Source organism: Streptomyces sp. HPF1205, assembly GCF_020400825.1.
Classification (GTDB): domain Bacteria; phylum Actinomycetota; class Actinomycetes; order Streptomycetales; family Streptomycetaceae; genus Actinacidiphila.
Genome location: NZ_JAINVH010000011.1, coordinates 1 through 115,343 on the forward strand (window position 1 = coordinate 1; position 115,343 = coordinate 115,343).

A 115,343-nucleotide genomic window follows, 5' to 3' on the forward strand; every position below is an offset into this window, starting at 1 on the left:
CCCATGAGTCCGGCGATTCCCCCGTCTACGGGCGAAGGAATGCCCTCCTGGTGCTCACCTCGGTGATTCTCGTTGCCGCCTCTTTCCGCGCCTGTCATCCATTCCTCCTTCGCTTGCTCGGTATTGGTTCAGGGCAGTGCCCGAGCCGGAGCACGCAAAGAGGAGCCGGTGCCGGGTCCTTCCTGATGCCCGCTGGCACACCCTACGCACACGGGTTCGACACCCCTCACGCACCCCCGCACGTTCACGCAGGTCACCGCTACTCCGAGCCGGCAAGCGCAGCCGCCCCCCTCGGCGCATACCAGGCCAACCGCATCAAGTCCGGCAGGTGATCGGACATTGTTTGTCCGATGCGTAGTGACGCCCTAACTTCTCGTGATGTTTTTTTGGGTCCCCACCGGGGGCAGTCGGCGCCCGAAAGCCGTACCCCTTCCGGTAGCCGGTGGACTGACATTCCTCCTTGCTCCGTTGCTATTTGACAGACCGTAAGCACGGACAGACGGTGCCACGCGCCCCCTTTCTACGCGCGTCACAGCGCATGTGGGAGGCGTTGACGACGGCGCCGCCCACTGGGTTAAATCCCACAGACCTCGCAGCTCACAGGGGCTGCGAGGTGCTCGATGCTGGAGTCCCTTCATGCTGACCACCTCGGTGTACCTACCGCCCTCGGGCGCCCGTCCGCACAGTGCCGTCGAGTTTCCCGGCAATGAGGCCGCGGTCGCGGCACTCCCGTCCGGGGACGGGGTAATCAGCCGCAAGCAGGCTCGCATACCGTTGGCCGACTACCACAACCTGGCTTTTATTTGCCAGTTGGCAGCGGTCACCGCCCTGCGGGACAGGGGTAGTTGGCCAGCCCACGAGGCATGTGCCGGCGCCCAGACGTAGCCGACCCACGCTGAAACGTCCCCAACACGGCACTTGGAAAATTTCGTCGACCATCATCGGCGATGGCAGGTGAGCGCATCACGCGAGGTCGGTTCAGGGCCACGAGCCCAAGGGAGCGCGCCCTTGGACTCACGAAGATGTTTCCAGCGTCGTCACGGCTGGAAATCGTCCGCCGAATGTTCTCACACGGATCGGTTACCCCGTGAAGTAATCAACGCATAGACAATGATCGCAAGGGCGCATATCGAGGAGGACGGCGCCCAGACTGGCATGGAGGGGCCTTGCCTTTGCTCGGTACATTGCTTGCTGCTGAACCTCAACTGCGGAGCGTTCATCTCGCCAACTCCGCCCAACGGGTCGTCGGGGTGTGGCCCGAGGGAGGCGCTCCGCGTCGGCAGGGCTGGCGCAACGTTCTGGCCGTAGTAACCAGACCTGAACGGTGGTCGACCTCCGCGCTGTGTACTCAGCGAGCCTCGGGTCTGGTACAGAGCGGCGCAGCCGGCCTCGTCTGTGTTTCGCCGTTGCCGGACCCGCTACGCGCGGCGGCCGAGCGAGTCGGCCTGACCGTCCTTGAGGCCCCCGAGGCGGCGTATCTGCCGCGGCTTTCCCAGGTGATATCCGATCTGCGCCATGAGCACGAGGCCGCCGACGCCCGCCAGATGCGACTGCTGCTCGAACGCGCACGCAGCCTGTCCTCGGCGAACTCGCTCTCGGAGGGCATCTGCCAGTGGCTGGCCGAAGCCGTACGGGGACACGCCGCACTGATCACGCCCGCAGAGGCCGACAGACCGGTGCTCCCCGACGGCATCGCCATCCCCTCGCACATGTTCGAGGCTCTCGTCAGCGGGTCGCCGCGGTCAGCAGCCCTCAGCGAAGCGGGCTGGTCGGTGCGCCTGTACGCGATGGGCGCTACCACGCCGCATCCGGTTCTGGCCGTGACGCGACGAGGGACATGGGACGAGCACTGCCTGACAGCCGTCACCCACACCCAGGTGGTGCTGGCCTGGTGGCTGTCTTTGGCCTCGGTTAGTACCGAGGCGATGACCATGGTGCGGTCCTCCCTGATGCAGATGGTCATGGCCGGGCAGATTCCAGCCGCTCAACGGGCCGCAGCACCGCTGAAGATCAGCCCGGCCGTCATGCACGCCGAAAAGATCTACGTCTACCTCGTCCAGGGCTCCGCAGCCTCACGAACGTTGCTCATCGAGGCGTGCACCACCCAGCTCGGCAACCGGGCGCTGGTGGCTCCCTGCCCTGTCGACGCCCGTCAGGTCGTTGTGGTGACCGGAGAAGAGGACGGACTGGGCCAGACGCTGACGGCGATCGCGCAGCGCTACAGCGGGACGTACGTCGGCAAGAGCCAGCTGGTTGCGCTGCATGCGGCGGCCGAGGGCCACGTACAGGCCACCCGGGCGCTGGCGGCGGCAGCCAACGCCGCGGGGCGTACGGCGGTGTTCACTCCGGATGCCTCGGTCATCAGTCTCCTTGCCCGCGACAAGGCCCACCGCTGGGCAGCCGCGGTCCTCACGCCGCTGGAGAGCTGGGAAGCGGACCGCCGGGACCGGGACCACTGGCTGGCAACGATCCAGGCGTGGATGGCTCTTGGCACGACCGGCGCCGCGTGTTTGTCCGGGCTGCACAGAAACACCGTCGAACGGCGCGTCACCGCCATCGGCGCCATGCTGGATATGGACATCACCCAGCTCATCGACCGGTTGAAACTCGACCTGGCCCTGCGAATCATGGACCTCCACGGCGGCGAGGCACCGCCGGAAGGCCCGGTGCCGACGTGGGAGGAACTTCTCGCCACACCGGAACTGTTCCGGTGGGCCGAGGAATACCTTGCCCCTTTGAAAGAAGAACTCCGCGAAACCCTGGAAGCGTGGATTGACGTCAACCAGTCCGCGAGCCTCGCTGCGGGGCGACTGGGAATCGGACAGAAGACCGTGCGGGCGAGGCTGCGCCGGGCCAGCGCCACCTTGCAGCAGCCGCTGATACCTCACTCGGCGGGCGCTGGCCGGCGCGACAGTGTCAATGGGTTCACCGGAGCTCACGACGTCACCTTGGCCCTCATGATTACGCGGCTGCCTCGCCCCCAGGAGGCAACGGCCGCCTGAGCCCAGTCGACATTACGCTGCCGACGGCATCTCTTCCCTAGAGCAGTCGGCAGCGGCGCGGAAGTAGCAGGCAGAAACGGCGGATCAACTCCCTTGCTGAAGTCCGTCGTGCACCACAACGGTGAAGCACCGCCCAATGTGCACAACGACCATCCCCGCGGTGTGCATAAAGGGCGTCTCAGCAGGGCTGATGGTGCATTTTGGCCGATGCGCAACAGCCGCCCCTCGTGGTTGAGTGGCACATGCACTCACCACATCGTAGCGGGCGGGAAAATGCAGAAGCGCGCAGAGTCGGCACCAGGAGCGGCCTCCATCAGAACACCTCCTCGGCAACCGATGCTTCACCGCTGCCGCCGGAGACCAGCCGTGTGGAGGCCGCCCCTTCCAGAAGGCGGCGCATCACGCCGAGCAGCCCACTGCCGTGAAACCCATGCACCATATGGCCGGTGGCTGGCGTTCGGGGAGCATCCGTTCTGCGACGGTACTGGAGTAACGGGAGCCCTTCTTCTAGCGGCCATACGGTCGGAGCGGAGGCCCCCCTAGTGCGGCGCACCCGCCCCCTGGTTCGCCAGATCCCAGGCGGCAGACGGCAATTGACGCCCATGCAGATGCGAGGTTCCGCTCTACACGGCGGGACCGTCCTCAGCATGTGGGTGCCAGTGCGGATTTGATGATTGTGTAGCTATGTCTGGATCTTGCTGGCGGCGGTGCGTATGTTCCTGGTCCCACCGCGGGGCACCGGGCCCGGCGGGCGAACGGAGAGGAGACAGGCAGCGATAGGACAGAGCGTCGCGCACGAGCACGGCTTTCACGATGCGGAACCGGCGCCCGAGGGGCGAAGCCCCTGGACGCCGACCGCGGTGGCCTCGACGCCTTGCCGGGCGCGGGTCCACCTCACACATCCGCACCGGCCCTTTGGCGAGGGACGCCCGGTGCGGCCTACTCACGGAGAGTGTTGCATGCCCCAAGCCGCGTGCAAAGCGTCCCAGGAAACCCTGGCGGCAGCACGCCCCCGGCCGCGAACGGAAGAACTGGCCCGCCGCCTGGCCGTGATGATGCCCCAGGCGGCCGTCCTGCGGATCACCCTGCAGGGCCCGTACAAGCCCTGGCCCCACCTGGAAGTCCGCGCCCGCGACGCCCACGGCCACCCGGTGCGCATCTCCCGCACCCAGGAGCTGGTGGCCGCCCGCTGGATCATCCGCGCCCACCCCGACGCCGGATGGCAGAAGCCGCGCACCTTCGACCTGCGCACCGCCCGCCTGGGGGGTGAGGCGCTCTAGTGGCCCGCATCCGCACCATCAAGCCCGAGGCGTGGGACTCCGAAGATCTGGCCTCGGTGCCCGTCACCGCGGTGCTGACGTTCTTCGGCCTGCTGACCCTGGCCGACGACGCCGGCCGGTTCCGCGCCCACCCGGCGATCATCCACGGGCGGCTGTGGGCGCTGCGCCCCGAGCACACCCCGGTGCACGTGGCCGCCGATCTGGAGCAGCTGGCCCGTGCGGGGCTGATCTGCCTGTACACCGGCTGCGACGGCCGTACCTATCTGCACATCGTCACCTGGGCCAAGCACCAGAAGATCGACCGCGCCACTCCCAGCCGCCTTCCCGCTTGCCCCGAGCACGGCTCGCCCACCAGGCACGGGTGCGGCGGCTGCGGTCAGGACGCCTGCACCAACCCCCACCGCGCCACCTCTGTCCCCGCCGGCTTCAGCCCGGTCAGTACGGCCGGCCCTGTCGCCGGGGACACGGCCGGCCGCGGACCCGCGCAGACTCGACGAGCCCTCGATCGCCCGGTTTCCGCCGATCCGGCTCCGGCAGCGGACCTGCTGCCGGAACCGGAGGAGGGCTGTGTCACCGCCGCCTCACCCGTGCCGGAGGACGGAGGCGAGTGCGCAGGTCAGACGGTATTCGTCGAAGCCTCGATGCATCCTCGCGAGCCCTCGTCGTCTGGATCTAGGATCTTGGATCCTGGATCAGTACCTGTGGGGCGGCAAGCTCCCGCGCCGGACACGTCCCCGGTGGAGGTCTCGGCCAAGGACCTGCTGGGCGAGTACATCTCCGCCTGCAACCGCCGCCCGCCCAGCAACACCCTGGGCCATCTCGGCAAGCAGATCCGGATCCTGCTCGGCGAGGGCTTCGAACCCGAGCCGATCCGGGCAGCCCTGGACAAGCTGCGAACCAAGGGCCTGCATCCGAGCGTGCTACCGAGCCTGGTCAACGAGATCGTCAACGCCGCGCCCCAGGTCGTGGGCGCCTCCGGCGGGGGCCCGTGGGCCCGCACCGCCTCCCCCGCCTACGTCCCCTACCAGAACCCGGATGGGCCCGCGCCCAGCAGCTTCGGTATCGGAGGCCGCCGATGACCCTCCCCCGCCTGGACGACCCCCGCCCAGTCGCCGGCGACCGTGTCGCGGCCTGGATGAGCGCCAAGCTCGCCGAACGCGGACTGAGCCTGACCTCGGGTCCCGTCCCCGACGAGCGCCCGGAGCCCTCGCCTGCCGAGCAGGCGGCGCAGAAACGTATCCCCTACGACTACCGGCAGGCCGTGGCCGACCACCCGCAGGTCACCGCTTGGGCGCGGCGCATCGCCGAGGCGGCCGTCCCGGTTGATCTCGGCGGGCGGGGGCGGCGGGAGATCGCCCACGGGCCCTCGCTGCTGCTGTGGGGACCGACGGGCACCGGCAAGACACACCAGGCGTACGGGGCGATCCGGGCCCTGACCGCCGCCGGGTGCGCGACGCGGTGGCACGCCACCACCGCCGCCGACCTGTACGGCGAGATGCGCCCGCGCCCGGGCATCGACGTGGAGTACCAGCTGCGCCAGGTCGTGCGGGTGCCGCTGCTGCTCCTGGACGACCTCGGCGCCGCCAAGTCCTCGGAGTGGACCGAGGAGCTGACGTTCCGGCTGCTGAACTGGCGCTGCCAGAACCGCCTGCCGACGCTGATCACCACCAACCTGCCCCCAGTCCGTGACCAGCGGATGCACTCGCAGGCCCGGGTGCTGCGCGACATGGTCGGCGACCGCGTCCTGTCGAGGCTGTCCGGGATGTGCGAACCGGTCGAATTCACCGGCCCCGACCGCCGCTTCGCCACCGCCGGCTGACCGCCACCTGCCCGAACCCCTGCACGCGCGGCACCACCCGCCCCGCGCCCTGTCACCACGCCCTTCTCGGCCGGGCCTGCCCTTGCGCCCCTGCGCTGCTGCTCGCCGACCACCGCGCACCACGGAGAGTCACCCTTTGCGCTACATCACCACCCACGACGCCCCCGCCACCGGTCTTCGGGGCATCGGCGACACCACCTGGCACCGACACGGCGCCTGCAACGACCTGCCCCCCAAGGTCGCCGACAAGCTGTTCTTCCCCACCGCCCGCAACTACGCCTCCGCCGCCCAGGCCAAGGCCATCTGCGCCCGCTGCCCCGTCCAGGAGACCTGCCTGAACGCCGCCCTGGACACCGATACCAAGGACGGCATCTGGGGTGGGCGGACCGAAGCCGAACGCCGCACGCTCCACGCAGGCGTGGCCCACCGGCTGGAGTACCGGCGCGTGCGCGCCGTCGTCGCCGGCCGCGACATCCCGCTGTCCACCCGGGAACGGGACGCCGTCGCCCGTGAAGCCATCCTGCGCAGCTGGAGCCCCCGGCGCCTGGCCACCGTGCTGGGCTTCACCGTCAAACACACCCGCGATCTGATGAGCAAAGCCCGCCACGACCTCCACCAAGCCGGCATCCCGCTGCCCACCACGGCACTGCCCGTCGCCGAGCCCCTGGACCACGACGACGATGCCGACCTCGACGACATGACCACCGGCGCGCAGGAGTTCGACGCGCTCGACGGGCCCACCGACGCCGAACTCGCCGAGGAGGCTGCGTGACCGACCCCCACCACGCCCCCTCCCCCGGCCCGGATCCGGATGCGACGCCGGTTGGGTGGTGGGACCGGGCCGCAATCCTTGCCCTCGGCGGCGCCGGATGCGCCCTGTCCTACGACGCGCTGCAGCAGATGGGCATCGCCATCCACGTCCGCCCCCAGCTCAGCTACCTCTTCCCCCTGGTCATCGACGGCTTCATCGCCTACGGCATCCGCGCCCTGCTGGTGATGTCCACCGCACCCCTGCGGGCGCGCTTGTACACCTGGACGCTGTTCGCCACCGCCACCACCGCCAGCATCTGGGCCAACGCCCTGCACGCCGTCCGCCTCAACCAGCAAACCCACCACGACGGACTGCGCCTGGGCGACCACATCGTCGCCGTCCTATCCACCATCGCCCCCCTCGCCCTGGCCGGCGCCGTCCACCTCTACATCCTCATCACCCGCCACCACCCCACCCGCCCCGGCAAGCAGACCAAGCCGGGAGCGGACCAACCCAGCACGTCAAGACTGGTCCCGGTCCGCACCGGCCCAGACGGGACCATCCACACCGGACCGGACGACCACCTCGGGCACGCGGTCCGCGCGGACCACACTCACAGCCAGGACCTGCATGGCGGGCAGGCCCCGGACCACGGACCGGACCTGGCGACCGACGCGCCGGACCAGACAGGCGGACCGCAGCACGGACCAGCGGACCACCCCGAAGCCGGACCGCCACAGTGGACCAGCGGTCCGGACCACCCCGCGGACCACCGAGCGGACCACCACGACGGGGACCAGAGCGGCCGAGGCCACGGCCGCCGGGACCAGGGTGAACCAGTTGATCGCGAGCCACTCGCGGATCGCGGCGGCGAAACCGCGACCGCGGAACAACCACCCGCCCGGGCGACTGCGGCGGCGGGGGACGATCGCGGAGGACCGGCAGACCGGACCACGGCAGCAGCCCAGGGCAGCGGACCTACGGACCATGCCGGGACCGCGGGCGAGGACCGGTCACGTCAGGGGACTGGAGGACCGGACCACCAAGCGGACCACGACCACCGTGGGGACCACCCCGGCGGACCGGCGGACCGCGGACCAGGGCCGGACCAGCGGACCGGCGGACCGGGCGACCGTGCGGACCACGAGGCCGGTGACCATCGCGCGTCCGCGGACCGCGGACCACGGACCGGGCCGGACAGCAGGGGCGCCGGGGACGAGCCGGATGCGCGGACCGCGGACCGGACCACAGCCGATTCCACGGGCACCCCCGGGGAGGGGACCGGGCTGGAGGAACTGCTGTCGATCGCGCGGGAAGCGGCCCTGGCCGAGGGCCGGATGACGCGGCGGGCGCTTCGGCCGTACCTGAACCAGGCCGGCGTGCCGATCAGCAACTCCCGGTTCACCGAACTGCAGCGGCGCCTGTACGCCGACCCGACGCTCGCCCACCTGCCCCGGCCCGGACGAAGGACCAGAGACAGATGAAGCCCTGTTCCCGATTCCACCGCATCAAGGCTCTGGCCGAACGCGACGTCGCCGCCCACACCTCGCACGCCGAGCGGCACGCCGGCAAGTCGTCGGCGAAGGTGAGCGCCACCTTGGCCGTCGAAGCCCGGCACAGCATGGCCAAAGCCCTGAGCCGGCACTACCAGAACTGCCCCGAATGCGCCTGAACCACCCCTGACAACCCGTTCCTCGCGTGGTGGCCCGGCCACTGGCCGGGCCACCACCGCCCCGCACCCCTGGAGTTGACCGCTTGATACCTCCCCGCCGACGTGCCCGGGCAGCGAGCTGGGCCGAAGCCTGTGTGTGGGCCGACGTCCTGGTCCGCTACCGCCTCCTGCACGCCGCTCTTCCCACTCCCAGCGGCCAGTGGCTCGTCCAGCAGTACCCGTACGGTCCCGTCGAGGTCCTCAGCGGACCGTCCGCCGTCCTCGACCTGGCCGCCCGCCTGCAGCACCAGACCCGCACCGGAAGGATCCGTACCCGGTGACGAACCCCGAAGAGTCCCATCCTGCCAGCCGGTTTCCGCAGGTCAGAGAGGTGCACGGAGCGCGAGCAAGTTATCCGCCAAGCTACTCTTCCCCGTCGGGGAAGGCTGCTCGGCGATCTCCCGCCCCGGGGGTAACGGGAGGCGACCCGCGCCGGGGGGCGCAGGTCGAAGGGGCTGCGGCCGAGGGCGAACCGCAGCCGCAAGAGAAGCCACCCTCTACCGTCGTTGCAGCTGCTGCGTCGCGCAAGCGTTCACCGATGTCGCGCGAGCGCAAACGCGTCCGCATGTGCAACGTCCGCCTCAACGACGACGAGCATCGCCGTTTGACGGCGGCAGCGCGCGTCGTGCGTACCAGCCTTCCCGCCTATCTGGTACGTGCCGGTCTTGCCGCTGCCCGTGACGCCGATGCCACAGCCGCCGCCGTGGCCGGGCAGCGGGAGCTGGTCACCGAGTTGTTCGCCGCGCGCCGGCACCTGGGACAGGTCGGCAACAACCTCAACCAGATTGCCCGCGCGATCAACTCCGGCGCCCATCCCTCCGAGGTAGACGTCGTGGTCGCCGCCGTCCACCGCGCCATCCAGCGCGTGCAGGACGCCGCCGACCAGCTCCTCGACCGGACCTAGCAGCACGGGCAGGCCCATCTCAGTGATTCCACGAATCCACAGCCGCGGCGCGAACACCTACGGTCTGCTGTCCTACCTGTACGGGCCCGGGCAAGCCGAGGAGCACACCGACCCGCACCTGGTCGCTTCGTTCGACGGCATGGCCCCCGACCCGGGTCGCGATCCGGCGGCGACGCTGAAGGAACTGCAACTCCTGCTCGACCAGCCTGTGGCCGCCGCTGAGGACGAGCGCCGTCCGGCTGAGCACGTGTGGCACCTGTCGGTGCGCAACGCCCCCGAAGACCCGGTCCTGTCTGACAGCGACTGGGCCGACATCGCCCGCCGCATGGTGGCCGCGACCGGCATCGATCCCGGCGACGGGGCCGGATGTCGGTGGGCCGCGGTCCGGCACGCCGACGATCACATCCACATCATCGCCACCCTGGTCCGCGAGGACGGCTACAAGCCTGCCCTTGACCAGGACGCGCGACGTGCCCAGGCCGAAGCCCGCCTGCTCGAAGTCGCCTACGGACTGCGCCGGCTCAGCGCGGGGGACGGCACCGCCGCCCGTCGGCCCACCGGCGCCGAACGCCACAAGGCCGAGCGCACCGGCCGCGAGCGCACGGCGCGCGAGGACCTGCGCGAAGCCGTTCGCCGCGCGGTCGCCGGCGCTGCTGGCGACGAGGAGTTCTTCGACCGCCTGGGCCGTGCCGGGTTGCTTGTCCGGGTGCGTACCTTGCCCTCCGGTGACCTGTCCGGTTACAGCGTCGCGCTGCCCGACGACCTTAACGCCAGTGGGGAGCCGGTGTTCTACTCCGGCTCCACCCTCGCCCCGGACCTGTCGCTGCCCCGGATCCGGCAGCTCTTCGATACCGCGCCCGAGCGCGAGGGTGGTGAGACGCCGCCGGTCTCGGCGTCCGGGCGCTCCGGGCGGCGCCCGGCACCCGCGCGCCGCCGGACCGCCGAGGCTGCCTGGGCGGCGATCCTCCTCATCGATCAGGGAAGCGATGGTGAGGCGGCAGCGCAGATCGCCGCTGCCGGCGAAGTTCTCGACGCGCTCGCCCAGACTTCGGCCGCCCACACCCGGCGGGAACTGCGTGAGGCCGCAGCCGCGTTCGAGCGGGCGTCCCGCTCGCACGTCCGGGCTGAGCGACGGCACGCGCGGGCGCTGCGGCGGGCGGCCCGGGATTTGGTCTACTCCGGTCCCGCGCTGGGCCGCGGCGAGGACGGTGCCGGCACCGCGATGGCCATCGACATGCTGTTCTTCCTGGTCATGGCGACCGCCCACTGGCACGGCCGCAAGCAGCACGCCCAGCAGGCCGCCGCCGCCCGGCAGGCCGCCGAGCATCTGCGTGCCGCCTACCGCAAAACCGCAGGCCGAACGCTGTCCGCCGCCTACCGGCGCGGCCGAGCGCTTCCTGCGCCGGTGCGGGAGCGGCAGGCAGCCATCGTGTGCGAGGCGCTGCCGGAGCTGGCCGATCAGATCCTGGCCGAACCCGGCTGGTACGCCTTGGCCGCCACCCTCGCCGACACCGAGGCAGCCGGCCACCAGCCGGGCCGCCTGCTCGCCCAGGCAGCCACCCGCAGGGAACTGGACACCGCCGAATCGTTCAGCGACGTCCTTCTCTGGCGGCTGCGCCGCACCGCCGGCCTTCCCGCAGACCCGGCCGCGCCCCGCCGAGGTGCCACTGCCCGCACGGCCGCGCCGAAGCCGCCCAGAACGCCGGGGCAGTCGGGGCGCGATCCGGGCCGGACGGTCTGAAGAATTCGTGAGTAGAAACCGGCGATGGCGCACGAGAGGATTGGTTTCACATCGCATGCACAGCACAGGGGAGGGCCATGTTCCGCCGCCGCAGGTATGAAGAACCCCCGGGACTGCAGGAGTTCATCCAGCAGACCGCCCACCTGATGGACCCCACCTCGCCCGAGCTTTCCCGGCGCGTCCAGGAGGCACTCGCCGATACCGCACCGGCCGGCCCGGCAGCTCATGCCAGTGAGGACTTCCTGCCTCCGGCTTTGCGGGCTCCCGACAGCCGGGAGCTGGCCGGCGAGATGATGGAATTCCCGTGGCCGCTGGAAATCGACGGCACCATCCGTACCTGCCCGGTGTGCGGAGTCGACCGCGACTGGCTGGTGCTGTGCGTGGGCCCGGACATCTGGCTGCGCTGCCGCAGCGCCCACGAGACCCGCGAACCCGCCCTCAGCAGCGCGTGGTTCCACCGGATCTGCGGCCCGGTCGAAGATCTGCACGGCTCCAAGGAGGATGGCATCGCAAAGACGGGATTCGACGGGACGTTCTCCGGGATCGTCTTCCCGTCGTGACTCTCTGGTCAGTCCTCGATCGCGTCCGGCGGCATGGGCCGGCGAAGGCTGACATGACCAGCAGCGGGTGCGGCGGTCAGTAGGCCGGGCCGGCTCCGTTACGGCGGTCCAGGGCTGAGCCGGTCGGTAGAGAAAAGCGGGGCGTGCCCCCAGCCCTTCCGGGCTGGGGGCACGCCCCGCTTGGTGTTGCTGCGTCCGGTTTATATGGGGGTGACGGTGGTCAGGTGGGGGCTGCCCAGGTCGGGGAGGGCGCGGCGGGGTACGGGGCGGGGGTCGGTGAGGGCGGCGGCGAAGGCGGCAACCAGGGTGTGCGGGGCGGAGTGGCTGAAGGCCGCGCACCACAGAAACGGGGCGCCGGCCTGGGGTTCGGCCCATGCCTGCCAGCCGGGCATGTGCGCGGTGGGGTCTTCGTCCCAGATTCCCTCGGGCAGGGTGCGCAGGGTCAGGCAGGCCACCAGGTGGGGGTCCCACATGGTGCTGTCGGGATAGGTGGGGTCCGGTGACCAGCCGGCGGCCAGCAGCTCGTCGATCACCACGTCGGGGCCGTACCGGCGGGCGGTGGGGTCCTCGGCGGCTTCGGCGGTAAGGGCCAGGGCGGTGACGGCTTCGCCGGGCAGGCCGGCGGTCAGGTAGGCGTTCCAGGAAGCCCGCCGCCTGTCCGGCTCGGGGCGGGCCGAGATCCTCCAGGCCACCGGTAGGTCGCCCAGCAGCATCGGATAGTCGGGCAGGACCCACTCGGCGCTGCACAGCTGGCCGGGAGCAGCGAGCAGGAGGGTGTGCTGGGAGGTGGTCCAGCACGACCAGCCCGCGCCGGTGAGGGTGTCGGTGACGTGGTCGGCCAGGGCCTCGTTGTCGCCAGCGAGGTAGCGGGGACTGACCAGGAAGCGAGATGCGTCGTCAGGCGGCCGAACAGCGGGCAGGGGCGGCTCCGGGGTATCGGGGTCGAGGCTCAGCTGCCTTCGCGGCCGAAGGCGTCCTCTGCGGCCGGGTGCAGCGGGGTGCGCCGGGTGCGGGTCGGCGGCTCGGTGAGCGCCTGCCACCCCAGCACCTGGGCGACCGCCACGGGAAGGTGTGTCTGGTGGCCGCTCTCGCCGGTGAAGACCGTCTGTTCCCCGTTCTCGGTCGTCGCGGTGATGGCGCCGATGGTGTGGGCGAAGGGGAAGTCGGGGTTGATGGCCAGCCGTACATCTCCGGCCGGGTCGTAGGCGGACAGGCGCTCGATCAGTTCGCCGACCGTCATGGGCGATTCCTTTCCTGCAATGGAGAATTGGGGGACGAGCACTCCATAAAGGTGCTTTGCTCACGGCCGCAGTCCAGCGCGGCAGCCAGTACGCGGGGCCGCCTGGCCGGGCGCCATCGTTTCGCCTCCACCGGGGGAAACATTGTCCTCACGTGATCCCGTAAAGGGCCCTTTCACGCTTGGCGCGTTCCGGATCGGATTTCCTTCGGGTAGCGATTGACGGGAAGACGTCAATTTTGACATGGCCTGGCAGGTTGTTCCAGTCCGTGCAGCGGTTTTGGCGTCTGCTGTCGGTGAACTCCCCACCATCCTGTTCCCGGGTACAAACAGCGGCGGCGCCCTGGGTGGGCGCCGCCGCTGTTTTTCCCGTAGGGGTTTCTTGCTCGGGGTTCGGTTCCGCCTTTGTGGCGGTCTATTCAGTTAATTCTTTTCCTGCCTGGGCGGGTTGTGGGTGCGCCGGTAGCGGGCGCCGGACAGGGTGCCTGCTCCGATGACCAGGAGCAGGCCGGCGGTGGAGGCGAGCCAGGTGGTGGCGTCGGCTCCGGTGTGGGCGAGTTGGGTGCGCGACGCCGAGGTGTTTCGCGTGGCCGATGCGGGCGGTGTGGGTCCGGGCGGGGATACCGGGGCGGTCGCGGTGGGCAGGCTGGGTGTCGGTGGGGTGGACGCGCTGTTCGTTGGCCTGGCCGTCGGGGTGGGTGTCGGTGGGGTGAGGGCTGGGGTGGTGGTGTCGGTGAGGGTGACCGCGATCCGGGCGGTGGGTTCGGCGCGGACGGTGACAGGCTTGCTGTGGGCGGGGACCCCGTTGGGGCCGGAGTGTTCGGTGGCGGTGTAGGTGGTGCCGGTGCGGGCAGTGACGGGCAGGCTGGCCTGGGCGCTTCCCGTGTGGCCGGTGGTGACCGTGATCGCCTTGCCGGAGGGGTCGGTGAGGGCGACGACGGCGCCTTGAAGAGGCTTGCCGGTGCGGTCGACCACGCGAACGGTGAGAGCGGCCGGGGTGAACGGGTCGGTCACCGTCACCGTGACGGGGGCGGTGGTGCCGTCGGGAACAACGACGTCCTGATCGGGGGCTGCCTGGAGGATGGGGGTGCCGGTGGCGGTCTGCCGCAGGTGGTAGATACCGGCGGGCAGGGCGGTGAAGGCGAGGTCGCCGGTCGGGTCGGTGGTTCCGGTGGCGGCGGTGGTGCCGGCCAGGTCGGTGAGGGTGAAGGCGGCGCCGGGTACGGGTGTGTTGTCGGGGGCGGTGACGTGCAGCGTGATGCCGCCGGGCACGACATCCAGCGGTGTGGCGCTGTGCGGAGCGGACGGTGCGGCTGTCGGGGTGGCCGCGTTGGCCGGGACGCAGACCACCAGCGCCAAGGCGGCGGTCGTCAGGCCGAGAACGCCGGTGCACAGCGTCAGGCGGCTGGGGCGACGGTAGGTCAAGGAGCTTGTCTGCCAGGGTTGAGGTCGTCGGCGGTGGGCAGTCGTGCGGGGGTTATCGGCGGGCCGTGCGGTCGTGGCGGCGGTTGCGCCGGTAGCTGCCGGCGAGCAGGACGGCTCCGGCGCTGGTGAGGATTCCTGCGGTGATGGCCAGGGCGAGCCCGGCGTCGGCCCCGGTGTGGGCCAGGGTGCCGTGGCGGGGTGAGGGAGAAGCCGGTGCCGAAGGGGACGGCGGGGCGGCCCGCGGCGGGGTGGTCGTCGGCGTGGAGGGGCCGGGGGACGGCGTGGAGGGGGTCGGGGTGTCGGTGAGGGTGATGGTCACCGTGGTGCCGGGCCGTGCGGTGAAGGAGACCGGTGTCGCATCCGGGCGGTAGCCGGCGGGCGGAGCGGTTTCGGTGGCCCAGTACCGGGTGCCGTTCTTCAGTACCACGTCGAGCGAGGTGTGGGCGAGGCCGTCGTGGCCGGTGGTCAGGGTGAGGACCGCCGGGCCGGGGGCGTGCTGGCCGTGTGCATCGACGGTGTCGGCACGGATGGTGATCGTCGCACCGGGCAGGGGCCTGCCGGTGGTCTTGTCGGTCTTGCGGACGGTCAGTGCAGCGGGCGTGAACTCGTCCACAACAGTGATCGGATGGGCGGCGGCGGTCTGCCCCTCGGTAACGGTGACGCTCTGGTCGGGGGCCAGCTGGTGGATGCGGTCGCCTGCGGAGACCTCGTGGAGCCGGTAGGTGCCCGGCGGTAGGTTCTCAAAGTCCAGTACCCCGCGGCTGTCGGTGACGCCGTGCGCCACGACAGTCTTTCCGGTCTGGTCGAGGAGTTGGAAGGTGACGCCGGCGAGGTGGCCGCCGCCCGGGTCGGTCTTGTGGATCTCGATACCGCCCGGTGCCGACCGTACCGCCATGCTGACGGTGTCCTTCGCCGTGCTGGTCGTGCCGGCCAGCAGCATCCGCTGGGCGGCGGGATTGCGGGGGCGGAGGATCTGCAGACCGGTGGCGGGCAGGCCGCTGGCTTCGGCGGTCAGCGTGGCGGTGCCGCGCTGCCCGGTCCGGAACGTCCAGGAGGCGCTGCCGTCGGTGCCCGTGGTGACGGTGCCGCGGGCGATAGCCGAGCCCGATTCGGACCAAGCCACGGCGACGTCCGGAATCGGTGCGCCAGTGGAGGTGGAGGTGACCTTCACCGTGGCGGTCACCTTCTGCCCGGCGTGGACCTCGGCCGCGGGCAGGGTGAGACGGAGGGTGTAGGGGCCGGCGTAGCGGGCGGCCTCGGTCAGGTAGCGCAGCGCCAGGGTGCGGGCGGCGGCCGGGACGACGGGGTAGGCCAGGCGCTGCCTGCCGCGGGAGCCGTTGATGCCGTAGGTGCCGCCGGCCAGCCACTGGTAGACGTCTGCGTCGACCGCGGCGGCCTGCACCGGATCGCGCGTCTGCCCGTACCGGCTGACCACATACGCCGCATACCGCAAGTCCTCGGCCGGGACGGGCTTGCCGGTGACCGACGACGTCCAGGACGACACCGCCTTCGGCGCTCCGTAGGCGCCGGCCGAATCCGGTCCGCGCCGCTCGGGATCCGCGCAGTACGTCTCATCGGTGCCGTGGATAGTGGTGCCGGGCGGGCCGTAGGCGCCGATGTGGCTCGTGCCCGGGTTGCCTTCCGCATCGGGAATGGAATAGCCCGGACCGAACCGGTCGGCGGACGATGACGCCGTCCAGCCGGGGGCCGAAGCCAGTGCGCACAAGACTGAGGCTGCGGCGAAGGCAGTTGCCAGCCGGGCGGGTTTGCGGATAACGCGAGTTCGGGTCAGGACAACTCCGTTGCTCTGAAGGGGACGGCGGGATGCGGGCCCGGATCGGTGGAATGCGCCGGTGGTTCAGCGCTGACGCCCGGGCCTGCCGCGCCCCAGGCAGCGGGGCATTGCGACTGCGGCAGGAAAGTGATCATGCGGGATCCTGAGACATCGCGCGTATTGTGCGTGGTGCAGGTTGTCAGCCGCACAGGACCTTGTTCGCCACCGCGTCGTAGGGCCAGGCTTCCTCGGTCGGCGCCTGCATGAAGCCGTAGACGTTGATGCATGTGTGCGGAGCCGTGACGTAGACCGGCCCGGCGTAATAACGGTAGTCGTGTTCGGGAGCTCCGTCGCAGGATTCCCGGGTACCGTTGGCTAGTTCAATGCATACAGTCAGCCCCGTGTTTTGTCCGGCCCAGGTCGTGATCGGGCGGGCGATGGCGCAGTTCCGGCCGGTTGCGGCGGAATAGTAGACGGAGACGTAGCCTCCCACTGAAGGAGATTCGGTGTAGGAGATCATGTTGTAGGTGGCGACCTTGGTGTACCCGCTGCCGCACGAGCCGCTGGGAAGCGACATGGCGCTGGCGGGTGAAGGCGCGCACAGCATGGCTGCCGATGCGGCAGTGGCGCTTGCGGTGATGAGGGCAACGCGGTGTCTGAAACGCAAAGAGCTTTTCCTTTTATTCGGAGAACGTGGGTGGTATCCCCGAAGGGGGACTCGGGTCATCCACGGAGCGAGGGATCGGCCGACGGGCGGGCGGTCACGGGTGCCCGTCGCGCTGAAGAGGTGCCCGCAGTGGAAAGGCGGCGCGGGCCGTCAGCGGCTGAGGACGTGCTCAGGTCAGCGGGAGCGGCCGGGTTCGTGGTCGGCTGCCGGGGCGGGCAGGGCTGTGACGGTCCGGGGGCGGCGTCGTGGCGGGGTCAGGGGCGGGATGCTGGTGTTGAACCACATCCGTACGTACTGCGCGACCGCGGTCTGCAGCGCGGTGAAGTCGCCCTGTGCCCAGTCGGGTTCGGGGGCGTCCTGACGGACGGTGCCGGGCTGGATGTGGGTGCGGTGTTCGGCGCGCAGGCGTTCATCGCGTGCGGTGAAGGTGCCGTGGTCGGCGAACGCCAGATGCGCGGTGTCGATCTGCCCGTGGTCGGGATGGATAGCTGCCAGGCGCAGTCCGTTGAACTCGCCCTGGCGGATGGTGGGTGACAAGCTGATCCGCAGCCGCAGCGGGGCCGCCGCGGTGGGTGCGGCGTAGAAGACGGTGCCGATGACCACGGCACCGGTCAGCGGCAGGTCGAGGGCTCGGGTGAACAAGCCGGGTGCATCCAGCGTGATGGCAGACCTCCAGCGGATGGTGGGTTCAACGTGCAGCCCCGGGGCCTGTGCCCCCGGGCTCGGCCGACGGCGGGTTGCCTTGATCAGCCCTGGGCGAGGCTCTCGGCCGAGGCACGGTCTACCGGGGCACGCGGACGGCAGACTCCAGGTCCGCGGGATCATCGGTCAGCACCAGGGGCTGGGGCCGATCGGTACCGGCGATGCCGTAAGGGCCGATACGAGTACCGGGGACGGCCTCGTCGGCCGTGCCAGTCAGCGGACTGGACGGGCGGGGACGGTCGCCAGCGGGGCCGGGGGGATGGTGCGGGTTGTGGTGCCGGTGAACCAGCGCGGGACGCTGACGGCCTGCAGTGCCGTGGCCCGGTTGCGCAGGCGGTGGGCGAGCTCCAGTGGTGTGGGCACCGCCGCCGGCTGGGGTACCGGGGCCGGCGGGTGCAGCGGGGTTGCGTAGGGGCGGCAGGATGCGGTGAGGGATTCGGCTTCGCGGGAGACCGGGGCCGGGTCGGTCAGGGCGGCAGCGAAGGCCCGCACAACCCGGGTGGGGGTGGCGCTGTGGAACCAGGCTTCCCACAGCGGACGGCGCGCGCCGCCGGGGTCGCGGACGGTGGCGAGCCAGGCTTCGTCCCGGCCCACACGCCGCGGGTCGCGGTAGGCCACGCGGACCAGCTCGTCGGAAGACTGCGCATGCGCGAGGAAGCCGCTGGCGGTGACCTGCCACTTTGCGGCCCGGAAGACTTCCCAGACTTGTGCGGGGTCTTCGTCGTGGGTGATGCCGCGGTCGATGTACCGCTCGCGGCCGTGGTCGGCGGTGACAGTGGCGTCGAGTTCGGCGGTGACGGCAGCGATGATCTCCGGCGGGGTGTCGTCGGTGAAGGCGGCCGACCACACCTCGCGCGGCGGCCAGCCGTCGCGGGCGCGGATCTGCCACAGCGCGGTGGCGTCCGGCATCAGCTCGGATGCCTCGGGCACGAATGCCACACGCAGTTGGGAGCCCATGGTGGTGATGTAGAAGTTGCCCAGCTCGTCGTTCATGTCGTGCCAGTAGTGGTGGGTCAGCGGGACGAAGGCGTCCGTGGGGCTCCAGGAGCCGCCGGCCAGGTAGCGGGGGGCGACCAGCACGTCGTCACCGGAGGTGTCACGGCCTTCGCGGACGTGCCGCTCAAGAGCGGATGTGCCGGGGCCGGTGGTGTCGGGAGGAGTCGAGGTCACGGGGGCTTTCTGTTCACGGGACAGGGGGTGGATTCGGGTCAGGCCGTCGTGGCTTGGGGTTCGTCGGTGGCCGGGTCCATGTCCACGGTCATGTGGTCGTACGCGCGCTGGGCCCGCCGTTCGGCCAGGGCTGCGGTCGGCGCGGTGACGACCACCAGGCCGGCCCGGGCGGTGAAACTCGAGCCCTCGGGCGGCAGCAGCAGACGATCGCCCACGTCGCACAGCCACGTCGCGCGGTCCAGCCACGGTGTGCCCGCGGCAAAGCCGCGGGTGAGGCCGCGGGCGGTGACGGTGCCGGAGGTTTCCGGGTAGCGGATACGGACGGCTGCGGCCTGGTGCCGGGTCGGGGTCAGGTCCGGGGCGCACCAGCAGGCGATGTCGGCGGCGGCGCGGGCGAGCTGGATACCGGTGGCCAGGTCCACGAGGTGGCCGATCAGGTCGCCGCCGATCCGCGCGTTGACCTCGACCACCCGGGGTCCGCGGGAGGTGAGGCGGATCTCCACGTGGCACACGCCGTGCTCGACGCCGAGCGCGCGGACGGCGGCCACCGCTACCGGCCCGGCCTCGGCCAGCAAAGGGTCACCGGCCGCGACCGCGTGGCCTGTCTCCTCGAAGTACGGCAGCGCGCCGAGGCTCTTGCGGGTCACCGCGACAGGCAGGGTCGTACCGGCGAACGTTACCGTCTCCACCGAAACCTCGGGGCCGTCGAGGTATTCCTCAACCAGCACCGCCGTGGACTCCATGGCCTGTGATGCTCCGGCGGTGGCGAAGCCGAAGGCGGCGGGCAGGTCTTCGGGGCGTTCGACGTGGATGACGCCGACGCTGGCGGCATAGGCGGCGGGCTTGAGGACGACGGGGTAGCCGCCGACGGCATCGGCCGCCATCGCCGCCTCCAGAAGGCTGGCGGCCTTCATCGACGCCGCCGACGGCACGCCCGCCCGGGCGAACCGCGCCCGCGCGGTGGCCTTGTTGCGGCAGGCCAGCATCACCTCCGGCGTGTTGGACGGCAGGCCCAGCTGCTCAGCCAGGCGGGCGGTGGGCACCAGCACCCACTCGTTCCACGTCATCACCCCGGCAAGGTCATGCCGTCCGGCAAGTTCGCGGCCGGCAGCCAGCAGGGCCTGCTCGTCGTGCGGGTCGGCGATCTCGAAGTCCGCCACGTAGGGGGCGTGTTCGGGCGTGGGCGAGACGGAGTCGATGACCACAACGTTGTAGGCAGCGGCCACCTGCTGAAGACAGAAGCCTCTGTAACGGAAGTCACCGAGCGTGGTGACCAGGACGGTGGGACGAGAAGACAAGAACACTCCGAGCAGAAAGGGAAAAAGGTGTGGATCGGCCACGGTCAGCGGGGCACACAAACGGCCGGCTGGCGGGGCATGGCGCGTCGGGCTGCGGTGAAGGCCACGGTCAGCGCGACCGCCTGTGCGATGGCCAAGGCGGTCAGGACTCGGCCGAGGGCTGTGGGCGGGGTGCAGGCGACCAGGACGCCGGCCAGCGGGAACGGTGCGAGCAGGAGCAGGATGGTGGTAGCCAGGGTGGGGGCGAACGCTTCTGGTGGGATGAGCTGGGAGCGCAGGGTGCGCAGCACCACGGTCATCCCGGCCTCGGACGCCATCAGGACCGCGACCAGGATCGCGTAGGCGGGGAAGTGGTGGGTTTGGGCAACCGCGAGACAGGTGGTCGGGGCCGCTGCCGCTGACGCCGTTGCGACCCGCCACAGTCCCCACCGGTCGATGGCTGGCCGGCAGCACGCCACGGCGACCAGGGTGACCGCGGCGGCCAGCGACCACACCGCTCCGACCGCGGCACTGGACTGTCCCAGGTTGTGAACGACGATGACCGGGGCGGCGGCCTGCAGGGTGCCGGTGGCCAGGTTGGAGACCGCGAGCCCCGCGACCAGCCAGGTGAGCGTGGGCAGGGAGTGCAGCGTTGCCCAGCCTGACACCTCCGATACGGGACCCGTCTTGCGGTGGGTCGGTGGCGTTTCACGCGTGCTGGCCGGGACAGTGGCCGCGGCCGTGGCGGACATCGCGGAGATGACCCCGAGCAGCCCGCCGGGGCCGGTCCATTGCAGCAGCGCTGCGCCAGCCGCGGGTCCGGCGAGCATCGCCCCTTGGTCGATGCCCAGCAGTACGCCCTGAACGTGGTGCGGCCGGGCCGCCTGGCGGCTGGCGGCGGCGCCCGCGGTCTCGGCCGCGAGGTAGCTAAGCTGGGAGAGCACGCCCACCAGCGCGGCCAGGGCCATCACCGCCGCTGTTGCTGCGGATCCCTTGCCTGCCCCGACCAGAACGGGAATGGCGGCGAGGAGCACGAGCGCACGCGCTGCTGCTGCGTAGCGCATGACCTGTCCGGCGCCTTGGCGGGCGACCACGGTCCCGGCCCGCCCGAAGGAGGCGAGGCGGGGCACCCACTCCACGGCGAACGCCGTGCCTGTCATGGCCGGGGAGTCGGTGGTGGCAAGCACCAGCAAGGGCAGGGTGTACGTGGCGGTCGCCATCGCCCCGGCATCCGCCACCCGCGGCAGATACACCTCCCGCCACAAGCCCGGCCTGGGGTCCGGTGGACTCAAGCGGACCGCCGTACTGGGGCCTTCCGGACAGGTCCGGGGATGGTGGTGCGCAGACCCGGCCGGGTGTCCGTGCGCCGCCGCAGGAGGTCGGCGTGGGTGCGGGCCCAGGAGGCGAGCGCGGTCAGCGGACCACGCAGGTCCTGCCCGGCGCAGGTCAGGACTGGTTCTCCGTCGCGCAGTACGTACATGAAGCCGCCCTTGGTCAGGCTCCGCTCGGCCTCCGCGTCCAAGCCGCTCCCCCGGTCTGCGCCGGAACCGGCGGTTGCCAGGACGGTCAGCAGGTCGCGGTCCTTCAGCAGCCACAAGCTCGCCTCGATTCGGGTGACGAAGTCGCAGTGCTCGGTGGGGTATCCGTGGGTGCGTGCCCAGCGGGACAGGGCGTCGTGAACGTCCCCGAGCCCCTCCCCTGCCTCGGTGAGGACGTAGCAGTCGCGGCCGGCGTCCTTGCCGTAGGCGATCAGCCCCCGCTCACGCAGCGCCCGCAGGCCGTAGGTGTACTGATCGTGCGTCAGATCCGAGAAAGTGCCGGCGACCAGGCCGAGCGGGACGGGGCCGTGGTCGGTCAGCTCGGCGACCAGGCGCGTGGTCCACTGCCGGCCCAGCAGGTCGGCAGCGGCCACGATCAGGTCGGTCGTGGAGGAAGGTCGGTTCATCGGGCGCGGCCTCCCATCGCACCGGCGCCGGCCAGCGGGGCGGGAGCACCATGGGAGAACAGATCGCCAGGCCGCCACTTGGGACTTCCGGGTCCGGACACGGCCGACAAGGCCGGCGCAGGTATGCTCACGCCGGCCAGTGGCACGGGGCGGCGCGGCGAGGGCGGGCGGACCATCTCCTCCCGCTCGGCCTCGGCGGCACTCCAGATGGGGTGCTTGCGCGCGGCGGAAGCGGGGCGGCCCGCGGCCCACGCGGACAGGCACCGGTAGACCGGGGCCAGGGAGCGGCCGTGGGCGGTCAGGCAATAGCCGCGGCTGCCGCTGCGCTCGGCCAGGCCGTCGTCGACCAGCTGGCTCAGCACCGGATACAGCCGCCCCGCGGTCAACGGCCCGGGCAGGCCCTGTGCCAGGTCGGTGGCGGTAGAGGTGCCCGCGGCTTGCAGGAGCCACATCACGGCGGCGGTGTGGCGGGCGGTGATCAAAGCGAGGGTGTCCTCGGCATTCTGCGCGGCCGGTATCCGCTCCGGCTCCCACATCCCGGGAATCGTCCTGCTGGGGACTTTGCGCTTCTCCAGGCGGGTGTCACCCCAGGTGGCCAGGGCACTGAGCACGGGGGCCAGGGCCTGGCCCCGGTCGGTCAGCCGGTAGGTGACGTTGTGGACGCTGAGCGCGTCGCGGTCCACGAGCCCGTCCGCGGCGAGCCTTTTCAGGCGGACGGACAGCTGGCTGTCGGCGAGCAGGGCCAGGCGGGGTTTGATCTCGGTGTAGCGCATCGGCTGGTCGGACAGGGTCATCAGCGTCCACACGCTCCAGCGCGGGGCGAGCATCTCCAGCGCCTGGGTGACGCGGGTCAGATCGGCGAGGGCGGCACGGGACAGACCGGTGGCGGTCAAGAAGAAAGCACTCTCCTGGGAAGGGGAACGGGTGCGAGTACCTGTCAGCGGACGGGAAGGGCGTGCGCCTGCGCCGGCTGAGTGGGCAAGGCCGCGGGTGGGGCCTCGGCGGGGGGTGTTTCGCGGCGGCGCAGGCCGTCCAGGACCGCGGTGGCGGCGGCGAGATGGGCGTTACGGGCGGTGACCGCGACGGACAGCCGCTGGGCGGCATCCAGCAGGTGGCGGGCGGTGAACGTGAGCTCGCCGATCGCCTGGCCTGGCTGGGTGAGCTGGTGGATGCGGTCGCGCAAGGCGGTGATGTGGCGCTCGGCGAGGTCGGTGTCGCTGCGCAGTTTCAGCAGCGCGGCGAGCATGGTGGGCCTCGGCCTGCTGCTGGAGCTCGGCGATCGGCTCGCCCCACAGGGCCTCGATACGCGAGGCGATGTCAGCGGCGGGGCAGGCGCCGGCCGCTGGGCGGTCACCCCTCCGCCTGGTCCGAAGACCTCCGCGATCTTGGACTGGTCGAACTGCACCGGCCGGCGCGGTGCCGGCGAGGATCGGCCGGGCCCCGTTCGCACAAGATCCTGAAGGGCCCGGCGGTACTTCGCGCCGACTTCCAGCGCGGCCTCCAGCAGATCCGTCCGGAACCGTAGATCGGCCAACGGCACGGCCTGGGGATCGGCCGCGGGGCCGGTGGCCTGGTGGATACGGTCCCGGGCCTTGGCTGCCTGGTCTTCGACCACCGCCAGGAACGACCGCAGTTCCAGCACCTGCTGCACCCCGGGTACCGCGGTACCCGCTGCGGCTTGCGCGTACAGCTCGGCCAGCGGCCGGCCGAAGGCTTCCTCGATCCCCGCATCCTGGCTGGTCGGCATCTCGGTGGCGTTCACCGGCGCACCCCCGGCGCAGGTGCTGAGGCCAATGCGGCGGCCGGGCGGGGCGTCATGCCGGTGGTCAGGGCCGGAGAACGACGCACCCCCAGCGCCTCACCCTGCGCGGCCCCGGTGCGCTTGCCCGGTGCGTCGGGGTTCAGCAGGAACCGCACGACCAGGGCGCGCCCGTCCCGCACCGTCACCGCGGCGTCCACCGTCCGCGCCAGCTCCATCTGTTCCTCGGTCAACGGCTCGCTGCCGGTGGCGAGTACGTCCACCAGGGTGTCTTCGGCGTCCTCCAGGAACGCTTGCGCCTCGATGAGCTGGTCGAACCAGCGCAGCACCTCGCTCGCCCCGCGGACCTGTTCCGGCCTGGTGACCGCCAGGGCGCGCAGGTCCTGAAGACTGTGGCCGAACCGCTCGCGGACCTCTTCGGCCAGCACCTCCACCACGCCATCGGCTCCTGCCGAAGCCGCCTCCGGACCAGGTGGAAGAGGGTCGCGGGGCGGCACCGTGCTTTCGGGGGTGGGGAATGTCGGGAATTGACGCATGCGGAAATGGCCTCCTGGCCAAGGTAGGAAACATGAGGGGATTTCCCGAGCCGCGAGGAGCGGCGGGAACGGTTCTATGATCCGAACAAAAGGCGTTTTGCCTGACGGTATTTTCCGTGCTATCGGCCGGCGCGGGGACCGTCAGCGGCGCGGCCCCGGCATCCTGGGCAGCGCAGTCACCGCAGGTCGGGAGGCCGTCGGCGGGCGGGCGGTGTGCAGCGGCGCCGGCAACGGATCATTGCGTTCGTCAAGCCATTCCCGCGCGGCGCCCTCTGTCCCGAAGGCACCTTCGCGCAGGGTGTAGGTGCCGGCTTGGATATCCGCTGCTTCGATGAACAGCCGGAAAGGCGCCGTGGCAGGTTCGGCGCGGGCATCACGCATGAGGGCCCAGGACTCGAAAGGCTCGCTGTCGTGCGTGTAGTGGTCGATGAGGGTGTATCTGCCGGGTGAGGAGCGCAGGTGTGCCTCCAGTGTGGTGGTCGCCTCGTCGGCCGGCTCACTGGCGCTGCCGGGCGGAAGGACAATGGCCTGGCTCGGGCAGCCACGGGCCACCAGCCACTGCTGCGCCAGCGACACCAGCGGCATCCGCTGCGCGTTCAAGCGGAAGGTCCTGCGTGTCCGGTCGCGGACGACGTGCACGGCCAGCAGGTCCGCGGTGCCGGGCACGTCCCAGGTGGCCGCGCGGTCGTGCAGCACCGCAAAACTGTGATCACCACCGTGGTGGGCGGCCAGGAGGCGGAAGTCGCTCCCGTTGACCAGGAAGTGATCGTGCAGGTGGCCTTCGGCTTCGTCGGCGGGCTCGAAGCCGTTGGTACGCAACGAACGGTCGAAGTCGAACTGCGGTTCACACGTAGGGCCTTCGTCCGGCCAGGTTGTGTCGCTGTCGGGCGGCATGGTCCTCGGGTTGGGTCACGGACAAGGGGAAGCGGAGCGCACCATGACGCTCTCGAAAGCGGTGTGGGGCTGGAGCGCTGTGCGGACAGGAGCGCGGACAGCATCCGGTGCTTCCGGTCGCGGCACATGGTCTGCCGGGTCAGCAGCGCTTTGAGCTGGGCGGTGCGGAACGGCGGGTGGGGGCGGGAGGTCAGCCGGGCCCGGGGTCACCGCGACGTCTTCTGCCGACCGCAGCAGGTTGCGGTACAGGGCGAAGGCGCGATTACGGCGAGTCTCCTCCCGCGGGGGAAAGCTCTTCGCCCTCGGGTGGCCACGGCATCTCCTACCAGCTCAGCGGTATCCCGCGGGGGCTGCCGGAACGACACCCGCACCGACACGGACGGGCCTGGTGGTGGCGGGTCAAGCAGTCCCTGGTGGTGGTCAGCGGCGGTAAGCAGCCGGAACGGCCGCACCTGGGGGCTGCGGGCCCGCGGGGGCGGGGGAGCGTCCGGTCAGCGTCCGGCGGCCCAGGCCGGTCAGGGTGACCGGCTGGCCGGCGTGCAGCGGATGGCTCCGGTCGATCTCGACCAGACCTGCCTTCTCCAGCCGTTGCAGGGCGGGGTAGGGCAGCCGGGCGCCGGAGGCGGTCACCACCGACAGCCGCTGCGTGACCAGGTTCTGGTGGAGCTTGGCTCCACGAGCCAAGGCCAGCAGGTGGGCGAAGTCCGGCGCGGGCAATTCCGGCACCACACCGGTCTCACGGTCGCGTGCCGCCTGTTCCAGCGGCTCCAGTACCACGGAGGCAGCGGCCAGGCGTGCGTCGCGCCGGGTGACGGCTTCGGCCAGATGCCGCACGACCCGCTCCAGGCGCTCCAGCAGGGCGGCGTCCGCCGGGCTGCGGCCGGCGCTGAGCTGATGCAAACGGCCCAGGTGATAGGCCACATCGGCCTCCTCGGCGACGAGGTCCTGGTGGGCCTTCGCCAAGGCGGCCAGGTCCGCGGACAGCAGTCCGTCGGCGTCGTGGCGCCGCAACTGCTGGCCGGTGTAGCCGGTCAGCTTCTCGACCCGGTCGTCCAACGCGGTGCGGGGAGGAGGGGACGGGGACGGCACGGCACGGTTGTTCAGCGGTACGCCCCCTGTTCAGCCGCGAGCAGGGCGCTGAGCCGGTAGGACTTGCGGCGCCGCCCGTCGGGCAGCGTGACGTCGCGGGTGGTGACCTCGTACGGGGCGAGCAGGTGGGCGAGCCTGACCTGGGTCAGGTCGGCGAACCGCCACCAGCCGACCGCGAAGCCGGGAGCCTGCCGCAGAATGGCGACCAGGTCTTGCGAGGCCATCGCGTCGGGATCACCCAGTTCGGCGAACGCGGCCAGGCACGCCTCCACGATGCCCACCCGCTCCGACGTGTCGGAGTTGTGGGAACGGTGGAGGCCTTCGGCTTCCTCTCCCCCGGCTGGGGCAATGAGGCGGGGGTCGAGGAAGGCGTTGAGCAACTGGTCGGCGAGGGTGACGATCCCGCACCAGGAGCAGCCGGGGCCGGCGCTCAAGGGGGACTGCCGCTGGCCGTCGCAGCGCGGAGAAGCGGCGGTGGTGAGCAGGTCAGTGAGAGTGTCGGGACAGGAAGGGCAGGTCAACGGGCGGTGCCTTTCGCAGGGGACGGGGCGGAGGGAACAGGAGCCAGGCGGGGAAGGGTGGCGGGTGTGGTCTGCGGGGAGCGGGCACGGGCGGCGTGCGCGAGCGCGCTGAGCGGCTGCTGATTCAGGCCCAGACGCGCGGCGACCGCGGTGTAGACGTCGAAGCGGGCCCGCGGACGCACCGCCGCCACGAACACCTCCCGCGCATGCGGCTCCGTGGGCGGTGCAGGACGCAGCCGGTAGACCAGGCGCCAGCGCGGATCCAGGCTGATGCTGCGGAACCCTGCCAGGGCGCCGGTCAGTTCCTCGCCCTGGGCTTCGCCGTCCAGGACGTCGGCCAGGCACTCCAGGGCGGCGGTGCGGATGGGTTCGGGTGCGATGACCAGGTCGGTGACCACCCGCGGGTCGACCGCCAGTCCGAAGCGCGGCTCGCCGTTCACGCTGCCACCGCCCTCGCGGTCGGCTCCTGGGTGTCGGGGGCGGGCGCGGGGCTTTGGGGGCTGGGCAGGATGCGGTGGGAGGGCCGGTCGGGGCTGGTCATGCACGCACTCAAGGGGCCGCCCGGGGCGCGGATGGCTGCCATGGTGTGGGTGAGGAAGTCCCGGTGCCACACCGCCGGAGCCGACAGCCCCGCCTCGGGGTCGGTGTGCTGCTGGTAAGCCATCCACAAGGCATGCAGCCAACCCACGACGTCCAGATGCTCGGCCCACTGCTGGCACCACGGTGCCGCGGTGGACACCTCGGCGCCGTAGGTAGGCAGCAGGAAGTCGTGCACCCAGTCCGACAGCGCGTCCAACTCGGCCTCGAACGCCGTCCCGTCCAGAGTCAGGATGAACCGCGGCTCCGGCGCCGCAGCAGGAGCCGACAGCCCCGCAGGCAGCCCCGGCGGAAAGCCCGCATAGGGCAGGCCCGCCTCGTCCGGTCCGGCGGCCAGGGAGTCCAGCAGCCGGGCCTGCTCTTCGGACTGGGCCATCAGCCGGCGCACGCTGGCCTGAAGCGACTCCACACCGGGACCGGGGAAACGCACAGGCTCCATTGCCCCCTCATCGCGGGGGTCGACGGGATCGGGCACAGGAAACTCCTCACGCCGCCGAAGCGGTCGGGCCGAAAAGGAAAAAGGGAAAGGGAGCGACAAGACTCCCTGCGTGCGGAACACCGATACCCGGGCAGAATGGGGACAGACAAGACGTCCCGGCTTTCGGCAGCCGTGGGCCGGTCAAGCGGCCAGGGTGCACTCGTCCTGGGTGAGGGTCTGCTGCACCGCCTCGGTAAGGCGGTCGGCTGCGATCTGCGCGTAGTGCTTGGTCTTCTCCACGCAGATCGCGTCGCGGCCCTCCAGCAGGGCAGCCACCCCGGTCGAGCCTGAGCCGGCGCAGAAGTCCAGGACCGTGCCGCCTTCGGGGGCGATCTTGACGAGCTCCCGCATCACCTCGACGGGCTTTTGCGTGATGTGCCGGCGCTTGGCGCCCGAGGGCTGGGAGGCGCTGTACAGGCCGGGCAGGTAGACCGCGCGGGAGGAGTCCATCGCGCCGTTGGAGCCCCACACGACGAACTCGCAGTTCTGCGTGAAACGGCCCTTCTGGGGCCTGGCCTGCGGCTTGTGCCACACCAGCACACCCCGCCACAGCCACCCGGCCGCCTGCAGAGCATCGGTGGTGATCGGCAGCTGACGCCAGTCGGTGAACAGCAGCGCGGTGCCGCCGGTCTTCGTCAGCCGGTGGGCCTCGGTCATGATCTGCGTGAGCCAGAACCCGTAAGAGCGCTGGTCCATGTTCTCGCCGGTGAAGTCGGCCAGCCCGTGCTCGGCGTCGGCGGAGGTGTACTTCTGCTTGGCGGTGCGGGAGGTGCGCTCCTTGGCGGTACGCCCGCCGGAGTTGTACGGGGGGTCGGTGATGACCGCGTCCACGCAGTCGTCGGGGAGGCCGGTGAGCACGCGCAGCGCGTCACCGTGGTGGAGGGAGAACGGCAAAAAGGAACTCCAGCAGGGCAGAGGAACGGGGCGGGTTGGGGTTTCCGTCTGCGGACGTCCGCTGCCTTTGCCGGCGCACAAGGCCGGTGGGGTGGGCGGGAGCGGGTCCGGGAGGGATTGCAAAACGATACGGCGCGTGTGTCCGTGGCGACGAGTCCTTCACAATATTTCGTATCCAAGACGCGAATTATTTGGTCGACCGCCGATCCGGCCGTACAGTTTTGGAATTCCCGCCGCCCGCTGCCGCGCCGGTCGGCATCCCCGTACGAAGGACCCGCTCTTGCCCCTCCGTCATGTTCGACCAGTCCGCTGCCCGCTTCATCCTGACCGGGCCCGGAGCCGCCACGGGTGAAGTGGCTGGCGGCCGTCGTCGGCCTGCTCTGCCTGACCCCACTCCTGCTGGCCGGCCTGTCCGCCGTCTCCGCCGCCGGCGCCGGACCCGCCTCCATCGCCGCGGCGTGCGCGACGGGCACCGTCGATCCCGCCGCGGTCGCCGCCCAGGTCGCCGCGATCCTCGGCGGCAAGCCCGCTTCGAACTCCCCCGTTGAGGGCCTGGACCTGCCCGCCGAGCAGATCCCCAACGCCAAGGCGATCGTCATCACCGGCATTAGCCTGAAGGTGCCGGCCCGCGGGCAGACCATCGCGCTCGCGACCGCCCTGCAGGAATCCCGGCTACGCAACCTGCCCTCCGGCGACCGCGACAGCGTCGGACTCTTCCAGCAGCGTCCGTCCCAGGGCTGGGGCACCGCCCAGCAACTGCTCGACCCCGTCTACGCCAGCACCACGTTCTACACCGCGCTCCTCGCGGTGCCCGGCTGGCAGCAGCTCACCGTCGCCCAGGCCTCCCAAGCCGTCCAGAAAAGCGCACTGCCCGACGCCTACGCCTCCTGGGAGCCGCTGGCCACCGCGCTGCAGCAGGCGATTACCGCCACCCTGCCTGCCGCCGAACAACCTTCCACCCCCAACCCGAACAGCCCGGCCGGCACGCCCGCCACGGCGGCCGGCTGCAGCCCGGCCGGCGACGGTTCGCCGTACGGGCCGATCCCGCCCGGCACCGTCCCCGCCGGATACACGATCCCCGCCGACGCGCCGCCCGCGGTGAAGACCGCGATCGCCTGGGCGATGCGCCAGCTCGGCACGCTCTACCAGTGGGGCGGTTCGTGCACCGACTCCCACGGAAGCGATCCGATGGGCCGCTGCGACTGCTCCTCCCTGGTGCAGCAGGCGTACCGCGCCGCCGGCATCACCCTGCCCCGCACCACCTACCTGCAGGTCACGGCCGGTGTCTCCGTGCCGCTTTCCGCTCTCAAGCCGGGCGACCTGCTGTTCACCGAAGGCACCGCCGACCACCCCGAGCATGTCGGCATGTACATGGGGGCAGGTCTGGTGATCGCCGCACCCCACACGGGAGCCGTTGTACGGGTCGACCCGATCAGCCAGTGGGACGTTCTTGCGGCGCGCCGCGTCACCGCCCATAGCGCCGACGGATAGCCCCCGCAGTCCGCGAGCGCCTGGGCGCACCCATCCCCCTCTGCCTGTCCCCGCGTCCTGACAAGGAGCTAGCCCATTCCCTCACCCATTCTCCCGTCCACCCACCCCGAGGTCCTGGCCTACGATCCCGGCATCACCCCGGATTCCGGCGGTCTTCCCGGTCTCGACGTGCTGCAGAGCATCGTCAGCTCGATCAACCTGTACGCGATCATCGCCGTGGTCGGTGCGCTCGCCGCGTCACTGGCCATGTGGGCGTGGGGCCACTTTTCAGGCGGCCACCAGGCCGAGGCCAACGGCAAGAAGGGCACCATCGCCTCCGTCGGCGCCGCGCTCGGTTTGGGTGCCGCCAACGGGCTGGTCGCCTTCTTCTCCGCGCTGGGATCGCAGATCAAATGACCCCACGCCGAACCGTCCTGTCCCACCCGGCCTCGTGGTCCCCGCTTGCTCAGCGCACCGCGATCATCGCAGTGGCCACCGCGGTTCTGCTCGCCCTGGCCGGCGCCGCGGCCTGGATCACCAAGCGTTCCGGCGGGAGCCGCCCGGCAGCCGCTGTCACGACGTCCCCGACCTCTGCGGTCACATCTACGCCCGCCGAGCTCGCGCCGTCACCGGCCACACAGACCGGTTCGGTGGCCAGGCCCCCGCACGCCACGGATCCCCTGGCCTACGCCAAGGCTGCGGCTGGCCTGCTGTGGTCGTACGACACCCGCACCACCAGCCGTAACCAGCAACTCGCCGGCATGCATCGGTGGATGGCCACCGGCACCCCCTACGCGAACTGGCCAGCCATCAGCAGCCAGGTACCGGATCCGGCGCTGTGGTCACGGATGACCGACAACCAGCAGTACGCCACCGCAGCGATCACCGAAGCCCACTTCCCCAGCGCCTTCAAGCAGGCGCTCGCCGACGACCCGGCCGCGCTGACCAAGGCGTACATCTACGCAGTCACCGTCACCGGCACCCAGCACATCGCCTGGAAGAACGGCGGAGCCGGAGGCGAGCCCCGCGCGGTCACCGTCGCGGTCCAGTGCCGACCGAACACCGACTGCGCCCTGGTCGACATCGCCCCGAGCGTTGCGCCCTGACCCGCCCCGGGGTCCGACGGATCCGACAGTGCTGACAGAGAGGTAGCGCCCGCGTGGGCTTTTGCTCCATCCCCGTCGCCGGGAAGCTGTGCGACGCCGCCGGGGCGATCAACTTCGTCACCGACCCCGGCAAGGCCATCACCGACGGCATCGGCGCCTGGATCGCCAAGTCTGCCGGCGAACTGGCCGCCGCCTGCGCCGACCTTGCCGCCGAAGGCGTCGACACCACCACCCGCGTCGACCTCAACGCCACCTGGTTCCGCGACAACTACCAGATGATCCTGCCCATCGGCCTCGTGCTCCTGGTCGCCACCTTCTGCGCGCAACTGACCCGCGCCGCGTTCAAACGCGACGGCAGAGCCCTGGCCCAAGCCTTCACCGGCACCGCCTCCGGCGTACTCTTCGCCTTCGCCGCGATCTCGCTGACCACCGTCGCCATCGGCGTGACCGACGCCCTGTCCGACGGGCTGTTCGCCGCCGGCCACACCTCCATCCAAACCGCCGTACGCCGCATGGTCACCGTCACCGAGATCGGCGCCATGTCACCGCTCGGCTGGCTGGTGCCCACCTTCGCGGCCTTCGGCGCCGCGATCGGCGCGATCCTGTTCTGGTGCGTGATGATGGTCCGCAAGGTCGGCATCCTGGTCATGGTCACCCTCGCCCCGTTCGCCGCCGCAGGCGGCGGCTGGGAGGCAGCGCGCCGCTGGAGACGAGGCTGGATCGAGGCCACCGCCACCTTGGTGTTCTCCAAGCTCCTGATGACGGTCATCTTCCTGCTCGGCATCTCCGCCATGGGCCGCACCGAAGCGAGCGACGGGATGGGGGCGCTGGCCGACTGCATGTCCGGCATCGTGATCATGTTGCTGGTGCTGCTGTGCCCGTACGCGGTGTTCAAGTTCGTCCACTGGGCGAGTGAGGGTGCCGACGCCGAGACGATTCACCGAGCCGGCGGCACCGGGGCGGTGATCGCCCGCCAGCACGGTGAGCGCGCCGCCCGCAAGGCCGCGATGGCCATGTCCGGCGGCGCAGCCGGAGGCGCCGCCGGAGCGGGATCCCCGCAAGGACCCTCCCAGGTTCCCGGTCAGGGGCCCGGCGGGATCGCGCAGATCAACCCCACCGGCAACGCCGGCTCCGATACCAAGTCCGGCTCCAGCGGCGCGCCTGCCGCTGACGGGCTGGCCAAGGCAGTCCAGCCGCACCCCACCAGCCCTGCCGACGACACCAGCGGGCAGCCGGGAGGAACTCCGGCGCCGCCGACCCCGCACTGGGCTTCGCGCGGCCGGCCCGCTTCCGGCGCCGACGGTACAACCCGATCGGCAACGGATCGCAGCCCCGTCCCGCCGCCGCCTCCGCCGACCGGAACCTGAACGTGGGCCCTGGGCCCAGCCGTCCGCCCACCCGTCCAGCTTCTCGCAGAAACGGCGTCGCCCTTGTCCGATCAGAACGTACCGCTCACGGTGCGCTTCCCTCACCGGCCGCGCCGCGGCATCCTGCTCGGCCTGTCCCTGCCCCAACTCCTTGCCGCCTCCGCCGCCGTCTGCCTGCTGATGATCACCGTCGTGACCACCGGTGTCCTGGGCGCACTCGCCCTGCTCCCGTTGTGGGCCTCGGTCGCAGGCGTGGTGTTCGTCCGGCGGGGCGGGCGCACCCTGGTCGACTGGGCCCCCATTGCCGCCCGCTACCTGTACCGGAAGTGGTCGGGCCAGCGGCTGTGGCTGGCCCGCCCCGTCTCCCGGCCCACCGTGGAGGGCCTGCTCCACCTGCCCGGCACCACCGCCTCCCTGCGCGTCGTCTCGCCGCCCGGCGTGGAGGCCGCGGCCCTGCACGACCCGCGGAACCAGACCCTGACCGCCGTCGCCCACGTCCACGGCCGCGCCTTCGCCCTGCTCGACCCGGCCACGCAGAACACGAACGTGGCCGCGTGGGGGCGGGCGCTGGCCGGCATCGCCCGCACCGGCCACATCAAGGCCGTGCAGGTCCTGGAGCGCACCGTCCCCGACTCCGGCGACGCCCTCGCGCGCCACTGGCAGCAGCACGGAGCGCCCGGCACCCCGGTCGCCGGCGAGATCTACGGCGAGCTGGTCGCCTCCGCGGGTCCTGCCGCCGCCCCCCACGAGGCGTACCTGGTCGTCGCCCTGGACCTGAAGGCGGCGCGGCGGCTGGTCTCCCAGGCCGGCGGCGGGCTGAACGGGGCGTTCACCGTGCTGTCGACGACCACCACGAGCATCAGCCAGGCCGCCCGCACCGCGGGCCTGACGGTGGCGGGGTGGCTGTCCGGCCGGGAGATCGCCGCGGTCATCCGCACCGCCTACGACCCCGCAGCCCTCTCCCGTCTCCAGCAGTGGTCACCGGCCGGGCGCGCCGAAGCCGACCCCGGGGCCGCCGGCCCGGTGGTCCAGGTCGAGGAATCAGACCGGCTGATCACCGACTCCGCGCAGCATGCCACGTACTGGGTGGAGAACTGGCCCAGAACCGAAACCCACGCCGGCTTCCTGCACCAGCTGCTGTTCACCGCCGGCGCACGGCGCGCCTTTTCCCTCATCTACGCCCCCCAGCCCCTGGAATCCGCGCTGCGCGATGTCCAGCGCCGGAAAGCCACGATCATCGCGGACGCCGCCGAGCGACAGCGCAAGGGCCAGGTCGACTCCGAGGCCGACAGCCTCGAATACGCCGACGCCAAACAGCGCGAACGCGAACTGATTGCCGGCCACGCGGATGTCGCCCTGACCGGGCTGCTGACCCTGTCCGCGGACACCCGCCAGGCCCTGGACGCCGCCTGCGCCACCGTGGAGACCGCTGCCGCCGGCAGCCAGATCGACCTGCGTCGCCTGACCTACCAGCAGCCCGAAGCCTTCACCCTCGCCGCCCTGCCCCTCGCACGCACCGCCCTGTAATCACCCGCCCCGCCTGCGAACAGCACCCCCGGCCGCCCCAACTCCGCCGACCGGCCGAGCCATCCACCGAGGATCCGCCCTTGACCCCAATCCGTTCCAGCTACGGCGAGACGCACCCCTACCTGCGGGCCGCTTCCGCGGGACTTCACCGCCACACCACCACCAGCCGCCTGCACGTCGACCGGCACACTGGGGCCGCGGCCGACCGTCCGCACTTGGACCTGCTGCACGCGCACCTGATCGCCTGCCACCAGCTGACGGACCAGCTCGCCGACGGCACCCGCCCGTTCTCGCCGGCCGCCGGGCGTCATCTGGCCGCTGCCCGTACCCGCCTCTGGCAGGCAGCCGCCGCCGTCCACGACGCCTTCCACACCCTCCCGCTGACCGATCCGGTCGCAACCCCCGAGGAGTGCCGGCCCGAACAGCGGCTCGTGGAAGGGCCTCCGTTCGTCACCATCTGCCAGCGCCATCTGGCCGCTGGCCACACTGTGCGCCGCACGACCACCCCCACCGACATCGACGCCCCGCTGCACGGCCACACCACCACCTGCACCCGCTGAACCGCCCGGCCAGACACCGCTTCGGTCCGCGAGAGGAGGCTCCCCGTATGACGTCCCGCAAAGGCCGTGCCCGTGCCAGTGACCTGTTCACCCCGCGCCGGACCGACCGGGCCACTCGCAAGGCATCCCGCCGGGCTCTGGCAGAAGCCACCGCGCGCGCCCGTGCCACCGCCGGACGCGACCGTACGGACGAGCCGGTGGTCATCGAAGCGGAGATGCCTGTACCGGTCTACCCCGCGTCGGGCCGGCCCGGGGCGGCCTCCGCCCGCGGCGGGCGGCTCAAGCTCCCCGCGCACCGGATGACCACCGCGGTCGCCTGCGGCGCGTATCCTTTCCTCGCCGAAGGCGGCCTGGGTGCCGAGGGCATCTACATCGGCCGAGACGTCCACGCCGAAGCCTCCTTCACCTTTGACCCGTTCTCCCTCTACGGGAAGCTGGAAGGGTTCACCAACCCCAACGTGCTGCTGGCCGGCGTGATCGGGCAGGGCAAGAGCGCCCTGGCGAAATCCTTCGCGCTGCGCTCGATCGCCCACGGCTACCGCGTCTACGTCCCCTGCGACCCCAAAGGCGAGTGGACCCCGGTCGCCGCAGCCCTCGGCGGCACCACCATCGCCCTCGGCCCGGGCCTGCCCGGCAAACTCAACCCCCTGGACGCCGCTCCCCGCCCGGACGGTACCGCCGAGAGCGACTGGGCGAGCGAGGTCCGCAAACGGCGCCTGCTGCTCCTGGGTTCATTGGCCCGGACTGTGCTGGGGCGGGACCTGCTGCCGATGGAGCACACGGCCCTCGATGTCGCCCTCGACACCGTCGTCACCGCCGCTGGCGCCACGCACCGGACGCCGCTGCTCGGCGACATCGCCGGCGTCCTCAACAACCCCGCCCAGCTCGACGCCGCCGCCGGCACCGTCTCCGGCAGGCTCGGCGACGCCGCCCGCGACGTCGCCCACGCCCTGCGGCGCCTGGTGCACGGGGACCTGACCGGCATGTTCGACGCCCCCACCACCGCCGTCTTCGACCCGCGCTCGCCGATGCTCACCATCGACCTGTCCCACCTCGGAGGCTCCGGCGCCGACACCGCCCTGGTCCTGGCCATGACCTGCGCCTCCGCCTGGATGGAATCCGCACTCGCCGACCCCAGCGGCGGCAGGCGCTGGATCGTCTACGACGAAGCCTGGCGCCTGATGCGCCACGACGGCCTGCTGGAACGCATGCAGGCCCAGTGGAAACTCTCCCGAGGGCTCGGCATCGCCAACCTCATGGTCATCCACCGCCTGTCCGACCTGCTCACCGCCGGCGACGCCGGCTCCCGCGGACGCGCCCTTGCCGAAGGACTCCTCGCCGACTGCTCCACACGCATCATCTACCGCCAGGAGACCGACCAGCTCACCGCCTCCGCCGGACTCCTGGGACTGACCGGCGTCGAAACCCAGGCCATCTCCGCCCTCCAACGAGGACGCGGCCTGTGGAAAGTCGCAGGACGCTCCTTCGTGGTCCAGCACCTGCTGCACCCGCACGAAGCCCGGCTCTTCGACACGGACGCCCGAATGCACTGAAACCCCCGCGAGTTCGCGAATAACGACGTGTTGATCCGCATTCGCCCGGAGCCACCGGCCGCACCACCCCGCCCTTCGCCCAGCCCCGCTACTTGGAGCAGCCCATCTCCCGCATCACCCGCATCACCCTCACCGCGACCGCCTGCCTGGCCCTGGCCGCGACCGCCTGCTCCACCGCCGGCACCCCGGCTCCGGACCGGGCCACCGCCACCTCCCACCCCTCACCGCGGCCCACCGCCACACCCGCCCTGGACCAGCAGGCCGCCCTGAACCTGATCCGCCGCTACTCCACCATCAACAACCAAGCCAACACCCACGACAACGCGCGTCTGCTGGACACCGTCGAGGACGGCCCGCTGTACGCGATGTCCCTCGGCGGGTACAAGCAGGACTCCGGGACCCGGGCCAGGAAGCGCACGCCGTACAAGCCCTGGTCCTACGATGCGGCCACCGCCCGCCTGTACATCCCGAAGTTCCTGCCCGGCACGAAGTGGTGGTTGGCCGCCGGCGTCACCGTCACCGGCACCAAGGATCAGAGCCTGGTCGTGTTCGCCCAGCAGCCTGACCGCAGCTGGCAGATGGTCCTCGCCCCCGACCTGGAGGGGATGTCCCTGCCGAAGATGGCGCTGGACGCCGACAGCTACGCCACCGCGGTCGCCGCCGACGGCAGCAGCCAGCCCGGCTTCGACGCCGGACGCCTGCGGGTGGGGATCACCGACAACTTCGCCACCGGCGGCAAGAACAGCGGACAGCAGTTCTTCACCCCCACCCCCGCCAGCAAGCGGCAAACGAGCATCCACGACAAGGACACCCGCCGCCTCGGCGCAAAGGGCACCACCGTCTTCGCCCCCGCCAACAACCCCTGGACCGATGCGTACGGGCTGAAGACCGCCGGCGGCGGAGCGCTGGTGCTGTTCGCCCACACCCACACCCAGACCGACACCGTCCATCCGGGCTGGCAGATCACCGCAGGACCGGACGCCCGGGCGTGGCTGGGCACCACGCCCCGGCAGTCGGTCACCTACACCTTCGTGTGCAACGACGCCGCCCTCATCCCTACACCGGCCGCCAAGGCGCAACTGCTGGGCTACGGCTGCGAACTGACCGGCGCCGACGGACCACCCGCCGCCCGCATGCTCGCCCTGTAAACCCCCCGCCTGCGCACTATCCGAAGGGCCAGAGCCCTGTTCCCCAACCCCGACTTCGAGCTGTACGACAACACCGGCCGCACCACCGGACAATTCCACGCCCACACCACCAACACCCCCACCACCGGTGACCTGCGCCGCTGGGCCACCACAGACGCCCAGCCGCTGATCGACACCGCCGGGCCGGCACCGTCCGGGGACAGCATCGCGGCCTGGACCGACCTCCTGATGCGGGCAAGCACCGAATCCCAGTTCCACGGCATCGCCGCCTGGGTCCTCGACAGCGACCAGGGCGCCGTCGACCAGCTGCACCTGTTCCTGGAAGCCGCCGCCACCTGGCACGAGGACCGCGGAGACGAGGCCACCGCCGGCGAGTACCGCGCCCTGGCCACCGGTCTGGAAGCCCTGGCCGACGACATGGTCCGCCTCACCGAACAGCGCCTGCACACGGCTCACCGCAGCGCGACCGCGCCCCCGAGGGCACCGCACGGCGGGCCGCCGGCACCGCCCGGGCCACCGGCACCGTCGAAGCCGCCGCGCCGCTGAACCAGCCCGCCACGACCAGCACGGAGGTCTCCCGCATATCCGACGTCACCGTCGTCATCGCCACCCGGCTGCGCCCCGAACGCCTGGACTACCTGACCGAACTGCACGCCAGCCTCGCCGCCCAGGATGCCGACTGGGAAGCCGTCCTCGCCCTCGACGGCGCCGACCCCGGGAGACTGCCCGAACCCGTAGCCGCCGACGCCCGTGTCCGCGTGCTCGCCCTGCCCCGACCGGTCGGCGCCGCCTGCGCCCGCAACCTCGCCGTCAACGAAGTCCGTACCGAGTTCATGACCTGGGCCGATGACGACGATCTTCTCCCCCCGTTCAGCCTGAGCAGTCGGCTGCACCATCTGAAGAACACCGGGCTGGGGTGGGTCGCCGGCTACAGCGCCGATCTCTTCCCCGACGGGTCGACGAGGGTGTGGCGGTGCCCGACACCGCCGGGCCGGCACGAGCCCGGGCAGGTGTGGACCTACTGGCCCAGCCCGCACCACACCATCCCGATCGGCCCGACCACCATCCTGGCCCCCACCCGGTTGTGGTCCGCGATCGGCGGCATGGGTGGCCTCGTCCAGGGCGAGGACTACCTCGCCCTGAAGATCACCAGCCTCGCCCCCGGGGAGCTGCTCCCGCAGGTCGTCTACCACTACCGCAAGCACGACGCCCAGCTCACCCGGCAGCCGGACTACGACAACTTGGAGGACCAGGCGCGGGTCTTCGCCTGGAGGTCAGGAAACGACTTGGCCTCCGCCCTGGCACTCCAGCCCGGCACCGGCCGGTAACCGCCTGACCGGTCCCGCCGAGCGGCGCACGCTCGGCTGCCTCGCCCAGCAGCTCGCAGAGTTCGTCGACGCGATTCCCCAGGATCCGTCGCAGGTCGCTCTGGCCGCGGCCGGCGCTCACCTCGCCCGGCCAAGCCAACACGCCGGGCGCGCTGCGGCCTGGATCACCTGCTCCCTCACCGGCGCCGAGCCGGTTCCGCTCCGGCAGCGCGAGGACATCGAGCGCCTCGCCCGCGCGATGGTGGCGATGGCCGACGCCCGGCGGGACCTCACCGAGGCCCTGGCTCACGTGGCGCACGGCCATCGCGCCGCGGCACTACCTGGCGTCGAGCACACTCGCCTGCGGGGCGATGAGGCCGCGTCCTTGGCCATCGCGGCCGACTTCTCCCACCGGGGCCGCGGTCGACTCGAACAGGCCGCCTCGGCCCTGAGTGTGCGGGCCGAGTCTGGCCTGCGCGGTCCCGTTGAAGCTGCCCCGGCATCTGTTCCGCTCGCGCGTACGCGCCGTCGCCCGTGACCCCCACATCCCCTTCCATGGACAGGAGAACCACCTCGATCGCCCCCGGCACACCCTCCCCCACAGCCTCCGACACACCTGGCGCGCCCGCTGACCTGCTGTCCACGCTCGCCGCCGCGCTGGCCGAGCGGCTTCCCGGCGGCTGGACCAGCTCGGACCTCGACTGGCACGACCAAGCCGAGCGCCGGAAGGTAACGGACTTCTTGTGGGACCTCGCCGCCATGGACCACGTGGTCTTCACCTACCACCTGGCCCGTGGGGCGCTGCTGACCGCCGGCGCCTTCACCCAGCTCCTGGTCATCGACCGTCCCACGCGGCCGGGCCAGTTCTTCGTCGGCGCGCTGACCCCGCTGGGCCTCGACATCGCCGGCCGCGAGGTACCCCTGACCCCGCACGGCATCGCCGTCCCCCGCCATCCGGCCAGGGCCGCGTACGCGGTCGCCTCCCGGCTGCTGCCCGCCTACTACACCGCCCGCCACGCCCTGCTGTCCCTGCCCCCGCCGCCGGCCTACCGCCCCGGATCCCGCACCGCGGACCGGCCGCCGCTTGCGACGGCCACTGCCACTGCCACCGTCCAGGGTGCGCGCCGATGACCGAACCCGCCGCCGTCGCCCTCGCGCCGCGCTTCCTGGCCGCCAGCACCCGCGACCGCCACCACCGGCACCTGGCTGCCCTTGCCGGCACCGCGGCGTGGACGATGGAGCAAGCCTCGTTCACCACCACCGCGACCAGCACGTGCGGGCACGTGACCCTGCACGCCGACCGCACCGCCAGCAACAACGAAGCGCACCTCTTCCTCCACGCCCGCACCCGCCCCGGCGCCGCGTCCCGGTGGAGCGTCACCCTGGGCGGTGAGCTGCCGGTGGAGTTCCTCGCCTCGATGACGACGGTGCTGACCGCCGAACTGCTGCGCGACCCTGACTACATCCTGTACGGCCTGCCGCAAGACGGGCGCCCATTCACTCTGGAGGCACCCGACTGGGATGCCTGGCAGTACCACGACGACCGTGGCCTGCTGGAGTGGCGCACCCGCCACGGGGGCAGCAAGGCCGCGGCCATCATGCGGGGCCGTGAGTCGAGCGCTCCGCCTCTGGCCGGGGGAGAGAACACCTTCGTGATGGCCGCCGCCACGGTCCCCTGGGCCGGCAGGCCGGAGGTGCTGTGGTGGGCGGCGTTCAGCCACGGCACCCCTCCGGCCGTCGTGGGAACGTTCATCAACGACCTGCTGTCCCCCGAGCCGGTCGTCCGCACGGCGAGAGATCTGCCGCGCCCGGAGCTGCTGCCCCTGCTCGACATCAGCCCGCTCACCACACCGGCGCGGCCGGCACCCCCCGTTCCGCGGGGCGGACGGGATCCGGGCCCGGGCCGGCGGCGGGAGGGCCGATGACCCGCACGGCACTGCCCGCGGGCACCCAGATCACCTTGATGTTCAGCTCGGTCACCGGGATCGTGGCGATCGCAAGCGGGACCCGCTACCGCCAGGCGCACGATCTCCTTGATTCCGCCGGCTTCGACCGCCGCGAGGACGGCACCGGTGTGCTGACCACCGCGGACACTGACACCGCACGGCTCGCGCTGACCGCCCTGACCCGCCTGGCCGCCGACCGACAGATCACCCTGAACGCCGGCACCCGCCCATGGCTGGGCGACACCGCCCAGAAGATCGCCGCGCTGCTGCCGGGAGCCTGGCAGACCCGGACCGAGGTCTACTGCCTGCCCGTGTGGCAGCAGGACCTGGCCGCATGGCTGTGGGACGACGGCGACCTCATCAGCGCCGTCCGCAATCAGCGCATCCCCTACGGTGTGGTGCTCGCCGACGGCAGCGGCACCGAACTGCTGATGGTGGACAAGCCCAACAACGTAGGTGAACTTCTCATCGGGGCGTTCGCCCGCGCCGAGCTGGACGGCCCTTTCGCCGACGACTCCGCCGCTCCGAACTCGATCACCACCAGCACGCAGCCGGGCCCGACCGCCGAGGCGATCACGTCCCGGCTGCTGCCCGCCTACCGCCAGGCCGTCTACCACCGCCGCGTGAAGGAGGTCGCCGTCCGCCTGGACCACGCCCTGTCCGCCGAGTCCGCCCGCTCCTTGGTTCGCAGCACCTGGCCGCCCGACGACGGCACCGGAATCGGCACGAGCATCCTCGCCCGGGTCCAACTTGCTCACCAGGAGGCGCTGTGGGACGACTTCCGCTCCTTCCTCCTGCACGGCCCCCACCTCCTGGACCACCTGAAAGGCATCGCCCCACAGCCGGGCACGCCCACCGGACACGGCGAAGACGAGGAAGCCGTCCTGGCCCGTCTGCACGAGGCACTGCGGCACGGCCAGAGCGCGGCCGGCCAATGGGCTGTCGCGGTGGAGCGCCTGCGCGAAGCCGACAGCTCCGCGACCGGGCCAACCTATGCCGAAGCGGTCGCGGCCCGGACCGCGAGCGCGCAGCCGGCGCTGCGCGCCTGGCTGAAGCACGGACCGGTGCTGGTCACCCTCGCCCGCCGCCACCCGCCCGCCGATACCGCCCCGCACGCCACCCAGGCCCCTGCTTCCCGGCCAGCGCTCCCCCCGGGCGCTCCCGTCTCCCCGCCCGGCAAGCGCCGCGGCACGACCTCCTGACCCCCTTCGCCACCGATTCGAGGATCTGATTCCCACCGACCCGCCACTGCCACCACCCGATGCCGACGTGCTGCTGGACCACCTCGCCGGCTTCCGCCTGCGCTACCACGCCGAACACCTGGCCTGCGCCACCACGCTGCGCCAACTGTCCAGAGTGTTCGGGGAGATCGCCGACCCGGAAGCTGCCCGGCATGCCGTCGAGCACCGCAACCGCCAGGTGGCCGACGCCTTTACCACCCGCCTGCTCCCCCACACCGGTGACCTGCTCGACCTGGCACGCAGCGGGCTTGCCATGATGCCTCCCGCCCCGCACCACGCCGCGTGGCGGCTGCTGCTTGACGACCTGGACCACGCCACCGACCGCATCCACCACCACCTCAAGACCGACGTTGTCGGCCGGGGCGGCGACCGGTGCCGTGCCGATGCCCAGGTGTGGCCGTATCTGACCACCTGGGCCGAGCACGCGCTGACCGTCCGCGACCTGGCCGCCCAGCACCGCGCCGCCCACATCCCGGTGCTGCTCGCCGCCGAGCAGGAACGCCTGACGGCGCTCGCCCTCGACGCCCGCACCTGCGGGCAGCTGGAGCCGTTCGAGTCCTGGTACGACGCGGCCGGCCGCCGCATCACCCTGGCCTACCTGATCGAGGACGACGACTCCACCATCCTGGTCCTGGCCGGGGACGTCGCCGGCGAGCAGATGACGGTGCTCGGCCAGTACGACAACGAATACGGAGCCGGCCGCTGCAGCCCGCCGCCCGTGCCGACCGGCGTGCTGCGCCCCGATGCTCCCTGGGGCCCAGAGCGGGCTGTGCCGGACAGCGACCTCGGCGTCCTCATCCAGGGCGTCATCGACTCCCATCACAGTGGGGACGTGGCCGCAGCCATCGCCGCCGCCGTCGAGACCGACAGCCGCGACCGCGGTCCCCTGCCGATGCTGGACGACTTCCTCCGGGTGTGTGCAGAGTTCGCCGACGCCCTCGACACCCCCCAAGGCCACAAGACCGCCACCCGCCTGAACGTGCTGGCCGCCCACGTCCACGCCATCACCCGGGAACTGCGCGCCGCAGGCGAAGAACTCGGGAAACACGTCGCGGTCCTACCCCCGCAGCGCGTACCGCACCCGCGGCACATCCCCGCGCCACCCGGGCCAGCCCCGGACACGGCCTTGCCTCCCGGCCGTCTCAGCGCCCCAGCCGTCCCCAGCGCCCGCACGAAGTGACCTCCACGCCTCGCTCCTCCTCCCGGCCGGCACCGGCCGGGAACCGTCGAGATCACCTAACGGAGCGGGAACCACCTTCCGCCGACCGTCCGAGTGCCGCGGCTGTCCTGCGCTGCTGGCACGTCGCGCGCCTGCTGGCCGGAACGCTGGCTGGACGCCTCCCCACCAGCATGGCGCCGCTGGCGATCCTGCTCCTGGTCCAGGACGAGGGGGGAACGCTCGCCCTGGGCGGAGCATTGTGCGCGCTCTACGGTCTCGCCTCCGCCCTCGGGCAGCCGCTGCTCGGCCGCCTGGTCGACCGGCACGGCCAGACCCTCATCACCGGCACCGTGGTCGCCCTGACCACCACCGCGCTGCTGGCGCTCGCCTTCACCCGCCCCGCCGGTCATCCGGCAGCCGCGACCGTCCTGACCGTTGCGGCCGGTGTGACCACGCCTCCGCTGGAGGCGGGCCTGCGCGCCCTGTGGCCGTCCGTCCTGCCCGACTCCGCCCAGCAGTGTGCCGCGCTGGCGATCGATACCGGCAGCCAGGGCCTGATCTACATCGCCGGCCCGCCCCTGACCGCCATCTTCGCCCACGCCTTCAACCCCGAAACCGCCCTGGCCACCGCGGCGCTGACCGGCGTGGCCGGTGCCACGATCGTGCTCACCGCACCCCCGTCTCGCGCCTGGCGGCCGGCCAGGCTCCGCTCTTCACTGCTCGGACCCCTGCGTCATCCGGCCCTGCTCCGGCTGTTCACCGCGCTGAGCGGCATCGGCTTCGCACTCGGCGCCCTGACCGTCTGGTCCGTCGAAGCCGCCGGCCGCCAGCACACCCCCTGGCTGGCCGGTGCCGTGCCTGCGGCGCTGTCCGCCGGGAGTGTCACGGCAGGGCTCCTGCTCACGCACCGTCCCCGGACAGGGCCGCTGTCTCGCCAGCTTCTCGGCGCCTGTGCGGCGTTCACCGCAAGCTGGCTGCCGCTGATCACCGAACCCGCGCCCGTGGCCGCCGTCGTGACCGTGCTCCTTCCCGGAGCGTTCCTCACCCCGCTGATCACCAGCGCCTTCCTCACCACCGAAACCCTCGCCCCGCCCGGCATGGTCACCGAGGCGTATGCGTGGCTGATCGCCACCGTCGGCACCGGCCAGGCCGCCGGCACCGCCCTGGCCGGACTCACCACCGCGCACCCCCTCGTCCTCGCCGCACTCCCAGCACTTGGCGGCACGGCGGCCCTGGCTCTACTCCTGACCGCCCGCAGCCGCCACGACCACACCTGAACCACCCGCCTCCGAAGGAGAATCCAACTTGGCCGTCCGCCTGACCTGGACCGTGAACCACGCCTGTGGACACACGATCGACCATGATCTTTCCGCCCGCCGGGCGGACGAGCGCGCCGGATACGCCCGCTGGCTCACCGCCCGCGCCTGCACCGACTGCTGGCGCACCGCCCACGCCGCTGACGCCGCCGCCACGAAAGAATGGCTCGCCGCCCGCCGCGAGCAAGAACAGGCCGACGCCGAAGCGTGGGCCGACCAGTACGACATGCCGCCCCTGGCAGGATCCGAGAAGGCCGTCGCCTGGGGCCAGCGCTGCCGCCACCAACTCGTCACCGCCGCCTACCAGGCGCTGGTCGCCGAAGGCGACTGGGACGAAGCCCGGTGGGCCGAGGCCGAAGACGCCGCCCGGACGGTGGACCGGGCAGGGTGGTGGCTCGACCAGAGGGACACCGACCCCGCTGACCTGCCCGAACTGCTGGCCGCCGTAACCGACGCCGACCGCAGCACCGAAAACCCCTACCGCTAACCGGCCCGCACCAAGACCCGGCCGGGCCCCGGAACATCGAAGGACTACCGCTGACGTCGTTTCCTCTTCCGCCGTCCCCGCCGGCGGACACCCTCACTCCCGAACGCGAGATCACCCACCAGCACTACGCTCCCGGCGACCAGGTCGTGATCGTCAAAGGCGCCTTCAAAGGGCAGCTAGTCGGCGAGGAAATGACCGTGGTCGCCTCCTCCTGGCACACCCCCACAGACGAGAACGGGTGGCGGCTGCGCAACCCGCGCGGCGGCGAGCACTCCTACATAACGGCCCACCCCCGCTACATGATCCACACTAGCCGGTACTGCCCCGACTGCACCGGCTACTTCCGCGCCCTGTCCGACCACCTGCTGCCCCGGATGCCGAACAGCGAGCAGTCCCTCGACGGCGGCTGGTACTACCAGACCACGCTCGACCAGCTCGTCCACACCGCCGACCTCGGCAGCCGCCGGTGACGCCACCGGTGATGTCCGGCAGCGTCCACGCCCGCGCACAGGCCCTGGCCGCCATCGGCGCCGCCGCCCGGGACCGGATCGACACCGGCCGGGACTGGATCAGCCCCCTCGACCACGGATCGCGCACCCTGGAGGCGACCTGGCAGGAGGCCGCCCGCACGTGCAGCAACGCCGCCTGGCACGCGCGCCGAGCCGGACGCGACACGGTCACCGAACTCCTCGGCAACGACCTGCTGCCGAGTACCGGCTTCGCCACACCGCGCTGGCGTACGTGGTGGCACCTGTACTTCTCCGCGATGCGCTTCGATTTCCGCTGCCGGGCGATCCACACCGTCTTCCAGGCCCTCGACCCGCCCGCCGCCGAAGGCGCCGACCCCTATATACGCGCCCACGGCGTCTTCGCCGTCCTCGGCCAGTCCAAGCCCACCGGACTGAGCATGCTGGACGCCCTGCTCGCCGAGCCCGAAACGGCCGGCTCCCGGGAAGTCCTGCACGTGGTCCTCCACGGCCTGTGGCTCGGACACCTGCTGCCCGGCCGCGCGGAACGGATCCTCCACCTCGCCGCGCTCCCGCCCTTGGCCCGCAGGGCGGCCCCGGTCGCACTGATGCGGAAGTCCGGCGCGCTGCGCCAGCTCGGCTGCCACCGCGACGCGCTGGGCGCCATCGACCACGCCATCCATGTCCTGCCCGCAGGCGATGTGGCCGTTCACGCCGACCTGGTACCCGAACGCACCCTGATCACCTGTGCCCTGGACCAGGTCCACCACCCCACCCGACCGGAGGAACACCCCGTTGATCTTCGGCGTCAGCCAACGCGCCCTCACCGCCACGGACTTCCTCCGGCTGCCATCTGCTGGCCACCCGAATCCGGCAGCAACCAAGACCGGCACCCTGGTCGCCGCCTGGCCCGCCCTGGCCGCCCACACCTCCCCCGGCGACTTCCTCAGCTGGCGCGCCGCGCAGTGGGCGGACTTCCTCAACGCTCCGCTACTGGACCACCCGTTCACCGCCAGCCCCGGAGGCGACCGGCGAGCGCTCTTCCGCCTCCTGCTCGCACTCGGCCCCGACGACCGCGTCCTGAACACCGCCGGGTGGACGTACGCCGCCCACACCGTGCTCGCCTCACTCGGCCTTGCCAGGCCGGACGGCGACGGCCCCCACCGCTGGATCGCCGTACGCGCACACCCCCGCCACCTGCACCTGATCGCCAACCTGATCAGTGAGGACGGCACCTGGGCACAGCTGCCCGAACCCCTGCTGCCCCACCTGCAAAGCCAGGTGCGGCTCCTAGCCCAGACGCTGAACCAGCCCCCGGCAAGCAGCGCGGGCCGCCCCGAAAGCCCCGCGATGGCATCAGCACCCACGCCCAACAGCCTCGCGGATCTCCTCGATGAGATCACCGACGAGGCAGCCGGTCCCCTGGCCCAGGTACGGCGCCAGATCGAGAAGGCCGCCATCAGCAGCGCCGACGCCGCAGACCTGCACCGTGCCGGCACCGACCGGCGGCTGGAGTGGATCGCACGGCGCCTGTACGACATACAGGAAGACCTCCGCGGCATCGGGCACACCCTGTCCGACCCCGCGAGCCCGCCCTCCCGTCTGGCCACGGCCCCCGCCCCGCTCACCCGCCCCACACCAGCGCCAAGTGTGCACGCTCCTGCCCGCTGACCCGTTGACGGTCTCCTTCCGCTCTCCCGCCACGCGTGTGAAAAGGGCAGTGAACATGCCGCGGGAGCAAGCGTTCGCGGTGAGCATGAGCCCGGCGAGTGGGGACGGCAACATCGGCGAGGTGTCGCTTTCGTCGGCACGGTGCCGTACGGGATCCATACGACAACGCCCGTCGCGGCGCCGTTCCCCTTCTGGGCCGCGCCGCTGACCGTGCACAGGAAGGCAGCCGTGACGGGCGCCAGCCCGCCCGCTGACCCCGTTCATCGGCGAGGTGCCGCCGCCTATGAACCACGGCCCCGCCCGAACAGCACGCTGCTTGAAGCGCGTGCCGTCAGCAGTCCGCACGTCGTTGTGGCCCCAGTCGCCGCCCGCCGGGCGCTGTCCACAGCGTTGCCCACAGGGCTGTGATCAACTACCCCCCCCCAAGCCCCTCAACTCCCCTATGCCACCGGATGTTTGTGATCCCGAGCCTCGCCGACATGTGCGGCACCGATGTCGAGTTCTACCGCCGCCCTTTCACCACCACCATCCACGCCGACATCCGCGCGGACGCTCCCGCCGAACTCCTCAGTCAGCTTGACGCGCTGGGGCTGCTGCGCTGCGGGACCGAGCCGTCCGGCTTGTGGCACCAGGTGCCCGACGGCCTCGACGAAGCGGCCGGACGCCGCCTGGCCTGCGATGCCGCCACCGCGCTGACCAAGGCCGGCTGGAAGATCAACATCGACCCCGGCCTCCTCACCGGGAGGGCCGACGGCGCCCCTGCCGGAGCCGTCATCGCGAACCAGTCCCATGCCGACCAGGATGATCAAGCAAGCCCCGTTGCCGGGACCACTCCGCGGATCCGGGGCATCGCGGCGCCCTCCACCGACCGGTATCCCGCCCTGCTGGCGCTGGACACCGCGCACCTGCTGGACCGCGTCACCGAAAGCCTGATCCGCGCCGACCGCAATACCGCGGGATTCATCCTCGCCACCAGCGTGGCCCCGCACATCAGCCCCCTGGCCGCGCTCGGCCGACTCCTGTCAGCGGCGGGCACCCACCTGCACGGCCTGGGAAAGGCCGACCAGTCACATCTGTTTGCCACAGCTGCCGACACCCTGACCCACCTCACCGAGGACCTCAACGCCCCCGCACGCTCCGGGACTGCTGCCCAGCCCAGCGCCCACACCGTCCACCCGCAGCCGACTCCCCCGCCGCCCGGCACGCCCAGAAAACGCCGATGACCGGCCACCCAACTGCACACCACCCTTAGAAAGAAGCTGCGTTGAGCCTTGCCGACGAATGCGGCACCGACGTCGAGATCTACCGGCGCTACGGCAGCCCCGTCATCTACGCCGACAGCCGCACCGGCGCCCCCGAGGACCTGCTGAACCTCCTCGACGCCCTGGGCCTGAAGCGCTACGACACCGCGCCGATCGCTGTGTGGCACCAAGTCCCCCACGACCTGCCCGAGAACGCCCAGCGACAGCTCGCCAACCGAGCATGCGCCGCGATCGACCGGGCCGGATACCGCGTGAACATCAGCCCCGACATCGCCGAAGAACACCTCCTCGCAGCAACTCTCCCCGGACCGGCGCCCCGCCCGGAGCAGCCGGAACGCTCTGCTCCGGCACGAACTTCCTCTTCCCCGGTCCGCCGCTCCCGCTGACCCAGATCCTGCCCACCCTCATCCCCACGACGAAAGGAGCGCGTCTGCCGACGACTGCACCATCCGCTGACGTCGCCGCACACGAGGCCGCGGCCCACCTCGACCATCTCGCCGAACACCTCGCCACCGCCGGCCCCGGCGAGACCCGCCGGATCCTGAACGCCGCGTTCGACGCGGAGGACGGTGTCCTGGGCCGGGTCGTCATGCTGCTGGCCACCGCCTCCTACCGCGCCCAGCACCACGGCGACCCGCACGCCGCCCTGTACGGGCGACTCACCAATGACCTGCACGACCTTGTTCTGGACCTCGATGCCGCGCTGAACCCCACGCCCGCACCCACCGGGGCTTCCCATGCGCTGGCCCCCGCCCCGGCCCCGGCTCGGCGGTCGCGGTGACCCGGCGCACGCCCCGGTGGGGACCAGCAGCCGGTGAAGTCCCCATCCAGCGCTACCTGGTGAGGCCGCGGCACCTGGCCGGCGGCGGCGACCTCGCGCACATCACCGACTACCTGGCCGGAGCGGGCTGGAAGAACCGCACCTCCCGCTCCGGGTCGCCGGTGTGCTTCGAAAGCCCCGACCGTTCGGTACGGATCGGCTACATCTCCCGCACCAGCTCCCCGATGTGGATCATCTCCGGCACCCCACCCGGCCGGCCCGCCTGGAACGCCACCCTGGGCGCCGCCATCCCGGTGGAGATTCTGGCCGGCTTCACCGACGCCCTCACCCGGCCCCGCCCCGCCCACGCACCCGACGTGCTGGGCCAGCTGACCGCCCGCGGCTGGGCGCCCGGGAAGGGCGGGCACCCAGCCGCCGGCCACCCAGACGGTAGCGCGCTGCTGCAGTACCGGCGCGAGGGCGAGCACGCCATATGGTGGGCCTCCGCCCACACCCCCGGCACCAACGATGGCCCCACCGTGCCGCTGTGGAACGCCGGCTTCTCCGAGCACACCCCGCTGCACGCTCTGGAGACTTTCGCCGCGGCGCTCGCCGACCCCCAGCCGATCCTCCGCCCGCCCGGACGCATCCCCTTCGTCACCATCCGGCACGCGGCCATCACCCCCTACCCCGTGCTGCCCTCCCAGCTCAACGCTGCCCGGCGTGCCCGTACCGCCGCGGCACGTGCCGCCACCTGGGCCCGCTCGGCCCGGGCCTTCGCCCGTCCCCGCCCACGCCCCCGGGCCGGCACACCGCTGTCCCTGCCACCAGCGGCGCCACCGCGACCCGCACACCCGACAAGGAGCCGATGACCAACCACCACCCCCAACCTCCTGCCACCGGGCTCAGGCTGCGCGCCCGCGTCACACCGCTGGCCTTCCTGCGCGCCCGCGCCCACCGGCACAGCGAGCGCCCCCGGCGGCAGCAGGACGAGCAGGCGCCCCCGACGGCGGCCCCGGACGCAGGCAGGCGGGCCCAGTGACCATCGACGACATCGCGGCTTCCCCGGCCTCGGCCGTCACCGAGCCCCTTCAGGCGCTCAGCGCGCGGATCGCGCAGGCCGAACCGGCGGAGGCAGCCGGTCTGCTGTCCGGCGTCCTGGCCGCAGGCGGTGTCCTCGACGCCGTCCGTGATCTCCTGGAGACCGCTGTCACCTTCGTGGAACAGCGCACCGAGGCCGCAGGCCACGACCCGGCCCTGTATGCGGTGTGGCACACGCTGCGCAACGTCGCCGACCCCTTGCACCATGAGGCCAGCGCCCTGCACACCGCGCCCCGGCTTCTGGGCCGACTCCCCCAGGGGCCTCAGGATTCTGCCCCGAAGCCCCCGCCGCCTCATGCGTGGGAGCAGTGGGTACCGCCTTCGGCGGTGCGCGACATGCCCGCCGCGCTGGACGCGATCGCCGAGCGCCTGGAGGCGGACACGATCCCGGTCTCCGCCGCGCTGCTCCTCGCCCCGGTCCTCGATCCGGACGGCGGCGTCCTTCACCGCCTGTCCGCGCTGCTGGCCTCTACCTCCCGCTACGCCCACCGGCATGGCGCCGCACCCGGGCTGTGGCAGGACCTGGGCCGGGCCGGCCAGGACCTGGACGACTGGAGTCAGGCCCTGGCTGGCACCACCGCTGCTCTCACCCAACTCCCCACCGTTGCGGCCGGTCCTGCCCGGCAACCGGCACGGGCCAGCCAGACACCGCCTCCGCCTCCGGCTCCGGGCGATGCGCCCGGGCGGCGCCGGTGAGTACGTACGAGATGTTCTTCACCGACGCCAACAAGCCGTTGAACACGGTGCAGTACGCCACGACACCGCGGTACCTGGCGGGCGGCGGCGACCCCCGGCGCATCACCGAGGTACTGCGCGCCGCCGGCTGGACCAGCCACTCCGACCCGGCCTACCCCCACGTCCTGCTGGCCAGCCCCGGAATGGCGGTCCGCCTCACCCTGGAACCCGCGCCGGACGCCTACAGCGCCTGGTGGCGCTTCCACGACCACGCCGGGGGCTGGTACGCCCACTTCGGCGGCCATACCCCCGTGGAGATCATCGCCGGCTTCTCCGACGCCCTGACCCGGCCCGCGCCGCAGAAGCCGCCCTCCTTGCCTGAGATCCGCGACGTGCTGGTCTCGACCGGCTGGAGCCGCAGCTATGACCGCAAGGGCATCGAGTCCGCGCACTCCCCCGACAGGTACGTCCGTATGGGCCCGCACCCGGGCCTGGACGGGCAAGAGGACTGGCCGACCTGGTGCGCCGAAGCCGCCCTGACCACCGGCCTCGGTGGCCACGAACGCCTGTGGCAGGCATGGTTCTCGCACGGCACACCCACCCATCTCGTGGCCGGCTTCGCCGCACAGCTGGTCGCCCCCGGGCCGGTCTACCGCGGCTCCTACGGCCTTCCGTGCTCCTGGCTTGTGGCCCAGGAACCCACCGCCGTCCAGGGTGAACAGCTCGCCGCCGAACACCGACAGCGCCTGAAGGCGGTCCGCGCCTCCGCCCGCACCCAGCGCCCGCACCGCACTCACGCCGCCGGCCGCGCCAGCCCCGGCATCTGCCCGGCGCTGAATCCGACCCCGCACGCGCTACCCGTTCCCGCTCCGGAAGGCCCCCTACTCTCATCGACCCCGCAACCCACCAGCTCGTCCTGGACCGGCTCACCGTCTACGCCCGCGCCGCCGCCCACATCCTCCAGGCATGGGACGACTACTCCGACCAACACGTCGACGAACAAGGCTGGCCCCTGGACGAGGCCGCCTACGGCCGCCGCCAGCGCCGGCGCGACGCGGACACCTGGCGCGCCTTCGAACCCGTCCGCCCGCACGTGAGCGAACTCCTCGCCGCCGCCGAACAGCAGCTCGCGCGCCTGCCCGCCCCCGAGCGGCAGCCCAACTGGCCGGGCAGCCTCGCCCGCCTCAGCGAGGCCCGGACCGGCCTGGAGGCGGCATACGCCTACTGGAAGGCGGAACGCGACGCGCTGGTGCCCTCCTCCGCACCCGGCACCGACGCCTACGACGAGGTGCTGGCCGAACGCAACGCCGACGCCTGGAGTTACCTGTGCGACTGGGCCGACTCCGGACACGTCCTGACCGAGATCGCCCGGGCCACCACCCGCCACGACGCCAGCCCCGCAGCCAAAGCCGCCGAGCACACCCGCGCCATCGACAACATCGCGCTGCCGCCCCAGGCACCCGGCCGCCCCCACCCTCACCGGGGCCCGCGATAGCCGACTCCGCCCTGTCGGCGATCAGCGGTGTTCGCCAGGGCGCCGGTCAAGCCAACACCCCCGCGGGAGGACGCCGACCGGCTTCGCGCACGCGGGCCACCCTGCTGCCCTGTCGTTGCCTTTCCCCTGCAGCCGATGACATTCCCCCCTGCGGCACCACCCCCTTCGACACACCCTGGAGTTCTCCGTCATCGATCCCGTACGTATCACCGTCGGCCTGCACCACTCGCTCGGCCTGCTCGCCCTGACCAGCGAGGACGAACCCGGCATCGAACACGACCTGCTCACCAAGGCCGGTCTCACCACCCGGCCGGGCGACTTCGTCTACACCCTGCCCGGCACCCCGGATCCCGCCGCCATCCGCCAGGCCGTCACCACCGTGCGCGCCGACGCCCGGGCTCTCGGCATCCGGATCGGCATCGACCCCGCCCTGGCCACCGCCCTCGACCACGGACCTACCACCCCGCCCGGCCCGGCACTGACCACCGCGGCCCGCACGCGCCCGGTCCCGGACGCCAGGTCCCGCCCCCACCCGGTCCGCTGAGCCCGGCGCCCGTTCCGCACTCGCCCCTGCCCAGGAAGTAACGGTCCTGCCCTCCAAACCCGCACCGTCCTCCGGCACGTCGGACCTGACCGACTGGCTGTTCAAACTGATCATGTGCGCCCTCGCGGTGGCCGTCCCCGTAGCCAACGCCGCCTGGCTGGGCGGCAACTGCGCCACCGCCCTGACCCACTCCGGGCCCTGGGCCCCCTACCAGCCCGCCGACGCGCTCCTCCACCCCCACCTTCTGTGGCCCGGAACCGGCCACACCACGCTGCTCATCGGGCGATTTATCGCCCCCGGCCTGGTGATTGCAGTCCTCGCGGCGCTCGCCGGGCGCTGGTGGTGGCGCCAGCGCAACGGGGGCGGGGGCGGCCGGAAGCCGGTCGCCGGGATGGCCAAGCGCCGGGACCTCCAGCCGCTGCTCGCCGACGCGATCACCGTCAAGGCCCGGTCCTTGCGCCCCAGCTTGAAGGACGCGAAGAAGCCCGCGCCGCACGAGACCGGCATCCTGCTCGGCAACCTCGCCGGCACCCGTCACGAGGTCCGCATGGGGTATGAGGACGTCGCGGTGGCGATCATGGCCCCGCGGTCGGGCAAGACCACCTGCCTTGCCATTCCGGCGATCCTCAACGCCCCCGGCGCGGTGCTGCTGACCTCGAATAAGGCCGCCGGTGACGCCTACACCGCCACGATCGACGCCCGCGCGGCTGTGGGGCGGACGTGGACGATGGACCCGCAGCAGATCGCCCACGCCGAGCGCGCCCTGTGGTGGAACCCGCTGGCCGATGCAACCACCCTGGAAGGCGCCGGGCGCCTGGCCGGGCACTTCCTAGCCGCCTCCGTGGACGCGAGTCAGCAGGGGGACTTCTGGTCCAAAGCCGCCAGCAACGTGCTGTCCCAGTTGTTCCTGGCCGCCGCCAACGACCGCCGGCCCATCACCGACGTGATGACCTGGCTGGCGTTCCCCGCCGACCGCACCCCACTGGACACCCTGCGCGACCATCATTTCGGCCCCGTGGCCGCCCAGCTCAAGGGCACCGTGGAAGGCCCGCCCGAGACCCGCGACGGCATCTACGAAACCGCCCGCCAGTACGCCGCGTGCCTGCTCAACGCCGACATCGCCGCCTGGGTCACCCCCCAGCCCGGCATCCCCGAATTCCGCCCCGAAGAGTTCGTCGACAGCCGCGACACCCTCTACCTGCTGTCCAAGGACGGCGGCGGAGGCGCCTCCGCCCTGATCGCCGCCTGCGCCGACTCCGTGATGCGCACCGCCACCACCGCCGCTGAGCGCGCCGGGGGCCGGCTGGACCCGCCAGCCGTGTGCATCCTGGACGAGGCCGCGAACGTCTGCAAAATCTCGGACCTGCCGGATCTGTACTCCCACCTCGGCAGCCGCGGGATCATCCCGATCACGATCCTGCAGTCCTACCGCCAGGGCCAGAAGGTCTGGGGCGAGGCCGGCATGGACGCAATGTGGTCGGCCGCTACGATCAAGGTCATCGGCTCGGGCATCGACGACCCCGACTTCGCCGACAAACTCTCCCGCCTCATCGGCGACCACGACGTCGCCACCGCCTCCACCTCCCACAGCGACTCGGGCAAGTCCACGAGCATCTCGATGCGGCAGGAGCGGATCCTTCCCCCCGACGCGATCCGCGCGCTGGCCAAGGGATCGGCACTGCTGTTCGCCACCGGGCTTCGCGCCGCGATGCTCACCCTCCGCCCCTGGTATCAGGAGCCCGGCGCCGAACAGCTGTCCGCTGCCTCCGCTGCGGCATCCAAGGCCATCACCGCCCGCGCCATCGCCAAATCCCTGACCAGGGCCGACGCCGGGCAGACGGCATGACGGCCCCGGACCCCGGGCGAAGCCGGGGCAGCGGCACGGAGACAGCCACCGACTGTGTGCGGCTTCCGTCCGGGCTGCTGCACTACACCACCCCGCTGGGTGCGCAGTACAGCGGCGACAGCCGACTGCTCCTACAGGAACTGCCCGCCGACAGCGTCGACTTGTTCATGACCTCGCCGCCGTTCCCGCTACTGCGCCCCAAGGAGTACGGCAACCCCAACCAGAACACCTACGTCGACTGGCTGCTGGCGTTCCTTCAGCCCGCCCACCGGGCGCTGAAGCCAGCCCAACGCGCCTGCCGCGCCCACCGCATCCGCCCCCACCCAGCCCGCTACCCGCCCGGCTTGCCGGAGTTCTTCATCACGCTGTGCACTACGCCCGGCGACCTAGTCGTCTACTTCTTCTCCGGCTCCAACACCACCGGACAGGCCGCCGAAACCCTCGGCCGCCGCTGGATCGCCATCGACCTCGACCCCCACTACGCCGCCGCCTCCGCACTGCGCTTCCCCCACGCAGACACACGCCCCCCGCATCCACTGCCCCGACCACTTCGATCCCCGCCACATGGAGTTGCCCATCACCACCGTCAACGACGAGGTCGACAAGCTCCGCCACCTCTCGCGTGACTACACCGACCTGCTCTTCGCTTTCGCCGACGGCCCGCCCCACCTGGACACCGATGGCCTGGCCTGGCTCAGCGCCCGCGTCCTGGACACCCAGGCCCTGACCCGGCGCGTCCTGGAACGCCTGCGGGCCCTGACCACCTTCACTACATCCGACACCCCCGAGCACCTGCAGGTCCTGACAACCGTGGCCGCCATCGCCCGAGACACCACCGAAGCCGGCCTGATCCTCACCGACGCCGTCACCGCCTTCCCCCTCGCCGCTACCGCCCGGCACCCCCATCCCGGAGACGGCGCCCAGGGTCCCGAGCACCACGAGGAGCAGGACAGGGCACAGCAGGCGGTCGCCGAGAAGCTGCGCGACGCCTCCCGCACGCTCCAGTCCTGCGCGACCGCGTGCCTGTACGCCGCGGCACCCCTGGCCAATAACCCCACTGGCCCCGCACCCGCCACCAGCAGCACGCCGGTCGCCGAGGCCGCTGACGCCCCTGCGTCGGCACGCTCCCCTCAGCTCACCGTCGCGCAGACAAACGCGCTGCGCGCCATCGCTGCGGGCGGCGTGACCATGCGCGACACCGGCCATATGGGGAACATGCGGATCACCGCGGGCAGCGGGGTGCGGATCACGCTGTCCACCTACGAAGCGCTGCGCCGTCTCGGTCTGGTCGACCGCGACACGAGCACCAGCTTGTACAACGGCCAGAAGCTCTACGCCACCGAGGCCGGACGCACCGCCGCGGCCGCCCTGCCCGCCACCACGTCGTCGGGCGCCCGGCCCGCGCCAGCTCCGCCGTCGGCCGAGCGGCACCGCTGACCCCGGCGCCCGCCACAACCACCCCGCCCGCCCGCATACGGCGGTGCACCCCCACCGCCCGCGGCCAACCGCCACCGCACAGACCATCCCCGAAGGACCCCACTTGCCCGATTCCGCCACCACGCCCGACACCCGCCAGGAACCGGCACCGGCCGCTGTCCCCGCCGAGAGCACCCGCTGGCTCCGCGATCCCGCACTGGCCCGGAAGCTGCACGAGGCCGTCGACCTGCTCCTGGACAGCATGGCCGACATGCTCGACGACGACTTCCCGTTCTCAGCGTCCCTGGAGGGCGGCGGCTTCTTCACCTGCGAGCACACCGGCCTGGACTTCGCCTGGGCTCCCCTGGTCGAAGCCGAGACCGCCCGCTTGGTCGCCGAAGCCGCAACCAGCCTCCCGCCGGGACTGTTCGCCCCCGAACTCCCGGCGTTGATCACCGCGATCGACGCCAAGCCGGTGCACGTTCAGCAGGCCCTGATCCGCAAGGCCGCCGCCCGCCACCTCGCGCCCCCCACCGTCCCCACGCCCGGGCAGATCACCGCCCAGGTCCACGACACCAGCGCCACCCGCCCCTACGCCATCCCCCTGACCACCGCCCGCGGACGGCGCCGCTGACCCCCACATCCGAAAGGAGCATGCAGCCCCCCCGCCAGCACGGAGGTCCAGCCCACCCCGTCCTCCGGACGGCACCGGGGTCCTCACCCACGTCCACCACCGGGGACGCTGACGCCGCCCCGCACCCCACCCGTACGCACCCTCCCGTTGTCGTCTCAAGCGGAGATCTCTTGCCCGCACCACCCGAACAACCCGATGTCCGCATCACCCGGCTCGAGTTCGGCAGTGTCGAAGCCTGGGGCGGCGACGCCCTGGCCGGCGCCCTGCTGGAGCGCGCCGGATTCATCACCGAGTGGCACTTCCACCGCAGGTACCACCGCCTGCCCTGGGACCAGGGCCGCCAGCGCGAGAACCAGCAGGCGACCCACGCCGCGCAGATGCTCACCCTGGCCGGATACCGCGTCGACCTCGACCCCAGCCTGGCCACCCACCCCGTCCAGCCCGCCGATCCTGACGGCACCTACCGGCTCGGCGACCACCTGCGCGACATGACCGCGGCGATGACCGGCGCCGAGACCTACCACGCCGCAGCCGACCTCACCGACCAGATCGTCAACGACGTCCACGGCCTCCTGCCACACCTGGCCCAGTTCCTGCACGCGGCCCACCAGCAGGCCCTCGCCGCAGGCACCCAACCCGCCCGCCACCTCGCCGCCGACTTCAAGGAAGCAGCCAGCCAGATCACCGGCATCGCCCGCCACCTAACCCACGCCGACCAGCACTTCCGCCTCCTCGGCCCCACAGTCCCTGATGCTGCCCGCCCCGTGCCCGGCACCGGACTCCGCCACGAGCAACCGACCGCCGAGGCACACGGCACCATCGCGCCCCCGCCGACCACCACCGAACGGCCCCGGTCCCGCTGACCCCAACCAGGACAGGAAAACCCCCCGCCCTTGACACAACCCGCACACCGCATCCTTTCCCTCGGCGCCGGCGTGCAGTCCACCACGCTCCTCAGCCTTTCCGCCGAAGGCAAACTCCCCCGAATCGACTACGCGATATTCGCCGACACCGGCTGGGAACCCAAAGCCGTCTACGCCCACCTGGACCGCATCGAACGCGAGATAGCCCAACCCGCCGGAATCCCCATCCTGCGGGTGGCGACCGGCAACATCCGCGACGACGCCCTCGACCCGGACCACCGGTTCGCGTCCATGCCGCTGCACATCCTCAACCAGGACGGCCGGCCCGGCATGACCCGGCGCCAGTGCACCGGCGAATACAAAATCAAGCCGATCAAGAAGCAGGTCCGGGAAATCCTCGGCTACCCCTACCCACGCCGCGTCCCGAAGGGCGTCTTCGTCGAACAGTGGGTGGGGATATCCACCGACGAATTCCACCGGGCCAAGGACGCCGACGTCGCCTACATGCGCAACCGGCGCCCCCTCATCGTCGACCTGGACTGGTCCCGCGCCGACTGCATCCGCTACCTGGAATCACGCGGCCTGGCCGACACCCCGAAATCCAGCTGCCTGGGCTGCCCCTTCCACGGAAACCAGCAGTGGCGAAAGATTCGCGACAACTCGCCAGAGGAGTGGGAGGACGTCGTCGCGTTCGACGCGGCGATCCGCGCCGGCAACGCCCGCGCCAACGCCACCGGCAACCGCCTGCTCGGGCAGGCGTTCCTGCAGCGCTCCCGCGTCCCCCTCGACCAGGCCCCCATCGACCACATCACCGCCCGCGAATGGGCCCAACGGCAAGCCGCCCTCGACACCGGCACCGCCGCCGACGACCGACTGAGGGACCTGGAAGACGGGGTCGCGAACGGCTGCTCGCCCTGGGCCTGCCGCGGCGACGACCAGCCGGTACAGGACGACTTCGGACTGACCGCGTGAACCGCGGCCTGATACTCGACCTGTTCGCCGGTCCCGGCGGATGGTCCCATGCCGCGGCCGTACTCGGCCTGCGCGACATCGGGCTGGAGTGGGACCCATGGGCGTGCCGGACCAGGGCCGCAGCCGGGCTGCTCACAGTGCGCACCGATGTCGCGGCGTATCCGACGTGGCCGTTCGCGGGGCGGACGTGGGGCCTGATTGCCTCCCCGCCTTGCCAGGCGTGGTCCATGGCCGGCAAACGCCTCGGCCTGCTCGACCAGCCCCACGTCCACCAGGCCGTCGCCGACCTCGCCACCGGACACGACACCCGCGAGGCTCTGCTGACCGCCTGCCGGGACGAGCGGTCGCTGCTGGCCGCCGAACCCATGCGTTACCTCCACGCCCTGCACCAGACCGGCCGGCCCGAATGGGTGGCGATGGAGGAGGTCCCCGACGTGCTGCCGCTGTGGCGCCAGTACGCCGCGATCCTGCGCGGTTGGGGTTTCTCCGTCTGGACGGGCATCCTCAACGCCGCCGACTACGGCGTCCCCCAAACGAGGAAGCGGGCGATCCTGCTGGCCTCCCGGGTGCGTACGGCGGCCCGCCGCAGCCCACGCACTCCACCGTCGCAGAGCCGGACTCGCTGTTCGGGCCCGGTCGTCACAAGTGGGTCAGCATGGCCGAGGCTCTCGGGTGGGGAGCAACCGACCGGCCCGTGCCGACCGTGTGCGCCGGCGGCGGACCCGGCGGAGGCCCCGAACCCTTCCCCTCCGGCTCCCGCAAGTCCCTTACCGATGCCCGTAGCCGGGGCACCTGGAAGTCCCGCCTCGCCGCGGGAGAGATGCTGGTCCGGTCGGGAAGGGACCGCCGAGACCGGGGCCGGCACGAGCAGGGCAACAGCCCTCGCGCCGACGCGCCGAGGCCGGAGTTCACCGACGATGCGCACGGCTGGTCGTGGTCGCTGCGCAGCAACAACCAGTCCCACGCCACCGTCCGCACCATCGACGAACCCGCCGGGACGCTGTTCTTCGGCCACCGCGCCAACGAATGCCTCTGGGTCGCCCAACCCCACCCCGACCGCTCCCACCCGGCCGAACAGGAGGCCGGCGAGGCGCCGGACCCGATCCGGATCACGGCGGTCGAGGCGGGGATCCTGCAGTCCTTCCCCGCTGACTACCCCTGGGCCGGCACCAAAGGCCAGCAGTTCTCCCAGATCGGCAACGCCGTCCCACCCCTGCTCGCCGCCCACCTGCTCGCCCCGCACATCGGCGCCGCCCTCAACCGCGACGACTTCACCCTGGCCGCCTGATGTCCCCCGACGCCCCCACCGACTCCGAAGAACCCTACGGCCCGGAACTGCAGGAGGTCCCGCACTACGCCGAGCAGGCCCTCCTCGGCGCGCTCCTCCTCGACCCCGCCCAACTCGCCGCCGTTCCGAATCTGCTGCCCGAGCACTTCGCCAACCCCTCCCACACCGCCCTGTTCACGGCAATGTGCACCCTCATCCCGCCCGAACCCGAGGTACACCGTGCCCGACCGGTATGGCTGACCGCCGTACTGACCGCCGCCGTGACCAGCGCGCCGGGACTGGACGCCCCCTACCTCCACACCCTGATCACCGCCTGCCCCAAACCCGAACACGCCGCAGCGTACGGACAGATGATCCGCGCCGAACACCTACGCCGTGCCTTGCGCGAACACGCCCTCCGCCTGGAACAGCTCAGCAACGACCCCACCCTGCCCGACCCCACCACCACCGTCTGCGAACAAGCCGACACCCTCACCCGCTTTTTCAACCACGCAGAACCCCACTGGCCCCGCCGCCCCGGCCCCATCCCCAAAGCCGCCGGCGCACCACCGAGGGCCGGACCCTGCGAGGAGGACCTGGACGAGGAACGCCTTTTCCTGGCCACCGCCACCGCCCACCCCGGCGACCTCACCCAACTCGGCTGGCTGCACTCAGAGGACTTCAGCGTCGACCTGCACGAAGGTCTTCACCGCTGCCTGACCGCCATGGCCCGACGAGACGACCCCATCGACCCGCTCACGGTGCTGTGGCAAGCCCAGCAGCACGCCGTGCTCATTGGCACAAACCCCGCACAGGTCCTGGACTTCCTTCGCCAGCCCGCCGGCTCAGCCGAACACTGGGCCGAACGCATCTACACCCGCGCCCTGCTGACCACCGCCCGCACCGCAGCACGCGAGATCATCGCCCTGACCAACGACCCCGCCTACACTCCCCATCACCTCATCCCCGCCGGCCGCCGCACGCTCGCCGAGCTGGCCCGCATGCGCGCGCGACGCCGCGCGCCCCCACCAAGGATCCCACCAGCAGCAGCCGTCTCCCCGAGAGCACCGGCCTTCACTGCCAAGAGGCCCTTCCACGCAAACAGGTAACCACCTTGGAGCGCTCAACAGCCACCGCCCTATGTGCGCTTCTCATGGCTCGAAGTCCGTAGATGGCGATCTCTCTTTACGAATACGGGGGGGCAGCGTGATGCTACCGTCCGCTTATGGCGCTTCTCTCATCCCGTGCGGCCGACCTGCGCAAGGACGCAGTGCATGAGGTCCTTCAGCGTGTGGAGCAGGCATTTCGCGTCCGCTTCGTTCACAGCACCATTGTGCGGAAGCGCCGCACTGTCGGGGCACAGACGGACCGTAGTACCTGGGTGCGGATCGAACGGCGGCCGATCGTCCGAATTGGCGACCATGGGTGGAACGGTGCGGAATGTGCTGCTCTGCTGGAAGGCGTAACTCAGCCAGCGTGGCGAGCAGCTGTGTCGTGGCGGGACGAGAGCGACGCGGTGATGTGGCGTGCGGATGAGACTGATCTTCTGCCTGGGGAGCCGGTGAAGCCGGGGGGTGTGCTGACGGAGGATCCTGGGCTGTCGAATGAGTGGTGGGCGGGGTTGAATGGTTCGCTGGACGCTCTGGCCGCCGCGCGCACCACACGGGTTGCGACGCCGGACACGGTGATGGTGACCCAGGCACATGTGGATGAGGTGATTCGGTCGGCGTTCCCCGACGTGCCGGAGACTGCGGTGGAGCGATGGGTGCCGGCGCATGCGGACCTGAGCTGGGCGAACGTCACTGGCCCGGAGTTCTGCCTGTTCGACTGGGAGGACTGGGGGATGGCTCCGCGGGGGTTGGACTCGGCCTCGCTGTGGGCGCAGTCCCTTGGCGTCCCGGCGCTCGCGGATCGGGTGCTGCGTGAGCGTGCCGGTGATCTGAGCAGCCGGGACGGCAAGGTGATGATGCTGTTCGCGTGCGCGAAGATTGCCGGTCCGTACGCGCACCCGGAGGATCCTCGGCTGGCGCCGGCGCGAGCAGCGGCGGAACGGTTGGTGGAGGAGCTTCAGGCCGGCTGATGGCGGGCTCGCTCGCGGAGCAGCGATCTGTACTCGTGGATCGCGGTGCTATCGACCTTCCGGGGGAGGGCGTTGAGCAGTTCGCGGAGGTGGGCGGGGTTGTCGGCGCCGACGGCGACCGCGGTGACGGGCGGCAGGTGGTAGGCGAGGCGGAAAGCGGCCTGCAACCGACTCATATCGTCGGCGGGTCCTTGCAGGAAGATGCGGGGGTCGAAGGTCTGCCAGACCGGGTCGTCGGGGCTGCCGGCGAAGGGGCTCATGCCCCACCACGCGTTCGGCTTCCACTGGGCGGTGAGAGTCTCGGAGGCATCCAGCACCGCGCTGTTCACGGTCAGGCCGGCGCGGACCATGAGGACGTCCGGCCTGGGCGTCGTGGCATCGATCAGTTCGGGTAATCGGGACGGATGCCACGAGGCGACGCCCCAGGCTCCGCACAGCCCCCTCGCCGCGGCCCCTTGCAGCGCGCCGCATGCGCTGGCCAGGGCCTCGGTGGCCTGCTCCCGGGGGCGTACGAGGCTGCGTTCGGGGTTGTGGAGGAAGACCAGGTCCGGGGGACGGCGGAGGTCGGTGTTCGTCTGCTCCAGGGCCTGGAGCAGGCGGCCGGGGTCCAGGGAGTGCTCGGCATGGCCGTTGCGGGTGGGGAAGAAGCCGACCTTGGTGGAGATGGTGAGTCTGGGGAGCAGGTCGCCGGCCACTCGGCGCAGGGTCTGGTGGGCGGTGAAGCCGTGGTAGTTGAAGGCGGTGTCGATGGTGGTGACGCCGAGGTCGAGGGCCGTGGTCAGGGTGCGGCGTTCGTAACGAGACCGGTGTAGCCCGAGGACAACTCGGGGGTGAGGGTGGCGCATAGCTCCTCCTGGACCAGGATGTGGGCGACCTGTTCAACCTCGGCGCCTACCTGGGCGGCCGCTTGGGCGAGGTGGACGGGGTAGCCGCTGAGCAGCAGCCGCAGGGCGGGCAGTGCCTTGGCGCGGAAGGTGAGCTTCTTGCCCGCCGCGGTGACCTCGACGGTGTCGCCGTGGTCGGTGATCTGGGGCGGGAAGTGGGTGATGCAGGCCACGGCTTCCAGAGGGCCGAAGATGTCGAGGAACGGTACGTGGCGGGGGATGACGGCTTCCTGCTCGCGGGCGGTCAGGAAGTCCGCGGGGGTGCGTCGCCGTACGAGTTCGACGGCGGCCTCGGTCAGGGCCTGGGCGCTGGTGTGGCTGGTGCGGTCGAGGTCGTGGCGGAAGATCTCGTGTTCGCGGGACCAGTCGGCGAGCCAGGACAGCCAGCTCACGCCGGTGCGTTTGGCGAAGCCGAAGGTCATGTGGAGGCTCTTGCCAGGGCCGTTGCCGTTACGGGTGGCCTGGTGCCAGTAGCCGCGGGGGATGTGCATGACGTCGCCTGTGGCCATGGTGCCGGCCCAGACGATGTCGTTGCTGGGCTGGTCGTTGCGGTCGGCGTCACGGTAGAGCGGGGCGGTGCGGGAGGGGCCGCGTACTTCCCATTGCTTCTCGCCGGCGAGTTGGACGATGAGGACGTCGTGGTCGTCCCAGTGGAGGCGGAAGCCGGAGGCGTCGTTGGTGGTGAGGTAGGCGTTGACCTGGACGCGTTCGCGGGACCACCACTGCAGGGCCCGGCAGGTGACTTCCATGGTGGGGTCGAAGGTGTTGACCTGGTCCAGGACGAGCGTGGCGCCTTGCCGGAGGAGGGTGCCGAGGCGGTGGGTGTTGACCATGCGCAGTGACTGGCCGCGCAGGGTGACCTCGTCGGTGAGGTAGGCGTTGGGGTGGAGTTCCTCACCGTTCTGGAAGCAGCGGAACTGCGGGTTGGAAAGGCTGCGCCGCATGGCCAGGTCCAGGAGCCGGTTGGGCGTGAGGATGCGTGTGGGTAAGGCGTCGTCGTCGATCGTGCCGCGGGCGAAGTCTCCTCCGAGCGCGCCGGAGCCCTTCCAGCCGAGGGCGGCCTCCATCGCCGTGATCAAGCGGTGGTCCATATCTCCCCCAAGAGGTGGGTCGTCGTCCTGCTAGGGCCGCGGGCCCGCACGTGGTGCCTTTGTGCGGGTCCGCGGCTGGGTGCTGTGGTCGTCAGGCGGGGTGGTTCAGCGAATCGCCGTCGGGCCACGGATTGTCGCCGCCGCCGTCCGGCGGCGGGTCAGACCGGGTGACGTCATGCCGGTTGTGCACGCTGGCAAGCGCCTCAACCGCCATGAGGAGGCCGTCCTCGGGCGAGGAGGCCGGGTTCTCGGGCATCGCACACTCCTTTCTCTCCCTCATGGGCTATCCGCCTGGACTCAGGCGGAAGTTCGAGTTAAGCCGGGTAAGTAACAACATTCCACGACTTTTCCGGCCAAATGCAGCACTCGTCGAGCTGTTCATCAGAGAGCGGCGCCAGCGTCGGCTCCTCGGTGGGGCCGGAGGGCGGGCGGTCTCGAGGGTTCCGTCGTGTGCCTGGCGCAGGAGGCGCAGGCGAACAGGTGGGTGGTCACTCCGCCGGGGGCGGTGCCGCTGCCGATCCACAGCACTCGGGCGTGCTCCCGGCCGCACCACAGCCAGCAGCGGCCGGTCGTCCAGTGATTGCCGTCGTCGGTTTCCGCAGGCAGTGGAAGGCGCGCGATGCGGGGAGCGGCGAGCCTGCCCAGCCAGGGCCGTAGGTCGGTGCTCATCGCGGCTCACCCACCTCGTAGGCGGGCGTCGACCAGTCCGTCCCCGCTGCGGCCGTGAGGCGGGTCTTGCCCATGAACAGCCGGCCTGCCCGGGCCGTGGCGGCCATGTACGCCTGGACCACTTCCTTGGAGGCTCGCGCCCGCAGGGGGTCCAGCCCGACGGCCACCGCTACGGTTCCGCCGCCCAGCGTGAAGTCGCCCCAGAGGTCGCCGATCGGGGCGTGCAGCAGGTGCTCGCACCGGTCGAGCCGTAAGAAGGCATCCAGGCCGCGGATGTACAGCCGGGGTCCGATGTCCGGCAGCCGCCTGCTGCACTCGGCCAGCCGCAGCGACTTGGCCAGTCCGTACATGCGGATCGCCGCCTTCGCCGGGGAGCCGAGGCGACCGGACGGTGGGCGGGCCAGCAGCAAGAAGGCCACAGGTCCGGCAGGCGTGCCAGCGATCCAGTGCCAGACGGCTAACGAGGCGATGAGGTCCGCTGTAGGTGCCTGGTCCGAGGTATCCGGTGTGCTCACCATGGGCTCGTCACGCCCTGCGGTGCCATGATCTTGAACTCGGTCCAGACGACTTTGCCGCGCGGGTCCTGCGGCTCGACGCCCCATTCGTCGGCGAGTTCGTCGACCAGCAGCAGTCCGCGGCCGGTCGTACTGTCGGCGCTGGGCGACTTGACCACTGGGTGGCGTCGGCTCGCGTCGTGCACTTCGATTCGGAGCAGGCCGTCCCGGCCGGACAGCGCGACGCGGAAGCTGTGGCCGTGCGTCTCGTCGTGGCGGACGACGTTGGTCGTCAGTTCCGAGACGCAGGTGAGCACGTCGTCACAGCGCTCGGTAACGCCCCAGGTGTCCAGGACTTCACGCACGAAGGAACGGGCAACGGGCACGGCGCCGGCCTCCCGGGGGAACTCCCGCGTCACAGGCCGCGGCATCGCCGACCACCCGCCCGCCTGATCCCATACTGCTGGCCCGAGGTCCGGCGCCAGTTCGTGGCTTGGGCCGGGAGTTGCGCCGTGCGCAAGGTGGCATGGCCGCTTAACGGACGGCGGCCTGCTGTGCGTGCCATGGCGCCAACTCCCCTTGGTGCGACGACTCGTGGTCTCTTCACAAGCCAACCGCCGCTGCCGACGAGCGGGTACCGTCGTGAGGGGTGTCAAAGGGTGTCACTTCCGCTACCGCTCGTGGCCGTGCCGATCTGAGGGGTAAAGGTTCACCATGAAGTCGCCGAACACCGATCTCGCCAGATGGCTGGACCGTTCAGGCATGAGCCACAAGGAACTGGCCCGCCGCGTCAAAACCGCAGCTCAGGCATGGGGCCAGCCCCACGTGACCCCCGACGCCACGGCGGTGCGGCGCTGGCTGGCCGGCGACCGGCCCCGCCCGCCGGTGCCCGAGATCCTCGCCGACGTCTTCTCCGCCTGTTTCGGATACCGGGTCACCACCTACGACCTCGGGCTGGGCGAGAGCGGCACGGCGGAGCGCTCGCTGGCGTACAACGCCTCATTCGCCGTTACGGTGGAAGCCGTCGCCGACTTGGGGAGAGCGGACGTGGACCGTCGAAGCTTCCTGGCAGCAGCACCCTTCGCCGCCGTCGCGGCCGTCGGGCCGTCCCGTGACTGGCTGCTCAACACCCTCGACCAGCACACAGACCCCGGCCCACGCGTACGCCTCGAAGACGTCGTCGCCGTACGGAACATGTTCGGCGAGTTCCAGCGCATGGACGTCCTCCAAGGCGGAGGCACCGGCCGGCTCATCCTGGCCGAGTACATGAACCAGCACGTCTTCCCGCTGCTGCGCCGTACGTACACGGACGACGTACGACGGGCGCTGTGCGAAGCGGCAGCCGAGCAGACCTACCTCCTGGGCTGGATGGCCTACGACAACGGCGAACACGGCATCGCCCAGCGCTACCTCGTCCAATCCCTGCGTCTGTCCGAGGAATCCCGCAACCCCGCCCTCGGCGCCCACGTCCTGGCCGGCATGGCAGACCAGGCCACCCTCCTGGGCAACCCCGAGGAAGGACGACGCCTGGCCCAAGCCGGCCGCGCCGGACTCGCCAAGGGCACCTCACCCGCGTGCCTGGCCGACTTGTGGGCGCTGGAAGCCCGCGCCCTGGCCAAACTCGGCGACAGGACCGGCGCCGCCCACGCCGTCGTGCAGTCCGAGACCGCCTACAGCCGCGTGCGGTTGGAGGACGAGCAGGAGTGGGCCGCCTTCATCGACCCCGCCTACCTCCACGGCGAACACGCCAACACCTTCCGCGATCTCGGCGACACGGACGCGGCCGAACAGCACGCCCGCCAGTCCATCGACCACGCCCGCGCCCAACGCCGCGCCCGCCGCGGCGCCATGTCCCAAGCCGCCCTGGCCGCCACCCACCTCCAGCGCGGCGACCTCGAAGCCGCTCACGCCGTCGGCCTGCGCACCCTGTCCCTCTCCCGGCAGGTGAAGAGCTCCCGGTGCGTCGAGGCCGTCCAGGATCTGCAAAGGCGCATGCAGCCGTTCGGGAACCACCGCCTGGTCGCGGACTTCAATGAGCGCGCCCGGGAGTTCGTGGCGGCTGCGTAGCGGGAAGAGCCGGTTCCGGCGACCGTGATCACAGCCGCAGTCGGCATCACCACCGCCACGACCAGGCATCAGCATTTCAGCCGGAACGGAACTCGGCGCTCGACCGTCCATACTCCGCGGCGGCAAGAGCGTGCCGATTCGAAGACCGTGGACACCAGAGGTGGCCATCCGGTAAGGGCCGGTTCAGCCTGGACGCGCGGTAATCCAGTCATTCGCGATCCGAAACCTCACTTGGGAGCGAGGGCCAGCGTGCGATCCCACGTGGCGGGGTGGCCCCCGGCGCGGCCCCGCGGAGGCTCTGTCAGGAGCTTTCCCCCGCGGGGCCGTCGAGTGAGAGTTCGAGCAGCAGGTGCAGGCCCTACATCTGCAGGATCAGGGCTTCCACCTGGCTCAGCACCGTCACACTGTCCTGCGCGGTCCCACGGGCCGACGCCAGACGTTCCATCCACTGGATGCGCTGGTCGGCGGGCAGAGGGTCTTCACCCAGCTGGGCACGCAGGCGGCTTGCTTCGTCGAAGTCCGTTAGGAGGGCCTTGGCCGCCTCGACCGCTCGCTGGTAGATGCCTTCTGCCAGCTCGATCCGGGCTGGCAGCTCCCCGCGGAGTTCAGCCAGACGGTCGCGTGGGTCGGCCGGCGGAACCTGCCCGTGCACGGTCGTGGCGTCGTCTTCCCCGTCAGTGCTTTCGGAATCTTCACCTGCATCGCCGGTGTCGCCAGCGGAACCGCCAGTCCGGGAGGCACGGCCCAGATCCGTTGGGAAGAGGTGGTCGAACCATTCCTTGTCGGCGACGAAGGAAGTGACATCGCCGTTGATGTCCGGAGCGAGCACCATGCCCGGCACAATCGGGGTGCGGTCCTCCTCTGGCCAGAGCCTTTCTGCGTAGCAGACCGGCCGGTCACCGTCGGGTGCCTCGGGCGCCTGTGTCGCATCCGGGTGCTCCAGCACGGCCCGGGTGAAGGCGAGCAGGAGCTCTCTGCTGACGCCCGGTACTTTCTCGGTGTAGGCGAGCGTCAGTGCCGCCAGAGCGTTCGTCGGGGTACGGCGCACGCCCTTGCGTCCGTCTCCGGCCTCGCTGCCCTGGCCCGGGGTGATCAGCGGTTCGGGGGCATGGATCAGTGCGGGGGTCATCCGCCTCACCAATGTGGCCCACGCGGTGGCGTCTCCGGCCTTAGCCCCGAGGAGCAGTTCCTTGAGCGGCCTGGGATCCTGGCCGGAGCCCTCCTTGACCTCGGTCGTGCCGAACAGGCCGATCGCTGAGAGGATGTTGGCGCGGTGCAGGAACAACTGTGCAACGGCGGCCGACCAGAGCCGGGTACGGCTTTCGGCGGTCTTGGCACGGACCTGGCTCCAGGGAGCTTCCTGCAGGGCGGCCCTCACGACGGGCCAGTAGGGTCCGGTCTGCCGGTGCTGGCCTTTGCCCGTCTGCGGACCGGCAGGGGGCACGTCTGGAAAGACGAGCGTGGTGGTGGCCCGGATGGCGATGTCCCGCAGGGCGACCGGTGAGACCTTTTCGTCCACCGGCAGCAGGGGAGCCAGCGGATCGAGAGGGCCGTTGGCGGTCAGCGCGTCGCGCACGCCGTTCAGGTCGAGCAGATCCACTCCCTGGGCAGTGGGGAATGCCTCGGCCAGGATCGGGCCGAGCTTGCCCTCTTTGGCGTAGGCGTCGACGAGCGTGGCGAAGAGGGAGATCAGGCGGGCGTCCTCGTCGTACGGCTGGATTCCGCGCAGGTGGTCATTGATGTTCAGCGCCCGCAGTACATGTTCCAGGGCGGCCGGATTGCTGCAGCCGATGACGATCTCGGTCGGCACCGTGGCGATCTTCATCGCCCGCATGGACTTGTCGTCAGGTCCTGTCGTTTCCCGGGCGCTGGCCTCGTTGAAGTTGTGCGAGACGCGGTTGAGGATCTCGCGCTGGTTCAGCAGCAGTACGGCGGGGTCGTTAGGACCCTTAGTCAGCGGCACGGCGGACTGAGGCATTCCAGTGACCAGGTACTCCGAACGCAGGCTGAAGATGTCAAGTCGGGCCAAGGCACGGTTATTGGCGGTCACGGCGGCCATCCGCCACAGCCGGGAGGTGCTGCCGTCGGTGTTGGTGACCTGCCACTGCTGCAGGACACTCATACCCCGCGTCAGCTGGCCGGCGGCCACCAGGGCCTCCACCAGGTCGTAGCCGCGGGTTTTACCGGAACGCCGCAGGTTTTCCACAGCATAGCGGTGAATGTGAACGGCGACGTCGTACGGCTGCTCGGCCAGGATGAGAGCAGCCTTGGACTCTCCGTTCTCCTCTGCCGCGCGGACCACCGGGCGTGGCCGGCGCTGACCGAGTGCAGCGAGCAAGGCTGCCTTGGCGCGCTCGGCCTCCCGCACTCGCTTGGTGGCCTGGGCGTGCTTCTCCTCCGCCGCCGCGAGGGCCGCGGCGGCATGCGGGTCGTCACCGGGCGCCCGGCGCCGCAGATCGCGCTCCTTCTCGGCGAGCTTCCTGGCCTTCTCCGCACTGTCCGACTCGGCTTCGGCAGCTACGAGTTCGACGACACGCTGGGTGGCTTCCGGACTGGGCGGGGTCCACGCGCTGACGGTGCGGTCGTTGAGGTCCCACGGAACCGTGGCGGCGCCGTGGACATCGCAAATGAGCAGGAGAACTCGGTCGTAACCCGACTGAACCACACGATAGGCAGAAGAGGAAAGCACCTTCTTGTTGCGCATGGTGACGACGATCTTTTTGATCTCGGTGTCGCCGAGGGCGGTCGCGAGCCCCTCCGTAATCGCAGAGCGCGGGGGCGGAATCACGCCCTCCTGCTCGCAGGTGTTCTCGACGGCGTCCGCGAGTTTCTCGCCCCAGGCATCGGTGCCGATGTAGACGTAGGTGCCGTCAGGCCGTTTGACTGCCACAGGATTTTCCTTCTCCCAGCTATATGCTGGGTGACAACACGCACCCGCCTTCCGGGCGCGTCACACGCGCCTGAGGCGGAACCTCGCGGCAGCAAAACAGACAGGGACAGCCTTGGCTGCCTGGTTGTTCCGCTTCGTACGGTCCAACTGCCAACGTCCGCAGAGGGATCAACCCGAAGGGGCACTGTGGGCCCGGGGATTTCGCGACTGGTTTCCTGCTCCGCCGACGGCGGCATGAGGCGGACGCCGGTGAAGGGCCACCGACGTGCAAGAGGGACTCTGCCATCAACGAGCCTTCGCATGCCGCTTCGCTCGCGAGGTGTTCACTCGAAGGGGTGGGATTCCCTGTGACTCCGCTTCCCGCTACAGGAGTTGAGGTAGTGAACACCGACTCGTGATAACAAGCGCGGGCTGGTCAAGGCCCCCTGCTGGCAGCGACGCCGCCCGGAAACATGAGGTGGACCGATCAAGTGGCGCTCGCAGAGCGCAGCGGCGATGGACATAGGAGGTCCGCGTCGGTCTGGAAGAGACCAGCATCACCCGCGCGACCCAGTGGCCGCCACCAGGGCCATTCGGCCTTCAACAAAACGGCCTGCGGGTTCATCATGCGGGCCCATTCCGGAAGCACGACGAGGCTACGATGCCTGCCCTGCCCGTACACGGTGTTCCAGGCGGTGGGCCAGTTCCCGCGATGGTCCGGTTGCCCTTGCCGATGCCGACACACAGCAGCGCTCGCCCCCCGAGGGAGTTCTACAGCAAGCCAACGTGGCGTAGCGGTTCCGCGACTGTGGAATCAGCCACGCAGTGGCCATGTTCCAAGCTCTTCAACACGAGTTCATTGTCCACTTTGTCGGCGTGGAATGTGGACCAGGTGCGGCAAATAGGGCAGATCCGCCCCGTGAGGTAGGGGCGGAGTAGGTGCAGCTGGTGGCTGTGGTCAATCAGATAAAGGCTGCCGGTCTCCAGCGCGCTACTGGGATGCCGCATGTGGTCCGTAGGCACCACAGGGTGATCGCCCATGAGTCGTCTGAAGCCGACGTTGGCCTGGCTGCGGAAGGCATCCCACGTCACGGAGGTGATCTCGATGAGTGGCCAGTCAGCCAAGAAGCGCGTCCGGCTGAGTAGCATGGAAAGGTCGGCGAACGACTCCTTCAGCGCTTGGGGCAGTTCCACTGAGTCAGCACGGCGCAGGTGGGCCTGGTTGTTGCGGCGCCCCGAGTGCCGCTGTCGGGCGGCCTTGACTTCTTCGTCGGCAAGCACCGAGCTCAGTTCGTGCAGCGGATGGTCCTCACCCAAGCCGCGGCGCTTCTTCTTGCTGGATATTTCCTGGAGTATTTCAGTCCATTCTCCAAGCCCAGGACCGCCACGGTTGTTGGCGAGCTTGTCGCGGAGGGCCGTCACAGAGGAGAGGTCGAGGGCGGCGCCGTGAGCGAAGGCCACGGTGAGGAGGGCGGAATAGCAGAAGAGGATCTCGGTTGCATCGAGCACGGAATCGTAGGCGGGCCCGAAGTCGCCGGCGCTCTTCTTTGCTTCGATCTCGCGCCATCGCAACGCAATAGGGTAGGGGAAACGGGTGCGGACGATGTACCCGAAGTCGTCGAGCTGGACGGCCGTCTCGGCTCGCAACCGCAGAATCTGCCCTCCTTCGATAATCCGTTGCCGGGCGTGTTCAGTATCCCGAGCGTCGGTGAACACGGATCTAGCCAGCCTGCCAGCTTCAGCACTCCAGCGGCCCAGCTGCCGCCCCGCCGTGTCCAGATCCTCCAAGGCGGTAGCCAGTGCTTCGTCCGGCCGCGGTAGCGCAAGAGACTCCAGATCCTGCCTGCGCAGATGCAACAGGCCACCGAGGCTCGGCGACGCGCGCTCAACAGCCGACGACCGCAGGAAGGCCAGGATAAGGCGCATATGCTCCGGGTTGAGTGTGGCGACCGGCCGCAGAACAACGGTGTTGTTGCCCGCCGCCACAGGCAGATCCTGCTGCCTGACCACGGCTGCCCCTGCCCGGCCGGGCAGGAAAGCGTCCCGCATCAGCACGTCTCCTGCCCGCAAATGGTAACGCTCCGGGATGTCGGAGTACCACAGGTCACCCTCGTCATCCGGCTCAGCTATCGTTCCGTCCTCCTTGATGTCGCGCCCTCGCAGTAGTCGCGCGCCACGCGGAGCATGCGCCTCGCAGAGGTCACCTGGCCGGCCAGAAAACCCTCGGGTGACGTTGAAGACCGAGGAGATGGTCAGATCGCTGGGCGATGACGGGTCTGCAATAGTGCCCTGTAGTCCCGGAGACTGCGCTGGCAATCCATCGCCGACGTAGGGCCATCCTTCATCCGCTGGTGCAGCGCTGTGTGCGACATAGCCGTATTCCGTTCTCCCCTCGGGCAGTTGCAGGAGATTCCCCAGGTCGTCCTTGATGACTTTCTCGTCGCCGGTTCTCGGCACCCGGAAGAATTGGCTCCTTTTGGCCTGAGTGGTGTTCGGGCGGAGCAGGACGGCTGCCACCTCACCAGACCGATGGACACTTCCAAGCGCTCCCGTGGAGTACAGGATGAAAGCGGGTTGCCATTGGCGGGTAAGCGCGTGCCGGAAGCGTGTTGGCCGCCTGTTCTTGGAAGTGAGGAACTTCGCCGGCAGCAGCATCGTCAAAGGGCCCTGGTCGGGATGGGCCTCTATGCCTGCCACGGCAGTCTCGAACAAGTCGGCGACCGAGATGGCAGCCGAGCCGTGGGGGACGCGGGTAGAGCCGAGCAAGTCTGCAATGGATGGGAGGAGGAGCACGGGCCCTACGGGTAGGAGGTTGTTGATGCGGGCCGGCAGAGCGTCCCATTCCTTGTCATGTTCGACGGGCCAGTCTGCAGTAGCCGGAAGAACTTGCTGGAGCTTCTCGGCGCCCACGGTAACGACCGTGGGCGCCTCGCTCGTGTGGTGCCGCAGCAGTGCAGCAAGGACGTGGCCGAACAGGACGGAGGCGTCCTGCGCTGGAGCAGCACCATGGTCTTCCGAAACGGTCATCAGTCCCCCTCTGGCGATGTGACGCTGAGAAAGCCTATGCCGACTGGGAGTTGCCGTGTCCAATTGGGGCGGCGCGCCGAGGAGACAGCGCCCGGCCCTGCCAACGAACCCTGATGCCCGTGCGACTGGGCGCCAGGTGGGCACAGTCACTGACCCGAGTCGGCACCGCCAGAGATGAGGGCGACCAGGTCGTCCACGGCAACAGGGTACTTTTCCTTCTTGAGGTCCCCGTATGTCCGCAGCGCCCTGGACACCTGAGCCTTCGTCCGCGGGGCCAGGTGGACGACGAGGAGGGTGTACAGGAGCTCCAGGTAGTCTTTGCCGCTGGCCATCTTGCCGTTGGTCCGGCCATCTGGGGTGTCGATCCACATGGCAGAGAACGGTGCCGCCACCATGCGCCAGTCCAGGCTGCTGAGCCGCTTCATGATGTCTTCCCACCCGAGCAGGTCCTGCTCAAGGATGTGGCGGACGACCTTGGCGACGGTCGCCTGGACGGCCGGGCGCATGAGGGGGTGGCCTGAGCCTTCACGCCCCTTTGGAGCCCGAACGTCTTTTGGTGCCTGAGCGGCGGAGTAGCGCTGGCGCAGGTTGCCGCAGGCGTCGAGGAGATCGTCGAGCCGGCTGGCCAGGATCTCGTAGCTCTGGTCGAGCAGCTCGTCGGCGACGCGCTGCTTCGACTGGTCGGCTGTGCAGGGCAGATCGAAGCCGATTTCCTTGACGATGTCGTAGAGGACACCGATGGTGCTCCAAGCGGAGCTCCCCTGGCTGATCGAGCGCTGCGCGAGAACGATCTTTCCTTCGTCGCCGACCTTGCTGAAGACGAGGACGACCTTGTCCTTGCTCAGGAAGGGGTGGTCGTCCAAGAGGCGCCGGGTGAGGATGGCAAAGCTGTCGTCCTCATCGAGGGCGATGTTCTCCTGGGCGCTGGTGCTCTTGGCGTTGCGGTTGATGTTGGTGAACAGGCGCCGAGTGCGCTGACGGCCTTCGGGCGTGTCGAAGTGCGGCACGACGATCACATTGATGTCCTCGGCGCCGAGGTCGGGGTTTCGCTTGACCGCGTCCTTGATGGCTTTGAGGCGGTGCTGGCCATCGAGTGCAAAGAACTGCTGCGTGCCATCGAAAGTGAGAACGCCGAAGTTTCGGTCGATGCCGGCAAGCACGGCCTGATTCTCGGCATCGGAGTCCATCTCAAGCGGGAGATAGTTGGCGTTTCCGCCCCAGACGGCGACGATGATCGCGCCGAGGAATCGGTTCTCGTTGGTGAGCAGGTATTCGGTGATCTGCCCAGTGCGGTCGCCGACCCCGCGCTGAATCATGGTGCCGAGATCGCGGTTACCGCCGAGTTCGTGGGCAAAGTTGATCTCTCGCGCCACCTGAGCGTAGCTCATGAGGCAGGAGTAGTAGGTCCAGTTGCCCACCTTGGCTTCAAAGGCAGGGACGAATGTCTTGGACGGCATGGGAGTACCTCGATCGGGCTGGACAGGAAAAGTCAGGGCCGAAGGGCAGGGCGCGGGATGGTACTGATGCGCGCGCGCAACCGTGGACGGTTCTGGCTATTGAGCGGCGGGTTGTACAGGTTGATCAGGCGACTTTCCAAGTTCCTGATCTTGGAGCGGTCCGCGACTGTGGCGAACCAGAACTCCAGCGGGCGCAGAGCCAGGTAGTGAGTCAGCCTTGCGGCCCTGGTCGTGGGTGGTTCCTGCGTCCACAGGGCCTCAGGGTCGCCGCGCAGGTGTTTCCGGTACCCCTTGAATCGGTTCCGGATCGTGTTGCCGCCCTGGCCGGATCCGCCGGCCTGTCCGATGTAGAGCACTTGATGGAAGCTGCTCTCGGAGTCGTCGGCCATGGCGAGCCGAATGGAAGGCCGCCATACGAACATGTACAGGCCGGGTTGTTCGGGAAGGACATCGGTCAGGCTCTCAGCCGCGACGTGCGTTTCCCATGGCGATGCCTCCGCCCTCAGGTCGTCCTGCAGCACCTTGTGGGCTGTGACGTCCAGCATCGGAGCTATCCCTAGCTGGATGTCGAGGGCAGGGCTGCTCTCGACGCTGTGGCGGATGACGGAGCGTAAGAGGGGCTCAGGCGTCGTCATGCGGCAAGCTGGTTCCGGTGGGGCTTGAGGATCACGGGAAGCATCCTCGCATGAGCCTCTGACAAGTGCCGCCCGGAGGCAGAAAGTCGGCCCTTGGTGCGTGATGGGACGTCGCGCACCAAGGGCCTTCAAGGGCGTTGCCGCCAGTGCTACAGGTGGCAGACTGCGCAGCCTGCTTGGTCGTCGTCCGCGTCGTGGGCGTCAGCGAGGACCTCCAGCAGGGGTCGGTTCGGCCTGACTCGCTTCGCGGCCCGTTCGAGGGCGGCCTGGTGCTTGGCTTCGATCTCCTCTCGGCGGGCGATGAGTTCGTGCAGGGACTCGCCCTGGGACCATGTGTACTGCCGGTCCTGCATCGCGGTGTGCCGGTAGTTGACCTTCTCCTCGTAGGCTATGGCCTTCTCAAACAGGTCCGGGTGGCGGTCGCGGAGGCCCACCCATTCGTGCTTGCGCTGGAAGAAGCAGAAGTAGCAGCCGGAGCGGGTGCGCCACTCGTAGTAGGCGGGCAGGCCGATGCCAGCTTCATCGAGGATCCGGTCGACGCCGGCGCGGTCGATACCGTCCTCGCGGAAGGGGAAGACTGCGGTGATGTTGGGCTTGGTGCTGACGTAGCCGAGGCGGTTCTCGTCGGCGCGGATGGCGACGTACGAGATCACCTCGTCGTCGCCGACCCACTCCTCCAAGGGCTTGATCTTGAGGTTCTTTGTGCACCATCGCATCTGAGGGCTGGGAAGGGTGCCCTGGTAGACCTCGAGCCAGTGATCGAAGTCTCGGCTGGCGTTGAGGCGCACGATGGGCTTGCCGAGGGCCGCCTCAAGTCGGTTGAGGTATTCGTACGTCTCAGGTAGTTCGGCGCCGGTGTCGCAGAAGAAGTACTCCATGTCTGGGACGCGGTCCCGCATGTAGATCGCGAGGGCGGAGGAGTCCTTGCCCCCGGACAGGCCGAGCACGTGGCGCTTGTTGCTGCCGGAGTTGTCGCTGGAACTCACAGCATTCCTTCCTTCCTAGCGAGCACGGAGTCGCTGTCTGACGCCGCAAGGCGTTCAGCCAGGGCGGCGAGCAGGATGCGGGCTCCGTCGGGACCCAGTGCATCTTCAGCCTGCCTGATGACACTGACAACGAGTTCGTCGGCTGTCTGGCGGGACTGCTTGGGAACATGGATGAGGGCGCGTTCCTCGGTGCCCTGCGGAGTGGTGAGCGTCAGAAGGCGAGTCTCGATCTGCTGCGCCGACGGTGCCGCTTCCTGGTCGACCACGGGGGTCTGGCGTACGTCGTAGAGGTGTCCGACGCGGTCGAGGGCGCGGGCCACCTCCTTGACTTTGCGCGGGAAGCTCTCGGCATCGGCGTCCGTCCAGTCTCCCAGGGCTCTGTTCGCAAGGCGGATCACGATGGGGTCAAGCCAGTCCTCGTCCGGAAGATTCCCGTTCAGGGCCCGGGAGACGAAGCCTTGCAGGCTAAGTTCCAACGGAGCGTCGGCGAAGCCGCGCAGTCTCTCGGTAAGGCCGGCCCTCAACTCCCGGACAGTGGCGGGGAGACGGAATTCCGTGCCGAGCGTCGCAGCGACTTCGCGGCGCAGGGCGCCGGCCGCACCAGTGAGGTCGTCAAGTGCCCTGGTGAGTGCGTCCACATACGCCTGAGCGGTCTGCTCGTCCTTGGGCGTGTCCGCGCTGATCGCGGGATACCCGAGCGCCTTGGGAAGAGAGGTGAAGATCAGCTCGTCCGGGTCGGTTGCACGCGACAGGAGGCCGCGGATCGCCAGGGCCTGGTCGCTGAGCCTCCTCGTCTGCCTGGTGTAAGGGTCGAGGACCATCACGCGCTCCAGGACGGTGCGTGTGACCGCGAGGAGGAGCGGGTTGCGCGTCGCACGCGACCGTGGAACGTCAACCTTGAGAGATTTGGCTAGAGCGTTGACCACGACACGGCGCTGTCCGCGGCCGACCGGCACTGCCTTGACAGTGAAGCGGTCGGGATAGGGGACATTGAGCCGCTCGACGATTTCCGGGGTCAGGCGCGGGCAGTAGTTCCCGTCCTCGAACAGGGCGATGTCTTCTGCGCGCAGGATGAGAGCCGCGACCACGAGGGTGGGCACGACGCCTGCCTTGACCCCATAGGGCGGCGCCATGAGCTGGTGGTAGATGTCGACGATGGGCGTGGGCCGCTTGGCGCCGGTCAGTGCGGTGTCGAGGGCATCCCAGGCGGCCATGACGCTGGAGTTCTCCTCCGGGTCCGGCCGTGCGATGCCGTGGGTGAGGATGCTCTCCGCTGTGCCTCCACTGCTGGCTTCTCCGGCAAAGCGATGCAGGCCCAGGTACTCGACAACGCCGTGGTACATGGCGCGCTCTGCCGAGTAGCCCTTCTCATCGAATCCGAGGAGGGGGAGGCCGGAGCGCTGGATCATCGCGGTGAGCAGCTCGCGGCGTGCTCGGGCGCCGTTGCTGGTGAGCTGGTGGCGGCCGGCCATCTCGTTGCGGATGTGGGGGGTGAAGGGGTAGACGCGCTCGCATGCCTGGGAGACGAGGCTGGAGTAGCTGCGGGCCTCGATGAGCGCGTCGGGGGTGTTTCCGGCCGCTGTGCCTACGTGCCACAGGCGCCAGGTGGAGTGCGGGCTTCGCGGGTTGAATGCCTCGTCGAGCATGGTTCCGAGGCTCTGTGAGATCTCTGCAGCGCGCTCGGTGATCTCTCGGGAGGCGACATGGTCGATCGTGTCGTCGTCGAGGAGTTCTTCGAGTGCCACGAGCTCGATGCCTGCCTGCAGGACGCGCTCGGGATGCTCGGTCGTGCCGACGAGTGCGGGTAGGGGCGAGTTGACAGCCGGCAGCGTGTCGAGTGGGCCGAGGTGGAAAAGGATGAGGCCGTCCGCCGCGTCCTTGACGACCTCGGGTCCGTCGATCTTCTCGCTTCTGGGGCTGACGTCCGCGACGAAGTAGCGGAGCATGCCCGTCTGCTGGCTGTGCTTGCCGGCCACCACCGCGTCGGGAAGCACTGCACCGAGGTGCTTGCCGAGATATGCCACGACGTCGGCCGGCTTGACACGGGTGGCGTTCTCCTTGACCCGTGCCTCGATGTCGACATCGGTGCCCTGCCAGACCCGGTACTCGTTGCTGTACTCGCGGTGGACGACGAATCCGTCCTCGACGAGCTTGCCGAGACGCTCTTGCAGGGCGGTGTAACGCTCGGAGTCAGAGACGTCTGTGGGGTCCTGCAGCGCCAGGTGGATCATGGAGGGTGTGGCTCGCAGCAGTCCGTCGGCGTCGATGAGGTTGAGAATGCCGATCGTCTTGAGGATGTCCTGCTCCTCGGACGCGAGCCCGTGCGCCTCGCTGAGCCGCATGTCGATCTCCAGCCAGCGGCTTGCCTTGGAAGAGGCCAGGATGGTGGTGCGGCCGGACGCGAAGAAGTAGTCGTACAGCTGAGGCAGGCGGATGGTGGAGGCACGCTCTGGCGTCTTCGAGGCGAGCGCCTCCAAGGTCCGACGCACCGTGTGGGGTTCATCGCTCGCGAGGAACCCCGTGAGGCTGCGGTCGTGCTGTCCGATTTGAGCGGCGATGAGAGGTGCGGCGACGATGGTTAGGGGGTGGAGCGGGTACAGGTCGGCGAACATCTGCGGGGAGACGTCGACCACAGCGTTGAGTCCGCGCAGCATCCAGGCGTCTGCCGCAGCTTGTGCCTGGGCCTGGATGAGCGTGCGGCCGCGTCCGGTGACCTGGCTGAGGTCGAGGCGCCGGCGCATCAGGTGGACGGCGTCGCCCAGGTTGGGACCGAAGGTGATGTCCTCGAAGCGGCCCTGGACCTTGGCCCATTCCTGAGTCTGCACGCTGCTGGAGCGAGCCGCGTAGTCCGTGAAGGCCAAGTGCTGCAGGGTGAGCATGAACAGCGGCAGTCCCGAGGGGCCGGCGCCCTTCTCCGCGAGCATCTGCAGCAGGAACACGTCGCTGTCGGCGTCACCTGTGTCTCCGGCAGCCGCGAGGTATTCCAGCGTCTTGCCGAACTCGTCGATGATCAGCAGCACTGGGGCGGTATCGCACAGCGCGGCGACGGCGTCGATGAGGCTCTCGGCTGTCGGCACCGCGCTTTCGGCACATGCGGCGAATGCTTGAGCGATGGCCTTGGGAAGGCGCGTCTTCCACCGGCGCTCGGCGGCGGTCCGCAGGGCGCGGTGGATGGTCGCCGCAAGCGGCTCGCGGCTTGCGGTGGCGACCGCGCCGAGGAATCCTCTTTCCGCGACCTGATCACGCACCTGACTCAGGCGTACCGCGGTGTGCGGGTTGCTTGCGGCCACCGCCTTGTCCGCCTCAGCTCGGCGGGTCTTGTCGTGCCCGAGGAGAGCGTCGATGAGGTTCGACAAGGTTGATTTGCCCGAGCCGTAAGGGCCGGTGAACGACCATGCGCGAGTACGTCGCGGGTCCTCCAACGCGTTCGCGAGGCGTTCGAGGACGTCAAGAGCGCGTGCTCCGACGTAGGGAGCGTTGAGGTGGCGTTCACGCACATCGCGTTCGAGGTTGGTGGACCGCAGTTCGGATCCGACCAAGGCGATGCCTGCCGGAAGCTGGGCACGGTTCTCGGTCATGATCCGATGCTCTCCTCACTCAGTTCGAACTCCTCGACCTGGCGAGGAGCCGGCTTGCGTGCTTTCTTGGGCGCGGTACCGGCGAGCCCCGGATGCTTGCGCATCCACTCCTGCGGGGTGGGAAAGCCGTCACGTTCCCTGACACGGCCGTAATACTCATCCAGAACATCCCAGGCCAGTTCCTGAGGCGGTTTGGCATACGCGAGACTGCGTTGACCGAGTGCTTCAACGATCTGAAGATCCGGGTGGCCGCCCACCAGTCCTTCGATGGCCTTGGTCAGCTCCGGCTCCCTCATGCGGAATGCCCGGCCAGGAGACCCCGTCTCACCAGCGAGCCGCGCAAGAGAGATCTGACCTGCCTGCGTGGCGAGGCGCGAAGCGTAGTCCAGGCAGGCGTAGACGAGGACTGCCGCGGGCAGGTTCGAACGGGTACCGCTGGTGAAGCGCCACGTGCGTTCCTTCCCCCTGCCCCGGCCTTCCAGCAGGCCAAGTTCCTTGAAGGGCGACATCAGCTGGTCTTCGAAGCTGCCGGGTGACAGAGGGTTGGCCTCTAGGTCCTGCGCGTACATCTTGATGATGCAGTCGACGTCACGCTTGATGGATTCCGCCGCAGGACGCCTAGGCGCCGCGAAGTTCTCGTTGACGTAGCGCGTGATGACGCTTTCCATCTCCTCCGCGGTCGCACGCGAGCGCGCGGCGAGGTTGAAGATGATGTACCAGCTCGGCACCTGGCACTTTGCTTCGGACTCGGATGACAACAGCCACCAATGCAGCAGCCACAGACTTCCTGTGTCCTCCAGGTAGGGGTCGGCACCGTCCTCGTCGAGCAGCCACCGCGCTCGCCAGGTTGGCGCGGACAGAAGGGCACGGGCCGAGGGATCGCTGTGGGCATACTCTTTGGTCAGCTTGAAGGCGCGCGACCAGTAGCGCATCGCGTTGACCATGTTCTTGCCGACGCCGAGCAGAACAGGCGCGTCCTCCCGGTAGAAGACGCCAGGCGTGTCTTTGACCTGCATGTAAGCCTTGTGCAACCAGCCGAACCGCGGGGCGAAGGTCTCATGTCGGTTGAAGGAGAGGTCAACGGCCTCGGCAAGCCCGCTATCGGACATGTGTTGGGAGCCTTTCCAGATGCATGGAGCTCACGGGGAGCAGGAGGTCAGCGCCGCCGGGCACGGCTTACGGTTCGGCGTCGGCAGCCATCACCGAGCGGATCTTTGCGACTGCACCCACGACGGCTTCAACGGCTTGCTCAACGTCTCGGTCGGTGGTGGCATAACCGAGCGAGAAGCGGACGGTGGAATCCGCCTCCTCACGGCTGCGGCCCATGGCGAGCAGGACATGACTCGGACTCGGTGCTCCCGAAGCGCAGGCACTGCCGTCGGAGGCCGCGATGCCAGGCATTGCGGCCAGCACGGCATCGGCGGGCAAGCCCGGGAAAGTGATGCTTATCACACCCGGGAGCCGGGGCACATCGGCGCCATTGATCCGGCAGTCCGGCAGTCGGGCCGACAGGTTGGCCTCCAGCTCGTCGCGGAGCGCGGTGACCCTTACAGCCTCGTCATGCATTTTCAGACGGGCGGCTTCGGCTGCTGCTCCGAGTCCGACGATGCCTGCGACATTGAGCGTGCCCGCACGCCAGCCGCGTTCCTGTCCTCCGCCGATCAGGAGGGGGTTGTACGGCAGCGACAGGCCGCGACGAACGAACAGGGCACCTACGCCCTGCGGCCCACCGAACTTGTGCGCGGACAAGGAGAGCAGGTCGACATCCAGTTCATCGAGGTCGATCGGCAGCCGGCCCACGTACTGCGTGGCATCGGTGTGCACCACTGCCCCGGCCGCGTGCGCGACCTTGATGACGGCCTGCAGGTCGGTGAGGACCCCGGTCTCGTTGTTCGCGAGCATGACCGAGACCAGGGCGACTCCGCGCTCACCAGCGCCTTCAAGCGCTTGGTCCAGCTTGGCCAAGTCGACAACGCCGTCACCATCCACCGGAAGGATCACGAGGGCACCGGGGGCTTCTTGAGTAATCGCCCGGGCCACCTCGAGCACCGCCGGATGCTCTACCGCAGTGGTCACCAGTACACCACCGCGAGCGTATGCAGCACGAAGGGCGAGATTGTTGGCCTCTGTTGCACCAGACGTGAAGATGATCTCCCCAGCGGAGCAGTTGAGAAGCGAGGCGAGCTGCCGGCGCGCCGCGTCTACCCGAGTGGCGGCGTCACGCCCGGCGTGATGCATGCTGGAGGCATTGCCGACGCTCCCGAGTGCCGCGAGCACAGCGTCGAGTGCTTCCGGGCGCAGTGGCGCGGTGGCGTTGTAGTCGAGGTAGATCACGCTGGCCCCTGTGGCCTGCTCCGCCATATGTGCCCCCTCGTGCAACGGACCTAAGCTCATTCCTGGTGCCCTCGCTCGTCGGAGCTTCTCGTTCCGCCAGGAGTGCACTGAGATCCTAGCCGTCCCGGGAGACACAGGAGACCAAAGCCGAGCTTCGGCACGCCGCGAGCGCATTACACCAAATACGAACATGCATTCGACACGCGGGTCTACCCCTACTCCTCACGCAGCGGGCGGAACGCCGCTGGGACGGAGCCGAAATCAGCCGTAGCAGCCCGCGTTGGCTGTGGGGCGGTCTAGGGTTAACTCGGCTGCCACCGCGTATGCAGGTGAGGAGTCGAACGCGCTGGCGTCATGGGGAGGGTAGGACGGTTGCACTTCGCTCGGGTGGGGTGCCTCTTGCAGCCGGGCGTACGGCAGGGGGCGACGTGATCGATTCGCCTGGTATGCCGTTCCGGGCCATCCTCGACCTGGCACCGATCGATTACGTGCGGCACTTGGTGGGCGAGCACGTGTGTGAGCTGCTGGAGCTGCTGGAGGGGGGCAAAGTAGACGATGACACTCTTCGCGCAGTGGCCGCCTCCGCCGTCTCTGCCAAACGGCTCGTAGCTGATCCCGTCGAACGCGCACATCTGCTACGACTGCTGCCGCCAGAGAAGCGGGAAGAGCTTGCAGGACGACTCGGTCGCGCCGGCAGCACTCCGACGGCCGCCTTCCTGGCGCGCCTATCCTGGTCCTCCGAGCAACGCAGAGTCTTCCACGGCTTCCTCGGCCTGGTGGTCGACCGGGCCCCCGAGGCCCCCGTGTCCTCCCTCCGGCGTGTGGAGTCGGCCTACGGCCTCTTCCCCCACCAGCGAACCGCAGCGAGCAAAGCGCGCCGCCTGCTGTACTCCGGCGAACGGCGGACGGTGCTCCACCTGCCTACCGGAGGCGGTAAGACCCGCACCGCCATGAACCTGGTCTGTGATCATCTGCGGCACAGCGAACCGACGGTGGTCGTCTGGCTAGCACGAGGCCGAGAGCTACTTGAGCAGGCGGCCCTGGAGTTCGAACGCGCCTGGGCTGCCCTCGGTAACAGGGAGGTCGTAGCCATACGGATGTGGGGCGACGCCCCAACCTCCTTGGATGACGTCATTGACGGCGTCGTTATCCTGGGCCTCGACAAGGCTGGCGCCGCAGCGAAAGCCGATCACACCTTCTTGGACCGCCTGGCCTTGCGGACAACCCTGACCGTCTTCGACGAAACGCATCAGGCGATCGCGCCCACCTACCGTCGGGTCCTGGACGCACTGACGCTGCGGAGCGACTCCAGTCTGCTGGGCCTGACAGCCACGCCCGGTCGCACGTGGACTGACATCGCCGAGGACGAGAGGCTCGCGGACCTCTTCGCCCACCAGAAGGTCATGCTGGAGATCGGTGGGTACGACAACCCGGTAACTGCCCTCATCGAGCAGGGATATCTGGCCCGCCCGACCTTCCGCACCGTCGCGGCAGAGTCCGGCATGAAGCTCAACGCACAGGACCGCAGACATCTCGCGGCATCGTTCGACATCCCCGACATGTTCATCGATCGGCTCACCGAGAGCGTGCAGTGGAACCTGCAAGTCGTCCGAACCATCCTCGACTTGGCTGCACAGCACCGGCGCATCCTGCTGTTCGCCGCTTCCGTAGAGCACAGTCGACTGATCACCGCGATCTTGTCCATGCTCGGCGTGGACGCGGACCAAGTCACAGCCGAGTCATCAACCCGTCACCGAGACCGAGTAATCAGCCGTTTCAAAGGGCCAGGGACGCGGCCCATGGTCCTTTCCAATTTCGGCGTACTCACAACCGGGTTTGATGCACCAGCCGCCAGCGCCGCAGTCATCGCTCGCCCCACCCGTTCACTAGTGCTCTATAGCCAGATGGTGGGCCGCGTCATCCGGGGGCCCAAGGCGGGCGGCACACCAACTTGCGAAATTGTCACCGTCGTCGACCCGGAGCTCCCCGGTTTCGGAGACGTGGCGGAAGCGTTCACGAACTGGGAAGACGTCTGGAAGGCCCGATGACATCCAAATACTCGATCGTCACCTCCGACCTGACGGTCAAAGCTCTCCAGGACAGCGGCTACAAATCAACCGCACACGCCATCGCCGAGCTGATCGACAACGGCATCGAAGCCGGCGCAGACCTGGTGGAACTGTTTGTCGTCGAGGGAACGGACCGGCCCTCCGAGCGTGCGCGGCACCGCGTGGAGACTATAGCCGTCATCGACAACGGTCATGGAATGGACCCTGAGACACTCAGGCAGTCCCTGCGGTTCGGCGCCGGAACGCGACAACTCCGCAAAGGTATCGGGCGCTTCGGGGTGGGTCTCCCCAACTCCAGTATTTCTCAATGCGATCGAGTGGATGTCTGGTCCTGGACCAACGGGCCCGACAACGCATTGCACACCTATCTCGATCTTGCGGAACTGCGCGCTGGCCTCGAAGAGGTGCCCGAGCCAAAGCCCAAGCCGGTTCCGGAAGACTGGCAGCGCCTGGCGCACGCTCTCGGCCCCACAGGCACCCTCGTGCAGTGGACCCAGCTCGAGCGCGTGCAATGGCGCGGAGCTCAAGCCACGCTCGTCAACACCGAGAGTCTGATCGGTCGAATCTATCGACGGCTGATCACCAAGGGAACTCGCATCCGACTCGTGCCCGTACGGGGATGGTTCCCGCTCGACGGGGAACGCGACGCACGTCCCAACGATCCTCTCTACCTCATGGCGCCCAGTTCCACTCCACGCCCGTTCGACAGCAAACCGATGTTCCGCCCCCACGGTGGCGGCAACGCTGGCGAGATCGGCGTCGAGCGGTTCATGGTCAAGGGCATGGACGGCGCAGAGTACCCGGTCTTGGTCCGAGCATCCCTTGCTGTCGACGCGGCGCGGCGCCCCGATATTCCCAACGAAGAGTGGCCCAAGGACATCTCACCCACTCTCGACCCGGGTAGGACCGAATGGGGTAAACACGCCGCGAAGAACTTGGGCATCTCGCTCATCCGGGCGGACCGCGAACTCGACCTCGACTCGTCCTGGACCAGCTCCTACGATCCAGTCGAGCGGTGGTGGGGTGTCGAAATCGACTTCCCACCGCAACTCGACGAGGTGTTCGGCGTAACGAACAACAAGCAGGCAGCCTTGATTTTCTCCAGTCTGTCCAACTTCGACTGGAAGGAGGAGGCAGCAGGGCTGTCGTTCGAAGAATTCCGCGACCAGCTCCGCGAAGAGGGCGACCGCCGTCTTCCTCTGATCGAGATCGTCTACTATATCCGCGAAAAGCTGCTGGGCAGCCTACGCGCGCAGCTGGCCGATCAAACCCGTGGCACCAGGTCCAATCGCAAGCGGCACGAGGAGGTCGAGGCTAAGGCTGAGCATGCCCTGCGGCGCCGGCGAGAGGAAACCCAGCCAAGCTTTACCGACCAGCTTGCGGAGCAGACTACCGAGGAAGAGAGCCAGCAGCAGCAGCTGGAAAGCCTCGTCAACGTCCACAAGTACACTCCAGCCGACGCCGAGCGCATCATCGCGGAAACCAAGGCTAACAACCGCCATGTCCAGCTTCTGACCAGTCGGAATCCCGATTCTCCCGCATTCTTCAACGTCGAATTCATCCCTGGCGTGTTGCAGGTCTCGCTCAATATGGACCACCCTGCCTACAGCGATCTCATCGCAGTGCTCGACCAGGACCTCGAGGACGCCAGCCGGGAAGAGCTCGGTGAGCGGCTCGTCGCCGCTGCCAACGCCTTCAAGCTCCTGCTGCTGTCGTGGGCCCGCTATGAGGACGAGCAGCCTGACCGGCCGCGCGCTCGAGCCAAGCAGATGCGGCAGGACTGGGGCCGTATCGCCCGTGAGTTCCTCGCGCCCGATGACGAGGATGACGAGTGACGGACGATCACGTATGGCAGCAAATCGCGCAGCTGCTGCGAACAGCGAGCCGGCGTGTCGTCCTTGTCGCCCCCTTCGTCAAGAAGAACCTGTTTCAGGCAGTGCTTGAGGCCGTCCCCGCCAGCGTCACCGACATAAGTTGTGTGACCCGGTGGTCCATCACGGAGATTGCCGCCGGCGTCTCGGACCCCGAGATCATGCAACTCGCCGTCGAGGACGGACGGGTCCGGGTACGGCTGTGCCATAACCTGCACGCCAAGCTATATGCCGCTGACACCCGTTGTCTGGTCGGCTCGGCCAACCTCACCGGTAAGGCGACCGGTCTCGTCTCCGGGGCCAACATCGAGCTGCTCATGGAGACGGACATCGCGCATCCAGAAGTGCGGCGAGTGCTCGACACAATCGATCGCCATGCGGTGCCAGCAACGCTCGATCTAGCACGGCAACTGCGTGAGCAGGCCGAGCTTCTCAAGGATGACGAGGACGCGCCCCGAGTAGTGATCCCCGGGCAGCAAACCCGGGCCGGCCGCTGGATGCCCGAGACACGACGCCCGGAACGCCTGTATCGGGTCTACTGCGGACGCCACCGCAACATCGGCAAAGACGTCCTCGCCGGTGTACTCCGTGATCTTGTCGAGCTCGACGTCTCGCCCGGCCTCTCCGAGCAGGAGTTCAGGTCGGCCATCCGCGACCGCCTCCACCAACTGCCAGAACTCCGCAACCTGAACACAGCTGGCCGTCTACGCCTGGATGACACGAAGGACGAGCTAGTCACGAGCGGCGCCTTCACAGAGGAGCAGGCTCAGCGCACCGTCGAGACCATCGCCGAGTGGCTGCGGTACTTCGACGAGGTCCACTTCGTACCGACGGGACCATGGGAGATCAGACAGGGGAAGCAGATCATCTGACGGCCTGAGAGGCGGCGTGACCGCGGACGCCGCTCGGTAAGCGACTCAGGGGGCTCCAATAGTCGCGCCACGCGCGCGGTACCTTAGAACGCCTCGCTCGGCGTGAGACCATCGCCAACCACTGCGACGACAGAATGGGTAGAGAGTATGGCAGCGGGACGCGTGCCGTATCTGCTCGGTCACGCGGAGATCGCGGCTCTCTTCGGGATCGAGCGACAGACATCGCAGAAGTGGCGAACCGAGGGCACGTTGCCCGAGCCGGATCTGCTGGCTTCCGGGAATCCCTACTGGCTGTTGGCCACGGTACTGCGACTCGGTGGAGTAGGCGATCGCCAGATGGCCCCAGACCGGCTGGCCGCCTATAAGGCCAGCATCCCTCATGGCCACGAGACCGAGGACAGGTGGCAACTCCCCACGATCCTGGGCATCCAGGAGGTGGCCCACGTCCTCTCCTGTGACCGGCAGACGATCTCCCGATGGCGTAACCGCCACCAGATCGCCGAAGCCGATCTGGTGCTCTCCGGCTCTCCGCTGTGGCTGCTGGAGACCATCCTGGAGGATGCGCGGCAGCGCCAGCGAGCCACGGTCTCGTCCCAGATTGAGCTGCTCCGTGAGGGCCAGCGCGCTCCCCAGAGACCTCGCGGACGCAGGGCCAGTCCCCTTTCCGCGCGCCGCCCAACGCGACAACCGTTGCCTGCCGCACGGGCCTTCACCAGCGCCGACCACACTGCAGCCGCCGAGTTCCTCACGTCCGTTCTGGCCCAAGGCTATTCCGTCATCATCAAGCCTCAGCGTTAGCTCACGTTGTCAGCCACCCGACACAGTCCCACCGGACCGGCCCAACTGGGCTCACCGCTGTGTTCGCCGACGGCGATGATATAAACACTTGATGAGACTCGTTCTCATCTATATAATCTCTCACATGCCGACCTTGCCGCATGCCACTGGAGCCCGCCACGCCGAACCAACTCATTCATCACCTGAAGCCGTTACCGTCGATCCCAAACAGCAGCCAAGCAGCAACTCCACCAAAGTCATCTCCTACGGTGGCGGCGTCCAGTCAACAGCACTGCTCGTGCTGGCCGCCCGGGGAGAAATCGACTTTCACACCTTCCTATTCGCCAACGTAGGGGACGATAGCGAGCATCCCGCTACGCTCGCCTATATCCGCAAAATCGCTTTCCCCTATGCTGTCCGCGCGGGAATCGAGGTGCACGAACTCAAGCGGCGTCGGCGCGACGGGACTACCGAAACACTTATGCAAAGCCTGAACCGGCCGGACACACGCTCGATCCCCATCCCTGTGCGCATGCCTAACGGAGCTCCAGGACGGCGGAACTGCACGGCCGACTTCAAGATCAAGGTAATCGGGCGGTGGCTCCGAAACCACGGAGCTACCACCGACCACCCGGCTGTGGTGGGAATCGGTATATCGCTCGACGAGATCCATCGTGCTAACCGACGCCGGCGCGAGCCCCACGAGCTCATCGAATACCCCCTACTCGACCTCGGACTCCGAAGAAGCGATTGCGAGCGCGTCATCACCGACGCCGGCCTGCCGGTGCCGCCGAAGAGTTCCTGCTTCTTCTGTCCCTTCCGCACCGTCGACGCGTGGCGACACCAGCGCAAGTACGAACCCGAACTTTTCTCCCTTTCGGTGCAACTGGAGGAAACAATCAACAAGCGCCGGGCGACGCTCGGGCGGGACGCCGTATATCTCACTAGGTACGGCCGTCCACTCGCACAGGCCATCCCTGGTGACGACTTGACAGGTAGCACCATCGACGAGGCGGATGGCTCCTGCGACTCCGGCTGGTGCATGACCTGACCCCCAGTACGGGCCAGGAGGGGGCCGAAGGCCGACTTCGGTCCCCTCTGCTTCGCTCCTGCCAGCCGGCGCAGGAACTGACTGACGGGGCGGGTGACGCTGGTCAGAACTCGGGTTCCCCCGGCTCAAGGTGCAGAACGGCAAGGTACTCGCTGTAGGGCATCTCTTCATCCACCCGCCGCTTGCTACCGGCAGGCTCAGGGACCCACCGGCCATCGAAGAGGTATTTGTCCTCGTCGAGGACGGCGACACTTCCCTCGTCCACCGCCGCCGCCAGCAGCATCTGGATGCCCAGCATCAAAGTCGCCGACGCCTCCCTGGCAGCGCAAATCTCGTCGTGGCCAGCCGGGAAGATCCCCATGTCCGCGTGGTCGGCCGGCTCCGGAACGCCAGCAAGTCCGTGCACTGCCTGCCGGTGCATCTCGATCGCCCGGGCCACGCCCGACGCCACAGATACATCGGCGCGTTCAGCCTGGGCCCGGTCGTGGGTCGCGAGGTGTTCGATGACTTCGCGTGCGTGCAGGGGCCATGCCTCGGCCTTTTGAGACAGCTGCCGCTCAGCCTTCTCTATGGCCGCAGCGGGCTGCGAGCCGTCTGAGCACAGCACCCGGGCGAATCCTTGAAGTGCAGCCCGAACGTAACTGAGCCGCACCAGGTGCAGCTGCCACTCCTGCATCATCTCCGACCAGACGGCGTCGAAGTCGTCGCCGACCGCGCACATCCCCCCGTCGTCGTACGTCATGTCGAAGCTCACAGAGCGCAACCCCTGGCCAAGCCTCAACCACTTGTAAGCGTTGTGCCACCCTGCCTGCTCGATCGTTCCTCCGCGGACGAAAGACGCGTGTTCCACCCAGTCAGTGAGCTCACGGATGTGATCCTCTGGGGCGGCCAGTGCAAGCGTCGGCAACGTGCGGTACGAGGGCAAGCAGGCACCCTCCGCCTGAGTCATCGTCATGGGCGGGAGCGTCTCACGTCTCACTGACACTGGGAGTTGATTGCGCGTCCTGCAGGCAGCCCCCCTTAGGGTGCACCTGCACCTGCTCAGTGGAGCTCTCCACCAGGGGGGTGTCTGGCTTGCGGACGGGCGCCGTGAGGGAGAAGCTGTGCAATAGCCAGGTAGGCGCAGGGGGGCGCCACCGCAGGCGATGTTCCACTGCCGCAGCAGCGTCGGCCGCCGCCTGTGACGCCGAAGCGGTGTTGTCAGCCGGCCTTCCGCCACGCCAGGGATGCGGGGCGTACCGCACCGGGGCCGAACCTGGCGTTGAGCCGGTCGATCACGGGTTCGGCGCGCAGCCGGTTCTCTCGTGCCCGGTCCAGGCTGATCTGGCCGCCCGCGGTCCCGGCCGGGGCGAGCCGGTCCGCGGTGAGGGTGGTCCCGCGGATGCGGGCGCGCTGCAGGTGCAGGGCCTGGAACATTTGGTACGCGCTGGTGCGCAGGTCGTCGGTGTGGGCGGAAGGCTCGGGCAGTTGCCGGGTGCGGGTGATGGTGGAGCCGCCGGCGAGGGCGACTTCCAGCGTGAGGGCGCCGGCTGTCTGCTGGCGGGTGCGCAGCCGGGCGCCGAGGGCGACCGCGCACTCCAGGAGCGCGGTCCGGACCGTTTCGGGGTCGAGGGTGTCCCAGTCGAAGGTGCGGCGTTCACGGGTCGAGGACGGCAGGGCAGTCGGGGTCACGGTGCGCGGGTCGATGCCCCGTGCCCGGTCCCGGAGCAGACGGCCAGCCCGGCCGCCGAGGATGCGCTGCACGGTCGACTCGGGGGTCGTGGCCAGCAGGCCGACGGTGTGCAGGCCGAACGAGGTGAGCCGTTCGGCCTGGACGGGGCCGATGCCGTGCAGCATGCCGACCGGCAGCGGGTCGAGGAATGCGCGGACGTGTTCGTGGGTGGCGGGGACGAGGGTCACCGGCAGAGGCCCCTTGGAGGCCATCGCGGCGATGGTCCAGTTCGGGCCGGCGCCGACCCGTACGTCGATACCGAGGTGGGCCAGCGCGCGGACCCGGATGCGCTGGGCGAGGTCGTAGGGGCTTGCATCCCAGTAGCGCAGGGCGCCGGCGACATCGACCAGGGCGGCCGAGGGCGGCAGGACCTGCAGCGTCGGCGAGATCTCGCAGATCAGGGCGAGCAGCGCCCGGTAGTCCGGTTCGCTGGTGCCGGGGCGGCACCGTACGTGCAGCACGTGCGAGCCCATGGCCGCCTCCCGCCCGGTTGCCGTCACGCAGACCACCTCCCTGCTCCACCTCACTCTACTCGAACAGAATTCGAACACACAGGGTGGCACCCCCGAGATGAAGGGCGCGGCGGTAGGGACTCGGTGCAGAAGCGGAACCGGATCTAGGCTGGCTCACACGGGGGCGAACCGTGCTGAAACGGGGTGAGACCATGCCGCGCATCTGGTCGGGGAACCTGACGTTCTCACTGGTCAGTATCGGTGTCACGGTGGAGCCCGCGACGTCCAGCCACAAGATCGGCTTCCGTCAGGTCCACCTGAAGGACATGGGACGGGTGCGGAACCGGAAGGTCTGTGAGCTGGACGAGCAGCCCCTGGAGCTGGAGGACATCGGGCGTGCCTACGAGGCGCCGGACGGGCACCTGGTGGAGATCACCGACGACGAACTCGACGCCATGCCGCTGCCCACCCTGAAAACGATCGAGGTCAATGGCTTCGTGGACCTGGCCGGCGTGCCGCCCGAGCAGCTCGGCCAGCCCTACTTCCTCGCGCCGTCCTCGCCGGCGAACAACAAGCCGTACGCGCTGATGCGCGACGCCCTGGCCCGCTCCGGCAAGGCCGCCGTCGGCAAACTGGCGATGCGCGGCAGCGAACGCCTGGCGCTGGTCCACGCCCGCGAGAAGGTCATGGTCCTGCAGATGCTCCACTGGCCCGACGAAATCCGCCGGCCGGCCGGTGCGGCACCCCGCCGCGATGTTGAACTTTCCAAGGACGAGATGGACGGAGCGCTGGCCCTGATCGACGCCATGAGCGGCATCCGCATCGAGGACTTCCACGACGAGTACGCCACGGCCATGGAAGAAGTGATCGAGGCGAAGATCGAAGGCGCCGAACCCCCCAAGGCACCCCCAGCTGCTGCGGGCACCGGCGGCACCGTCGACCTCATGGCCGCCCTTCGTGCCAGCCTTGACCAGGCCCGCACGACCTCCGCGAACACCGGTACCGGGAAGGACGCCGGTGTCACCCACCTGCGCGACCGGCAACCCCGCAAGGCCACCACCGCGAAAAAGCCAGCCCGGAAGAAGACCACGCCCAAGAAGACGACTACGAAGAAGAGCGCCGGCCGCGGCACCCACGCTGGCTGACCCAACAGACCACGCGGTTGTTCGACCCCTAGCACGCCCCGGAGGGGGCCTGCCCGCCCGCGGCGGGCAGCGGCATCTCAGCCTCCGGCCTGGCCGTACGCTCCGCGTTCGGGGCGGCCGGTGCAGTCGAGGGGCGGTTGGGGAAGTGGCCAGTACGTTGTGTCGCGTTTCCCTGCGACGGCATCCAGCAAGACGTCCTCGGACAGTTGCAGGGCCGGGGCGCACCGGATGATCTGGGAGGGGGAGGCTTCGGCGCCGTCCAGCCAGGAGGCCACCAGCCCTTCGGGCAGGACCGCCAGATCGGCCAGCTCCGCGGTGGTCAGCGCGAGCTCGTTCATCCGGTGGCGCAGCAACCCGGCAGCAGTCATGTCGCGGGCCAGGTCCCGCAGGCGCTCGGTGAGGGTGTCGGGCAGTGCAGGGTGCAGGGGTTCTGGGGCGGGCTCGTCGGGGCCGCGCAGCATGTCCCAGGGGCCGCGGTCCCAGTTGTTGAGGGCGTAGTTGGCGCAGTCCCTGAGCAGTTCGGTGGCCCACCGGCGGGCGTCGCCGTCGCTGCGGTCGGCGCTCAGCCGCCAGGTGCGGTCCAGTCCCCGCAGGCAGAAGTCGTCGTCGACGATCAGCAGGCCGGCCTGCACCGCAGAAGCGCGGGGGTTGAGGGGCCAGATCCGGAAGGGCACCACCTGCGGCAGGGAGAAGAACAGGGTCAGCAGCCGGTCCAGGCTGGTGGCCATGGCGATGGCCGTCGGCTCGTCGAAGAACCGCCGCTGCGCCAGGCCGACGAAGGTTTCGAATTCCTCGCGCAGGCCCTCGGGCAGCACCGCGGCGGGCCCGGCGGCCGGCAGGGGCTGGTCGCGCAGGGCGGAGGTGCTGTCGAAGAACGCCTGCGGGTCGGCGGTGGCCAGGCGCTCGCGCAGCCCGGGATCCAGGCGGCGGACGGGGCGGGGGCGGACGTTGCCGAAGGGGGTGAACCAGGAGCGCGGGCGCAGGTCGCCGGTCCCGAGCTGGCGGCTGGCGGGATGGTCGGGGTCGGTGGCCACGTGCTGCAGGCGCTCGTCGTAGTGCATGAGGACGTCCTCGTCCTGCAGAAAGCACTCGCGCCACAGGTCCAGCGTGCGGTGGCGGGCGCTGAACTCACTTCCCGGCGGCAGCCCCACCTGGCGCGCGTACTCCTTGTCGTCATCCAGGTAGTCCAGGAGGACTTCGGCCTCGCGCAGGATCAGGTGGAAGGCCAGCTCCTCCGCGGTGCACGTCGGGATCGGTGCCCGCCGCCCGCGCAGGTCACCGGCGAGGTTCTCCACCGCCTGCACCATCGCCAGCCGCCACGCGGCCGACTGCCCGTCGCACAAGGCGGGAAGATCGAGCAGGAAGCTGTCCTCACTCCAGTCGTTGTCTTCGTCTTCCTCATCGTCGGGGCGTTCGACGACGCGGTCACCGAACTGGAACAGGTCGTACCAGCCGCTGTCGGCCACGTGGTCGGCAGCAACGGCGAGCAGGTCCGCCGCCTGGGGAGTCAGGATCGCAGCCAGTGCCCCGGACGGGTACTGGTCGTCGTCGTTGAGGTGACCGCGGCCGTCGCGGTCCCCACGATCGGCTGCCGGGCCCTGGTTCAGGTGCAGGAGTTCCTCGGCCCGCTCCGGCCCGGGCAAGGCAGACGCCAGGGCCACGGAGTCGGGATGGCCGCGCTGCGGGTCGCGGGGAACGGTGATGCCGTACGGCGAGAACCAGTACCGCGGACGCGACCAGCCGCCCCCGGAATCCGCCCCGTCCTCCTCCGCGTCCCGGCCACCGTCCTCGGTGTCCTGGGCCTCGGGAATGGTGGTCTCCGCGCTGTCGATCACGAACATGAACGGCTGCTCGTCGAAGTCCGGGGGGTAGTAGTCGTCAGCGTCACCGTCTGGGACTGCGACTCCCCACGCGCGCAGCTCCGCGTCGGTGGCCGCGCAGATCCTCGGGGCGTGCTCCAGCATCACCTGCAGCGCCCAGGACTCGGCAGTGCATCGGGCTAGGGGCGCACGGCCTGCCGCCAGGTCTTCGGCGAGGTCCCAGAACGCCCGTGCCGCCCGCCGGCGGAACTCGGCGCCCTGGCCGTCGCAGGCCGGCGGCATTAGGGCCAGTACCGTTCCGCGGGCATCGTCGCCGCCGCGGACCAGCGGCCGGTCCCCCCACCGTTCGGTATCCCGGTAGGCCACAAGCGCCAGCGCCCGTCCGGCGACCATCGTCAGTCCGGCCGCGAACGGGTCGGTCTGCTTGTCCACCGTCGAGCCCCGATCACCAGCTGCTGATGCCCACGGCAGGAGTCTTGCGCACCGAGCACGGGCGGCGCACATTCCCAGGTCACCCGCCCTCCACAACCTCACTGACGGTGACCGACCGAACAGCGGCCTCCGGCGTCCGACTACCGCGGCGCGCCCGGCTGCCGGCTGCCGCTGTCGGCCCGAGCGAGCGCTCCGGCGATCTCGCGCAGTTCATCGGCCTCGGCACGCCTCAAGGCCCAGGGCACGGCATGTGACCTGCAGTAGCACGGAAACTACCGTCAGGCAAAACGTGTTTTCTCAGCATCATGGAATACACACCGCCACCCCCTGCCCGCTCCGACGAAAGGACCCGCCACCAGCCCTTCGCATCACACTGCCCGCAAAGCCGAGCACACGCAGCAGGTGACGGCCGCGGGCAGGCGCACGCCCCACGCCCGGCTGGCCGTCGCCCCACGGGCCTCGACCGACAGGCAGGAGCCGCTCCGGCTCCCCCGCAGCGCTGAACTACGCCGCGGCGTAGCTCAGGCGCAGCAGGTCGGCGGCGCGCTCCAGGTCCTTCTCGGTGCGCAGGCGGACCTCCAGGTCCCCGGTGCCGTGATGCCCGAGACCGGTCACGTCCCGGGTGAAGCCGGGAACGAGATCGACCTCCTTGGGGTCGGCCCGCAGGTAGAGCAGCACCTCGCTGCGCCGGTCCCGGCCGACGCAGGCGATGTTCCGCAGCCGCCGGTAGGCCCGGTACTGCTTGCGCTCGATCCGCCGCACGTCCTCCCCCAGCGACATCAGCACATCGTCCAGGGCGTCCCGCAGCTCGCCGATGACACCGTCGGCCGGCTGCGCCGTCGGCGTGCGCCGGGCACTGCCAGAGCCTGCTCCCCGGCTGTGGTCGCCTGCCGCGGCGGTGACGACCGGCTCAAGGCCGAGCAGTCCGGTGCCGAAGAGGCGGTAGCGGACCAGGTCGATGCACCGGCGGATCTCGCGGACCGCGTACCGGTCGTAGCGGCTGAAGTCCTCCGCCACGCAGATCAGCCTCGGCGCGCTCCACAGCACCTGGGACGCGGCCGGAAGCCCGAGCCGGTCGCGGACCAGGGCCTCGAACTCCGCCCGGTGATCGGACAGCCACGCCAGATAGAACAACCCCTGGGTGATCACTCCGGCATCCCGCCCGCGCTTGTACTCCACCACCACCGGAGCACCGTTCTCATCGATCCCCAGCGAATCGATCCGCCCGCCGTGCACCGGCCCCGTGCTGTACTCGCTTGCCAGGAAGCGCACCCCCAGCAGCGCCTCCATGTTCGCCTCGACCAGCCTCTGCAGATCCCGCTCGTACTCCAACGCGCGCGGCGCGATCTCCGTCGCACCCCCGTCACCCAGCGTGAACAACCTCAAATGCGCCCCCCCGTGCTCCCTCACACCCCGCGGCCGACGAGACAAGAACGCCAGACAGGGGCATGATTGTTTCCAGGCGCGGCAGCGACAGACGGCCCTGATGAGGCATCAGGTGCGACGTCGGAGCGAGTGACGTATTTGTGACGCAGGAGACCCGACGAACCATCAGGTAACGCCCCGACCTGCGGAAACACAAGCTTTGGCCACGGCCTCCGGAGCCGTGTGCGCAAGTGCGAAGCCTGCCGGGGGCACTCCGGAGTCATGGCTCTGACCAGCCCGACTGCCGGTCAGAGCCCGTCTCACACCTGCCTAATGCACATGGCCTTTTGACCGTTGCCCTTTCCGGCCCAGCAGGGCCTCCAAGATGTGAGGCCAACCGCCACTGCCCTGCCTTTGTAAGGTCAGCGACCTGCCGACGCAGCGGAAAGGTGGCACGGCTTGCAATCTGGACCGGTCGGACGGGGTGAGGTCCGGCTGCGCTCATGCCAAGTGGGCGCAGTCGACGCAGCCGGGGTCGCGAGGGACAGTTCGACGTGGGCCGATTCTGGTGCCGGGGGATTTCATGGTCCCTACTAGGTCGATGTCGAGCCAGCGCGCCGGGGTTCTGGCGCCGGAGATCCACGCGCCGAGTTCCGCGAGGGCGGCGTTTACTGCCAGGGCGTTGAGGTAGACAACGGACGGATTCGCTGTCCCGGTGCCATAACCGTGAGCCCGGTCGAGGGCTTGCGCTTGCTCGGGTTTGGCCCAGCGGGAAATCTCAGCGGAGTCGAGTTCGTCCTGGCAGGTCAGACAGGCTTCACCCGGCAGGAGGAGCGCGATGCGGCCGCCGAGGGCGACCGAGGCGGCGCTCTCGTCCACTCCAGTGGCTATGTCGAGTAGTGGCGTGCGGGTGTCGATGGAGAACTGGTTCAGGCGGTGGCGTGGGCCGTCGTGATCGACACATCCGATGATCAGGTCGACGTCCCGCAATTCAGGGTGCGTGCCAGAGTGTGTGAGCCCTGGCAGGGTGCGGATGTTGATGCGCGGGTCGATCGCCCGCATGCGGCGACGGGCAACGATCGTCTTCGGGGCTTGGAGATCCGCCTGATCTGCGGTGACCAGGCGGTTAAGGTTGGTCGTCTCGACGTGGTCGTCGTCGAGTACGACGAGGTTGCGGAAGCCGAGGTAGGCCAGGGCCAGTGCGGCGTGGGATCCGGTCCCCCCGGCTCCGACCAGCGCCACGCGCAGTGTGCCGATGGCGGCTTGTGCTTCCGGGCCGAGGAGTGGGATCTGGCGGGTGAACCGTTCGTCAGTGACGGGGGGAGCGTTGAGTACCTTCAGGTGTTCACCGAGCACGGTGACGGTGCGGAACTGGCCGCGTTCGACGTGGGCTCCGGGCAGGGGCCGCCACCAGTCGGCGCGGATCGTTCCTGGGGCCCAGACGGCGGCGGCGTAGGGGGTCCCGTCGAGCAGGTCGACGGCGTAGGGGGCCATTTCGGCGAGTGCGCGCTCGTCGACGGAGGAGAACGCGGGCGGTGCGGCCCGGTGGTTGTGGAACTCCACAAGTCCGTGGCCGGTGGCGCGGGCCTGGTTGTGGACGCGGTCGAGTGCATTCTCAGACAGGTAGTAGCCGTCGTGGTTCGGCTGGGTGTCCGCGTCGTCGATGAGGACGATGTCGATGACCTCGAGCACGGGGCCGTCTTCGCCGTCGTACAAGGTCTTGGTCAGTGCAAAGGCGAAGCGTTCGCCTCGGGTGTTGGCGAGGTGCTGCTCGATGCGGGCCCAGTGCTCGGGCCGCATGAACTTCAGTGCGCTCATCAGCGTCAGCTCGCTTCCTGGAAGCGGGTGAGGGCGCCGACGAGGTAGTCGGCGAGGTTGCTGCCCTTGACGGGGTCCGCGTGCGGATGCCAGTCGTTCGGGTCGATGTGGTAAGAGAACTGCAGCCAGGGGCCGCCGGCGTGTTGCTGGATGCCCTGGCTGTTGCCGGGGGTCATCTCGCCTGCAAGGGTCAGGTCCGGGCGGGCGCAGATGTTGTCCGGCTGCCCGGCCGGATAATTGAGCGGGATGGCGAACAGCACATCGGTGTGGTCGTGTGACCAGCCGGCGGGCAGGAGGTGGTCGTGCAGGATGACCACGAGTGCCTCGCAGTCGAGGGTCGCGTTCGGGAACGCCTGGCGCAGCAGTGGTGTCTCCTGCCTCAGGCGTTCGGCCAGCCGTTCGGGCACGGACATGGGCTCAGCCCCGCTTGAAGCGCGGGCGCCGCTTGAACTGGGCGCCGGGCACGAGGTGGACGGTCTGGTCCGGTGCGATTGCCTCGCGCGATCCATCGGGGAGGATCTGCACCATGCCATCGGAGAGGCTGATGCTGGCGATCGCCATGATCTGGGCGCCGGTGATCTTCGGCTTGTCGTAGGTGTACTCGATGTCGTCGACTTCGAAGACGAAGACCTTCTGCTGGGGCTTGGTCTGGGTCATCTCGGTCTCGGTGGATGCCATGCGGGCCTCCCAGGGTTCCGGGCCGCCGTGTGCGGGCCTTCACCTCTAGGTCGATGGCACGGTGCGATCCGCACCCCCCTGGCCTGAACTTTTTCAGCTGGAGTCCGTGGTGGCGTACGTCAGGCCCACAGTGTCCGGTGCGACGGCGGCCAGGCGGCGGGCGAGGTTCTCCTCGTAGGTGGTCACCAGGATCTGGCCGACGGTTCCGGCCTGGACGGCGGAGACCAGGGTCTGGGCGATCGCGGTGCGCCGGCGTGGATCGAGGTGCTCAAGGGGTTCATCGAACCAGACGCTCGAGGCGCGGGCGAGGGTGTTGGCCAGCAGCAGCCGGGTGACGATCAGTGCGGTGGAGCGTTCTCCACCGCTGAGGTCGCCCATCGCCAGGCTTGCCTCCCCGCGGGCGACGCTCAGGTTTCCGTCGGCATCGAAGTGGAGGCCGTCGGCACCGAACACGAGCTTCCAGCGGTGCCCCACCTCGCGCGCGATCGGCTCGATGTAGTTCGTCAGGTAGCGGTCGGCGAGTGTGTGGATGGTGCGCTCGGTGACCTCCATGACGCTGTCCTGGCGCGCTGTCTCGGTCAATCGGGACTGGTCGGCTTCGGCTCGCTGCAGTCTCGACAGCTCGGCCCTGGCCGCCTCCAGTTGGGCTGTCACCTGACCGTTGCGCTCGGCAAGGCCGGAGGTGAGACGGCGTGCGCCGTCGAGCTCGTCGATCGCCTGGCTGCCTGGGTCCGGGCCGTCCGGCTCGACCGGCGCGCGCAGCGCGCTCAAGGCGTCGCGGAACCGGCTGATTGCGGTCAGGCGTTCCCGTGCCCTGGCGGTTTCGCGGTCATGCTGGTCGATTTGGGCGTGTGCGGCGTGGTCCGCGCCGCCGTGCGCGCGAAGCGCATGGTCACGTTCGGCAGGCTCCAGCGGGCGCAGGCAGGTCGGGCAGTGGCCGGTGGAGTCGGCGAGAAGTTCCACACCGGATGCGGCTCGCGCCGCCTGGATCTCGGCGGCGGTTTTCGCGGCCAGGTTCGATTCGAGCTGCGTAAACGCCTCGCGCTCATCGGCGGCGATCGCCTCCGCCAAGTCCGCATCGACGGCCTGCATCGTTCCGGTCATGCGCATCACGAGTTCGCGCACCTTCTCGTCGTACGCGTGAGCCGCAAGCCGGTATTCGGCCCAGCCCCTGGCGAGCTCTGCGGCTTGTTCCAGCCGGGCCGCCGCATCTTCGGCCGCGCTGCGCTCCTCGGCGACGGCCGCCAGTTCCCGCTCGAGCCGGGCGACGGCGGCGGTCGCCGCCACGATCGCCTCGTCCGAACCGCTCAGGTCGTTGCGCAGGGATCTGATCTTCGCCGCGAGTTCGGTCCTGCGGATCTTGATCGAGTGGGCAGCCTGCAGCAGCGGTGTGACGCCGAAGATGTCCGCGAGGTGGTCCTTGATGGGGAACGCGGTGGCCTCGCCCTTGGTTTCTGCCCCGAAGATCAGGGCCTCCAGCAGCCCGGGGTCGGCCCCCCAGACGCGTTGCAGCAGACGGTTGTAGCGAGCTTCGTCGATCGGGTCGCCGTCGGCGGTCGCTGCGAAGCGCACCCCGCCACCGCGGTGGAGTGTCCTGGTCACCTGCACCGCGCAGTCGTCCACCAGCAGGTCCAGTTGCACTGTCGCCGTGTCGTGCCCGATACGCACGGCCTGGCCCAGGCGGCGGGGGGCAGGCTTGCCGAAAAGGCCCCACCGTACGGCTTCGACCAAAGACGTCTTGCCGACGCCGTTTGGGGCGACGAAGAAGGTCACCGCCCGGTTCAACGTCAGATCCAGCGTCTCGTAGGCACGCCATCGTTCCAGGCGGATGCGGGCGATCATGATGCCCCGATCCCCGCCATTTCGGTGAGCTCCTCCACGAGCTCACCGGGACCCCGCTCGCCAGTCTGCACGGCGACTACCAAGGAAACCAGGCGGGCCGGGTCGATCTCGGCCAGCACGCGCTGTCCGGCCTTCCTGAATTCCAGCCGCGGCCGGGCTCGCAGTGCCGTAGCGATCTCCGCGTCAAGCACAATGGCCGCCTCGGTGTCGAGCCCCTCGACCGTCGTGAAGATGTCTGCGGCGGCCACCCGGTCCCAGCGCGGCAGGCGCTGTTCGAAGAACCGGGTCAACGCCAGCGACAGGGGCTCAGCCGTGATGGGGCGGTGCGGATCGAGCCAGCCGAGAGCCGGATCGAGCGAACGTGTCGCGTCCGCCGGCGTGAAGACCATGGCCCGTTCGGCGTCGGGCGAGCTGACACAGGCGGCAGAGACCTCCGGCCGCAGGTTGAAGAACCGGGTGAGCCGGTCCGGCAGCCACGGCGCATCGGTGTCCCCGGCGAAGACGGCTACTGCTTCCGCCAGCACAGAACACTGCGCCACGCCCTGGAGTGCTTCCGGCGTGTCCGGCAACCACGCCGGCACGCTCTCGAGGACCACGCGGCCTTGAAACCGGAAAGCCACCTCGTCGAGGGACGTCTCCAGGAACTCACCACCCGTTGCCTGCCGACCGCCAGTGCCGGGCAGCATCACAGGGGAAGTCGAGATCCCCGGTCCCGCCAGGCCCAGGCGAATCGCCACGGGATCCTGCTCAAGGGGCGGCAGTTCAGGGCGACGGTCAGCGAGGGCCTTCACAATTCTGAACTGTTCCCTGATTGTCTCCTGACGGCGCGGCGGCAGATCCGAGAGATCCGGCTCGGGGCCCTGCCCCCGCAGATAGAGCTGATACTCCTCGATGAGTGCGTCGAGCCGGTTCTCCATCTCCTCGTCGTCGGTCATGGTGTCACCTCCCGTCCCGTGGTGCCTTCGCGCTGCTTCGACGCGATGCAGCGCTTGATCGTCTCGATGGCCCGGCGTCTTTGCCTACTCGCGGACTGGTGAGACTTGCCGTTCCGCAGTGCCCAGTCGGACAGCGTCTCCTGTCCCATGATCGTCTTCGCCACGAGGTCGTGCTGCTCCTCGGTCAAGCATCCGAAGCAGTCCGCGGCCATGACGAGGACTGCTTCGTCTTCCTCGGCAGCGCGCACCTCCTCGTCATGGAAGTCCATCGTCGCGTCGACCCGCGGATCAGCGAGATACTTCCTGATCTCCTCGCGCTCGTGGACCACCCTCCTGCCGATGTCCTGCCCGCGGCGCAAGGCGATCATCCTTGCGAGGCCGATGACGGACGTCACCTCTCCGGGATCTTTGGCGCGCAGCTTCTCGAACGCATCGGCGACGGCTTCCTCGACGTCGCGCGGGTCCGGGGTGGACGAGGTGATCAAGGAGATCCCGCGGCGAGCGCTCTGGTGCATCGGCTCGCGGACGGCAGCGTAGAGGGTGCGCACGTCCAGCCGCCCCTGCCGCCATCGCAGGAGCAGCTCGTCGCCATCCGAGCCCGGTTCGTCCATCATCTGCATGTCGCTCGCTACCCGGCGTGCGCACCCCCCTCCGCTCAAGATCTTTTCCGGCTCCGCCACCACCGTGTGGAGATCGTGCCCCAAGGAGGCCCTCGGCAGAGCCCCAAATTTACGGCGCACGAACGGCCCGCCTCCCCAAGAAGCGGACGGTCCCTGTCCCGGGGTCCGACAGCGACAGCCCGGTGCCCGCGTCGGTGAGGAGCAGCGGTCGCTCCAGCATGGCGGCCTCGGTGACCTCGACGCGGGCACCGCCACGGCCCTTGTCGATCGACAGAAGCCCTCAGTCACGCAGGGATAGGCCGAGCGCCAGTCTCCCCGAACCCAAGCACCAGATTCTTCGCCGACTGCAAGCCGCTCGAGAAGTGAGCCGTGCCGTTCGTTGAGAGTGGACCATCGATGCACAGGCTTCGGCCCGTACTGCACAGCCCCACTGTGGATACGGACCGAAAGAATGGCCGACAGCAGTGGGAGTCCTCTGGGACTTTTCTGGGACTTCCAGCCCCATCAACCAGCATGAACATGAAACAGCTGAAAGACCATTCGCGCAGGTCAGAAGCCATCAGTCACTCATCACGGCAGGTCACAGCCCTGCCTGGTCTCTTCCGGAACATCTGACCAGCAGGGCGTATCGGCCTGCACTCAGCGCCGCCTGCTCTCGTCCCCCCATCGGTGCTTACCACCTCGAACAGGGTCTGACCTGCCTGGCAATACGCCTGACTCGCCGTCAGCATTCAAGATCAACGAGCGTCAAATGAGCGTCACGAGCGTCATTTCAGCGTCGAGATACCGCCCGTAACGCCCACACCGCACATAACGCACATCGGCCAACCCGCAGGTCAGGCGCCCTTCCCCGCCCGCTTGAGCACCGCGACGCATTCCACGTGGTGGGTGACGGGGAACAGGTCGAAGGCACGCAGCAGGACCGGGCGGTAGCCGTTGTCGGCGAAGTAGGCCAGGTCGCGGGCGAGGGCGGCCGGGTCGCAGGCCACGTAGCAGATGCGGCGGGGGCCGAGCGCGGCGACCTGGCGGACGGCGGTCAGGCCGGCGCCCGACCGGGGCGGGTCGAGGACGACGAGGTCGGCCTCGGTGATGCCGGTCCTGGGCAGAACCTGCTCGACCTTGCCCTGCTCGATGCGGACCCGGTCCAGGTCCCGCAGGTTGTGCCGGGCGTCCTCCACCGCGCGCTTGGCCGACTCGATGCCGAGCACCGCGCCGCGCTCCCCCACCCGCTCGGCCAGGGCCCCGGCGAACAGGCCCACCCCGCAGTACAGGTCCAGCGCCGTGTCCCCGGGCTTCGGCATCAGCCCCCGCATGACCGTGTCCACCAGCAGGTCGGCCGCCTTGGGGTGGACCTGCCAGAAGCCGCCGTCGCCGACCCGCCAGGTGCGCCCGGCGGCGCGTTCGCGGACGAAGGGGCGGCCGTGCACGCGGTGCACGGCGTGATCGCGTTCGCCGACGCGCTGCACGGACACCGGCCGGTCGAGTTCGACCAGCGGCAGCCGCCCGCCGGGGCGCGGGGTGAGGACGACCTGGCGGTCGTTGGAGCCGGTGGCGGCGATCGCCTCCACGGAGGCGATCTGCGGCCAGGCGCGGGCCTCGACGCCCAGCTCGCTCACGCCCGGAGCGGCGATCATGCAGTGGTCGATCACCTCGACCTCGTGCGAGCGGTGCCGTCGCAGCCCGGCCCGGCCCTCGTCGTCGATCGCGTACTGGACCCGGGTGCGCCACGCGGGGACCTCGCCCTTGGCGACCTTGTCGCCGGGCGCGGGCTCGACCGTGCCGTCCCAGCCGGCGTCCTGCGGGCTCAGGCCCGCCAGCCGCTCCAGCTGCTCGGCGATCACGGCGGCCTTCAGGCGCCGCTGGGCGCCCGGTGCCGCGTGCTGCCAGTCGCAGCCCCCGCACCGGCCCGGTCCGGAGAACGGGCAGGGCGCCTCCACCCGGTCCTTGGACGCCGCCAGGACACGTACCGCGTCGGCCCGCAGGAACCGCGCGCCCGTCTCGCCCTCGGTGACCCGCGCCACCACTCGTTCACCGGGCAGCGCGTGCCGTACGAACAGCACCTGTCCGGCGTCGGTCCGCGCCACGCAGTGGCCGCCGTGGGCGACCGGGCCGACCTCGACCTCGTACTCCTGGCCGACGAGGGAAGCGGCGGGCTGTGTCTGCATGGCGGAGCTGCTCCTGGGCGGCGGGACGGGGTGAGAGGACGGCGGGAGCGGACTGGGGGCCACGGGCGGCCGCCCGGGCGGACGGTCCGCGGCCCTCGGGCGCAAAGACCTACTTTACGTCGCGGCCCATGGTGCCCGAGTCCGCCGCCTCGATCCTGCGCGGGGGCCCCACCGAGCCGCGGCGGACGGATCCGGGCGCGTTCCAGTCGGCCCGCCGCTTGGCGCGCGCCTTGGCCAGCTCGGAGGATTCGAGCTGCCACGGCACGGAGGTGACCATCACCCCGGGGGTGAACAGCAGCCGGCCCTTGAGCCGCAGCGCGCTCTGGTTGTGCAGAAGGTGCTCGTACCAGTGGCCGACGACGTACTCGGGGATGTAGATGCTCACCACGTCCCGGGGGCTCTCGCGGCGCAGGCCCTTGACGTAGTCGACGATCGGGCGGGTGATCTCGCGGTAGGGCGAGTCGAGGACCTTCAGCGAGACGTCGATGCCGCGCCGCTGCCACTCCCGCTGCAGCGCCTTGGTGTCGTCCGGGTCGACGTTGACGCTGAGCGCCTCCAGGGAGTCCGAGCGCATCAGCTTGGCGTACGACAAAGCGCGCAGGGTGGGCTTGTGCACCTTGGAGACCAGCACGATGGAGTGCACCCGCGAGGGCAGCACGTACTCGTCGCCCGGCTCGTCGCCGGCGGCCAGCTCGTCCGACACCCGGGTGTAGTGGCGGCGGATCGCGGTCATGGTCGCGTAGAAGACGACCATGCCCAGGACGGCGACCCAGGCACCGTGGGTGAACTTCGTCAGCAGCACGATCACCAGCACCATGCCGGTGAAGAAGGCGCCGAAGGTGTTGATCGCCCGCGAGCGCATCATGCGGCGGCGCACGGCCTGGTCGGTCTCGGTCCTCAGGTGGCGGTTCCAGTGCCGGACCATACCGGTCTGGCTGAGGGTGAAGGACACGAAGACGCCGACGATGTAGAGCTGGATCAGGCGGGTGGAGTCGGCGCCGTAGATGACGACGAGGACGGCGGCGAAGCCGGCCAGCAGCACGATGCCGTTGGAGAACGCCAGCCGGTCGCCGCGGGTGTGCAACTGGCGCGGCAGGTAGCGGTCCTGGGCGAGGATCGAGCCGAGCACCGGGAAGCCGTTGTAGGCGGTGTTTGCGGCCAGGAACAGCACCAGCGCGGTCACCGACGCCAGGAACACGAACGGGATCGAGTTGTGGCCGAAGACCGCCTCGGCGACCTGGGCGATCACCGGGTCCTGGGTGTATCCGCTGCCCAGCGGCCGGCCGTGGTCCAGCAGGTCGGTGGCCGGGTTCTCCGCCATGTGGACCTTGGTGTTCATGGCCAGCGCGATGATGCCGCAGAACATGGTGACGGCCAGCAGGCCCATCGCGGTCAGGGTGGTGGCCGCGTTCTTCGACTTGGGCTTCTTGAAGGCGGGCACACCGTTGCTGATCGCCTCGACGCCGGTCAGCGCGGCGCATCCGGAGGAGAAGGCCCGCAGCAGCAGGAAGACCAGTGCGAACCCGCCGAGACCGGAGGATTCCGCGTGGATGGTGTAGCCGGCCGTGGGGGCGTGCATCTCGTGGCCGGTGGCGATCTTGAGGACGCCCCAGCCGATCATGCAGAACACGCCGAAGACGAAGGCGTAGGTGGGGACGGCGAAGATGCTCCCGGACTCGCGCACTCCGCGCAGGTTCATCAGCATCAGCAGCACGATCATACCGACCGCGCCGAGGACCTTGTGGCTGACGAAGAAGGGGACGGCGGAGCCCAGGTTCTCGATGCCGGAGGCGACCGACACCGCCACCGTGAGCACGTAGTCGACCATCAGGGCGCTGGCGACGGTCAGCCCGGCCCTGCGCCCCAGGTTGGTGGTGGCGACCTCGTAGTCACCGCCGCCGGAGGGGTAGGCGTGCACGTTCTGCCGGTAGGAGGCGACCACCGTGAACATCAGCACCACCACGGCGCCGGTGATCCAGGGGCTGTAGTGGTACGCCGAGGCGCCCGCGATGGACAGTACGAGCAGGACCTCGCCCGGCGCGTACGCCACCGAGGACAGCGGATCGGAGGAGAACACCGGCAGCGCGAGCCGCTTGGGCAGCAGCGTCTCGCCCAGTTTGTCGCTGCGCAGCGCCCGCCCGATGAGGATCCGCTTCGGCAGGTCGGTCAGTTTGGACACCCCGCGATGTTAGAGGATCGCTCGGATGTGCGGATGCCCCCCTGCGATCCCGGAAGGCGGACGGCACGTGGCAACCTTCTGCGCCGCGCCGCGCGTGTGTAGCTTTGGCCGCGGTCTGAGACGCTGAGTACCGGTCTCAGGCACTCGTCGCGCACCGCGCCAGGTGCGCGGGCGGTGACTCAAAGGGGACTCATTGACGAAGCCGGAAGGACGGTCGTGCACGTCGTGATTATGGGGTGCGGGCGAGTGGGCTCCACTCTCGCGCACTCCCTCGAACAGCAAGGGCATACGGTCGCGGTGATCGACCAGGACCCGACGGCTTTCCGCCGGCTGGGCTCCGGGTTCGGCGGGCGCCGGGTGACCGGAGTCGGGTTCGACCAGGACACGCTGCGCGAGGCCGGAATCGAGGAGGCGGGCGCCTTCGCGGCCGTCAGCAGCGGCGACAACTCCAACATCATCGCCGCCCGGGTGGCCAGGGAGATGTTCGGCATCGAGAACGTGGTGGCCCGGATCTACGACCCCCGGCGGGCCGAGGTCTACCAGCGGCTCGGCATCCCGACGGTCGCCACCGTGCGCTGGACGGCCGACCAGATGCTGCGCCGGCTGCTGCCGTCGGGCGCCGAGCCGCTGTGGCGTGACCCGAGTGGCGGAGTGCAGCTCGCCGAGGTGCACACCTCGCCCACGTGGATCGGGCACAAGGTCAGCCGGCTGCAGGAGGAGACCGGAGTACGAGTGGCGTTCATCACGCGGCTCGGCGAGGCGATGCTGCCGACCTCGCAGACCGTTCTGCAGGAGGGCGACCTGGTGCATGTGATGATGCGCACGGACGGGGTCGCCGACGTGGAAGAGGCGTTCGCCAAGGGGCCCGAGGAGGCGCACTCATGAGGGTCGCCATCGCGGGGGCCGGCGCGGTCGGCCGGTCCATCGCCGCCGAGCTGCTGGAGAACGGGCACGAGGTGCTGCTCGTCGACAAGAACCCCAGCTCGATCTCGGTGGAGCGGGTCCCGCAGGCCGAGTGGCTGCTGGCCGACGCCTGCGAGATCACCTCGCTGGACGAGGCGGCGCTGCAGCGCTGCAACGTGGTGATCGCCGCCACCGGCGACGACAAGGTCAACCTGGTGGTCTCACTGCTGGCCAAGACCGAGTACGGGGTCCCGCGGGTGGTGGCCCGGGTGAACAACCCCAAGAACGAGTGGCTGTTCAACGAGTCCTGGGGCGTCGACGTGGCCGTGTCCACGCCGCGCCTGATGTCCGCGCTCGTCGAGGAGGCGGTGAGCGTCGGCGACCTGGTGCGGCTGCTGCGGTTCAGCCAGGGCGACGCGAACCTGGTGGAGCTGACGCTGCCGCGGGAGGCGGCGCTGGTCGGCACCCGGGTGGGCGATGTGAGCTGGCCCACCGACACGTCGCTGGTCACGATCATCCGCGGCAACCGGGTGCTGACGCCCTCCAAGGACGACGCGCTGGAGGCCGGTGACGAGCTGCTCTTCGTGGCGGCGCCGCACCGGGAGGAGCAGCTGGAGGACCTGCTGTCGCTGCGGGACGAGGCGGAGACGGAGGACGAGCCCGAGGAGGAGTGACCCGTCGGCCGGAAGGCCCGGGCCCCTCGGGAGGCCCGGACCGGCGGTCTTCGCGGGTCCGGGTCAGAGCCCGGGTCCGGGTCCCGGTCAGAGCCCGGGCCCCGGTCAGGAGGCGGAGGAGGCGCGGGCCTTCTCCGCCTTCTCGGCTTCCTCCATCTCCGCGATCACGTCGATCGGCGGCGGCGCCTTCACCAGGAAGATCCAGGTCAGGTAGACGGACAGCAGGAACGGCGGGATGCCGAGGGCGACCTTGACCCAGCCGAGCTGGGTGGCGTCACCCCACCAGTAGAGCGGGAAGAGGATCGCCGACTTGCCCAGCAGGATCAGGCCCCAGGCCCAGCTCGCCTTGGTGTACGCCTTGAGCCGACCCGGGTTGCGCTTGCGCCAGGACAGGTTCTCCTTGAACACCGGGCCGAGGATCAGTCCGAGCAGCGGGAAACCGGCCGCGGCGCTGACCAGGTAGGCGACGGCCAGACCCAGGGTGTAGAGCATCCCCGGCAGGTAGAAGTTCTTGGCGTTGCCGGACATCATCGCGAAGACCGCGCCGAAGGCGACGCCGAAGACCCCGCTGAAGGCGTGCTTGAGGGTGTCCCGGCGCAGCAGCCGGGCCACGCCCATCACCACGGACAGCGCGAGCGCGGCCAGCGCGGAGATCTTGATGTCCCGGTGGGCGGTGTACACCGCGACGAACACCAGGCCCGGGACGGTGGTCTCCACCATGCCGCGGATCCCGCCGAACGCCTCGAAGAGCGCGGCCTCGGTGATCGCTCTCGCCGCCGCGTCCGGCCGGTCCCCACCGTCGTGCCGGTCGGCACCGTCCTGCTTGTCGATCGACGCCACCTGTTACTCCTGTCCGACCGGGCGCAACTCGTATTTGGGGTTGAACAGCACCGGCCGGCCCCGGTTCATGGAGATCCGGCCCGTCGCGATGATGCGGCGGCCGGGCTCTATGCCGGTGATGCTGCGACGGCCCAGCCACACCACATCGAGGGCGGCGGAACCGTCGAACAGCTCGGCTTCCAGTGCGGGCACGCCGGCCCTGGGACGGAGCGTGACCGTACGCAGCGTACCGGTCACGGTCGCGATCTGGCGGTCGGAGCAGTCGCTGATCCGGGTGCAGCCGGTGGCCTTCGCCTCCTGGAGCAGCTCCTCGGAGTGCAGCTCCTCGGGAGAGGAGGACAGCCGGTCGAGCATGCGGCGGAAGCGGCCGGCGGGCCGGTCGGAACGGATGGCACCACTCATGTCTGCAAGGGTACCGGCCGGGTACGACACCACCAGGTGACCTGCGGGCGGTCCGCGGCGGTCACGGCTCGAACCGGTACCCCATGCCCGGCTCGGTGACGAAGTGCCGGGGCCGCGCCGGGTCGGCCTCCAGCTTGCGGCGCAACTGGGCCATGTACACCCGCAGGTAGTTGCTCTCGGTGCCGTAGGCCGGCCCCCACACCTCGCGCAGGAGCTGTTTGTGGCCGACGAGCCGGCCGCGGTTGCGTACCAGGACCTCCAGCAGGTGCCACTCGGTCGGGGTGAGGCGGACGTCGGCGCCGTCGCGGTTGACCTTCTTCGCGGCGAGGTCGACGGTGAAGGCCGCGGTCTCGACGGTGGCGCCGTCCTCGGGGCCGGAGGGGGCGGCCCGGCGGACCGCGGCGCGCAGCCGGGCCAGCAGCTCGTCCATGCCGAACGGCTTGGTCACGTAGTCGTCGGCGCCCGCGTCCAGCGCCTCCACTTTCTCGCCGGAGGCCTGGCGGGCGGACAGCACGATGATCGGCACCCGCGTCCAGCCGCGCAGGCCCCGGATCACCTCGACGCCGTCCATGTCGGGCAGGCCGAGGTCGAGCACGACCACGTCGGGGTGGCGGGCGGCGGCCAGGCGCAGGGCGGAGGCGCCGTCGTGGGCGGCGTCGACCTCGTAGGCGCGGGCGCGCAGGTTGATGGCCAGGGCCCGCACCAACTGGGGCTCGTCGTCGACCACGAGCACCCGGTGGGTGGGGGGCCGCTGCTCGGTCGTCATGTCGTGGTCCTCGCTCCTGGGCCCGTACGGGAGCCGGTCGCGCGGCTCGAACGGGAGTCGGCCGGGCGGCCCGTACGGGAGCTCGCGGTGGTCACGGGTGGCCGGTGGCGGTGGGGCGCCGGGGGCGGCGCGCCGGTCATGTCGTCGCCTCCGCCGGGAGGCCGGGGCGGGCCGGGGCGCCACCGGGGGCCGCGCGCAGGGTGAAGACCATGGTCAGGCCGCCGCCGGGAGTGTCCTCCGCGGTCAGTGTGCCGCCCATCGCCTCGGCGAAGCCGCGGGCCACCGCCAGGCCCAGGCCGACGCCGTTGCCGTGCGGCGCGTCCCCGTACCGCTGGAAGGGCTCGAAGATGCGCTCCTTGGCGCCGTCCGGGACGCCCGGGCCGCGGTCGGCCACCCGCAGCTCGACCCGGTCGGCCAGCGCGCTGGCGGCCACCAGCACCTCGGCGCCTTCCGGGCTGTACTTGACGGCGTTCTCCACCACGTTGGCCACCGCGCGCTCCAGCAGCCCGGCGTCGACGGCGACCATGGGCAGGGTCTCGGGGACGTCCAGGGCGACGCCGTGCCCGGGCACCCCGCCCAGCGCCATCGGCACCACCTCGTCCAGGTCGACCTGGCGGATCAGCGGGGTGACGGTGCCGGTCTGCAGCCGGGACATGTCGAGCAGGTTGCCCACAAGGTGGTCGAGCCGGTCGGCGCCCTCCTCGATGCCCGCCAGCAGTTCGGCCTCGTCCTGCGCCGACCAGGCCACGTCGTCCGAGCGCAGCGACGAGACCGACGCCTTGATGCCGGCCAGCGGGGTGCGCAGGTCGTGGGAGACGGCGGCGAGCAGCGCGGTGCGGATCCTGTTGCCCTCCGCCAGCGCACGCGCCTGCTCGGCCTGGTCGGCCAGGCGCCGCCGGTCGAGGGCCACCGCGGCCTGAGCGGCGAACGCGGACAGGACGCGGCGGTCGGCGGCCGGCAGGACCCGCCCGGTCAGCGCCAGCGACAACCGTTCGTTGACGGGCACGTCCACGTCGGCCTCCTCCGGCCGCGGGCAGGGCGGACCTCCGACACGGGCCGCGCACGTCCACTCGCCGTTCTCGCCCGCCCGTTCCAGCAGCGCCACCGACTCCATGCCGAAGGTCTCCCGCACCCGCTCCAGGAGCGCCTCCAGGCCGCTCTCGCCGCGCAGCACGCCGCCCGCCAGGTACGACAGGATCCGCGCCTCCGCGCCCAGTCTGGCCGCCTGCTGGGCGCGCCTGGCCGCGAGGTCGACCACGGAGGCGACGGCGGCGCCGACCAGGACGAAGATCACCAGCGCGATGATGTTCTCGGGCTGGGCGATGGTGAAGGAGTGGGTGGGCGCGGTGAAGTAGTAGTTGAGCAGTACGGAGCCCGCCAGCGCCGACGCCAGGGCCGGCCACAGGCCGCCGATCAGGGCGGCGGCCACGGTCAGCGTGAGGAAGAGCAGCATCTCGGTGGACTGGCTCGCGCCCGGGCGCGAGCGGGTGAGCAGCAGCGTCAGCAGCAGCGGCGCGCCCACGCCGGCCAGCCAGCCCGCCACGGCGCGGGAGCGGCCCAGCCGGGCGCCGCGGGCGGCGGGCAGGCCGCGGCCCTTGGCGGCGTGCTCGTGGGTGACGATGTGGACGTCTATGTCGCCGGACTCGCGGGCGACGGTGACGCCGACGCCGGGCCCCAGGGCGTACTGCCAGGTCCTGCGGCGGCTGGTGCCCAGCACGATCTGCGTGGCGTTGACGCCCCGGGCGAAGTCGAGCAGGGCGTCGGGGACGTCGTCGCCCACGACCTGGTGGAAGGTGCCGCCGAGGTCCTCCACGAGGCCGCGCTGCTCGGCCAGCTCCCGGGTGCGCCCGGACGCCAGGCCGTCGTCCCTGACGATGTGCACCGCGAGGATCTCCCCGCCCGACCCCTTGGTGGCCATACGGGCGGCCCGGCGGATCAGCGTCCGGCCCTCGGGGCCGCCGGTCAGGCCGACCACGATGCGCTCGCGGGCCTGCCAGACGCCGGATATGCGGTGGTCGGCCCGGTACTGCTGGAGGTGCTCGTCGGCCCGGTCCGCGGTCCACAGCAGCGCCAGCTCGCGCAGCGCGGTGAGGTTGCCGGGGCGGAAGTAGTTCGACAGGGCCGCGTCGATCCTGTCGGGCGGGTAGATGTTGCCGTGGGCCATGCGGCGGCGCAGTGCCTGGGGCGACATGTCGACCAGTTCCATCTGGTCGGCGCGGCGCACGACCTCGTCGGGCACGGTCTCGCGCTGCCGCACGCCGGTGATGGCCTCCACCACGTCGCCGAGCGACTCCAGGTGCTGGATGTTGAGGTTGGACACGACGTCGATGCCGGCCTTGAGCAGTTCCTCGACGTCCTGCCAGCGCTTGGCGTTGCGCGAGCCGGGCACGTTGGTGTGGGCGAGCTCGTCGACCAGCGCCACCTCGGGGGCGCGGGCGAGTATCGCGTCGACGTCCATCTCGGGGAAGACGGCGCCGCGGTGGCCGACCTCCTTGCGGCGCACCTCCTCCAGGCCGCGCGCCATGAGTTCGGTGCGCGGCCGGCTGTGGTGCTCGACGTAGCCGACGACCACGTCCGTGCCGCGCCCGGCACGCCGGTGCCCCTCGGCGAGCATGGCGTACGTCTTGCCCACGCCGGGGGCGGCTCCGAGGTAGATGCGCAGCGTGCCGCGTGCCATGCCTCGACTTTAGAACGAGCGAACCGGACAAACGGGACCGGGTGCCCCGCACGGGCGCACCTTGACGGCGTCTTGACGCCCGGCCCGCCGTACCGGATGCCCGATCCGGCCCGCGGGAGACCGGGAAGCGGCCCGGGGCGGGGGCGCGGGCGCGTCAGGCGGTCTCGGCCGTGCGGCCGTCGCGCAGCTCCAGGACACGATCGGCCAGGCCGATGAGCTGCGGGTCGTGGGTGGCGACCAGGGCCGTGACGTTCTCGGAGCGGACGACCGCGCGCAGCAGCTCCATGACGGCGAGGCCCGTGTCCGCGTCGAGCTGGCCGGTGGGTTCGTCGGCGATGAGCAGGACCGGGCGGTTGGCGAGCGCGCGGGCGATGGCGACGCGCTGCTGCTGGCCGCCGGACATCTCGGTGGGGCGCTGGGCCGCGTGGTCGGACAGGCCGACGAGCGAGAGCAGCAGGGCGACGCGCTCCTCGCGCTCGCGCGCGGGGACCTTGCGCAGCCGCATGGGGACGCCCACGTTCTCGGCGGCCGTGAGGATCGGGATCAGGCCGAAGGACTGGAAGACGAAGCCGATGCGGTCGCGGCGCAGGCCGAGCAGGCCGTCCTCGCCGAGGCCCGACAGGTCGACGCCGTCCACCCGCACCACGCCGGAGTCCGGGGTGTCCAGGCCGCCGACCAGGTTGAGGACCGTGGTCTTGCCCGAGCCGGACCGGCCCTTCAAGGCGACGAGCCGGCCGCGCTGCACGCTGAAGGAGACCCCGCGCAGGGCGTGCACGGCGGTCTCGCCGCTGCCGTACGTACGGCACAGGTCCTCGACCACCACCATGGCGTCGCCGTCCGCCCCGCCCGCCGGCGACGTGGCCGCGGACGCGGCCGGTGTCCCGCTCATCCTCGTTCCCCCCGTGTTCTCCCCGTGCGACGAAACCGCCCGGCCGCCGAACGTATCGGCGACCGGGCAGTGGGGGCAACGGGCACGGCCCAGCGGTCCGTACAGGGTCCGTACACGGTTCCGTACGCGGCGCGTACGTGGTCCTTACGCCGTGCGGTACGGCGGCCGGACGCGCGCTCCCGGATCCGGCGGAGCGCGCTCCCGGCGCTAACGCAGTTCGGTGATCTCCGGGCCGCGCCGCATCGGGTCGATGCCGTCGCCGAACTTCTGGACGTCGGCCTGGTCGGGCGCCGTGCCGTCCGGGACCATCTGGGCGTCGTTCGGCAGCTGGAGCACGATCGGGTCGCGCGGCGCCATCGGGGCGTCGCCGCGTACCACCACGGTGTCCTGGAAGACGGCCTCCAGCACTCCGGCGGCGCCCGGCTGCACCGCGCCCTGGCCGGAGATGACGCCGCGCAGGAACCAGCGCGGGCCGTCGCAGCCGACGAAGCGGACGAGCTGGACGCCGTTGGTCCCGTCCGGCAACTGCACCGGCACCTGGGCCCGCAGCTCCCAGCCGAGCGGCCCCTCGACCTCGTCGACGATGCCGCCCTGCTGCGTGATGCCGGAGGCGATCTCGTCGCGCACCTCGCCCCAGATGCCCTCGGACCTGGGGGCCGCGAACGCCTGGAGCTGGATGGCGCTGTCGCGCAGCACCACCGTCGCGGCGACGATGGACTCGCCCGCGACCTCGACCCGCAGCTCCATGCCGTCCACCCCGGGGACGAACAGACCGCCCAGGTCCACCCGGCCCTCGCCGGGCTGCTGGACCTCGCTGATGTCCCACGGCCCGTCGGGACGCGGAGCGGGCGGAAGGTTGTACCGGGACCCGCCGGAGTCCTCCGGCTCCGCTGCTTCCGCGGTCTGCTCCGACTCCTCCTCCGGGCTCTCGGCCTCGTCGAACTCGTCGATGGCGTCTTCGCGCACCTTGCGACGACGGAACACGGTCACTGTCCTTCCCGGTCGCTGAGGACCGATGCGTATCCGTTGGTGGACGTGTCCGCCTGCGGCGTCTCCACCGCGGCGTGACCCCCCGTGGAGCCGAAGCCCCCCGCGGCCCGGGCAGAGCCGGGCAGCTCCGCCACTTCGTGGAACCTGACCCGCTCGACCTGCTGAACGACCAGTTGGGCGATCCGGTCGCCCCGCTCGAATCCGACGCTCTCACGCGGGTCGAGATTGACCACGATCACCTTGATCTCCCCACGGTACCCGGCATCGACCGTTCCCGGGGCATTCACCATCGCGACGCCGCAGCGGGCGGCCAGTCCGGAGCGGGGATGCACGAAGGCCGCGTACCCGTCGGGCAGGGCGATCGCGATGCCGGTGGGCAGGACCGCCCGCTCCCCCGGGGCGAGTACGGCGGGCTCGGTGGTCACCAGGTCGACGCCCGCGTCGCCGGGGTGCGCGTACGACGGGACGGGCACGGACTCGTCGAGGCGGCGCAGCAGGACGTCCACGGGCGGGCGCGGAGCGGGGCTCACGGGTTCACCTCGAAGGCGCGGGCGACCTTGACCCGGTCGGGGTCGGCGAGCGCGGCCTGGATCTCCTCGCGGCGGCCGTTGCTGGTGAAGTGCTCCATCTTCACCTCGACGAACAGGGCGTCGGCGCGGACGGCCAGCGGGCCGTCCGGGGCGCCGATCCGGCCCTCGGCGGTGCTGTAGATCTTGCGGCCGGCGACCGCCACGCAGCGGGCCGACAGGTGGAGGGTGGCGCCGACCGGAACCGGGCGCACGAAGTCCGTCTCCAGACGGCCGGTGACGGCGATGGTCCGCAGCAGCCAGCCCAGCGAGCCCAGGGTCTCGTCGAGGGCGGTGGCCAGGACGCCGCCGTGGGCGAGTCCGGGCGCGCCCTGGTGGGCGGGCCGCACGGTGAACTCCGCTGTGACGCTGACACCCTCGCCGGCCGTGGTGACCAGGTGCAGCCCGTGCGCCTGGTCCTGACCGCAGCCGAAGCACTGGTCGTAGTGCGCGCCCAGCAGCTCGCCGGGCCCGGGGGCGTCCGGATGGCGCACCGGCGCGGTCGCGTCGGGCGGCGGGGTCAGGCCCTGCCGTCCGTGACTCGGGGGTGTCGTGGCTGAACTCACGCCGCAGACCCTACCCTCCTGCGGGAACCTTTCCCTTCCCGCGTCCGCGCAGCGGGGCATGGCAGTCTGGTGCCATGTCTGGTGCCCTTCCCGGTGTGTCCTCCGGCCCGTCGCAGCCCGCCCCGCGCGGCGCCTCCGGCGGCGCCCCCCAGCCCTACGACGAGCGCCTGACGGTGCCGCGGTCCTGGTGGGTGATGGCCGTCG

General features: G+C 70.1%; 109 protein-coding genes and 2 pseudogenes (1 of these 111 running past the window's edge). 56 read left to right on the plus strand and 55 right to left on the minus strand.

Annotated features, from left to right (window positions below):
• Positions 1 to 1,406: 1,406 nt before the first annotated feature.
• The 11 genes from K7G61_RS14605 (at position 1,407) to K7G61_RS14655 (ending at position 11,768) form a co-directional block, all read left to right on the plus strand.
• Complete coding sequence (locus tag K7G61_RS14605) at positions 1,407 to 3,002, plus strand: helix-turn-helix domain-containing protein (RefSeq protein WP_225847239.1); 1,596 nt, start codon at positions 1,407 to 1,409, stop codon at positions 3,000 to 3,002.
• Positions 3,003 to 3,961: 959 nt separating this feature from the next.
• Positions 3,962 to 4,282, plus strand: a complete 321-nt coding sequence (locus K7G61_RS14610; RefSeq protein WP_225847240.1) for a transcriptional regulator — start codon at positions 3,962 to 3,964, stop codon at positions 4,280 to 4,282.
• Complete coding sequence (locus tag K7G61_RS14615) at positions 4,282 to 5,361, plus strand: hypothetical protein (RefSeq protein WP_225847241.1); 1,080 nt, start codon at positions 4,282 to 4,284, stop codon at positions 5,359 to 5,361. The genes K7G61_RS14610 and K7G61_RS14615 overlap by 1 nt, the downstream gene beginning before the upstream one ends.
• Positions 5,358 to 6,101: an ATP-binding protein gene (locus tag K7G61_RS14620; protein WP_225847242.1), complete on the plus strand. Its 744-nt coding sequence runs from the start codon at positions 5,358 to 5,360 to the stop codon at positions 6,099 to 6,101. Before K7G61_RS14615 ends, K7G61_RS14620 begins: the two co-directional genes overlap by 4 nt.
• Before the next feature lie 136 nt (positions 6,102 to 6,237).
• A complete protein-coding gene (locus K7G61_RS14625) occupies positions 6,238 to 6,873 on the plus strand; it encodes a WhiB family transcriptional regulator (protein WP_225847243.1) in 636 nt (211 codons plus the stop codon).
• Complete coding sequence (locus tag K7G61_RS37290) at positions 6,870 to 8,336, plus strand: DUF2637 domain-containing protein (RefSeq protein WP_374204133.1); 1,467 nt, start codon at positions 6,870 to 6,872, stop codon at positions 8,334 to 8,336. The genes K7G61_RS14625 and K7G61_RS37290 overlap by 4 nt, the downstream gene beginning before the upstream one ends.
• Positions 8,333 to 8,524 carry a hypothetical protein gene (locus tag K7G61_RS14635; protein ID WP_225847244.1) on the plus strand — a complete coding sequence of 64 codons (192 nt, stop codon included), beginning with the start codon at positions 8,333 to 8,335 and terminating at the stop codon, positions 8,522 to 8,524. Before K7G61_RS37290 ends, K7G61_RS14635 begins: the two co-directional genes overlap by 4 nt.
• A 134-nt stretch (positions 8,525 to 8,658) precedes the next feature.
• Positions 8,659 to 8,844 carry a hypothetical protein gene (locus K7G61_RS14640; RefSeq protein ID WP_308190635.1) on the plus strand — a complete coding sequence of 62 codons (186 nt, stop codon included), beginning with the start codon at positions 8,659 to 8,661 and terminating at the stop codon, positions 8,842 to 8,844.
• 257 nt (positions 8,845 to 9,101) lie between these two features.
• Entirely contained in the window at positions 9,102 to 9,467 is a 366-nt protein-coding gene (gene mobC, locus K7G61_RS14645; RefSeq protein ID WP_225847246.1) for a plasmid mobilization relaxosome protein MobC, read from the plus strand.
• Between the two features lie 22 nt (positions 9,468 to 9,489).
• Positions 9,490 to 11,208 carry a relaxase/mobilization nuclease domain-containing protein gene (locus tag K7G61_RS14650; RefSeq protein WP_225847247.1) on the plus strand — a complete coding sequence of 573 codons (1,719 nt, stop codon included), beginning with the start codon at positions 9,490 to 9,492 and terminating at the stop codon, positions 11,206 to 11,208.
• Between the two features lie 77 nt (positions 11,209 to 11,285).
• Positions 11,286 to 11,768 carry a hypothetical protein gene (locus K7G61_RS14655; RefSeq protein ID WP_225847248.1) on the plus strand — a complete coding sequence of 161 codons (483 nt, stop codon included), beginning with the start codon at positions 11,286 to 11,288 and terminating at the stop codon, positions 11,766 to 11,768.
• A 200-nt stretch (positions 11,769 to 11,968) separates the two neighbouring features.
• Here the strand turns inward: K7G61_RS14655 and K7G61_RS14660 are convergent, their stop codons facing one another.
• From K7G61_RS14660 to K7G61_RS14750, 19 genes are all read right to left on the minus strand, one after another.
• Entirely contained in the window at positions 11,969 to 12,808 is an 840-nt protein-coding gene (locus K7G61_RS14660; protein ID WP_225847249.1) for a DUF317 domain-containing protein, read from the minus strand.
• Complete coding sequence (locus K7G61_RS14665; RefSeq protein WP_225847250.1) at positions 12,718 to 13,008, minus strand: hypothetical protein; 291 nt, start codon at positions 13,006 to 13,008, stop codon at positions 12,718 to 12,720. The genes K7G61_RS14660 and K7G61_RS14665 overlap by 91 nt, the downstream gene beginning before the upstream one ends.
• Before the next feature lie 420 nt (positions 13,009 to 13,428).
• The gene (locus tag K7G61_RS14670; RefSeq protein WP_225847251.1) at positions 13,429 to 14,430 is read right to left on the minus strand and encodes a collagen binding domain-containing protein; all 1,002 of its coding nucleotides are present in this window, start codon (positions 14,428 to 14,430) and stop codon (positions 13,429 to 13,431) included.
• A gap of 52 nt (positions 14,431 to 14,482) precedes the next feature.
• Positions 14,483 to 16,156, minus strand: a complete 1,674-nt coding sequence (locus K7G61_RS14675) for a collagen binding domain-containing protein (RefSeq protein ID WP_225847252.1) — start codon at positions 16,154 to 16,156, stop codon at positions 14,483 to 14,485.
• A gap of 247 nt (positions 16,157 to 16,403) precedes the next feature.
• A complete protein-coding gene (locus K7G61_RS14680) occupies positions 16,404 to 16,871 on the minus strand; it encodes a hypothetical protein (protein WP_225847253.1) in 468 nt (155 codons plus the stop codon).
• A gap of 174 nt (positions 16,872 to 17,045) precedes the next feature.
• Positions 17,046 to 17,513 carry a hypothetical protein gene (locus K7G61_RS14685; protein WP_225847254.1) on the minus strand — a complete coding sequence of 156 codons (468 nt, stop codon included), beginning with the start codon at positions 17,511 to 17,513 and terminating at the stop codon, positions 17,046 to 17,048.
• Between the two features lie 273 nt (positions 17,514 to 17,786).
• A complete protein-coding gene (locus K7G61_RS14690; RefSeq protein ID WP_225847255.1) occupies positions 17,787 to 18,743 on the minus strand; it encodes a DUF317 domain-containing protein in 957 nt (318 codons plus the stop codon).
• A gap of 38 nt (positions 18,744 to 18,781) precedes the next feature.
• Positions 18,782 to 20,047 (minus strand): ATP-grasp domain-containing protein, encoded by a 1,266-nt coding sequence (locus K7G61_RS14695; RefSeq protein WP_374204134.1) that lies wholly within the window; start codon positions 20,045 to 20,047, stop codon positions 18,782 to 18,784.
• 38 nt (positions 20,048 to 20,085) lie between these two features.
• A complete protein-coding gene (locus tag K7G61_RS14700) occupies positions 20,086 to 21,312 on the minus strand; it encodes an MFS transporter (RefSeq protein WP_225847257.1) in 1,227 nt (408 codons plus the stop codon).
• Positions 21,309 to 21,965 (minus strand): winged helix-turn-helix transcriptional regulator, encoded by a 657-nt coding sequence (locus K7G61_RS14705; protein ID WP_225847258.1) that lies wholly within the window; start codon positions 21,963 to 21,965, stop codon positions 21,309 to 21,311. The genes K7G61_RS14700 and K7G61_RS14705 overlap by 4 nt, the downstream gene beginning before the upstream one ends.
• A complete protein-coding gene (locus K7G61_RS14710) occupies positions 21,962 to 22,858 on the minus strand; it encodes a winged helix-turn-helix transcriptional regulator (RefSeq protein WP_225847259.1) in 897 nt (298 codons plus the stop codon). Before K7G61_RS14710 ends, K7G61_RS14705 begins: the two co-directional genes overlap by 4 nt.
• A 44-nt stretch (positions 22,859 to 22,902) precedes the next feature.
• Complete coding sequence (locus K7G61_RS14715) at positions 22,903 to 23,727, minus strand: hypothetical protein (RefSeq protein WP_225847260.1); 825 nt, start codon at positions 23,725 to 23,727, stop codon at positions 22,903 to 22,905.
• Positions 23,724 to 24,161: a hypothetical protein gene (locus tag K7G61_RS14720; protein ID WP_225847261.1), complete on the minus strand. Its 438-nt coding sequence runs from the start codon at positions 24,159 to 24,161 to the stop codon at positions 23,724 to 23,726. The genes K7G61_RS14715 and K7G61_RS14720 overlap by 4 nt, the downstream gene beginning before the upstream one ends.
• 240 nt (positions 24,162 to 24,401) lie before the next feature.
• Entirely contained in the window at positions 24,402 to 25,154 is a 753-nt protein-coding gene (locus tag K7G61_RS14725; RefSeq protein ID WP_225847262.1) for a glycosyl hydrolase, read from the minus strand.
• A 420-nt stretch (positions 25,155 to 25,574) separates the two neighbouring features.
• Positions 25,575 to 26,243, minus strand: a complete 669-nt coding sequence (locus tag K7G61_RS14730) for a hypothetical protein (protein ID WP_225847263.1) — start codon at positions 26,241 to 26,243, stop codon at positions 25,575 to 25,577.
• 11 nt (positions 26,244 to 26,254) lie between these two features.
• Positions 26,255 to 26,764, minus strand: a complete 510-nt coding sequence (locus tag K7G61_RS14735; protein WP_225847264.1) for a DUF3631 domain-containing protein — start codon at positions 26,762 to 26,764, stop codon at positions 26,255 to 26,257.
• Positions 26,761 to 27,204 carry a hypothetical protein gene (locus K7G61_RS14740; protein ID WP_225847265.1) on the minus strand — a complete coding sequence of 148 codons (444 nt, stop codon included), beginning with the start codon at positions 27,202 to 27,204 and terminating at the stop codon, positions 26,761 to 26,763. Before K7G61_RS14740 ends, K7G61_RS14735 begins: the two co-directional genes overlap by 4 nt.
• Complete coding sequence (locus K7G61_RS14745) at positions 27,201 to 27,800, minus strand: DUF4913 domain-containing protein (RefSeq protein ID WP_225847266.1); 600 nt, start codon at positions 27,798 to 27,800, stop codon at positions 27,201 to 27,203. The genes K7G61_RS14740 and K7G61_RS14745 overlap by 4 nt, the downstream gene beginning before the upstream one ends.
• 180 nt (positions 27,801 to 27,980) lie before the next feature.
• Positions 27,981 to 28,733: a site-specific DNA-methyltransferase gene (locus K7G61_RS14750; RefSeq protein ID WP_225847267.1), complete on the minus strand. Its 753-nt coding sequence runs from the start codon at positions 28,731 to 28,733 to the stop codon at positions 27,981 to 27,983.
• 348 nt (positions 28,734 to 29,081) lie between these two features.
• On the opposite strand from K7G61_RS14750, the gene K7G61_RS14755 reads away from it, so the two are divergent.
• The 17 genes from K7G61_RS14755 (at position 29,082) to K7G61_RS14835 (ending at position 45,390) form a co-directional block, all read left to right on the plus strand.
• A complete protein-coding gene (locus K7G61_RS14755; protein ID WP_225847268.1) occupies positions 29,082 to 30,224 on the plus strand; it encodes a C40 family peptidase in 1,143 nt (380 codons plus the stop codon).
• A gap of 75 nt (positions 30,225 to 30,299) precedes the next feature.
• The gene (locus K7G61_RS14760; protein ID WP_374204140.1) at positions 30,300 to 30,620 is read left to right on the plus strand and encodes a hypothetical protein; all 321 of its coding nucleotides are present in this window, start codon (positions 30,300 to 30,302) and stop codon (positions 30,618 to 30,620) included.
• On the plus strand, positions 30,617 to 31,309 hold the full coding sequence (locus tag K7G61_RS14765; protein WP_225847269.1) for a hypothetical protein: 693 nt from the start codon (positions 30,617 to 30,619) through the stop codon (positions 31,307 to 31,309). Before K7G61_RS14760 ends, K7G61_RS14765 begins: the two co-directional genes overlap by 4 nt.
• Positions 31,310 to 31,362: 53 nt before the next feature.
• A complete protein-coding gene (locus K7G61_RS14770; protein ID WP_225847270.1) occupies positions 31,363 to 32,676 on the plus strand; it encodes an ATP-binding protein in 1,314 nt (437 codons plus the stop codon).
• Positions 32,677 to 32,739: 63 nt separating this feature from the next.
• A complete protein-coding gene (locus K7G61_RS14775) occupies positions 32,740 to 34,203 on the plus strand; it encodes an SCO6880 family protein (protein WP_225847271.1) in 1,464 nt (487 codons plus the stop codon).
• Between the two features lie 80 nt (positions 34,204 to 34,283).
• Complete coding sequence (locus K7G61_RS14780) at positions 34,284 to 34,763, plus strand: DUF6238 family protein (RefSeq protein WP_225847272.1); 480 nt, start codon at positions 34,284 to 34,286, stop codon at positions 34,761 to 34,763.
• Between the two features lie 47 nt (positions 34,764 to 34,810).
• Positions 34,811 to 36,316, plus strand: a complete 1,506-nt coding sequence (locus K7G61_RS14785; protein ID WP_225847273.1) for a VirB4 family type IV secretion system protein — start codon at positions 34,811 to 34,813, stop codon at positions 36,314 to 36,316.
• A 92-nt stretch (positions 36,317 to 36,408) separates the two neighbouring features.
• Positions 36,409 to 37,464 (plus strand): hypothetical protein, encoded by a 1,056-nt coding sequence (locus K7G61_RS14790; RefSeq protein ID WP_225847274.1) that lies wholly within the window; start codon positions 36,409 to 36,411, stop codon positions 37,462 to 37,464.
• Between the two features lie 228 nt (positions 37,465 to 37,692).
• Entirely contained in the window at positions 37,693 to 38,010 is a 318-nt protein-coding gene (locus K7G61_RS14795) for a hypothetical protein (RefSeq protein ID WP_225847275.1), read from the plus strand.
• Positions 38,011 to 38,066: 56 nt separating this feature from the next.
• Positions 38,067 to 38,792, plus strand: a complete 726-nt coding sequence (locus K7G61_RS14800) for a glycosyltransferase family 2 protein (protein ID WP_225847427.1) — start codon at positions 38,067 to 38,069, stop codon at positions 38,790 to 38,792.
• 534 nt (positions 38,793 to 39,326) lie between these two features.
• Positions 39,327 to 39,902 (plus strand): hypothetical protein, encoded by a 576-nt coding sequence (locus tag K7G61_RS14805; protein WP_225847276.1) that lies wholly within the window; start codon positions 39,327 to 39,329, stop codon positions 39,900 to 39,902.
• Positions 39,899 to 40,696 carry a hypothetical protein gene (locus K7G61_RS14810; protein WP_225847277.1) on the plus strand — a complete coding sequence of 266 codons (798 nt, stop codon included), beginning with the start codon at positions 39,899 to 39,901 and terminating at the stop codon, positions 40,694 to 40,696. Before K7G61_RS14805 ends, K7G61_RS14810 begins: the two co-directional genes overlap by 4 nt.
• Positions 40,693 to 41,919 carry a hypothetical protein gene (locus tag K7G61_RS14815; RefSeq protein ID WP_225847278.1) on the plus strand — a complete coding sequence of 409 codons (1,227 nt, stop codon included), beginning with the start codon at positions 40,693 to 40,695 and terminating at the stop codon, positions 41,917 to 41,919. Before K7G61_RS14810 ends, K7G61_RS14815 begins: the two co-directional genes overlap by 4 nt.
• Positions 41,920 to 41,986: 67 nt before the next feature.
• Complete coding sequence (locus tag K7G61_RS14820) at positions 41,987 to 43,138, plus strand: hypothetical protein (protein ID WP_225847279.1); 1,152 nt, start codon at positions 41,987 to 41,989, stop codon at positions 43,136 to 43,138.
• Positions 43,135 to 44,394: an MFS transporter gene (locus K7G61_RS14825; RefSeq protein WP_374204135.1), complete on the plus strand. Its 1,260-nt coding sequence runs from the start codon at positions 43,135 to 43,137 to the stop codon at positions 44,392 to 44,394. Before K7G61_RS14820 ends, K7G61_RS14825 begins: the two co-directional genes overlap by 4 nt.
• Before the next feature lie 28 nt (positions 44,395 to 44,422).
• Entirely contained in the window at positions 44,423 to 44,920 is a 498-nt protein-coding gene (locus K7G61_RS14830; protein WP_225847281.1) for a hypothetical protein, read from the plus strand.
• A gap of 191 nt (positions 44,921 to 45,111) precedes the next feature.
• Positions 45,112 to 45,390 (plus strand): hypothetical protein, encoded by a 279-nt coding sequence (locus K7G61_RS14835; RefSeq protein ID WP_308190636.1) that lies wholly within the window; start codon positions 45,112 to 45,114, stop codon positions 45,388 to 45,390.
• Here K7G61_RS14835 and K7G61_RS14840 read toward each other — a convergent pair.
• Complete coding sequence (locus tag K7G61_RS14840; RefSeq protein ID WP_225847282.1) at positions 45,333 to 46,154, minus strand: hypothetical protein; 822 nt, start codon at positions 46,152 to 46,154, stop codon at positions 45,333 to 45,335. The genes K7G61_RS14835 and K7G61_RS14840 overlap by 58 nt on opposite strands.
• Positions 46,155 to 46,182: 28 nt before the next feature.
• On the opposite strand from K7G61_RS14840, the gene K7G61_RS14845 reads away from it, so the two are divergent.
• The 9 genes from K7G61_RS14845 (at position 46,183) to K7G61_RS14885 (ending at position 52,351) form a co-directional block, all read left to right on the plus strand.
• Complete coding sequence (locus K7G61_RS14845) at positions 46,183 to 47,058, plus strand: relaxase/mobilization nuclease (RefSeq protein WP_225847283.1); 876 nt, start codon at positions 46,183 to 46,185, stop codon at positions 47,056 to 47,058.
• 479 nt (positions 47,059 to 47,537) lie between these two features.
• Positions 47,538 to 48,281: a hypothetical protein gene (locus tag K7G61_RS14850; protein WP_225847284.1), complete on the plus strand. Its 744-nt coding sequence runs from the start codon at positions 47,538 to 47,540 to the stop codon at positions 48,279 to 48,281.
• 41 nt (positions 48,282 to 48,322) lie between these two features.
• Complete coding sequence (locus K7G61_RS14855) at positions 48,323 to 48,706, plus strand: hypothetical protein (protein WP_225847285.1); 384 nt, start codon at positions 48,323 to 48,325, stop codon at positions 48,704 to 48,706.
• A gap of 203 nt (positions 48,707 to 48,909) precedes the next feature.
• The gene (locus K7G61_RS14860) at positions 48,910 to 49,101 is read left to right on the plus strand and encodes a hypothetical protein (protein ID WP_225847286.1); all 192 of its coding nucleotides are present in this window, start codon (positions 48,910 to 48,912) and stop codon (positions 49,099 to 49,101) included.
• Between the two features lie 59 nt (positions 49,102 to 49,160).
• Positions 49,161 to 49,952: a DUF317 domain-containing protein gene (locus K7G61_RS14865; protein WP_225847287.1), complete on the plus strand. Its 792-nt coding sequence runs from the start codon at positions 49,161 to 49,163 to the stop codon at positions 49,950 to 49,952.
• Complete coding sequence (locus K7G61_RS14870) at positions 49,949 to 50,122, plus strand: hypothetical protein (protein ID WP_225847288.1); 174 nt, start codon at positions 49,949 to 49,951, stop codon at positions 50,120 to 50,122. Before K7G61_RS14865 ends, K7G61_RS14870 begins: the two co-directional genes overlap by 4 nt.
• Entirely contained in the window at positions 50,119 to 50,877 is a 759-nt protein-coding gene (locus K7G61_RS14875) for a hypothetical protein (protein ID WP_225847289.1), read from the plus strand. Before K7G61_RS14870 ends, K7G61_RS14875 begins: the two co-directional genes overlap by 4 nt.
• On the plus strand, positions 50,874 to 51,953 hold the full coding sequence (locus K7G61_RS14880; protein WP_225847290.1) for a DUF317 domain-containing protein: 1,080 nt from the start codon (positions 50,874 to 50,876) through the stop codon (positions 51,951 to 51,953). Before K7G61_RS14875 ends, K7G61_RS14880 begins: the two co-directional genes overlap by 4 nt.
• On the plus strand, positions 51,950 to 52,351 hold the full coding sequence (locus K7G61_RS14885; RefSeq protein ID WP_225847291.1) for a hypothetical protein: 402 nt from the start codon (positions 51,950 to 51,952) through the stop codon (positions 52,349 to 52,351). The genes K7G61_RS14880 and K7G61_RS14885 overlap by 4 nt, the downstream gene beginning before the upstream one ends.
• Positions 52,352 to 52,397: 46 nt before the next feature.
• Here K7G61_RS14885 and K7G61_RS14890 read toward each other — a convergent pair whose 3' ends face one another.
• Entirely contained in the window at positions 52,398 to 52,802 is a 405-nt protein-coding gene (locus tag K7G61_RS14890) for a hypothetical protein (RefSeq protein ID WP_225847292.1), read from the minus strand.
• 205 nt (positions 52,803 to 53,007) lie between these two features.
• Here K7G61_RS14890 and K7G61_RS14895 point away from each other — a divergent pair, with 205 nt between their 5' ends.
• The 9 genes and pseudogenes from K7G61_RS14895 to K7G61_RS14935 all read left to right on the plus strand — a co-directional run bounded on the left by K7G61_RS14895 (position 53,008) and on the right by K7G61_RS14935 (position 61,973).
• On the plus strand, positions 53,008 to 54,741 hold the full coding sequence (locus tag K7G61_RS14895) for a type IV secretory system conjugative DNA transfer family protein (RefSeq protein WP_225847293.1): 1,734 nt from the start codon (positions 53,008 to 53,010) through the stop codon (positions 54,739 to 54,741).
• A gap of 56 nt (positions 54,742 to 54,797) precedes the next feature.
• A complete protein-coding gene (locus K7G61_RS14900) occupies positions 54,798 to 55,367 on the plus strand; it encodes a DNA methyltransferase (RefSeq protein WP_225847294.1) in 570 nt (189 codons plus the stop codon).
• Positions 55,306 to 56,178 (plus strand): hypothetical protein, encoded by an 873-nt coding sequence (locus K7G61_RS14905; RefSeq protein ID WP_225847295.1) that lies wholly within the window; start codon positions 55,306 to 55,308, stop codon positions 56,176 to 56,178. The genes K7G61_RS14900 and K7G61_RS14905 overlap by 62 nt, the downstream gene beginning before the upstream one ends.
• A gap of 103 nt (positions 56,179 to 56,281) precedes the next feature.
• A complete protein-coding gene (locus K7G61_RS14910) occupies positions 56,282 to 56,791 on the plus strand; it encodes a hypothetical protein (RefSeq protein ID WP_225847296.1) in 510 nt (169 codons plus the stop codon).
• 170 nt (positions 56,792 to 56,961) lie between these two features.
• Positions 56,962 to 57,654 carry a hypothetical protein gene (locus tag K7G61_RS14915; protein ID WP_225847297.1) on the plus strand — a complete coding sequence of 231 codons (693 nt, stop codon included), beginning with the start codon at positions 56,962 to 56,964 and terminating at the stop codon, positions 57,652 to 57,654.
• A gap of 30 nt (positions 57,655 to 57,684) precedes the next feature.
• On the plus strand, positions 57,685 to 58,626 hold the full coding sequence (locus tag K7G61_RS14920; protein WP_225847298.1) for a hypothetical protein: 942 nt from the start codon (positions 57,685 to 57,687) through the stop codon (positions 58,624 to 58,626).
• Between the two features lie 8 nt (positions 58,627 to 58,634).
• A pseudogene (locus tag K7G61_RS14925) lies at positions 58,635 to 59,914 on the plus strand (DNA cytosine methyltransferase).
• Entirely contained in the window at positions 59,914 to 61,002 is a 1,089-nt protein-coding gene (locus K7G61_RS14930; protein ID WP_225847299.1) for a DnaB-like helicase N-terminal domain-containing protein, read from the plus strand. The pseudogene K7G61_RS14925 and the gene K7G61_RS14930 overlap by 1 nt, the downstream one beginning before the upstream one ends.
• Positions 61,003 to 61,118: 116 nt before the next feature.
• Positions 61,119 to 61,973: a hypothetical protein gene (locus K7G61_RS14935; RefSeq protein WP_225847300.1), complete on the plus strand. Its 855-nt coding sequence runs from the start codon at positions 61,119 to 61,121 to the stop codon at positions 61,971 to 61,973.
• Here the strand turns inward: K7G61_RS14935 and K7G61_RS14940 are convergent.
• The 6 genes from K7G61_RS14940 to K7G61_RS14965 all read right to left on the minus strand — a co-directional run bounded on the left by K7G61_RS14940 (position 61,961) and on the right by K7G61_RS14965 (position 65,542).
• A complete protein-coding gene (locus tag K7G61_RS14940) occupies positions 61,961 to 62,818 on the minus strand; it encodes an aldo/keto reductase (protein ID WP_225847301.1) in 858 nt (285 codons plus the stop codon). The genes K7G61_RS14935 and K7G61_RS14940 overlap by 13 nt on opposite strands.
• Positions 62,752 to 63,948: a JmjC domain-containing protein gene (locus K7G61_RS14945; protein WP_225847302.1), complete on the minus strand. Its 1,197-nt coding sequence runs from the start codon at positions 63,946 to 63,948 to the stop codon at positions 62,752 to 62,754. Before K7G61_RS14945 ends, K7G61_RS14940 begins: the two co-directional genes overlap by 67 nt.
• 91 nt (positions 63,949 to 64,039) lie before the next feature.
• Positions 64,040 to 64,204, minus strand: coding sequence for a hypothetical protein (locus K7G61_RS14950; protein WP_225847303.1), 165 nt, complete (start codon positions 64,202 to 64,204; stop codon positions 64,040 to 64,042).
• 125 nt (positions 64,205 to 64,329) lie between these two features.
• Positions 64,330 to 64,617: a hypothetical protein gene (locus K7G61_RS14955; protein WP_225847304.1), complete on the minus strand. Its 288-nt coding sequence runs from the start codon at positions 64,615 to 64,617 to the stop codon at positions 64,330 to 64,332.
• A complete protein-coding gene (locus K7G61_RS14960) occupies positions 64,614 to 65,036 on the minus strand; it encodes a hypothetical protein (protein WP_225847305.1) in 423 nt (140 codons plus the stop codon). Before K7G61_RS14960 ends, K7G61_RS14955 begins: the two co-directional genes overlap by 4 nt.
• Positions 65,037 to 65,128: 92 nt before the next feature.
• Entirely contained in the window at positions 65,129 to 65,542 is a 414-nt protein-coding gene (locus K7G61_RS14965) for an ATP-binding protein (RefSeq protein ID WP_225847306.1), read from the minus strand.
• Between the two features lie 283 nt (positions 65,543 to 65,825).
• Between K7G61_RS14965 and K7G61_RS14970 the strand changes: the two genes are divergently transcribed.
• Positions 65,826 to 67,178 carry a transcriptional regulator gene (locus K7G61_RS14970; protein ID WP_225847307.1) on the plus strand — a complete coding sequence of 451 codons (1,353 nt, stop codon included), beginning with the start codon at positions 65,826 to 65,828 and terminating at the stop codon, positions 67,176 to 67,178.
• A 358-nt stretch (positions 67,179 to 67,536) separates the two neighbouring features.
• On the opposite strand, the gene K7G61_RS14975 is transcribed toward K7G61_RS14970, so the two are convergent.
• The 8 genes from K7G61_RS14975 to K7G61_RS15010 form a co-directional block, all read right to left on the minus strand.
• On the minus strand, positions 67,537 to 70,068 hold the full coding sequence (locus tag K7G61_RS14975) for a hypothetical protein (protein ID WP_225847308.1): 2,532 nt from the start codon (positions 70,066 to 70,068) through the stop codon (positions 67,537 to 67,539).
• Between the two features lie 750 nt (positions 70,069 to 70,818).
• Positions 70,819 to 73,074 carry a hypothetical protein gene (locus K7G61_RS14980; protein ID WP_225847309.1) on the minus strand — a complete coding sequence of 752 codons (2,256 nt, stop codon included), beginning with the start codon at positions 73,072 to 73,074 and terminating at the stop codon, positions 70,819 to 70,821.
• Between the two features lie 146 nt (positions 73,075 to 73,220).
• The gene (locus K7G61_RS14985; protein ID WP_225847310.1) at positions 73,221 to 74,531 is read right to left on the minus strand and encodes a DNA sulfur modification protein DndB; all 1,311 of its coding nucleotides are present in this window, start codon (positions 74,529 to 74,531) and stop codon (positions 73,221 to 73,223) included.
• A gap of 32 nt (positions 74,532 to 74,563) precedes the next feature.
• A complete protein-coding gene (locus K7G61_RS14990) occupies positions 74,564 to 75,076 on the minus strand; it encodes a hypothetical protein (protein WP_225847311.1) in 513 nt (170 codons plus the stop codon).
• Between the two features lie 239 nt (positions 75,077 to 75,315).
• Positions 75,316 to 76,152: a phosphoadenosine phosphosulfate reductase family protein gene (locus K7G61_RS14995; protein WP_225847312.1), complete on the minus strand. Its 837-nt coding sequence runs from the start codon at positions 76,150 to 76,152 to the stop codon at positions 75,316 to 75,318.
• A complete protein-coding gene (locus tag K7G61_RS15000; RefSeq protein WP_225847313.1) occupies positions 76,149 to 79,730 on the minus strand; it encodes an ATP-binding protein in 3,582 nt (1,193 codons plus the stop codon). Before K7G61_RS15000 ends, K7G61_RS14995 begins: the two co-directional genes overlap by 4 nt.
• A complete protein-coding gene (locus K7G61_RS15005) occupies positions 79,727 to 80,839 on the minus strand; it encodes a DUF4007 family protein (protein WP_225847314.1) in 1,113 nt (370 codons plus the stop codon). Before K7G61_RS15005 ends, K7G61_RS15000 begins: the two co-directional genes overlap by 4 nt.
• A gap of 67 nt (positions 80,840 to 80,906) precedes the next feature.
• Complete coding sequence (locus tag K7G61_RS15010; protein WP_225847315.1) at positions 80,907 to 82,064, minus strand: cysteine desulfurase family protein; 1,158 nt, start codon at positions 82,062 to 82,064, stop codon at positions 80,907 to 80,909.
• A gap of 428 nt (positions 82,065 to 82,492) precedes the next feature.
• On the opposite strand from K7G61_RS15010, the gene K7G61_RS15015 reads away from it, so the two are divergent.
• The 5 genes from K7G61_RS15015 to K7G61_RS15035 all read left to right on the plus strand — a co-directional run bounded on the left by K7G61_RS15015 (position 82,493) and on the right by K7G61_RS15035 (position 88,704).
• Complete coding sequence (locus tag K7G61_RS15015; protein WP_225847316.1) at positions 82,493 to 84,112, plus strand: DEAD/DEAH box helicase; 1,620 nt, start codon at positions 82,493 to 82,495, stop codon at positions 84,110 to 84,112.
• Positions 84,109 to 85,968, plus strand: coding sequence for an ATP-binding protein (locus K7G61_RS15020; protein ID WP_225847317.1), 1,860 nt, complete (start codon positions 84,109 to 84,111; stop codon positions 85,966 to 85,968). Before K7G61_RS15015 ends, K7G61_RS15020 begins: the two co-directional genes overlap by 4 nt.
• Positions 85,965 to 86,876, plus strand: a complete 912-nt coding sequence (locus K7G61_RS15025; protein ID WP_225847318.1) for a phospholipase D family protein — start codon at positions 85,965 to 85,967, stop codon at positions 86,874 to 86,876. The genes K7G61_RS15020 and K7G61_RS15025 overlap by 4 nt, the downstream gene beginning before the upstream one ends.
• Positions 86,877 to 87,023: 147 nt before the next feature.
• The gene (locus K7G61_RS15030) at positions 87,024 to 87,674 is read left to right on the plus strand and encodes a hypothetical protein (RefSeq protein WP_225847319.1); all 651 of its coding nucleotides are present in this window, start codon (positions 87,024 to 87,026) and stop codon (positions 87,672 to 87,674) included.
• A gap of 124 nt (positions 87,675 to 87,798) precedes the next feature.
• Entirely contained in the window at positions 87,799 to 88,704 is a 906-nt protein-coding gene (locus tag K7G61_RS15035) for a phosphoadenosine phosphosulfate reductase (protein ID WP_225847320.1), read from the plus strand.
• A 103-nt stretch (positions 88,705 to 88,807) separates the two neighbouring features.
• On the opposite strand, the gene K7G61_RS15040 is transcribed toward K7G61_RS15035, so the two are convergent.
• Together K7G61_RS15040 and K7G61_RS15045 are read right to left on the minus strand one after the other, a co-directional pair.
• Complete coding sequence (locus K7G61_RS15040; protein ID WP_225847321.1) at positions 88,808 to 89,659, minus strand: hypothetical protein; 852 nt, start codon at positions 89,657 to 89,659, stop codon at positions 88,808 to 88,810.
• Positions 89,660 to 89,904: 245 nt separating this feature from the next.
• Complete coding sequence (locus K7G61_RS15045) at positions 89,905 to 90,915, minus strand: hypothetical protein (protein WP_225847322.1); 1,011 nt, start codon at positions 90,913 to 90,915, stop codon at positions 89,905 to 89,907.
• A 164-nt stretch (positions 90,916 to 91,079) separates the two neighbouring features.
• On the opposite strand from K7G61_RS15045, the gene K7G61_RS15050 reads away from it, so the two are divergent.
• A complete protein-coding gene (locus K7G61_RS15050; protein ID WP_225847323.1) occupies positions 91,080 to 92,012 on the plus strand; it encodes a Ku protein in 933 nt (310 codons plus the stop codon).
• 77 nt (positions 92,013 to 92,089) lie between these two features.
• Here the strand turns inward: K7G61_RS15050 and K7G61_RS15055 are convergent, their stop codons facing one another.
• The 10 genes from K7G61_RS15055 to K7G61_RS15100 all read right to left on the minus strand — a co-directional run bounded on the left by K7G61_RS15055 (position 92,090) and on the right by K7G61_RS15100 (position 105,866).
• Positions 92,090 to 94,264, minus strand: a complete 2,175-nt coding sequence (locus K7G61_RS15055) for a hypothetical protein (RefSeq protein WP_225847324.1) — start codon at positions 94,262 to 94,264, stop codon at positions 92,090 to 92,092.
• Positions 94,265 to 94,768: 504 nt separating this feature from the next.
• Positions 94,769 to 95,650 carry a DUF5655 domain-containing protein gene (locus tag K7G61_RS15060; protein WP_225847325.1) on the minus strand — a complete coding sequence of 294 codons (882 nt, stop codon included), beginning with the start codon at positions 95,648 to 95,650 and terminating at the stop codon, positions 94,769 to 94,771.
• Positions 95,651 to 96,130: 480 nt separating this feature from the next.
• Positions 96,131 to 97,447: a ThiF family adenylyltransferase gene (locus tag K7G61_RS15065; RefSeq protein WP_225847326.1), complete on the minus strand. Its 1,317-nt coding sequence runs from the start codon at positions 97,445 to 97,447 to the stop codon at positions 96,131 to 96,133.
• A 5-nt stretch (positions 97,448 to 97,452) separates the two neighbouring features.
• Positions 97,453 to 97,860 carry an E2/UBC family protein gene (locus tag K7G61_RS15070; RefSeq protein WP_225847327.1) on the minus strand — a complete coding sequence of 136 codons (408 nt, stop codon included), beginning with the start codon at positions 97,858 to 97,860 and terminating at the stop codon, positions 97,453 to 97,455.
• Between the two features lie 4 nt (positions 97,861 to 97,864).
• Complete coding sequence (locus tag K7G61_RS15075; RefSeq protein WP_225847328.1) at positions 97,865 to 98,125, minus strand: multiubiquitin domain-containing protein; 261 nt, start codon at positions 98,123 to 98,125, stop codon at positions 97,865 to 97,867.
• A gap of 93 nt (positions 98,126 to 98,218) precedes the next feature.
• Entirely contained in the window at positions 98,219 to 99,967 is a 1,749-nt protein-coding gene (locus tag K7G61_RS15080; protein ID WP_225847329.1) for an AAA family ATPase, read from the minus strand.
• On the minus strand, positions 99,964 to 100,902 hold the full coding sequence (locus K7G61_RS15085) for a hypothetical protein (protein ID WP_225847330.1): 939 nt from the start codon (positions 100,900 to 100,902) through the stop codon (positions 99,964 to 99,966). The genes K7G61_RS15080 and K7G61_RS15085 overlap by 4 nt, the downstream gene beginning before the upstream one ends.
• Complete coding sequence (locus tag K7G61_RS15090) at positions 100,899 to 101,522, minus strand: hypothetical protein (protein WP_225847331.1); 624 nt, start codon at positions 101,520 to 101,522, stop codon at positions 100,899 to 100,901. Before K7G61_RS15090 ends, K7G61_RS15085 begins: the two co-directional genes overlap by 4 nt.
• Positions 101,523 to 102,358: 836 nt before the next feature.
• A complete protein-coding gene (locus K7G61_RS15095; RefSeq protein ID WP_225847332.1) occupies positions 102,359 to 103,687 on the minus strand; it encodes a class I SAM-dependent RNA methyltransferase in 1,329 nt (442 codons plus the stop codon).
• Between the two features lie 109 nt (positions 103,688 to 103,796).
• Positions 103,797 to 105,866 carry an APC family permease gene (locus K7G61_RS15100; RefSeq protein WP_225847333.1) on the minus strand — a complete coding sequence of 690 codons (2,070 nt, stop codon included), beginning with the start codon at positions 105,864 to 105,866 and terminating at the stop codon, positions 103,797 to 103,799.
• A gap of 216 nt (positions 105,867 to 106,082) precedes the next feature.
• On the opposite strand from K7G61_RS15100, the gene K7G61_RS15105 reads away from it, so the two are divergent.
• Complete coding sequence (locus tag K7G61_RS15105) at positions 106,083 to 106,751, plus strand: TrkA family potassium uptake protein (RefSeq protein ID WP_225847334.1); 669 nt, start codon at positions 106,083 to 106,085, stop codon at positions 106,749 to 106,751.
• Positions 106,748 to 107,443, plus strand: coding sequence for a TrkA family potassium uptake protein (locus K7G61_RS15110; protein WP_225847335.1), 696 nt, complete (start codon positions 106,748 to 106,750; stop codon positions 107,441 to 107,443). The genes K7G61_RS15105 and K7G61_RS15110 overlap by 4 nt, the downstream gene beginning before the upstream one ends.
• A gap of 105 nt (positions 107,444 to 107,548) precedes the next feature.
• On the opposite strand, the gene K7G61_RS15115 is transcribed toward K7G61_RS15110, so the two are convergent.
• The 8 genes from K7G61_RS15115 to K7G61_RS15150 all read right to left on the minus strand — a co-directional run bounded on the left by K7G61_RS15115 (position 107,549) and on the right by K7G61_RS15150 (position 115,139).
• A complete protein-coding gene (locus K7G61_RS15115; protein WP_374204136.1) occupies positions 107,549 to 108,283 on the minus strand; it encodes a DUF3159 domain-containing protein in 735 nt (244 codons plus the stop codon).
• A 3-nt stretch (positions 108,284 to 108,286) separates the two neighbouring features.
• A complete protein-coding gene (locus K7G61_RS15120; RefSeq protein ID WP_225847336.1) occupies positions 108,287 to 108,685 on the minus strand; it encodes an OB-fold nucleic acid binding domain-containing protein in 399 nt (132 codons plus the stop codon).
• Between the two features lie 61 nt (positions 108,686 to 108,746).
• A complete protein-coding gene (locus tag K7G61_RS15125) occupies positions 108,747 to 109,451 on the minus strand; it encodes a response regulator (RefSeq protein WP_225847337.1) in 705 nt (234 codons plus the stop codon).
• A gap of 136 nt (positions 109,452 to 109,587) precedes the next feature.
• A complete protein-coding gene (locus tag K7G61_RS15130; protein ID WP_225847338.1) occupies positions 109,588 to 112,128 on the minus strand; it encodes a sensor histidine kinase KdpD in 2,541 nt (846 codons plus the stop codon).
• Between the two features lie 154 nt (positions 112,129 to 112,282).
• Positions 112,283 to 112,954 carry an ABC transporter ATP-binding protein gene (locus K7G61_RS15135; RefSeq protein WP_225847430.1) on the minus strand — a complete coding sequence of 224 codons (672 nt, stop codon included), beginning with the start codon at positions 112,952 to 112,954 and terminating at the stop codon, positions 112,283 to 112,285.
• 270 nt (positions 112,955 to 113,224) lie between these two features.
• On the minus strand, positions 113,225 to 114,001 hold the full coding sequence (locus K7G61_RS15140) for a DUF3710 domain-containing protein (protein WP_225847339.1): 777 nt from the start codon (positions 113,999 to 114,001) through the stop codon (positions 113,225 to 113,227).
• Positions 114,002 to 114,003: 2 nt separating this feature from the next.
• On the minus strand, positions 114,004 to 114,537 hold the full coding sequence (dut, locus tag K7G61_RS15145) for a dUTP diphosphatase (protein WP_225847340.1): 534 nt from the start codon (positions 114,535 to 114,537) through the stop codon (positions 114,004 to 114,006).
• On the minus strand, positions 114,534 to 115,139 hold the full coding sequence (locus K7G61_RS15150) for a PaaI family thioesterase (RefSeq protein WP_225847341.1): 606 nt from the start codon (positions 115,137 to 115,139) through the stop codon (positions 114,534 to 114,536). The genes dut and K7G61_RS15150 overlap by 4 nt, the downstream gene beginning before the upstream one ends.
• 95 nt (positions 115,140 to 115,234) lie before the next feature.
• On the opposite strand from K7G61_RS15150, the pseudogene K7G61_RS15155 reads away from it, so the two are divergent.
• Positions 115,235 to 115,343, plus strand: a pseudogene (locus tag K7G61_RS15155) (DUF3093 domain-containing protein) (its annotated part continues 386 nt past the right edge of the window); the annotation flags it as partial.

Coding starts and splice junctions, on each gene's coding strand:
- K7G61_RS14610 (WP_225847240.1), top strand. CDS start 3,962: ATGCCCCAAGCCGCGTGCAAAGCGTCCCAGGAAACCCTGGCGGCAGCA.
- K7G61_RS14620 (WP_225847242.1), top strand. CDS start 5,358: ATGACCCTCCCCCGCCTGGACGACCCCCGCCCAGTCGCCGGCGACCGT.
- K7G61_RS14635 (WP_225847244.1), top strand. CDS start 8,333: ATGAAGCCCTGTTCCCGATTCCACCGCATCAAGGCTCTGGCCGAACGC.
- mobC (WP_225847246.1), top strand. CDS start 9,102: ATGTCGCGCGAGCGCAAACGCGTCCGCATGTGCAACGTCCGCCTCAAC.
- K7G61_RS14655 (WP_225847248.1), top strand. CDS start 11,286: ATGTTCCGCCGCCGCAGGTATGAAGAACCCCCGGGACTGCAGGAGTTC.
- K7G61_RS14665 (WP_225847250.1), bottom strand. CDS start 13,008: ATGACGGTCGGCGAACTGATCGAGCGCCTGTCCGCCTACGACCCGGCC.
- K7G61_RS14705 (WP_225847258.1), bottom strand. CDS start 21,965: ATGAACCGACCTTCCTCCACGACCGACCTGATCGTGGCCGCTGCCGAC.
- K7G61_RS14725 (WP_225847262.1), bottom strand. CDS start 25,154: ATGCCGCCCGACAGCGACACAACCTGGCCGGACGAAGGCCCTACGTGT.
- K7G61_RS14745 (WP_225847266.1), bottom strand. CDS start 27,800: ATGGAGCCTGTGCGTTTCCCCGGTCCCGGTGTGGAGTCGCTTCAGGCC.
- K7G61_RS14765 (WP_225847269.1), top strand. CDS start 30,617: ATGACCCCACGCCGAACCGTCCTGTCCCACCCGGCCTCGTGGTCCCCG.
- K7G61_RS14785 (WP_225847273.1), top strand. CDS start 34,811: ATGACGTCCCGCAAAGGCCGTGCCCGTGCCAGTGACCTGTTCACCCCG.
- K7G61_RS14795 (WP_225847275.1), top strand. CDS start 37,693: ATGCGGGCAAGCACCGAATCCCAGTTCCACGGCATCGCCGCCTGGGTC.
- K7G61_RS14805 (WP_225847276.1), top strand. CDS start 39,327: ATGGACAGGAGAACCACCTCGATCGCCCCCGGCACACCCTCCCCCACA.
- K7G61_RS14810 (WP_225847277.1), top strand. CDS start 39,899: ATGACCGAACCCGCCGCCGTCGCCCTCGCGCCGCGCTTCCTGGCCGCC.
- K7G61_RS14815 (WP_225847278.1), top strand. CDS start 40,693: ATGACCCGCACGGCACTGCCCGCGGGCACCCAGATCACCTTGATGTTC.
- K7G61_RS14835 (WP_308190636.1), top strand. CDS start 45,112: ATGACCGTGGTCGCCTCCTCCTGGCACACCCCCACAGACGAGAACGGG.
- K7G61_RS14850 (WP_225847284.1), top strand. CDS start 47,538: ATGTGCGGCACCGATGTCGAGTTCTACCGCCGCCCTTTCACCACCACC.
- K7G61_RS14860 (WP_225847286.1), top strand. CDS start 48,910: ATGCTGCTGGCCACCGCCTCCTACCGCGCCCAGCACCACGGCGACCCG.
- K7G61_RS14870 (WP_225847288.1), top strand. CDS start 49,949: ATGACCAACCACCACCCCCAACCTCCTGCCACCGGGCTCAGGCTGCGC.
- K7G61_RS14895 (WP_225847293.1), top strand. CDS start 53,008: ATGTGCGCCCTCGCGGTGGCCGTCCCCGTAGCCAACGCCGCCTGGCTG.
- K7G61_RS14905 (WP_225847295.1), top strand. CDS start 55,306: ATGGAGTTGCCCATCACCACCGTCAACGACGAGGTCGACAAGCTCCGC.
- K7G61_RS14930 (WP_225847299.1), top strand. CDS start 59,914: ATGTCCCCCGACGCCCCCACCGACTCCGAAGAACCCTACGGCCCGGAA.
- K7G61_RS14935 (WP_225847300.1), top strand. CDS start 61,119: ATGGCGCTTCTCTCATCCCGTGCGGCCGACCTGCGCAAGGACGCAGTG.
- K7G61_RS14940 (WP_225847301.1), bottom strand. CDS start 62,818: ATGCGCCACCCTCACCCCCGAGTTGTCCTCGGGCTACACCGGTCTCGT.
- K7G61_RS14945 (WP_225847302.1), bottom strand. CDS start 63,948: ATGGACCACCGCTTGATCACGGCGATGGAGGCCGCCCTCGGCTGGAAG.
- K7G61_RS14950 (WP_225847303.1), bottom strand. CDS start 64,204: ATGCCCGAGAACCCGGCCTCCTCGCCCGAGGACGGCCTCCTCATGGCG.
- K7G61_RS14955 (WP_225847304.1), bottom strand. CDS start 64,617: ATGAGCACCGACCTACGGCCCTGGCTGGGCAGGCTCGCCGCTCCCCGC.
- K7G61_RS14965 (WP_225847306.1), bottom strand. CDS start 65,542: ATGCCGCGGCCTGTGACGCGGGAGTTCCCCCGGGAGGCCGGCGCCGTG.
- K7G61_RS14970 (WP_225847307.1), top strand. CDS start 65,826: ATGAAGTCGCCGAACACCGATCTCGCCAGATGGCTGGACCGTTCAGGC.
- K7G61_RS14980 (WP_225847309.1), bottom strand. CDS start 73,074: ATGACCGTTTCGGAAGACCATGGTGCTGCTCCAGCGCAGGACGCCTCC.
- K7G61_RS14985 (WP_225847310.1), bottom strand. CDS start 74,531: ATGCCGTCCAAGACATTCGTCCCTGCCTTTGAAGCCAAGGTGGGCAAC.
- K7G61_RS14990 (WP_225847311.1), bottom strand. CDS start 75,076: ATGCTGGACGTCACAGCCCACAAGGTGCTGCAGGACGACCTGAGGGCG.
- K7G61_RS15000 (WP_225847313.1), bottom strand. CDS start 79,730: ATGACCGAGAACCGTGCCCAGCTTCCGGCAGGCATCGCCTTGGTCGGA.
- K7G61_RS15005 (WP_225847314.1), bottom strand. CDS start 80,839: ATGTCCGATAGCGGGCTTGCCGAGGCCGTTGACCTCTCCTTCAACCGA.
- K7G61_RS15020 (WP_225847317.1), top strand. CDS start 84,109: ATGACATCCAAATACTCGATCGTCACCTCCGACCTGACGGTCAAAGCT.
- K7G61_RS15030 (WP_225847319.1), top strand. CDS start 87,024: ATGGCAGCGGGACGCGTGCCGTATCTGCTCGGTCACGCGGAGATCGCG.
- K7G61_RS15035 (WP_225847320.1), top strand. CDS start 87,799: ATGCCGACCTTGCCGCATGCCACTGGAGCCCGCCACGCCGAACCAACT.
- K7G61_RS15040 (WP_225847321.1), bottom strand. CDS start 89,659: ATGACGATGACTCAGGCGGAGGGTGCCTGCTTGCCCTCGTACCGCACG.
- K7G61_RS15050 (WP_225847323.1), top strand. CDS start 91,080: ATGCCGCGCATCTGGTCGGGGAACCTGACGTTCTCACTGGTCAGTATC.
- K7G61_RS15065 (WP_225847326.1), bottom strand. CDS start 97,447: ATGAGCGCACTGAAGTTCATGCGGCCCGAGCACTGGGCCCGCATCGAG.
- K7G61_RS15070 (WP_225847327.1), bottom strand. CDS start 97,860: ATGTCCGTGCCCGAACGGCTGGCCGAACGCCTGAGGCAGGAGACACCA.
- K7G61_RS15075 (WP_225847328.1), bottom strand. CDS start 98,125: ATGGCATCCACCGAGACCGAGATGACCCAGACCAAGCCCCAGCAGAAG.
- K7G61_RS15080 (WP_225847329.1), bottom strand. CDS start 99,967: ATGATCGCCCGCATCCGCCTGGAACGATGGCGTGCCTACGAGACGCTG.
- K7G61_RS15085 (WP_225847330.1), bottom strand. CDS start 100,902: ATGACCGACGACGAGGAGATGGAGAACCGGCTCGACGCACTCATCGAG.
- K7G61_RS15090 (WP_225847331.1), bottom strand. CDS start 101,522: ATGCAGATGATGGACGAACCGGGCTCGGATGGCGACGAGCTGCTCCTG.
- K7G61_RS15095 (WP_225847332.1), bottom strand. CDS start 103,687: ATGCAGACACAGCCCGCCGCTTCCCTCGTCGGCCAGGAGTACGAGGTC.
- K7G61_RS15110 (WP_225847335.1), top strand. CDS start 106,748: ATGAGGGTCGCCATCGCGGGGGCCGGCGCGGTCGGCCGGTCCATCGCC.
- K7G61_RS15120 (WP_225847336.1), bottom strand. CDS start 108,685: ATGAGTGGTGCCATCCGTTCCGACCGGCCCGCCGGCCGCTTCCGCCGC.
- K7G61_RS15125 (WP_225847337.1), bottom strand. CDS start 109,451: ATGACGACCGAGCAGCGGCCCCCCACCCACCGGGTGCTCGTGGTCGAC.
- K7G61_RS15130 (WP_225847338.1), bottom strand. CDS start 112,128: ATGGCACGCGGCACGCTGCGCATCTACCTCGGAGCCGCCCCCGGCGTG.
- K7G61_RS15135 (WP_225847430.1), bottom strand. CDS start 112,954: ATGGTGGTGGTCGAGGACCTGTGCCGTACGTACGGCAGCGGCGAGACC.